General features: G+C 42.2%; 93 protein-coding genes, 1 rRNA gene and 1 CRISPR repeat array. Of the genes, 39 read left to right on the top strand and 55 right to left on the bottom strand.

All coding sequences use genetic code 11. The features are described 5' to 3' along the window. Positions 1-99 precede the first annotated feature (99 nt). Positions 100-429, top strand: coding sequence for a thioredoxin family protein (locus tag AB6811_RS12545; protein ID WP_369490840.1), 330 nt, complete (start codon positions 100-102; stop codon positions 427-429). Here the strand turns inward: AB6811_RS12545 and AB6811_RS12540 are convergent. After that, positions 426-830 carry a hypothetical protein gene (locus tag AB6811_RS12540; protein WP_369490839.1) on the bottom strand — a complete coding sequence of 135 codons (405 nt, stop codon included), beginning with the start codon at positions 828-830 and terminating at the stop codon, positions 426-428. The genes AB6811_RS12545 and AB6811_RS12540 overlap by 4 nt on opposite strands. A 28-nt stretch (positions 831-858) precedes the next feature. Beyond that, complete coding sequence (gene hutU / locus AB6811_RS12535) at positions 859-2,874, bottom strand: urocanate hydratase (protein WP_369490838.1); 2,016 nt, start codon at positions 2,872-2,874, stop codon at positions 859-861. 393 nt (positions 2,875-3,267) lie between these two features. On the opposite strand from hutU, the gene AB6811_RS12530 reads away from it, so the two are divergent. Beyond that, positions 3,268-4,170, top strand: a complete 903-nt coding sequence (locus AB6811_RS12530; protein WP_369490837.1) for a pentapeptide repeat-containing protein — start codon at positions 3,268-3,270, stop codon at positions 4,168-4,170. Positions 4,171-4,258: 88 nt separating this feature from the next. Here the strand turns inward: AB6811_RS12530 and AB6811_RS12525 are convergent, their stop codons facing one another. Both AB6811_RS12525 and AB6811_RS12520 read right to left on the bottom strand, forming a co-directional pair. Then, complete coding sequence (locus tag AB6811_RS12525; RefSeq protein WP_369490836.1) at positions 4,259-5,395, bottom strand: AAA family ATPase; 1,137 nt, start codon at positions 5,393-5,395, stop codon at positions 4,259-4,261. A gap of 211 nt (positions 5,396-5,606) precedes the next feature. Beyond that, complete coding sequence (locus tag AB6811_RS12520) at positions 5,607-5,834, bottom strand: hypothetical protein (RefSeq protein WP_369490835.1); 228 nt, start codon at positions 5,832-5,834, stop codon at positions 5,607-5,609. An 860-nt stretch (positions 5,835-6,694) separates the two neighbouring features. On the opposite strand from AB6811_RS12520, the gene AB6811_RS12515 reads away from it, so the two are divergent. After that, positions 6,695-7,192: a hypothetical protein gene (locus AB6811_RS12515; protein ID WP_369490834.1), complete on the top strand. Its 498-nt coding sequence runs from the start codon at positions 6,695-6,697 to the stop codon at positions 7,190-7,192. A 59-nt stretch (positions 7,193-7,251) separates the two neighbouring features. Here the strand turns inward: AB6811_RS12515 and AB6811_RS12510 are convergent, their stop codons facing one another. The 5 genes from AB6811_RS12510 to cas9 form a co-directional block, all read right to left on the bottom strand. Next, positions 7,252-8,298: a hypothetical protein gene (locus tag AB6811_RS12510; RefSeq protein ID WP_369490833.1), complete on the bottom strand. Its 1,047-nt coding sequence runs from the start codon at positions 8,296-8,298 to the stop codon at positions 7,252-7,254. A 448-nt stretch (positions 8,299-8,746) separates the two neighbouring features. Further along, a CRISPR array of direct repeats spans positions 8,747-10,918; the repeat unit is 46 nt; unit sequence GTTGTGAATTGCTTTCAGATTGTATCTTTGACATATTGGTCACAAC. A gap of 145 nt (positions 10,919-11,063) precedes the next feature. After that, on the bottom strand, positions 11,064-11,405 hold the full coding sequence (gene cas2, locus AB6811_RS12505; protein ID WP_369490832.1) for a CRISPR-associated endonuclease Cas2: 342 nt from the start codon (positions 11,403-11,405) through the stop codon (positions 11,064-11,066). Positions 11,406-11,464: 59 nt separating this feature from the next. Beyond that, the gene (gene cas1 / locus AB6811_RS12500) at positions 11,465-12,370 is read right to left on the bottom strand and encodes a type II CRISPR-associated endonuclease Cas1 (RefSeq protein WP_369490831.1); all 906 of its coding nucleotides are present in this window, start codon (positions 12,368-12,370) and stop codon (positions 11,465-11,467) included. Positions 12,371-12,408: 38 nt separating this feature from the next. Next, entirely contained in the window at positions 12,409-13,086 is a 678-nt protein-coding gene (locus AB6811_RS12495) for a transposase (protein WP_369490830.1), read from the bottom strand. Between the two features lie 43 nt (positions 13,087-13,129). Next, the gene (gene cas9 / locus AB6811_RS12490) at positions 13,130-16,867 is read right to left on the bottom strand and encodes a type II CRISPR RNA-guided endonuclease Cas9 (protein WP_369490829.1); all 3,738 of its coding nucleotides are present in this window, start codon (positions 16,865-16,867) and stop codon (positions 13,130-13,132) included. 387 nt (positions 16,868-17,254) lie between these two features. Here cas9 and AB6811_RS12485 point away from each other — a divergent pair, with 387 nt between their 5' ends. The 4 genes from AB6811_RS12485 to AB6811_RS12470 all read left to right on the top strand — a co-directional run bounded on the left by AB6811_RS12485 (position 17,255) and on the right by AB6811_RS12470 (position 19,355). Beyond that, positions 17,255-17,857 carry a LemA family protein gene (locus AB6811_RS12485; protein ID WP_369490828.1) on the top strand — a complete coding sequence of 201 codons (603 nt, stop codon included), beginning with the start codon at positions 17,255-17,257 and terminating at the stop codon, positions 17,855-17,857. Between the two features lie 15 nt (positions 17,858-17,872). Continuing rightward, positions 17,873-18,310: a TPM domain-containing protein gene (locus AB6811_RS12480; protein WP_369490827.1), complete on the top strand. Its 438-nt coding sequence runs from the start codon at positions 17,873-17,875 to the stop codon at positions 18,308-18,310. 15 nt (positions 18,311-18,325) lie between these two features. Continuing rightward, positions 18,326-19,099 (top strand): TPM domain-containing protein, encoded by a 774-nt coding sequence (locus AB6811_RS12475; protein WP_369490826.1) that lies wholly within the window; start codon positions 18,326-18,328, stop codon positions 19,097-19,099. Between the two features lie 70 nt (positions 19,100-19,169). Then, on the top strand, positions 19,170-19,355 hold the full coding sequence (locus AB6811_RS12470) for a hypothetical protein (RefSeq protein ID WP_369490825.1): 186 nt from the start codon (positions 19,170-19,172) through the stop codon (positions 19,353-19,355). Between the two features lie 439 nt (positions 19,356-19,794). On the opposite strand, the gene AB6811_RS12465 is transcribed toward AB6811_RS12470, so the two are convergent. The 6 genes from AB6811_RS12465 to AB6811_RS12440 all read right to left on the bottom strand — a co-directional run bounded on the left by AB6811_RS12465 (position 19,795) and on the right by AB6811_RS12440 (position 24,603). Continuing rightward, positions 19,795-20,295, bottom strand: coding sequence for a hypothetical protein (locus AB6811_RS12465; RefSeq protein ID WP_369490824.1), 501 nt, complete (start codon positions 20,293-20,295; stop codon positions 19,795-19,797). A gap of 144 nt (positions 20,296-20,439) precedes the next feature. Beyond that, positions 20,440-21,204: a zinc ribbon domain-containing protein gene (locus AB6811_RS12460; protein WP_369490823.1), complete on the bottom strand. Its 765-nt coding sequence runs from the start codon at positions 21,202-21,204 to the stop codon at positions 20,440-20,442. A gap of 3 nt (positions 21,205-21,207) precedes the next feature. Next, positions 21,208-22,302, bottom strand: a complete 1,095-nt coding sequence (locus tag AB6811_RS12455; protein ID WP_369490822.1) for a Nif3-like dinuclear metal center hexameric protein — start codon at positions 22,300-22,302, stop codon at positions 21,208-21,210. Between the two features lie 6 nt (positions 22,303-22,308). Further along, positions 22,309-22,647, bottom strand: coding sequence for a MerR family transcriptional regulator (locus AB6811_RS12450; protein WP_369490821.1), 339 nt, complete (start codon positions 22,645-22,647; stop codon positions 22,309-22,311). 15 nt (positions 22,648-22,662) lie between these two features. Then, on the bottom strand, positions 22,663-23,634 hold the full coding sequence (locus AB6811_RS12445) for a M23 family metallopeptidase (RefSeq protein WP_369490820.1): 972 nt from the start codon (positions 23,632-23,634) through the stop codon (positions 22,663-22,665). Between the two features lie 6 nt (positions 23,635-23,640). Beyond that, positions 23,641-24,603 (bottom strand): peptidoglycan DD-metalloendopeptidase family protein, encoded by a 963-nt coding sequence (locus AB6811_RS12440; protein ID WP_369490819.1) that lies wholly within the window; start codon positions 24,601-24,603, stop codon positions 23,641-23,643. 151 nt (positions 24,604-24,754) lie between these two features. Between AB6811_RS12440 and alaS the strand changes: the two genes are divergently transcribed. Then, positions 24,755-27,373 (top strand): alanine--tRNA ligase, encoded by a 2,619-nt coding sequence (gene alaS / locus AB6811_RS12435; RefSeq protein ID WP_369490818.1) that lies wholly within the window; start codon positions 24,755-24,757, stop codon positions 27,371-27,373. 62 nt (positions 27,374-27,435) lie between these two features. Here the strand turns inward: alaS and AB6811_RS12430 are convergent, their stop codons facing one another. From AB6811_RS12430 to AB6811_RS12400, 7 genes are read right to left on the bottom strand one after another with little or no spacing between them, the layout of a single operon-like run. After that, a complete protein-coding gene (locus AB6811_RS12430) occupies positions 27,436-28,011 on the bottom strand; it encodes an electron transport complex protein RnfA (protein WP_369490817.1) in 576 nt (191 codons plus the stop codon). Between the two features lie 11 nt (positions 28,012-28,022). Next, positions 28,023-28,634, bottom strand: coding sequence for an electron transport complex subunit RsxE (gene rsxE / locus AB6811_RS12425; RefSeq protein ID WP_369490816.1), 612 nt, complete (start codon positions 28,632-28,634; stop codon positions 28,023-28,025). Next, entirely contained in the window at positions 28,631-29,209 is a 579-nt protein-coding gene (locus tag AB6811_RS12420) for an RnfABCDGE type electron transport complex subunit G (RefSeq protein WP_369490815.1), read from the bottom strand. The genes rsxE and AB6811_RS12420 overlap by 4 nt, the downstream gene beginning before the upstream one ends. Then, positions 29,202-30,206 carry an RnfABCDGE type electron transport complex subunit D gene (locus AB6811_RS12415; protein WP_369490814.1) on the bottom strand — a complete coding sequence of 335 codons (1,005 nt, stop codon included), beginning with the start codon at positions 30,204-30,206 and terminating at the stop codon, positions 29,202-29,204. The genes AB6811_RS12420 and AB6811_RS12415 overlap by 8 nt, the downstream gene beginning before the upstream one ends. Before the next feature lie 31 nt (positions 30,207-30,237). Then, a complete protein-coding gene (gene rsxC, locus AB6811_RS12410) occupies positions 30,238-31,569 on the bottom strand; it encodes an electron transport complex subunit RsxC (RefSeq protein WP_369490813.1) in 1,332 nt (443 codons plus the stop codon). 28 nt (positions 31,570-31,597) lie between these two features. Next, positions 31,598-32,464, bottom strand: a complete 867-nt coding sequence (locus AB6811_RS12405; protein WP_369490812.1) for a Fe-S cluster domain-containing protein — start codon at positions 32,462-32,464, stop codon at positions 31,598-31,600. 18 nt (positions 32,465-32,482) lie between these two features. After that, positions 32,483-32,905, bottom strand: coding sequence for a SoxR reducing system RseC family protein (locus tag AB6811_RS12400; protein ID WP_369490811.1), 423 nt, complete (start codon positions 32,903-32,905; stop codon positions 32,483-32,485). Positions 32,906-33,871: 966 nt separating this feature from the next. Between AB6811_RS12400 and AB6811_RS12395 the strand changes: the two genes are divergently transcribed. Genes AB6811_RS12395 through rlmB form a run of 4 tightly spaced genes read left to right on the top strand, consistent with a single transcriptional unit; the run spans position 33,872 to position 39,656 of the window. Beyond that, positions 33,872-36,184: a CotH kinase family protein gene (locus AB6811_RS12395; protein WP_369490810.1), complete on the top strand. Its 2,313-nt coding sequence runs from the start codon at positions 33,872-33,874 to the stop codon at positions 36,182-36,184. 4 nt (positions 36,185-36,188) lie between these two features. Next, positions 36,189-36,893, top strand: coding sequence for a DUF2490 domain-containing protein (locus AB6811_RS12390; RefSeq protein WP_369490809.1), 705 nt, complete (start codon positions 36,189-36,191; stop codon positions 36,891-36,893). Positions 36,894-36,951: 58 nt separating this feature from the next. Next, positions 36,952-38,913 carry an ABC-F family ATP-binding cassette domain-containing protein gene (locus AB6811_RS12385; protein ID WP_369490808.1) on the top strand — a complete coding sequence of 654 codons (1,962 nt, stop codon included), beginning with the start codon at positions 36,952-36,954 and terminating at the stop codon, positions 38,911-38,913. Between the two features lie 2 nt (positions 38,914-38,915). After that, entirely contained in the window at positions 38,916-39,656 is a 741-nt protein-coding gene (rlmB, locus tag AB6811_RS12380; RefSeq protein ID WP_369490807.1) for a 23S rRNA (guanosine(2251)-2'-O)-methyltransferase RlmB, read from the top strand. On the opposite strand, the gene AB6811_RS12375 is transcribed toward rlmB, so the two are convergent. From AB6811_RS12375 to AB6811_RS12340, 8 genes are all read right to left on the bottom strand, one after another. Beyond that, entirely contained in the window at positions 39,651-40,574 is a 924-nt protein-coding gene (locus AB6811_RS12375; protein WP_369490805.1) for a patatin-like phospholipase family protein, read from the bottom strand. The two genes, rlmB and AB6811_RS12375, sit on opposite strands and share 6 nt — an antisense overlap. A gap of 79 nt (positions 40,575-40,653) precedes the next feature. Then, positions 40,654-41,127, bottom strand: a complete 474-nt coding sequence (locus AB6811_RS12370; RefSeq protein WP_369490804.1) for a nucleoside deaminase — start codon at positions 41,125-41,127, stop codon at positions 40,654-40,656. A 112-nt stretch (positions 41,128-41,239) separates the two neighbouring features. Continuing rightward, complete coding sequence (locus AB6811_RS12365; RefSeq protein WP_369490803.1) at positions 41,240-42,508, bottom strand: mechanosensitive ion channel family protein; 1,269 nt, start codon at positions 42,506-42,508, stop codon at positions 41,240-41,242. A gap of 53 nt (positions 42,509-42,561) precedes the next feature. Then, positions 42,562-42,927, bottom strand: a complete 366-nt coding sequence (locus AB6811_RS12360; protein WP_369490802.1) for a DUF3127 domain-containing protein — start codon at positions 42,925-42,927, stop codon at positions 42,562-42,564. A gap of 66 nt (positions 42,928-42,993) precedes the next feature. Continuing rightward, positions 42,994-43,713, bottom strand: coding sequence for a BamJ family beta-barrel-assembly machinery protein (gene bamJ / locus AB6811_RS12355; RefSeq protein ID WP_369490800.1), 720 nt, complete (start codon positions 43,711-43,713; stop codon positions 42,994-42,996). A gap of 100 nt (positions 43,714-43,813) precedes the next feature. Further along, a complete protein-coding gene (gene mnmC2 / locus AB6811_RS12350; protein ID WP_369490798.1) occupies positions 43,814-44,491 on the bottom strand; it encodes a tRNA (5-methylaminomethyl-2-thiouridine)(34)-methyltransferase MnmC2 in 678 nt (225 codons plus the stop codon). Between the two features lie 75 nt (positions 44,492-44,566). Then, the gene (locus tag AB6811_RS12345; RefSeq protein WP_369490796.1) at positions 44,567-45,166 is read right to left on the bottom strand and encodes a thioredoxin family protein; all 600 of its coding nucleotides are present in this window, start codon (positions 45,164-45,166) and stop codon (positions 44,567-44,569) included. Positions 45,167-45,179: 13 nt separating this feature from the next. Then, entirely contained in the window at positions 45,180-45,683 is a 504-nt protein-coding gene (locus tag AB6811_RS12340) for a TlpA disulfide reductase family protein (RefSeq protein ID WP_369490794.1), read from the bottom strand. A gap of 146 nt (positions 45,684-45,829) precedes the next feature. Here AB6811_RS12340 and AB6811_RS12335 point away from each other — a divergent pair, with 146 nt between their 5' ends. Next, positions 45,830-47,935 carry a S9 family peptidase gene (locus AB6811_RS12335; protein ID WP_369490792.1) on the top strand — a complete coding sequence of 702 codons (2,106 nt, stop codon included), beginning with the start codon at positions 45,830-45,832 and terminating at the stop codon, positions 47,933-47,935. Between the two features lie 259 nt (positions 47,936-48,194). Here the strand turns inward: AB6811_RS12335 and AB6811_RS12330 are convergent, their stop codons facing one another. Further along, a complete protein-coding gene (locus AB6811_RS12330; protein WP_369490790.1) occupies positions 48,195-50,243 on the bottom strand; it encodes a PAS domain-containing sensor histidine kinase in 2,049 nt (682 codons plus the stop codon). A gap of 480 nt (positions 50,244-50,723) precedes the next feature. Here AB6811_RS12330 and guaB point away from each other — a divergent pair, with 480 nt between their 5' ends. The 5 genes from guaB to AB6811_RS12305 are packed head-to-tail and all read left to right on the top strand — an operon-like array spanning position 50,724 to position 58,020. After that, positions 50,724-52,205, top strand: a complete 1,482-nt coding sequence (gene guaB / locus AB6811_RS12325; protein WP_369490788.1) for an IMP dehydrogenase — start codon at positions 50,724-50,726, stop codon at positions 52,203-52,205. Positions 52,206-52,247: 42 nt separating this feature from the next. Further along, entirely contained in the window at positions 52,248-54,215 is a 1,968-nt protein-coding gene (locus AB6811_RS12320; RefSeq protein WP_369490786.1) for a peptidylprolyl isomerase, read from the top strand. Between the two features lie 4 nt (positions 54,216-54,219). Continuing rightward, positions 54,220-55,059 carry a peptidyl-prolyl cis-trans isomerase gene (locus AB6811_RS12315; RefSeq protein ID WP_369490784.1) on the top strand — a complete coding sequence of 280 codons (840 nt, stop codon included), beginning with the start codon at positions 54,220-54,222 and terminating at the stop codon, positions 55,057-55,059. Between the two features lie 7 nt (positions 55,060-55,066). Next, a complete protein-coding gene (locus AB6811_RS12310) occupies positions 55,067-56,416 on the top strand; it encodes a peptidylprolyl isomerase (RefSeq protein WP_369490782.1) in 1,350 nt (449 codons plus the stop codon). Positions 56,417-56,427: 11 nt separating this feature from the next. Continuing rightward, entirely contained in the window at positions 56,428-58,020 is a 1,593-nt protein-coding gene (locus tag AB6811_RS12305) for an OstA-like protein (protein ID WP_369490780.1), read from the top strand. Between the two features lie 34 nt (positions 58,021-58,054). Here the strand turns inward: AB6811_RS12305 and AB6811_RS12300 are convergent, their stop codons facing one another. The 6 genes from AB6811_RS12300 to AB6811_RS12275 all read right to left on the bottom strand — a co-directional run bounded on the left by AB6811_RS12300 (position 58,055) and on the right by AB6811_RS12275 (position 63,101). Continuing rightward, a complete protein-coding gene (locus tag AB6811_RS12300) occupies positions 58,055-58,276 on the bottom strand; it encodes a DUF2795 domain-containing protein (protein ID WP_369490778.1) in 222 nt (73 codons plus the stop codon). An 82-nt stretch (positions 58,277-58,358) separates the two neighbouring features. After that, entirely contained in the window at positions 58,359-58,907 is a 549-nt protein-coding gene (locus AB6811_RS12295) for a cob(I)yrinic acid a,c-diamide adenosyltransferase (RefSeq protein ID WP_369490776.1), read from the bottom strand. A 77-nt stretch (positions 58,908-58,984) separates the two neighbouring features. Next, positions 58,985-59,716, bottom strand: a complete 732-nt coding sequence (locus AB6811_RS12290) for an ABC transporter ATP-binding protein (RefSeq protein WP_369490774.1) — start codon at positions 59,714-59,716, stop codon at positions 58,985-58,987. A 25-nt stretch (positions 59,717-59,741) separates the two neighbouring features. After that, positions 59,742-60,551 carry an O-methyltransferase gene (locus AB6811_RS12285; protein WP_369490772.1) on the bottom strand — a complete coding sequence of 270 codons (810 nt, stop codon included), beginning with the start codon at positions 60,549-60,551 and terminating at the stop codon, positions 59,742-59,744. Between the two features lie 91 nt (positions 60,552-60,642). Beyond that, positions 60,643-61,110 carry a phosphate-starvation-inducible PsiE family protein gene (locus tag AB6811_RS12280; protein WP_369490770.1) on the bottom strand — a complete coding sequence of 156 codons (468 nt, stop codon included), beginning with the start codon at positions 61,108-61,110 and terminating at the stop codon, positions 60,643-60,645. 83 nt (positions 61,111-61,193) lie between these two features. After that, a complete protein-coding gene (locus AB6811_RS12275; protein WP_369490768.1) occupies positions 61,194-63,101 on the bottom strand; it encodes an AMP-dependent synthetase/ligase in 1,908 nt (635 codons plus the stop codon). A gap of 97 nt (positions 63,102-63,198) precedes the next feature. Here AB6811_RS12275 and AB6811_RS12270 point away from each other — a divergent pair, with 97 nt between their 5' ends. From AB6811_RS12270 to AB6811_RS12255, 4 genes are all read left to right on the top strand, one after another. Next, on the top strand, positions 63,199-64,122 hold the full coding sequence (locus AB6811_RS12270) for a radical SAM protein (RefSeq protein ID WP_369490766.1): 924 nt from the start codon (positions 63,199-63,201) through the stop codon (positions 64,120-64,122). A gap of 115 nt (positions 64,123-64,237) precedes the next feature. Further along, on the top strand, positions 64,238-64,690 hold the full coding sequence (locus tag AB6811_RS12265; protein WP_369490764.1) for an SPOR domain-containing protein: 453 nt from the start codon (positions 64,238-64,240) through the stop codon (positions 64,688-64,690). A 133-nt stretch (positions 64,691-64,823) separates the two neighbouring features. Then, entirely contained in the window at positions 64,824-66,221 is a 1,398-nt protein-coding gene (locus AB6811_RS12260; RefSeq protein WP_369490762.1) for an MFS transporter, read from the top strand. Between the two features lie 133 nt (positions 66,222-66,354). Further along, positions 66,355-66,909, top strand: coding sequence for a hypothetical protein (locus AB6811_RS12255; RefSeq protein ID WP_369490760.1), 555 nt, complete (start codon positions 66,355-66,357; stop codon positions 66,907-66,909). Positions 66,910-66,916: 7 nt separating this feature from the next. Here the strand turns inward: AB6811_RS12255 and AB6811_RS12250 are convergent, their stop codons facing one another. Next, positions 66,917-68,185: an adenylosuccinate synthase gene (locus AB6811_RS12250; protein WP_369490759.1), complete on the bottom strand. Its 1,269-nt coding sequence runs from the start codon at positions 68,183-68,185 to the stop codon at positions 66,917-66,919. A 133-nt stretch (positions 68,186-68,318) separates the two neighbouring features. Next, positions 68,319-68,792, bottom strand: a complete 474-nt coding sequence (locus AB6811_RS12245) for a Fur family transcriptional regulator (RefSeq protein ID WP_369490758.1) — start codon at positions 68,790-68,792, stop codon at positions 68,319-68,321. 926 nt (positions 68,793-69,718) lie between these two features. Between AB6811_RS12245 and AB6811_RS12240 the strand changes: the two genes are divergently transcribed. Together AB6811_RS12240 and AB6811_RS12235 are read left to right on the top strand one after the other, a co-directional pair. Continuing rightward, entirely contained in the window at positions 69,719-70,048 is a 330-nt protein-coding gene (locus AB6811_RS12240) for a DUF134 domain-containing protein (protein WP_369490757.1), read from the top strand. 39 nt (positions 70,049-70,087) lie between these two features. Continuing rightward, positions 70,088-70,477 (top strand): NifB/NifX family molybdenum-iron cluster-binding protein, encoded by a 390-nt coding sequence (locus AB6811_RS12235; RefSeq protein ID WP_369490756.1) that lies wholly within the window; start codon positions 70,088-70,090, stop codon positions 70,475-70,477. Positions 70,478-70,573: 96 nt separating this feature from the next. On the opposite strand, the gene AB6811_RS12230 is transcribed toward AB6811_RS12235, so the two are convergent. The 4 genes from AB6811_RS12230 to AB6811_RS12215 are packed head-to-tail and all read right to left on the bottom strand — an operon-like array spanning position 70,574 to position 77,013. Next, a complete protein-coding gene (locus AB6811_RS12230; RefSeq protein ID WP_369490755.1) occupies positions 70,574-72,811 on the bottom strand; it encodes a RelA/SpoT family protein in 2,238 nt (745 codons plus the stop codon). 15 nt (positions 72,812-72,826) lie between these two features. Further along, on the bottom strand, positions 72,827-74,440 hold the full coding sequence (locus AB6811_RS12225) for a T9SS type B sorting domain-containing protein (RefSeq protein WP_369490754.1): 1,614 nt from the start codon (positions 74,438-74,440) through the stop codon (positions 72,827-72,829). A 5-nt stretch (positions 74,441-74,445) separates the two neighbouring features. Then, the gene (locus AB6811_RS12220) at positions 74,446-75,759 is read right to left on the bottom strand and encodes a M16 family metallopeptidase (RefSeq protein WP_369490753.1); all 1,314 of its coding nucleotides are present in this window, start codon (positions 75,757-75,759) and stop codon (positions 74,446-74,448) included. A gap of 3 nt (positions 75,760-75,762) precedes the next feature. After that, on the bottom strand, positions 75,763-77,013 hold the full coding sequence (locus AB6811_RS12215) for a M16 family metallopeptidase (RefSeq protein ID WP_369490842.1): 1,251 nt from the start codon (positions 77,011-77,013) through the stop codon (positions 75,763-75,765). Between the two features lie 120 nt (positions 77,014-77,133). Here AB6811_RS12215 and AB6811_RS12210 point away from each other — a divergent pair, with 120 nt between their 5' ends. The 9 genes from AB6811_RS12210 to AB6811_RS12170 all read left to right on the top strand — a co-directional run bounded on the left by AB6811_RS12210 (position 77,134) and on the right by AB6811_RS12170 (position 84,661). Beyond that, positions 77,134-78,915, top strand: coding sequence for a chloride channel protein (locus tag AB6811_RS12210; RefSeq protein ID WP_369490752.1), 1,782 nt, complete (start codon positions 77,134-77,136; stop codon positions 78,913-78,915). A gap of 454 nt (positions 78,916-79,369) precedes the next feature. After that, positions 79,370-80,389, top strand: coding sequence for a M23 family metallopeptidase (locus tag AB6811_RS12205; RefSeq protein ID WP_369490751.1), 1,020 nt, complete (start codon positions 79,370-79,372; stop codon positions 80,387-80,389). An 18-nt stretch (positions 80,390-80,407) separates the two neighbouring features. Then, positions 80,408-80,683, top strand: a complete 276-nt coding sequence (locus AB6811_RS12200) for a M23 family metallopeptidase (protein WP_369490750.1) — start codon at positions 80,408-80,410, stop codon at positions 80,681-80,683. Between the two features lie 14 nt (positions 80,684-80,697). Beyond that, a complete protein-coding gene (locus AB6811_RS12195) occupies positions 80,698-81,300 on the top strand; it encodes a hypothetical protein (protein ID WP_369490749.1) in 603 nt (200 codons plus the stop codon). Between the two features lie 58 nt (positions 81,301-81,358). Next, positions 81,359-81,496, top strand: a complete 138-nt coding sequence (locus tag AB6811_RS12190; RefSeq protein ID WP_369490748.1) for a hypothetical protein — start codon at positions 81,359-81,361, stop codon at positions 81,494-81,496. 14 nt (positions 81,497-81,510) lie between these two features. After that, positions 81,511-82,113: a hypothetical protein gene (locus AB6811_RS12185; RefSeq protein WP_369490747.1), complete on the top strand. Its 603-nt coding sequence runs from the start codon at positions 81,511-81,513 to the stop codon at positions 82,111-82,113. Positions 82,114-82,260: 147 nt separating this feature from the next. After that, the gene (locus tag AB6811_RS12180; protein ID WP_369490746.1) at positions 82,261-82,884 is read left to right on the top strand and encodes a DUF5063 domain-containing protein; all 624 of its coding nucleotides are present in this window, start codon (positions 82,261-82,263) and stop codon (positions 82,882-82,884) included. Further along, positions 82,884-83,474 carry a 3'-5' exonuclease gene (locus AB6811_RS12175; protein ID WP_369490745.1) on the top strand — a complete coding sequence of 197 codons (591 nt, stop codon included), beginning with the start codon at positions 82,884-82,886 and terminating at the stop codon, positions 83,472-83,474. Before AB6811_RS12180 ends, AB6811_RS12175 begins: the two co-directional genes overlap by 1 nt. Beyond that, positions 83,474-84,661 (top strand): class I SAM-dependent rRNA methyltransferase, encoded by a 1,188-nt coding sequence (locus AB6811_RS12170; RefSeq protein WP_369490744.1) that lies wholly within the window; start codon positions 83,474-83,476, stop codon positions 84,659-84,661. The genes AB6811_RS12175 and AB6811_RS12170 overlap by 1 nt, the downstream gene beginning before the upstream one ends. Before the next feature lie 4 nt (positions 84,662-84,665). On the opposite strand, the gene yaaA is transcribed toward AB6811_RS12170, so the two are convergent. Further along, positions 84,666-85,439, bottom strand: coding sequence for a peroxide stress protein YaaA (yaaA, locus tag AB6811_RS12165; RefSeq protein WP_369490743.1), 774 nt, complete (start codon positions 85,437-85,439; stop codon positions 84,666-84,668). 89 nt (positions 85,440-85,528) lie between these two features. Between yaaA and AB6811_RS12160 the strand changes: the two genes are divergently transcribed. After that, the gene (locus AB6811_RS12160; protein WP_369490742.1) at positions 85,529-87,898 is read left to right on the top strand and encodes an ABC transporter substrate-binding protein; all 2,370 of its coding nucleotides are present in this window, start codon (positions 85,529-85,531) and stop codon (positions 87,896-87,898) included. Here AB6811_RS12160 and tsaD read toward each other — a convergent pair. Beyond that, on the bottom strand, positions 87,895-88,914 hold the full coding sequence (tsaD, locus tag AB6811_RS12155; RefSeq protein ID WP_369490741.1) for a tRNA (adenosine(37)-N6)-threonylcarbamoyltransferase complex transferase subunit TsaD: 1,020 nt from the start codon (positions 88,912-88,914) through the stop codon (positions 87,895-87,897). The two genes, AB6811_RS12160 and tsaD, sit on opposite strands and share 4 nt — an antisense overlap. A gap of 346 nt (positions 88,915-89,260) precedes the next feature. Between tsaD and AB6811_RS12150 the strand changes: the two genes are divergently transcribed. The 4 genes from AB6811_RS12150 (at position 89,261) to AB6811_RS12135 (ending at position 95,596) form a co-directional block, all read left to right on the top strand. Continuing rightward, entirely contained in the window at positions 89,261-93,577 is a 4,317-nt protein-coding gene (locus AB6811_RS12150; RefSeq protein ID WP_369490740.1) for a translocation/assembly module TamB domain-containing protein, read from the top strand. Between the two features lie 76 nt (positions 93,578-93,653). Continuing rightward, on the top strand, positions 93,654-94,349 hold the full coding sequence (locus AB6811_RS12145) for a MotA/TolQ/ExbB proton channel family protein (protein ID WP_439655722.1): 696 nt from the start codon (positions 93,654-93,656) through the stop codon (positions 94,347-94,349). Positions 94,350-94,361: 12 nt separating this feature from the next. Then, complete coding sequence (locus tag AB6811_RS12140; protein ID WP_369490739.1) at positions 94,362-94,763, top strand: ExbD/TolR family protein; 402 nt, start codon at positions 94,362-94,364, stop codon at positions 94,761-94,763. 11 nt (positions 94,764-94,774) lie between these two features. Next, the gene (locus AB6811_RS12135; protein WP_369490738.1) at positions 94,775-95,596 is read left to right on the top strand and encodes a TonB family protein; all 822 of its coding nucleotides are present in this window, start codon (positions 94,775-94,777) and stop codon (positions 95,594-95,596) included. 8 nt (positions 95,597-95,604) lie between these two features. Here the strand turns inward: AB6811_RS12135 and AB6811_RS12130 are convergent, their stop codons facing one another. From AB6811_RS12130 to AB6811_RS12115, 4 genes are all read right to left on the bottom strand, one after another. Further along, positions 95,605-96,354, bottom strand: a complete 750-nt coding sequence (locus tag AB6811_RS12130; protein ID WP_369490737.1) for a sulfite exporter TauE/SafE family protein — start codon at positions 96,352-96,354, stop codon at positions 95,605-95,607. Position 96,355: 1 nt separating this feature from the next. Continuing rightward, the gene (locus AB6811_RS12125; protein ID WP_369490736.1) at positions 96,356-96,853 is read right to left on the bottom strand and encodes a hypothetical protein; all 498 of its coding nucleotides are present in this window, start codon (positions 96,851-96,853) and stop codon (positions 96,356-96,358) included. A gap of 64 nt (positions 96,854-96,917) precedes the next feature. After that, entirely contained in the window at positions 96,918-98,198 is a 1,281-nt protein-coding gene (gene glyA / locus AB6811_RS12120; RefSeq protein ID WP_369490735.1) for a serine hydroxymethyltransferase, read from the bottom strand. Positions 98,199-98,267: 69 nt separating this feature from the next. Then, positions 98,268-98,663 (bottom strand): response regulator, encoded by a 396-nt coding sequence (locus AB6811_RS12115; protein WP_369490734.1) that lies wholly within the window; start codon positions 98,661-98,663, stop codon positions 98,268-98,270. 917 nt (positions 98,664-99,580) lie between these two features. Here AB6811_RS12115 and AB6811_RS12110 point away from each other — a divergent pair. After that, on the top strand, positions 99,581-99,895 hold the full coding sequence (locus tag AB6811_RS12110; RefSeq protein ID WP_369490733.1) for a hypothetical protein: 315 nt from the start codon (positions 99,581-99,583) through the stop codon (positions 99,893-99,895). Between the two features lie 570 nt (positions 99,896-100,465). Here the strand turns inward: AB6811_RS12110 and AB6811_RS12105 are convergent. The 6 genes from AB6811_RS12105 to rrf all read right to left on the bottom strand — a co-directional run. Further along, a complete protein-coding gene (locus AB6811_RS12105) occupies positions 100,466-101,377 on the bottom strand; it encodes a proline dehydrogenase family protein (RefSeq protein WP_369490732.1) in 912 nt (303 codons plus the stop codon). Positions 101,378-101,408: 31 nt separating this feature from the next. Then, the gene (locus tag AB6811_RS12100; protein WP_369490731.1) at positions 101,409-102,149 is read right to left on the bottom strand and encodes an SIMPL domain-containing protein; all 741 of its coding nucleotides are present in this window, start codon (positions 102,147-102,149) and stop codon (positions 101,409-101,411) included. 58 nt (positions 102,150-102,207) lie between these two features. Further along, the gene (locus tag AB6811_RS12095) at positions 102,208-103,311 is read right to left on the bottom strand and encodes a S1/P1 nuclease (RefSeq protein WP_369490730.1); all 1,104 of its coding nucleotides are present in this window, start codon (positions 103,309-103,311) and stop codon (positions 102,208-102,210) included. A gap of 122 nt (positions 103,312-103,433) precedes the next feature. Further along, positions 103,434-104,441, bottom strand: coding sequence for an IS110 family RNA-guided transposase (locus AB6811_RS12090; RefSeq protein WP_369490729.1), 1,008 nt, complete (start codon positions 104,439-104,441; stop codon positions 103,434-103,436). A 1,022-nt stretch (positions 104,442-105,463) separates the two neighbouring features. Beyond that, positions 105,464-106,021: a hypothetical protein gene (locus tag AB6811_RS12085; RefSeq protein ID WP_369490728.1), complete on the bottom strand. Its 558-nt coding sequence runs from the start codon at positions 106,019-106,021 to the stop codon at positions 105,464-105,466. A gap of 386 nt (positions 106,022-106,407) precedes the next feature. Next, positions 106,408-106,484 (bottom strand): 5S ribosomal RNA (gene rrf / locus AB6811_RS13800); the annotation flags it as partial.

Here is a 106,484-nt window from a genome sequence, read left to right as displayed (position 1 = left end):
TGCTATTTAAATGCAATTAAAATTATTTTTGCACAATTTGATTTATATTTTTTGCACAATTTGATTTGACGATTATATAAGTAACGGAACATACTACGAATGGTAAAAGTTATACAGAACGAGTCCGATTTAAGTAAGGCCCTGAGCGAGCCAGCCAGTGCTATATACTTTAACTCACAGGCATGCGGGGTTTGTCATGTTATGCTGCCCCAACTCGAGCAAATAGTTGGTAGTGAATTCCCCAAGATGCACATTTACGTGGTAAATGCCAACGAAACTCCTGAGATATGCGGGAAATTCTCAGTATTTACCTTTCCAACCGTGTTAATATTTTTTGAAGGGAAAGAATCGTTGCGTATGGCAAGGAATATCAACCTGGCCACTTTCAGGCAAGCCGTAGCTCGCCCCTACTCCATCCTCTTCGACTAGGGACGATCGAATGTTGCGCTAACAAATGGGTCGTTTACCTGCCCTGAAACACTATACTCCCAGTCAATTGTTTGGCTGTACCTGTGCCAAACACCCCTGCCAGTTATAAAGTATAGATCGCTATTGGTGCTTAGCACCGTAAAAACGGTATCCTTAAGCTGAACATAGGTTTCAACGTCAAGCCCAAGGTTGTAAAGGTTATAAATCACGTAGGTTGAGCTATCGAGTTGGGTGTAGCGGTCAACACTCACGTTATACGACCTGAATTTGGTTCCCTGGTAATTCTCCCGGCACCGCCAAACCCCGGTAATCCCCTCCTCTTTTTCGTATTTGTCGCATGATGAACCAGATAGCAATACAAAAGTTGCTATGAACAATAACAGTTGGGCAGTCCTTTTCATATCTCAAGTATTTAAGTGATGAAGGGCATTAGCCCTTCACCACCTTATCAATTAAACTATCGTCGGCAATATTAGGAAGCGTAACCTTGAGCAGAGGGGTGCGTTCCATCTCGCGCTTAATGGCAAACATTGCGCCGCTGTTACGCGCCCAACTCCTACGGGCAATGCCATTGTTCACATCCCAGTGGAGCATCATGTGGAGGCGTCTATCGGCAGCATCGGAGCCATCGAGAGTGAGGCCAAAGCCGCCGTTTATTACCTCGCCCCAGCCAACACCACCTCCGTTGTGAATTGATACCCAGGTGGCACCACGGAAAGCATCACCAATTACGTTGTGGATAGCCATATCGGCAGTGAAGCGTGAGCCATCGTAGATGTTTGATGTTTCGCGGTATGGCGAGTCAGTTCCCGATACATCGTGGTGGTCGCGACCCAGCACTACCGGGGCTGAAATGCGCCCGTCGCGGATTGCCTTGTTAAAGGCAGCAGCAATCTTAATACGGCCTTCGGCATCGGCGTAAAGGATTCGGGCCTGTGATCCAACCACCAGGTTGTTCTTACCAGCCTCGCGTATCCAGTGAATGTTATCCTGTAGCTGCCCCATGATTTCGGCAGGAGCATTCTTGGCTATCTCCTCAAGTACCTCAAGTGCTATAGCATCGGTGGTGGCCAAATCCTTAGGATCGGACGAGGTGCAAACCCAGCGGAATGGGCCAAAGCCGTAGTCAAAGAACATGGGCCCCATTATGTCCTGAACATAGGACGGGTACCTAAAATCGCCGTTAGGTTTAAGGATATCGGCACCGGCGCGGCTACTCTCCAGTAGGAATGCATTGCCATAGTCGAAAAAGTACATGCCACGCTCTGTCATCTTATTAATAGCATTTACATGCCTGCGAAGACTCTCGTAAACCTTTTCCTTGAAAAGTTCTGGCTGTTCAGCCATCATCCTGTTAGCCTCCTCAAAGCTAAGGCCTACAGGGTAGTACCCTCCAGAAAATGGGTTATGGAGTGAGGTTTGGTCGCTCCCCAAATCAACATGGATATTCTCCTCAACCAACCGTTCCCAAAGGTCAACAATATTCCCATGGTAGGCCAGCGATACCGCTTCCTTGTTGGCAGAGGCCTCACGAATTCTGGGAATTAGCTCGTCAAGGCTGGAGTAAACCTCATCCACCCACTTTTGTCCATGGCGAACCTCAACAGCCTTGGGGTTAATCTCGGCAATAACGCCAACCATTCCTGCAACCACGGTAGCCTTGGGCTGAGCACCCGACATTCCACCAAGACCTGATGATACAAATATTTTACCCCGCAAATCGGTTTCGCCCGGTTTCATCTGCTTACGACCAGCGTTCATCACGGTAATGGTTGTTCCATGCACAATCCCTTGAGGGCCAATGTACATGAATGAACCCGCTGTCATCTGCCCGTATTGGGTCACGCCAAGTGCGTTGTAACGCTCCCAGTCGTCCTTACTGGAGTAGTTGGGAATCATCATTCCATTGGTAACCACCACGCGGGGTGCATCCGGGTGCGATGGGAAAAGCCCCATGGGGTGGCCTGAGTAAAGAACAAGGGTTTGCTCATCGGTCATCTCGGCCAGGTACTTCATGGTTAAGCGGTACTGCGCCCAGTTCTGGAACACCGCCCCATTCCCGCCGTAGGTTATAAGCTCATGCGGATGCTGCGCCACAGCATAATCCAGGTTATTACTTAGCATTAGCATGATAGATGCAGCCTGAACCGATTTATGCGGGAAATCGTTAATGGATCGCGCATAAATCTTATAATCGGGCCGGAAACGGTACATGTAGATTCGACCGTACTCCTCCAGCTCACGGGCAAACTCCTCGGCCAGAACAGCATGATGCTTTGTCGGAAAATACCTAAGGGCATTCTTAACCGCTAGCTTCTTCTCCTCAAGGGTAAGAATCTTTTTGCGCTTAGGCGCATGGTTAACCGAGGGATCCCATGGCTTGGGTGCTGGAAGCTCATCGGGAATCCCCTGCAGTATATCCTTACGGAACTCTTCAAGTGTCATAGTTACATTTTTTTTACTCTTACCGCAAAGGTAGGAATTTTAAAACGATTTCAGGCGAGGGAGGTGGGAAAGATTATTAAGATGTAAAAGGAGTTAGAAGAAGTTAGAGGAAGTTAGAGGAAGTTAGAGGAAGTTAGAGGAATGGGGTGGAATGAACCGGAATTATTCGGAATTATTCGGAATGGGAGGGAACCAGTTGTAACAGGGCGGTATTGCTGTATTAAAAAAAACTAACGTTTAATCCATTGATGTAAACAAATGTTTTTTATAAATTGCATTACTTTAGTAATACTTTACCTATTGCAATAGCTTAAAGTTCCAAATGCAACGATATTAAATACAACCCAAAATTATCACTTTTCAAAATGGAATAGATAGAATAAAGATGAAGATATGAGCACAATTGCAATAACCGACTGCGAAGGCAACGTTTTGTATAGCCTTGAAGAATGTGAGATGTTCCCCAATTACACTGCAGTACTAAAAGATGCAATTGCACAGGGTAAAGACCTAACGGGATTGTGCATTAAAAACCAAAACATAAGTAATGTAGTATTCCAAGGAACCACGCTTTACAATGCGGTGTTCGAGAATTGTAACTTTCATAAGGTCGAGTTCATTGAATGCCAAGCCGATTCCGTTTGGTTCAATAGATGCAACCTTGATGGGCTTAAAGTCAAAAAGACAAACCTTTCCAAAGCCCAAATTCACAAATGTAGTATTAGCAAGGCACACTTTACCAGGTCAAATCTTAACGACTCTTTAATATTTGATAGTAATTTACACCTTGCCGTTTTCCTTAAGACACAACTCAATAATGTTGGGTTTGATAATTGCAACCTAGAAAAAGCAAAGTTTGAAGAGTGTTCACTGGCTGAAGCAGGATTTTACAATTTATCTCCAACCTACCAATGGATTAACGATGTCCTATTCTCAAGATGCATATTGAATAACTGTAACCTGAGTTCGCTGAACTCCCTCTCGATGCTTTTCATTCGGGAAAGCAATATTGAAGATGCAGAACTTCAGGATCAAAACTTTACCAGGGTAATCAATACTTACACTAAAGTGCTGTATGCCATTGAATCCGATACGGTTTGGTGGGAAGACTTTAGAGGAAACTTTGAGCAGTTTAAAGATATGGTTGAGAACGACACGATGGAAAACGGAACTAAATATTACCTTGATGACTTTTTGTATGACGAGTTAAGCAAGGTTGTGTATTACCTGGAGCAGTGGCATAATGAACAAACAATTATTGCTCAAAATACGCTAAGCATCAATAAATGCGAATAGCAATTGCACTAAACACGATTGGTTCAGATTGTATCGTTTGCATATTGGTCATACCCTTTGCTACACCGCATAAAGTGCTACAGACATGTTAATATGTTCTTTGCATCCAACGCATTAAAAATACATCATACACGCTATAGCTTGATCCCGTTGAGCTAACGCTTTCAAGTATCATTTCTTTCTCAAGGAGGGCATCGAGCATCCTATGAATGGACGAGGGTGTACCCAGCTGATGCTTGACAAGGAATTCCTTGCTATATATTTGTGATACTGATTCCTCCTTTGCCAGGGCAAGTAGAAACTCCCATTGCTTACTGGTGATTAAATTTCTAAACTGAAGGTATATGGGCTCATTCTCCCTAAGCAACGCTAAACACTCTGCCTTCACGGCATCCAAGTTAATTTTTCTCAACGAATATAGCCTATTGCAAAGACTCTGCGTGTAAAATGTATAGCCCTTTGTCCATTCCAGCACGTAATCGATGCTTTCATCATCTATAGCTCTTCCCCCTTGTTCAAATTTTTCACGAATGAAATTTCTGTACGTTACCCTTTCAATAGCATCAAGGTTGATGAAACGGGTACTGGAGTAGAAAGGTCTATTGGCATTGGCAAAAATATCCATAAGGGTATGCCTTCGACTACCACTAAAAATAAAACAAAGCCGGTTAAATTGTTGAATATACGTACGGAGTATAGCCTCCACATTTTTCTCGGGGTAATGAGCAATTTGCTGAAACTCGTCAATGGCAACCACAACAGGATGAGGTTGTTCATTTATAAAAGCAAGCAATTGCTGGAGCGTGTATTCCTTATCGCTCTCGGATTGGTAATTAAACTGCACTTGCGGTGCGCCAGTGATGGCATCGAACGAGAATACTGGTCGTAAGCCCTTAAGCAGTTTTAGGAAACGCTTTCCCACAGGGGTTCTCTCGGGAAACTTATTGATAATTGCAGTGGTAAGCAGTTTAATGAAATCAGAGAGATTGCGTGAGGAGTAAATATCCACGTAAACAGTTCCGTAATCACCCATTTCGCCAAGCATCTCAAAAAAGCGTAAAATTAGCCCTGTTTTCCCCAATCTGCGTGGCGATATCAAAGTTGTATTCACATTACCCCTTACATTCCTCAGCAGGACATTCAACTCATCCTCACGATTGCAAAAATACTCCTTTGAGATATAACTATTAACCAAGAAGGGATTTATATCCTTTACCCTAGCCATTTTACCATTTATTTTATGCTAATATATGTAGAAAAACACATTTCGCAAAATATATAACGCATTTTGTATAACGCATATTGCGAAATTGATGTATTTAATAATCAAAGTTTATGGGTTAACCAAACTTATTCAATCCACGCACCCGCGCGGGGTGCGACTAATAGTTTAGCGGCTCTGGCGCCGTAGTCCCCTAACTTGTCAAACCCTTTCATTACTCTAGTTTTCCAATGTATTTTTCCTTGTAAAATATGTTATCATAGTCGGGATTGTCCTTAGGGCTGTCATGCAACGGCTTTTCTCCAACCTTTTGCTTCCAATACTTTTCGGGTATGCGGTCAAGGTAAGCAACACAAGTTCGGTTTTTAATGTAATAGATGCACGTTTCGCAAAGCCTTTCGGGGCGTTCGATTTCGTCGTTAAATGTTCTAATTTTTTTCATGGCTCTATTTTTTTAGGTAAGGATTGTCTAATTTAAGTAACATTTCTACAATTTCAATCATTTCTATTGTTAATTGCATATGCTTAGCCGAACTTGCAAAAAACACTCGGTTAAGATTGTATCTTTGACATACTGGTCACAACATTTCAACCAATTTTTTGTAGGTTTGTGGTGATGTGAATTGCTTTGGCTTCGCCGAGCTCGCAAAAAAAGTTCGGTTCAGATTGTATCTTTGACATATTGGTCACAACATTAAGCTAATCGCTTTAACAGCATCTTTTGTTGTGAATTGCTTTCAGATTGTATCTTTGACATATTGGTCACAACAAAATTGTTTGATTTCTGAACTTAGGAATAGTTGTGAATTGCTTTCAGATTGTATCTTTGACATATTGGTCACGACTTGATACTGCGGAGGCTGCCATCGCAGCAGTTGTGAATTGCTTTCAGATTGTATCTTTGACATATTGGTCACAACGTTATCAGTGTAGGTCAAGTAACTGAATTAGTTGTGAATTGCTTTCAGATTGTATCTTTGACATATTGGTCACAACATCTGTATATTTTATATGATACATTTGTAAGTTGTGAATTGCTTTCAGATTGTATCTTTGACATATTGGTCACAACATTCACGTTACTATAAACATCATATTCGGTTAATTCAGACTCTCTATTAATTAGTTGAATCTTATCAACGTTATCAACATTAACCGATTTAACGTGTTTAAATTTTCCTAATAATATTTCAACTTCTTTTTCCATATACAATAAATACAATTAATATAAAAATTTTATATTTTTTTGTAACATTATTAAAATACCATCGTATTATACATCAAACTTAAATACTGAAAACTATGAAAAGACTGAACTTAATTATCATGATGTTCGCAATGGTATTGGTTAATACCGCTTGCGATGAAAAGGAAGAACCAACCCCAACGTTCAAGCACATCATTGAACTCAATGAACTTATGGGGTATTGGCAACACCAATCCACCGAATACATGGGTGATGAGATTACCAACTGCGATGAACTTAGCGCATCATCTAAAATTCCCGAAAATAAAAAGGGTTTGATTATTTTTGATTTGAATATTAAACCAACATTAGCACCACCTACCGATATTATATACTTTGATGCTTATTGTGATTGGTTTAAATGTAATGATAATAATAAATATGATTCGAGATTGAAATTACATGACACCGAAAATAAAATAACCATAGGATCTAATACAGTATTTGAAGTGCTGTCTTACGATAAAACAAGAAAAACATTGAAAATAAAAATGGTTGAACCTGATGAAAGTTATAATACTGTTGGTGCAATATATACACTAAAAAAGCAATAATAAACAATAAAATACGTGAAAAATAACCCTTTCGGTTTTTTGTGAAAGGGTTATTTTTTTTATTGTATATTAAGCACCCTTGAAACGAAGTCGATACAATCTGCAGTATCGAAGCCCTTGTAGAAGTAAACATACCCATTCTTTGTGGTATTAGTTGAATTCCCATTCAGTTTACCCCCGCCATACGGGCAGTCCTTCAATCCGTGCATGTAATTATCAATGTTAATAGTATTATTATTAAAATAATTATCATCATTATCACCCCCCTTTTTTGGGAATCCCCTAAAGATTTTGATTTCGTTTTCGGGTACAACGATGAAGTTAGTCCAGTTAAGGTCGGTACGTGGAAACCACTTGGTGTTGGTATCGTTGGCAGCAATGGGGTCGTTATTATCGGTTAGCCTATTTTTTGCTTTAGGGATGTGAAAGTAGGTATTAACCCGCATACCATCAAACTCATCGCTAACCACATACCCTAACTGTGGTAAATAGATTGAGAAGTTAAGCCAGTTACCACCGAATAGTTTTGTGCCTGACTTATCAGCACCATTTGAAGGAAATTCATAGGGTTCATTATCTTCACCATCGGTTTGAATGACACCCACCATAAAACGGGGGTCTTTATTATACAGGTTATTAACACTATCAATGTTAGTAAAACCATCGTTATCGTCATCCCTAACATAGATATGATTTATTTTATTATAAACAGTAGCATTGAAACGGGCAACGCTGTAAATGGTATTAGCCGAAAAGGTGTAGTGCTGGTTACGCCATTGGTGTGCGGTACTACTACTTTCCAACCCCTGTTTTGGGTTTGCGCTTTGCGGTATCTTAATGCGTGTTCGGAATTGGGTAACAGAACGGGTGTTATCGGCAATTTCATCGTTAATTTTTTTAAAGGGAACGGGTATGCTATCTTCAGTATATTCTAAAATAATAAAACCCTTGAATTCGGTGTAAATACCACCATTATATGATTCGGGTACTTCAACTCTTTCACCTAAATCATTAATAATTACTTTTTTTCTGTTACAGTTGATGATAAAAACAAAATCACCATCACGTTTATAAACACTGTATTCAGCAGGGTCTAATAATTTCATTTTTTGATATAAATCAACACCATTTTGTTCAATTTCTTCATCAGATACTGTATTTGGATAATAATATATTTTTTCAGAAATAATACCAATTCGTTTATTTTTTATTTTAATATCAGCATGACTATCATACGGATCGTTATTGTTTGTTTTATATAGTTGTGCGTATGAGAATTTATGAAAAGCATCACCATCATCATCATCACCTTCATAATTATCGCACCACCTACTATTCTCACCATCGGTAAATACACTACCAAAAATTGTAAACTGACTAGCAATATTAGCACGAATTCTAAAATCTTGTCTAGTGATACCAATTTCAAAATTATTTTTATCACCCCAAAATGGTCTAATATCAACACTAATTTCTTGTGTTTCGATATGTGGAAGGTCGTCAATATCATTACTTTCCTTAATACGTGTGTTATTATCGGTAAATAGGTTTGGTGTTGTGAATTGCTTTCAGATTGTATCTTTGACATATTGGTCACAACTTGTATATTATGATTTATGTGATATAAATGGTTGTGAATTGCTTTCAGATTGTATCTTTGACATATTGGTCACAACGATAATATTGAAGCAGATGATATAATTGCTGTTGTGAATTGCTTTCAGATTGTATCTTTGACATATTGGTCACAACAGAACTACAGAAGCAGCAAAGCGTACGCTGGTTGTGAATTGCTTTCAGATTGTATCTTTGACATATTGGTCACAACACATACTGCTCGATGTACACCCTGCTCGAGTTGTGAATTGCTTTCAGATTGTATCTTTGACATATTGGTCACAACTTCTGATTACGAAAGGGAAAACCTTTCTAAGTTGTGAATTGCTTTCAGATTGTATCTTTGACATATTGGTCACAACCGTTGTCATTGACAAAGCGACGTCGATGGAGTTGTGAATTGCTTTCAGATTGTATCTTTGACATATTGGTCACAACGTGGCCGCTGCTATACCGCATCGAACGTCTGTTGTGAATTGCTTTCAGATTGTATCTTTGACATATTGGTCACAACAGCAATGCCTGCGCAGGCGCGAGCGGCGCCGTTGTGAATTGCTTTCAGATTGTATCTTTGACATATTGGTCACAACCAATATCGACGACATGATTATTTGGTACTAGTTGTGAATTGCTTTCAGATTGTATCTTTGACATATTGGTCACAACGCACCCATTGTTAGTAAATACGCCGGGTCAGTTGTGAATTGCTTTCAGATTGTATCTTTGACATATTGGTCACAACTAGCGTTGATGGTGGTAGCTCTGGCAACAAGTTGTGAATTGCTTTCAGATTGTATCTTTGACATATTGGTCACAACGTGGGTAGATGTGATGGAATATTTGAATTGGTTGTGAATTGCTTTCAGATTGTATCTTTGACATATTGGTCACAACCCATTACCAATTGCACCTACAGTTACTGTAGTTGTGAATTGCTTTCAGATTGTATCTTTGACATATTGGTCACAACCTTAGAACAGAAGGAGATTATCCATTAACTGTTGTGAATTGCTTTCAGATTGTATCTTTGACATATTGGTCACAACAAGGCTGATAAGTTAACAGAGTTGCAGCGTGTTGTGAATTGCTTTCAGATTGTATCTTTGACATATTGGTCACAACCAACCCCATTGATGTTGCTGCAGTTCGAGCGTTGTGAATTGCTTTCAGATTGTATCTTTGACATATTGGTCACAACGTTATCCTTCTCTTCCTTACTCTTACCCTTGTTGTGAATTGCTTTCAGATTGTATCTTTGACATATTGGTCACAACACTTTCTTCCCATTTTCCACTATCCTTTGAGTTGTGAATTGCTTTCAGATTGTATCTTTGACATATTGGTCACAACTTGAAAAAGATTCTTTGGGTAGTTTCCTTAGTTGTGAATTGCTTTCAGATTGTATCTTTGACATATTGGTCACAACTTGCTTTTGAATCTTTGTTCCTTCTGGCAAGTTGTGAATTGCTTTCAGATTGTATCTTTGACATATTGGTCACAACTGACTAATACAAATACCCAATTCTAAACGTGTTGTGAATTGCTTTCAGATTGTATCTTTGACATATTGGTCACAACCAACCCCATTGATGTTGCTGCAGTTCGAGCGTTGTGAATTGCTTTCAGATTGTATCTTTGACATATTGGTCACAACTTTACGATAAAGTTCAGAACTAAAGTTAGGTTGTGAATTGCTTTCAGATTGTATCTTTGACATATTGGTCACAACAGTAGTTGGATTGGTTAGCGTGCGGTTACTGTTGTGAATTGCTTTCAGATTGTATCTTTGACATATTGGTCACAACACGGAGGAACAGATTAAAACGTTTATTAAGGTTGTGAATTGCTTTCAGATTGTATCTTTGACATATTGGTCACAACTACGGCCTCGGCAATTGTGGAGGCCCTTCCGTTGTGAATTGCTTTCAGATTGTATCTTTGACATATTGGTCACAACAACAGCGTTAATAACAACGCTAACCAACTGGTTGTGAATTGCTTTCAGATTGTATCTTTGACATATTGGTCACAACTCACGGCGTTCGGGCCGATCACGGCGCCTTGTTGTGAATTGCTTTCAGATTGTATCTTTGACATATTGGTCACAACATAGGAGAAATTATCGTTCTGACCTTTAATTAGTTAGGCCAATATTTCGGATAAAAAAAAGTGACCAATAAAGTATCCACAGAAAGCTTTTTCTGTGGATTTTTTATTTCTGCTATATGCCTTTAATGGTTTAAATGCTTCCGTTCTAAAACAGTTCCAGTTGCTGTGGTTCAGGGCTTGCCTTAATGGGTTTTGTGGCGAGGAATATTTCCATGGCCCCAAACTGCTTGTCGGTTATGCAAAGTATGCCCACGTAGCCGTTGGGGGGCAAAAAACTCTTCACGCGCTTAATATGAACATCGGCATTCTCACGACTTGGGCAGCACCGGGTATAGATTGAGAACTGGAACATGGAGAAACCATCCTTTATTAAGTTTTTCCGGAAAAGAGCATACTGCTTACGCTCCTTTTTGGTTTCGGTTGGTAAATCGAAAAAAACTAACACCCACATAACTCGGTACTGGTTTAGACGGTTAAGAGTGGTCATAGATGTTTAGGAGTTGAACCCCTACAGGGTTCAGAACCCTGTAGGGGTTTGTATTGAAATCACGAAAATGTTGGATACAATATTTTACGACTAGCACCCTCGAAGCAATCGTACAGCGATGATGTTGTTCGTTGAGTGGCAATCATCAGGGGGCTGCTTTTACTATCAATCACCACATCTATTGCCGGAATTACAAGGAGTTTTGCCTTTATCTCCCTGGTTAACTCGGTACAATCGATACCACTTTTTACAATTTCAAGCACAACCCTATCCACAAACGGCCGGTAGGGTTCCATTATGTCGTCGGCAAGGCAAAAGGCGTTGTAGCGGTTGTGATGGTGAATTCCCAGCGTTGGTAGCAAACCGCTTGCTACCAGGCTACGTGCTATTACAGCACGTAGGATGGCATAACCGTAGTTCAACAAATTATTGGGCTCGTCCTCATACCTGCCACGTGTAAAAATATCGTTGAAGTAGCCCGAAAAAAGGTTTTTCCAATAGTAAGCAGCAGCACGGCCCTCGTAGTTATCGGGGTCGCCACTCCTTACACTTCTAGCCCAGTATAGCATAGGCTCAACATCAATGCCAAGCGATTTTAAAAGCGCTGCCTGATTCTGTATTTTGGCTTGTACCGTTTGCTGCCAAAGCTGCTTTTTTAGCGGGACACTTGCCTCCAGCTGCGCAGTAAAACGTTCGCTTTGCAGTGTGTTCGATTCCAGAGGGTAAAGCAGCCCCGAGGGCATATGCCGCTCATTGGTTGTAATAACTGCAGCATTATTTGCCAGTAGTTTGTTGAGCAACACGTGGGTTATGGTGATTTGTGGGGAATCAAGAATAACCACTCCAATATCTTCAATGGGGATTGATTTGCTCTCAGTATCACCACTTGGGTATTCAACTACCATTTGCTCATCCTTTGCCTTTAGGTAGGCAGGGTTTCCGAAATAAAGGGTGCGTTTTATCATATTTGTTTCATTATACCTCTGACAGGGTTTAAAACCTGTCAGAGGTCAATAATTATGTCTAGGTCAACTATTTTACAATGACAATCAATAAAATTCTCCTTGCTGCCGAACCATTCAAGCACGGTTTCCCTATGAACCTTTGTTGACTTTGTGGAGATAATACTCCTATACGATGTCCATGGGTAATCCCTATAATCACTGGTAAAGCCGTGGTGAACGGGATTCTGATGTATATAAACTACAAGGTTTTGGAAGTATTTCTCGGAGGTTATTTTTAGACGATGGAAATTTTTCTCAAATAGACTTCCCGTGCGATTATTTTTTAGGTTGAAATACTTTGTATAAGAGTTGAACAGATGCGAGAACATTCTGTAAGGAACGGGTTTCTTTCCATTAACGCTTCCAGATCCTTCGGATTCTGGAAGGTTATGGGTGAATTGCCACTTTAACCTTCCAGAGTCGATAGACCTGGAAGGGTTAAAGTCCTGAAGGAATCCAATTTCGTTCTCCTCTTTTACCCGCACCAGCAAATGAAAATGGTTCCCCATCAAGCACCAGGCAAAGGTATCGGCAATTGGAGTGATATATTTATCGTAAAGCCTAAGAAAATGCAAGTAGTTATCAGGTACATAAAACAATGGCGTGCCGTTTATTCCACGGTTGTAAATGTGGTAGTAACCGCCGTGCTCCAATGGTATATCCCAAGAATTTGGCATGAGGTTTTTTAATTATTTCTTCATTGATAACACTGACAGGGTTTTAAACCCTGTCAGTGTTATTCCAAGAGGTAATATTTCCAATATAATCAATTTTAACTTTTACTGGATTCAAATTGAACAAAGCCCCTAAACTCTGAATTAAATAGTATCTTTTACTTCTTTTTGAGTTGTCGTCGTCTATTAGCTGTGTTTCTAAATGATGCCTAAACACGTAATTTTTCTCTGCAAGTTTCTGTACTCTATATAATTTATTGCTTATTGCTTTAAAATCATTTTTAACTATACAGTCAGAGAATTCCTCAGGAGTCATTCCAAGGACAAACATCTCATTCTGCTGCATGCTCAACTCCAGGGTCAGGTTAGGCGATGGTAGTTTTTCAAGGAACTCTTCGGGGTAAGTTCCATCAGGTTTTTCCTGGATTTTATCCCAAACCTCATTTGTATTTTTGATAATTACAGGCAACCCGAATTTCTTTCGCTCAACGGCATGCCAGAATGTGCATACGTGTTCATGCTTGTTACCATCGGAATCGGTATATATTGCAATGTGATGATTGTTTCCGGGCTTTACGTAACCAATGTTGTTGCCATTCTCATCCTTTTTTACAAGAACTACCGCCGAGAGACCCGTATAGCATCGAACTGTCTTGATTGGTATTGGTAGGCCTTCATCCTCATACCATTTAATCACCTTATCGCCACGCTGTATGTCCTTAAAAGCCTCTTTCGGTTTACCATTAAATTTGTTAAGCCTTGCTTGCAGTATCTGTTTAATCCTCCCATCAACAACTTTATCAACCTTATTGAAATTTATATCAACCGGATATTTTATCACATAGTCGCTGCTAAAGCATGAAGCGTATTCAAGCAAAACCTGTTTATTTTTATCAATATACAAAGGCTCTTTTTTCAACGAGGCAATGGCATCCTTTACGTTTTCATGTTTTGAAAGACGTTCCTCAACTAGTTTTTTTATTTTTGGAAGCACAATTAAATGGGGGTTTTCAAACGCGTACTTAATTGGCTTGCGTTCAACAGTCTTAACCTTCCCATACACACTCTCTTCGTGTAATGCTCCTCTTGGAATAATAATGCCTGTTTGAACAACCTTTTTATTACCCTTTTTCCCGACCTTCCTTTTACCAATAACCGCAACCTTTTTGCCTGCCTTAAACGATACCAAAATTTCTGCAACTTTTTCCTCAACCTCCTTAACTGTAAAGGGCTGTTCGCTAATTATATATTTTTCAAGGAGCGAGAGCTTTTCTTTAAATTCTAAAGATTTTTTCTCAACATCGGCTATCAGGTCTTGTTTTGTTTTGCTTGAGTTAAGGGTGTTAAATCGCTGAATATAACCCTGTTTTGTGCATGCAATAACAAGTGCATCTACTGCGTGATGCCGATGGTCGTCGCGTTTACTCCATCCTGTAATAACTTCCTTCCTGTGCTTATTCTTGCCATGCTCGCTTTCCCACTCCACAAACGATGTCAAGCCTAACTCCTTATATTTGTTAAATTGAAGATTCATAGTAACATCGTCCCAACCCCATAATCTCCTGAGTTCAGCAGTAACGCTACCTGAAGTAGTCCATACATTATGTGAAATTGATAGAAGTACTTCCCTTGCCTTTTTTGCAATATACTGGCTTTCCCTTAACTGTCGGTCAATAAAGTTTTCTGGTATTTTGCTTTCGGTCATAAGCAGTTTGTCGCGCTTAGCCTTGCTAATAACTTTATTTGCGTACAGCTTCGATACCCTCTCAATGTAGGCATTAAAAACCTCAGTGGGTTTTGATTTCATAAAATCGTAAGCAGTCATATCGCCTTTACCAGAATTGCAGTGGCGATGTGCAAGGGTTTTATTGCTTTGTGAATCGTCAAAGAGTTTGGATTTTGGAATTATATGTTCAATATCAACGTCAGTGCCCTTAATTGCCTCAACCAAAGAGATTGGTTGGCCACAGTAAATACAAATTGCGTTTAACTTCTTATCCTCATTGTCCATTTCCTCATAAAGACGCCATTTAAGAATATTGTTTCGGGTTGCTCTTAGCCCAAACTCTTGCAGTTTCTTAGCTATTTGTTCATTCTCCCTTTCCCGCTTTGTAATATTCAAATAAGTTTCGTTACGTTCATCCTTACTTTGCTTTAGCTCTCTGGCTAATTCAACCCTAATCTCATCGGGTTTCCCGTATTTATCAATAATTGCATTGACAACATTAACCATTTGGTTCAGTATTTTTTCCACAATGGGTTGCCTGAGCGAATTTTTTGGAATAGGCTTTAATTTATCCAGTAACTCTCTTTTTAAATTCTCATCTTTTGTAAGGGAATTTGAATGATTATAACCAGCATAGCACATGGCTTCGCTATACCCATCTCCCTCCATTAGGTATGGCAAAATTTTTCTTAATGTTTTTGCCGATTTATTGCCAAATCCTTGTTTTGTAAAATCGATACCTGAGAGCTTATCAGCTATTTCTTTTTCTATGTTAAACTTGGCCTGTAAAACCCTACTGCATTCATCTTGGTCAGATATTGAGTATATGGTATGCCATAGCACATACAGTGGCTCTTTCTCTATTTTTGGATGAATGTACTTTATAGTTTTCTCGTTTATTACCTCCCCGGTGGAATTATCATAAAGGTATGTTTGTTTACCAGTTTCAATAACCTCAACATCAAACTTTAAAAGATGAGCATACTTACTAACATCATCAAAACAATTTAATATAGCACACTTGGTTGTATTACCATTAATTCCCTTAGCCAATTGCTTATTGAAAAAACATTCGTTTTTCTTCAAGCCTAGAATCCTTATAATATCAGTAGGGGTAAGTTTTTCATTATTGTCTAAATGTTCAAAAAGCGCCTTTTTCTGTTCAAGGGTTATTTCAACGTTATTTCCCTGTTTATTTTCAATTCTAATGTTATTGATGTTCTCCCAAATCTTTGCAAGTTGAAAAAGAGGTGAACTTTTGGGAGCAACCTTTGGACCAACAAAGTATTCTTTGCCATCGTTCCCTTTACGCCAGAATCCCTCAAACTCACATACCGACACAAGACCTTTCTGGGATTTTAAGGGTCTTTGATAATATATTATTTCGTCCCGAATTTTTGAGATTAACTCATCGGTTAAAATATCGGGATAATGCTTTTTTTGTTCATTGCAAATACTATCAAACTCTTCAATATAGGCTTCTCGAGGGAATACATTCTCTTTAACTCTAAAAAACGGGTCATTCTTTAATTGCTGGTAAAAGTACTGGCCAATGGTAAGGTTTTGCTCTTTAATCAGCTGATGGCGACTTTTAACCTTTGCTACATACTCAGTATCCTTTTTATCCAAATTAGAGTCGCTTCTACTACTCTTGTACCCACGCTTTTGATTCAGCCACAATAGAATTCTGCCTAACTCAGGAAGCGATACCTTTTCGCTTACTGCTTTACTCCTTAGTTCCCAGAGCTGCATTTTGGGAAGCCCTTTCAGCTCATCCGTTGGATACATATTATGCTTTATCAACTCTTGGACAAGGTATTTTCTGCGGAGTTGATACCTGTCATAACCCTTGCGTACGGTTCGCATTTTTGTTCGGATAGAGTTTCTACTTTCACCCGTTCCCTTTTCAAAGTCTTTCCCTTCAGTTCCTTCGTAAGGAATAATGCGACAACCTAAACCCAAAATTTCACGATTTACATTACCATTATTTTCGCTTTCACTTATTAACGCCCAGCCAATTGAAGCGGAACCTAAATCAAGTCCTAAAATTCTTTTCATAACATTTGTATTTTTAACCTAATTAGCATATATTTGTATTACAATCTGAAGCAATTCACAATAAGGATTATTCCGTTGTGAAAACATTTAAGGCGGGGCAACTCGCCTTTCTTTTTTATACCCTTTTCTTTTTCCGTTTCCGCTCTAAATGCTTAACATAAAAATATTAAAAATCTTAATAAACAAAAAGACATAAAATCATATCATTCTAAATTTTTAAAATTGCACATTCTGCCAGTATGTCATTTTGTGCATTGGGTAGTTACATTCCCAATATATGTTAAATTGTACTCGTCTTTGTGACCAGTTTTAAATCTTTACCTTAACTTGTGCATGATTTTTGATACCAATGACATCGGAATTATTAACCTTAAAAACCATACAGCAATGAACATCAGCAAGAAATGGATTGTGGCAGGTATTGTTATCCTGCTGGTTGTCTTTATTTACAGCTCCATTAAGGGCACATACAACAACATGGTAAAAAAGGATGAGGGTGTAAAAGCGCAGTGGGGCAATGTGGAAACAGCCTACCAGCGCAGGCTCGATCTTATCCCCAACCTGGTAAATACGGTTAAGGGCTATGCCAACTTTGAGCAGCAAACCCTTACCCAGGTAATTGAGGCCAGAGCAAAAGCCACAAGCGTAAACATCAAGCCCGATAACCTGAACGAGCAAAGCTTAAAGCAGTTCCAGGCAGCTCAGGGTGAGTTAAGCAGTGCCTTGGCTCGCTTAATGGTTGTGGTTGAGCAGTACCCTAACCTAAAAGCCAATGAGCAGTTCGTTAACCTGCAAGCTCAGCTTGAAGGCACGGAGAACCGTATTGCCGTTGAGCGTCGTAAGTTTAATGAGTTGGTTCAGGATTACAACTCGTACATCCGCCAGTTCCCCAAAAATATATGGGCTAGCCTGTTTGGCTTTGAGAAGAAGGGTTACTTTGAGGCTGAAGCTGGTGCCGAAAAGGCTCCAAAGGTTGATTTCACCAACTAGCATCAATTTTGAACCATGAAACCCAAGGATTACTTCACCCCTGCCCAGCAAGGTCAAATTGTTGAAGCCATTGAGCAAGCCGAAAGGCAAACCTCAGGCGAAATCAGGGTGCACGTGGAGTGGGAATGCAAGGGTAGCCCACTGGATAGGGCTGCCCGTATTTTTTCCATGCTCAAAATGCACAAGACAAAGCTACGCAATGGGGTTCTATTTTACCTATCGCTCAAGGACCACAAGTTTGCCATACTGGGCGATGTGGGCATAAACGTAAAAGTGCCCGAAAACTTTTGGGACACTATAAAGGAAGCCATGCTGGCCGAGTTTAAGGAGGGTCGCCTTACCGAGGGTTTGGTTAAGGGAATTGGAATGGCTGGCGAGCAGCTATCGGCTCACTTCCCGTATGACCCCAACACCGATACCAACGAGCTGAGCGATGAAATATCGTTTGGTTAAAAAAATGATTTTAATATGAAGCGAATACTTTATACCATACTCTCGTTGTTGGCTCTTACAGTGCCTGTAAAGGCACAGGATATCCCCGACCCCATGTCGCCACCCCGGCTGGTAAACGATTTTGCCGGTATCCTTTCGGCTGATGAGCAGAACGCCCTTGAGCAGAAGCTGCGGGCCTATAACGACACTACATCAACCCAAATCTATGTGGTAACCGTTAAGGACCTCAACGGTTACGAACCTTCGGATTTTGCTTTTAGACTTGGCGAAAAGTGGGGTGTTGGCCAAAAGGGAAAGAACAACGGAATAGTTATTCTGATTAAACCTAAGATTGGTAACGACAAAGGCCATGCATTCATAGCCACAGGCTATGGCATGGAGGAGGTAATACCCGATGCAACAGCCCGACAGATTGTAGATAAGGAGATGATTCCTTACTTTAAGGAGAACCGTTACTACAAAGGGATTGATGCTGCCATTAACGTGATTATTGATTTGGCAGCGGGGCTTTACACCGCCGATGAGTACTACAGCGGCGAATCGCCTTGGCCTGGCATCATATTCATCATAATCTTTTTTGCTACTATCTTCCTATCGGCACGTAGGGGTAATAGGCTACAGGGTGGCAGTATAGGAAGAAATCTGCCATTTTGGCTGTTGATGAGTAGCATGGGTAGTGGCAGAGGTAGTAGCTTTGGTCACTTCTCGTCGGGGTCAGGTAGTTTTGGCGGATTTAGCGGTGGTGGTGGCGGCAGCTTTGGCGGCGGCGGCGCAGGTGGTAGCTGGTAACAAAAGAAAAAGGTTGATGGCTAACAAACAAGTAGCTCGATTAACATTGTTAAATTAAAAGAAAATCATCATGGCAAAGAATGAAATCCACTGCAACGGCGCTGCCGGAACCCTTTACGGGCTAGGATTTATTGGTGCGGCAATTTACTACATCTCCGCAGCAACATCGTTCTGGGTTGGTGTACTGGGGTTCCTAAAGGCGTTGGTTTGGCCTGCATTGCTGGTATACGGATTACTCAAGCATTTCGGGCTTTAGACTATAAAAGTTATTTAGACGATATTATCCCCGCACGCCTAAAGGCGTGCAGGGTTTTTCGATATTTTGTATTAGCTATTAGAATTCTGGAGTCTACGTCGTTTAGTTAAGGTTGTTTGTAATATTGGGTCCCGATATAAATAGGGATAAACTCCGCCGAAACATAACAACGAGGGATGAATAGAGATCCTTCGCTCCCCGCTAGGGCGGGACAGGCCGCTCAGGATGACAAGCGGAGTTGACAGTTGATGGTTGATAGTGAAAAAAACATTTCACTAAACACTAAAAACCAAACACTGCTCTCCCTCTTCCCTGTAAACTGCACACTGTACACTGCACACTATTCAAAAGATCCTTCGCTGCGCTCAGGATGACAAAAACAATGTCAGTTCTTCTATCTATACAACATTGAATCTAGAATTAGTCCAGTAGTTGGCTGTTATTCTTCAATTCCAGCCATATCGGACCATCCGCTAACGGTAATGGTTTGGCTGTAGTTGTCGTATGTGATGGTAACAGTAACCGTTCTATTATCGGTTGCCCAGTGGGTAATGGGCAAATTGGTAAAGCCATCGTAATTGGGTTGATCGTAAAGCATAACCTCTACACCACTACCATTGTCAACCCCTAAACGATATTCAGCCCAGTGGCCGCTTGGTAGGTCAAGGGTAAAATAGATATGCTGGCCAGGAGCAATCCGTTGTCCATTCTTAAGAATGTTTTCACTCCAGGGTTCGGTTGGCTGAAGCTGTGAATCAACTGGTCCACGGTTTCGGATTTGCAGGGTTGTAATGGTGTACTGTGATTCCGGATCGTTGATGAACTTTACATACAGGGTATCCTTTTTGATTTCGTTTTCATCATTTTTATCGCACGAGAATGAGCCGAGAACCATTACCGCTGCTAACAGCGCAAACGCAAAATACTTTAGATAGTTCATATTTTAAAGGATTTGAAATTTTTGCAATGTAATCAAAAATCAATACTATATGTTGAAATGCCGCATTAATCGATAAGGTAAGCTTAATGAATAAATATAACGCCCATTGCAGGGCGTTAATGGTATTGATGATAATTAATAAGCTTATTCGAGCAGTGAATCGTCAACCAGAATGCGGCCGCAGTACTCGCAAACAATTACCTTCTTATGCATCTTGATGTCGAGCTGGCGCTGGGGTGGAATTTTATTGAAGCAACCACCACAGGCATCGCGCTGAACAGTAACCACAGCAAGACCATTACGGGCATTGCCCCTGATGCGCTTGTAGGCAGTTAGCAATCGGGGTTCAATGTTCAGGGCATACTCTTCGCTGAGGCGGTAAAGTTCATCCTCCTCTTTCTGGGTTTCCTGGGTGATATTCTCGAGTTCCTGTTTCTTAACGTTCAAATCGTGTGTACGCTCCTCAACGGTTTTCTCAGTTTGCTCAACCTGTTGTTTTTTATCCTTTATCTGCTGGGTGTACTCCTTAATGCGCTTGTTGCAAAGCTCAATCTCAAGGGTTTGGTATTCAATCTCCTTGGTTAGTGAGTCGTACTCCCTATTGTTGCGAACGTTTTTCTGCTGCTCCTGATACTTCTTGATAAGAGCCTCGGCATCCTTGATTTCAATTTTTTTCTGGTTGATTTGGGTTTCCAAATCGTGTATCTCTTTCTTGTAGTTTTCGATACGGGTAGTAAGACCTTCAATTTCATCTTCCAGATCCTGAACCTCAAGGGGAAGCTCCCCGCGTAGCAATTTAATCTTATCAATTTTGGAATCTACCTGCTGGAGCTTATAAAGGAAACGGAGTTTCTCCTCAATGGACAGTTCAGTGCTCTGCTCAGCCGGTTTGATCTTCTCTTTAGCCATAATCTATATGTAGTTAATAGGATTAGTTCGTACTTTGGATTTTAAGACTGCAAAATTAGATATTTTTTTTGAGAGTAAATCATAAAAAATATCAATGGTAAATTGTTCGCTTTCAAAATGTCCGATATCAAGGATTACAATTCGATTTTCAGCATCGAAAAACTGGTGGTATTTCACATCGGCGGTAATAAAAACATCGGCATTGGCAGCAATAGCATCATTCAAAAGCGAAATGGCGCTACCCCCGCATATGGCAACCCTGGAAATAAACTCCTTAACAGGATTTGTGTACCTAACACTAGGGGCCCTGAATTGTTGCTTAACATGCTTAACGAAATCGATAGTATTCATTGGCTCAGGTAAGTTGCCTACCACTCCCAACCCAGCCTTTTTATAGGGTAAATCGAGGGGGTAAACATCGTAGGCAACCTCTTCGTAGGGATGAGCCTCAACCATAGCTTTAACCACAGCGTTGAGTATGTGACGGGGCACAATGGTCTCAACCCTAACCTCGGGCTCAAAGTGGATTTTGCCCTTTTCGCCAACGAACGGATTTGTGCCATCGCCAGCCCTGAAGGTTCCTTGACCCTGAATGTTGAAGGAGCAAGAATCGTAGTTTCCAATAACCCCTGCGCCAGCATTGAACATAGCCTGCCGAACAGCCTCAGCGTACTCAGTAGGAACAAAGGTAACCAGCTTTACGAGTTGACCGGTAAGCGGGCTTAACACCTGAGTGCTGGTTAAGCCTAAAACCTCAGCCATTTTAAAGCTAACACCACCCTGCACGCTGTCGATATTTGTATGGGCGGCGTAAATGGCAATATTGTTTTTTATGGCATTAACCACAACCTGTTCAACGTAACTTTTGCCAGTTATGCGCTTAAGCCCCTTAAAAATTACAGGGTGATGGGCCACTATCAGGTTTGCCCCTCCTTCAACAGCCTCAGCAACTACTTGTGGTGTAACATCAATTGTAAGCAAAACACCAGTCACCTCCATGTTAGCATCGCCAACAATAAGGCCGGAGTTATCGTAAACTTCCTGAAAAGCAAGCGGGGCAAACGATTCCAGGATTGAGGTTACTTCTCTAACAGTCATAAACGCTTAATCGAGCAAATCGCGAATTTCAATGAGCATGCCCTTAATCTCGGTAAGGCACTCCACAATCTTGTAATTATCGGTAAGTTCCTCCTTTTGAGCCGAAAGCTTTTTACGGGCACCTTCAAGGGTCATTCCCTGTTCTTTAACCAGATGGTAAATCAGTTTGAGGTTTTCGATATCGTTCTTGGTAAAGTAGCGATTGCCTTTTTTGTTCTTATGGGGCTTTATTATATCAAAATTTTTTTCCCAAAAGCGGATTAACGAGGTGTTTACGCCCAACATCTCGGCCACTTCGCCAATGGAGTAGTAGTACTTTTCAATTTTTTTCTCTTTGTATGGCATTTTAGTAAGGATTGGCTAATCGAAACTTTGCGTGGGTTGCGAGGCAATATCAACCAGTTTCTCGTATTGTTCGGGTGTTAAGTCGTTAAAGTAGTAGTGAATGGGGTTAACGGGCTGGCCATTCCGGTGCACCTCGTAATGTAAATGGGGAGCCACCGATGTTCCAGTGTTGCCAACATATCCAATAACCATACCGCGCCTAACACGCTGCCCCTTTCGTACGGCAATCTTGCTCATGTGAGCGTAAAGGGTTGAATAACCAAAGCCATGGTCAATAATAACATGATTGCCATAGCCACGCTGAGCATAAACAACATTAACCACTACCCCATCGCCAGTAGCAAATATTTCGGTTCCTGTAGGTGCGGTAAAGTCCATACCGTTATGCATTTTAAGCACCTTATAGAAAGGGTGAATGCGCATGCCAAACGATGAGGCCACACGGGTTAGCTCCTTATCGCGAATAGGCATAATGGCAGGGATGCTGCGCAGCATCTTGTCCTTGCGTTTAGCCAAATCGGTTATCTCATCGAATGAGCGGCTTTGGATGTATGCTTTTTTGGTTAGGGCATCAACCTTCTTGGTGGTTTCAATAATCAGCTTGCTATTGGATAGCTTCTCCAGTTCAGCATAACGGTTTACACCACCTATACCGGCCTCGCGAATTGTGGCAGGAATGGGTTCAGCCTCAAAAATGATACGGTAAATACCCTCATCGCGACGCTGTAAATTGTTGATTACGGAGTTTAGCTGTTCAATGCGACGGGTTATAAGCTCGTAGTTAGTAAGCAGTTCCTGGTTTTCACGTTTCAACTTTCTAACCTCAAGGGTATCAATAAAAATTGGGAAGACCAGATACGAGATAAAGCCAATTACAAATACTGCAATGATGTATTTAGCCACAAGCAAAATTTTTTCCCTTAAGGTTCTTTTTTCCTTAACGAAAACAAGCTGTTCGGGATGAAATTTATACTTATGCTTTACCATATAGCCTTAATCCAAAAATTGACTTGAATACTTCTTGAGCATGTTTTGGTAGTCGTCCTCGGTCATGTCGTTAAAGTAGTTGATTGGATTCACGGGTTTACCACGGAGTATAACCTCATAATGGAGGTGTGGGCCAGTACTTTTACCTGAATTACCGAGCAACCCTATTTCCTCGGCCCGTTTAACCCGTTGTCCAACCTTTACCAGCACTTTACTTAGGTGGGCATAACGCGTCTTATATCCAAAGCCATGATCAACTACAACATGGTTGCCATAGCCGTGGAAGGAGTAACCGGCTTCAACCACAATTCCATCGCCAGTGGAATAGATAGGGGTACCAACTGAGCCCACAAAATCAATTCCGGCATGCATGGTAATGGCCCCGTTTATGGGATCGCGACGGAAACCGTACAAACTTGAAACTCTAATCAAATCCTTTGTGTTGATAGGCTGAATGGCTGGAACGCATAAAATCATCTTTTCCTTATTCTTAGCCATTTCAGCAACATCATCAAAAGAGCGCGATTGAACGTAGGCTCGCCAGGTAAGCTCATCGAGCGCCCTTAGGGTCTTTATAAGGGTTAATGAGTTGGTAGCTGAACGTAGGTTAGCATACTTATCCACACCACCATAACCACCCCTGCGAATGGTGTTAGGAATGGTATCGGCCTCAAAAATAGCCCGGTAAATATTATTGTCCTTGGCTTCAAGTACCGCCAAAGCATTGCTCAGCTCAAATATTTGCTTTTGAGCCAACTCATATTTAAGTACGTACTCAGCATTAGCCCTTTTAAGCGACTGCTCAACTGGAGTATCGTATATAACAGAAAACGTATAGCCTAACCCCAAAAAAACACCTGCATAAAATCCCAAATGAATTAGTATCTTTGCAAACTGTTTGTAAAGAGGTATTCGAATAACATCGAATTTGAGTGTATGGGGGTTAAATTGGTATTTAAATCTTGCCATGTCCTTTAACACAAATTGTTACAATGTAACACACTTTTGACAAACTGCAACAAAACTATGGTAAAAATATTTTTTACACAAGTAAAAAGAACATTTTTTTTACTTTAAATAGTTAAATAGAGAATATTAACATTTTCAATACTAACTTTTTATGACTTCAAAGGAATTGCGTCAGAAATTTTTAGACTTTTTTGCTGGCAGGTCGCACCAAATTGTGCCTTCGGCACCAATGGTAATTAAGGATGACCCAACGCTGATGTTCACCAATGCAGGCATGAACCAGTTTAAGGATATTTTCCTTGGCAACGCACCGGTTAAGTATCCCCGAGTAGCCAACTCGCAGAAATGCCTAAGGGTATCGGGCAAGCATAACGATTTGGAGGAGGTTGGTCATGATACCTACCACCACACTATGTTTGAGATGCTTGGGAACTGGTCGTTTGGCGATTACTTTAAACGCGAAGCCATTGATTGGGCCTGGGAGTTTCTGGTTGAAGTACTTAAAATAGATAAGAACAGGCTTTACGCAACAATATTTGAGGGTAGCCCTGACGAAGGAATTGAGCGCGACCTTGAGGCTTTTGAGTGCTGGAAGAAACACCTGCCCGAAGGCAGAATCCTTCTTGGAAATAAAAAGGATAATTTCTGGGAAATGGGCGATACAGGACCTTGCGGACCCTGTACCGAGATTCATATTGATTTACGCGATGATGATGAGCGTAAGGCTATACCCGGTGAGCAAATGGTTAATAAGGGGCATCCCCAGGTAATTGAAATCTGGAACCTTGTATTCATCCAATTCAACCGTAAAGCCAATGGTTCATTAGAGCCACTTCCGGCCAAGCATGTTGATACGGGTATGGGCTTTGAACGTTTGGCCATGGTGGTTCAGGGCAAAAAGAGCAACTACGATACCGATGTTTTCACGCCAATTATTGACCGTATATCGCAAATGTGCGGAATACCCTATGGGACTGATCCTAAGGCAGATGTGGCCATGCGCGTTATTGCTGACCACCTCAGGGCAATCAGTTTTTCTATTGCCGATGGGCAACTACCATCCAACGTCAAGGCTGGGTATGTAATACGCCGCATTCTCCGTAGGGCGGTTCGATACGGTTACACATTCCTGAACTTCCGCGAACCGTTTATCGATAGCCTTGTGGCCGTTCTGGTTGAACAAATGGGCGACCACTACCCTGAACTTAAGGCACAGCAAACCCTCATCACCAATGTAATTAACAAGGAGGAGGCAACATTCCTGCGCACTCTTGAAACGGGTATCAAGCTGCTTGAGCAGCTTATTGAAAAGGCTGCAAAGGAAAACAGAACCGAGATTTCGGGTAAGGATGCCTTTGTGCTCTACGATACCTATGGTTTCCCGCTCGACCTTACTGAACTCATTTTGCGTGAGCATAACCTGAGCGTTAACCGCTCAGAGTTCGATGCCGAGATGGCTACCCAAAAGGAACGCTCCAGAGCTGACGCTGCAGTTGAAGCTGACGATTGGATTAACGTGACCAATGCGGAAAAGGTTGAGTTTGTTGGGTATGACACTCTTAAAACCGACGCCCGCATTATCCGTATGCGAACGGTTAAAACCAAGGGGAAAGAGCAGTACCACGTTGTGCTCGACCGCACTCCTTTTTACGCTGAATCGGGCGGTCAAGTGGGCGATTCGGGATTACTTGAGAGCGACTCGGAATCCATTAAGGTGATTAACACCTTTAAGGAGAACAACCTTATTATACATCTTGTAGATAGATTGCCTCAAAACCCCAACTCGTCGTTCTTTGCCACAGTTGATTACGAAAAACGAATTCGAACTGCTAATAACCACTCAGCTACACACCTGCTTCACAATGCGCTCCGCGCAATTCTGGGCACCCATGTGGAGCAAAAAGGTTCATTGGTTCACCCCGATTACTTGCGTTTCGACTTCTCACACTTCCAAAAAATGACCGATGAGGAGATACGTAAGGTGGAACAACGGGTTAACAAGCTTATCCGACAGAACATACAGCTCGATGAACACCGAAGTGTTCCCATGGAACAGGCTCAAAAAATGGGAGCCATTGCCCTATTTGGCGAAAAGTATGGCGAAAATGTAAGGGTTATTAAGTTTGGCGAGTCGGTTGAGCTTTGCGGTGGAACCCACACCAAGGCTACCGGTAACATTGGTTACTTCAAGATTGTTTCGGAGGGAGCAATTGCAGCAGGGGTACGCCGTATTGAAGCAATTACCGGCGAAAAAGCCGAAGAGTTTGTTTACTCACAGATTGATACAATCAACCAGGTAAAGTCAACTCTTGGCAATCCACCAAACGTTATTCAGGCTGTATCCAAGCTGGTTGATGAAAACAACCTGCTAAAAGATCAGCTAAATACCCTACAAGCCGAAAAACTAAAAGCGGTTAAAGCTGAGCTTAAAGCAAAGGCTACCGAGCGTAATGGTATCAACCTGATTTGCGAGCGCATAAGCATTGGTAATGCCGATGCCATAAAAGATTTAGCATTCCAGCTGAAAAATGAGGTGCCAAACCTTTTCCTGGTATTGGGTTCTGAAGCCGATGGCAAAGCGCTTCTTACCATTATGATAAACGAAACGCTTGTTGAGAAGCATGGCCTAAATGCAGCTGCTATTGTTAAGGAAGCCGCAAAGGAAATCCAAGGTGGCGGTGGCGGACAACCATTCTTTGCCACAGCTGGAGGTAAAAACCCCGATGGATTGGACAAAGCGTTAGCCAAAGCCAAGGAAGCAATAAAGTAGAAATCATAAAGGCTGCCCCAAATAAGGCAGCCTTTAATTTATTGTCAAAAAAATAAACGATTCTACTTAACAATGCCTGCAAAGCCCATAAAGGCCAGAGCAAGAATACCTGCGGTGAGTAGAGCAATGGGAACACCCTTCATCCCTTTAGGAACGTTTGCTAAATCAAGATGTTCCCTTATCCCAGCTAAAACTACAAGAGCTAAACCAAAACCTATTGCGCTGGCGCCAGCAAAAACCACTCCTTCCATTAAGTTAAAATTCTTCTTTATTACTAGAATGGCTACACCAAGCACAGCACAGTTTGTAGTGATAAGGGGAAGAAATATACCTAGGGCCTGGTATAATGCAGGGCTCAGCTTTTTCAGCATAATCTCCACCATTTGCACCAGCGATGCAATGACCAAAATAAAAACAATGGTTTGCATAAAGCCAATCCCTAAGGGATTTAGCACATAATGTTGCAATAAAAATGTAACAATGGTTGCTAGCACCATTACAAAAGTTACAGCTCCAGCCATTCCTGCTGAGGTACTTATCTTTGAGGATACCCCAAGAAAAGGACAAATGCCAAGGAATTGCGACAGAACAACGTTGTTTACAAATATGGCGGCAATTATAATTATTAAATATTCCATAGTTTTTCCTCCTATTTCTTGAGTCGATTAAAAATAGCAATCAAATATGCAAGAGCAATAAATGCCCCAGGAGCTAAGACAAATACTAATATAGGGTCGTGAAAGAAAACTTCTTTAGGCCAAATCGGTTCTTTTGGAATGATTGGTAATCCAAAAATTGAAAAGTTCCCCAGAATTTCTCTAACGCCACCAAGCAAAGTTAGAGCAAAAGTAAAGCCAACCCCCATACCTAACCCATCCAAAAATGAATCAAAAATTGTATTCTTATTGGCAAATGCTTCAGCTCTTCCCAGCACTATGCAGTTCACTACTATTAGTGGGATAAATATTCCCAAGTTCTCATAAAGTTTGGTTGCATAAGCCTGCATAACTAAATCGACAATGGTAACAAATGTTGCAATAACAACTATGTAGGAAGGGATACGTACCTTATCAGGGATAAATCGGGCAATGGCAGAAATCACAACATTTGAGCTTAACAAAACAAAAGTAGTAGCAAGGCCCATCCCCATACCATTGAAGGCCGATGAAGTAGTAGCCAAGGTGGGACACATTCCAAGAACCAAAACAAATATTGGGTTCTCTCTGAGTATTCCTTTTGTGAATTGGGCAACTTTACTCATTGTACACCTCCTTTCTTAAGTTCATTATAGGCACGAGTAAGGGCATCGCAATATGCTCTCGAAGTGATTGTTGAAGCTGTTATTGCATCTACATCTCCCCCATCTTTTTTTACCATTAGCTTAAAATCCTCGGGACTTTTACCCTCGAACTGAAGGCTAAATTCCGATTTTTGGGGTTCAATTTTGTCGCCCAAACCGGGTGTTTCCTTGTGTGAGATAACAGCAATCTTATTAATGGTTCCATCGGGAAGGAAACCAACCATGAGCTCAATTAAACCAGCAAAACCATTGTTGCTAAAGGTTTTTACTGCTGTTCCTACAGGTTGCCCTTCCTTTGTAGCCGGATAAAAGGTAAGTTCGCCACCATCAACAGCAACACTGTAAGCCTCGTTTCCGGGTTGATTATCAAACTCGGGGAGTACAGCCTTAATGGCATTATTTATTTTTGCCTGCTGTGCAAGGGCAATTGGCTCCTTGGTTGATTGGTAAACCAGGCCAAGCGCCGCAGAAGCTACCAGGGTAATAACCAGCAGGGTAGCCGCCATATTCTTGAAATTCGATTCCACCTTAGCCATTGCGCTTTACCTCCTCTCCAAAACGTTTAGGTTTAACATATCGGTTGATTAATGGCACAAAGGCGTTCATGATTAGAATGGCAAACGAAACGCCCTCAGGGTATGCTCCCCATACCCTTATAATCACTGTTAACAACCCTATACCAATACCAAAAATCAGCATTCCTTTTGGGTGCATGGGCGAGGTAACATAATCGGTTGCCATGTATATGGCACCAATCATTACACCTCCGGTAACCAAGTGAAAAATTGGGTCGGCATTCAGTTCAGGGTTTATTAGCCATAGGATACCCGTGAAAACAAAAATGGTTGTGAAAATAGATATTGGAATATGCCAGGTTATCACCTTTTTATAGAGTAACCACGCAAAACCTATGAGTAGAGCCAAGGCTGATATTTCGCCAAGCGAACCACCCATAACCCCCATGAAAAGCTGAAGGTGCGAGGGAATTTGGTCAGCAATTTGCGAAATGGTATCACCCTTTTTTAACCCTTCCTTCAGTATAGCCAGGGGTGTTGGGCCTGTAATAGCATCGATATACTTTAAACGCGATTCAATTGGCAGTGGCCAACTGGTCATCTGAACCGGGAAGGATATCAGCATGAAAACGCGAGCCGCTAAAGCGGGGTTGAACGGATTGCTTCCCAACCCACCAAAGCTCATTTTGGCAACTCCAATGGCAAATAAGCTACCAATTACAACAATGTACCAGGGCAAGTTGCTTGGAACGTTAAAGGCAAGCAGCAAACCTGTAACAATGGCTGAACCATCGGTAATGGTAGGCTGAACCTTAAGGATGAACTTTTGAATAAGATATTCAAACAGAACACATGAGAGTACCGAGAGTAATGTAACTATTAGGGCACCTACGCCAAAGTAGTAAAGTGAAACCGCAAATGCGGGCATAAGCGCCAATACCACGTTGAACATAAGTCGGCTGGTCGATTCGCCGCTATGCACATGGGGTGATGGTGAAACTACAAGTTTACTATCCATTATCTTTTTAAGTTTGGCTGGTTATGTCAAATTAGTTCTTTCGAGCCCTGATGATTTTATTCACTTCGCTCTTACCTAACCTGATGTAATCGAGCAAAGGAAGGTTTGCCGGGCACTCAAAGCTGCACGATCCGCACTCCATACAATCGAGTACACGCTCATGCTCCATTTTGTCGAACATCATACGCTGGCTCATACGAATGAGTAAGTATGGTTCAAGCCCCATGGGACAGGCTGTAACACACTTGGCGCAGCGTATACATACGCTATCAGCCTTACGTCTCGATTCGTTTGCAGGGAAAACGATTATACCCGATGTACCCTTGGTAACCGGAACAGAAATATCGGTTACCGCTTTACCCATCATGGGGCCGCCGTTAACCACCTTAGCAGTATCGTCGGGTAAACCACCGGCAGCAGCTATCAGGTCAGTAACCGGTGTACCAATTCGAACTAAAAAGTTTGATGGTTTGGCTAAGTTTTTCCCGGTTACGGTAACCACGCGCTCAAAAAGGGGCTTATTCTTTTGAACTGCCTCGTAAACCGCAAAAGCTGTACCCACATTGTGTACAACTGCACCTATATCTATAGGTAAGCCACCCGATGGAACCTCGCGGTTGATGAGCGCTTTAATAAGCTGCTTTTCACCCCCTTGAGGGTATTTTACCTTTAGCGCATGAACGCTAATGCCTTGGTAATCCTTTGAAATATCGGAAAGATATTTAATGGCATCGGGCTTGTTATTCTCAATGCCAATCATTGCCTTGTCGACACCTAAGGCTCTCATGAGCAACTGAATACCCACCATCAGCTCATGCCCCTTTTCGAGCATCAAGCGGTGATCCGATGTGAGGTATGGTTCACACTCAACACCATTAATTATGAGCACATCCGCTTTTTTGCCGGTTGGAACCGAAAGCTTAACATGCGAAGGGAATGTTGCTCCGCCAAGACCAACAATACCAGCCTCGGATATTTTCTTGATGATGGTTTGAGCATCGGCAATGATTGTGCGGTTTAGCTCAGGCGATCTATCAATTGTGGGTTCCCACTCATCGCCCTCAACTACAATTGTTACAGCTTGACGCTTGTAGCCGGAACTGTCGAGAACTGGATCAACCGATTCAACTGTACCCGACACCGATGAATGAATATTGGCCGAGACAAATCCTGCGCTTTGAGCAATAAGCTGGCCAACCTTAACTTTATCGCCCTTAGCAACCACTATGGTTGCAGGTGCTCCAATGTGCTGCGATACAGGAATGCTTACCTTTGCAGGTAGCGGCAACACCTCAATGGGCCTATCGGCCGAAAATTTATTCTCAGGCGGATGAACGCCTCCTTTAGCAAATGTCTTCAACATTACTATATGGTTATGTTAGGTGTTACAATTAATTATTTTCTACATTCTCAGCTTGCCCTTCGACCTTTTGCTTACGTGGTGGGAAGTTTATTTCAAGGATTGCCCCAGTAGGACACTCCTCCACGCACTTACGGCAAAGCTTACACTTGTTGTAATCGATATAGGCAAGGTTATTTTCAAGGGTGATGGCATCGTGGGGGCAAACCTTAACACACTTTCCACAGCCAATGCATGCCACCTGGCAAGCCTTACGGGCTGGGCCACCCTTATCCTTGTTAATACACGATACAAAGATGCGCTTACCCTTAGGTCCCTTTTTGCGAAGCTCAATGATGAACTTTGGACATGCCTTAACGCAAGCACCGCAAGCGGTACACTTCTCCTCATCTATCACGGGTAAAAGGGTTACCGGATCGATATAAATGGCATCGAACTTACAAACGGCTACGCAATCGCCTAAGCCAAGGCAACCATACTGGCAACCTGTATCGCCACTATATAGGGCCGTGGCCAGCTTACACGATGATGCGCCATCGTACTCCACAAGGCGCTTCCGGTGCTCTGGGCTACCAGAGCAGCGTACAACGGCAATCATAGGATCCTTTGCCTCGGCGGTCTGTCCAAGAACCTCGGCAGCTTTAGCCATAGTATCGTTACCACCCACAGGGCAAAACAACGACCCAATATCGTCAGTTTTAACGAATGCCTCGGCAAAGCCCCGGCAACCGGGATATCCACACCCGCCACAGTTAGCCCCGGGCAGTACGGCCTCAACCAAATCGATACGCGGATCCTCAATTACCTTAAATTTCTGAGCCACAAGGTATAACACTATGGCAAGCGCCACACCTAAAAGGCTAAGAACTAAAACTGCTGTAATAATGATAGAATTCATAGATTAGGTTGGTTTTACTTATAATTTCTCAATATCAAAATGAAACTGTTTCTCAATACTTTTCCTAAATAAGTAAAGCATAAGGTAGTAGGGTACAAGAACAGCCAACGAGAGCAAACCCGATACTGACTCGCTAAACCCCAAGGCGTTGAACACAAAAAGGGAAACAACAAGAACGATTAACGGAAGGATGTATCCCAAAAATAAAGCCTTGAAACCAAGCGATTGCTGCATGGTAACCTTAACGGTTTCGCCTACAGTGTAATTGTGGTATGGCTTTGATACTACTACCTGTTTCTCGGCAACATCGGCTGCAGAACAGGCCCCTTTAGCATGACAGCTGGCGCAAGCGGACTGGCTGATTATTGTTACCCGAATATCGGTTGCAGTTATTGCCTCAACACGTCCTAAATGCTCAATAACATTGGGTTTTGAAGACATCTACGGAAAACGTTTGAAATCAACCACAAAAATAATTTTCTTTAGTATACAATTCAGCCGTAAATGCAATTTGGAATCATTCTAAACATTTGCAAATTAATAACCAATGTCGATTAGATAACCAACTGACCCTCCTTTTGTCATCCTGAGCGTAACGAAGGATCTTTTGAATAGTGTGCAGTGTACAGTGTGCAGTTTACAGGGAAGATGAAGAATAGTGTTTGGTTATTAGTGTTTAGTGAAATGCTTTTTTTCACTATCAACTATCAACTGTCAACTCATTGTCATCCTAAGCGGCCTGTCCCGCCCTAGCGGGGAGCGAAGGAGCTCTAATCGGCCCTAAAGAGATGTTTCGCTAACGCTAAACATGACAATAGTCTTGGGAACTTATCAAAAACAAGTAACACAGAGTTAAACAATGTAATACAGTGTTTCACAGAGTAAATGACATGACATTCACGGACAACGAACAACGATTCACGAACAACGAACAACATATCTAGCCCCGTAGGGGCGGAACATTTGTAACTAAATGAAACTTCCGTATGTACAGCGATGCACGCAATTCATTTTCCAAAGAGCAAGGAGAAAGCGTTGCATCGCAATAGAAATAGCAGGGCAAAGAGCGATTGTCTGAAAAACAATAAAAAGGAATAAAGGATTATAGGCACAAAGAGATGCTTCGACAAGCTCAGCATGACAAAGAAGCAGAAGGGAAGATAGGGTTTTGTCATCCCGAGCGAAGTCGAGGGATCTCATAAAAGGTTGAAAAGAGATGCTTCGACTAGCTCAGCATGACAATATATTCACGAACATCGAGCAACGAGCAACAAACAACGAACAACGTCTCCAGCCCCGTAGGGGCGTATTACCAATGTAAAGTTCAGCAATCGATTGCATGGCTTTTACCTTAAATCTGTTTGAAATTCTTCATAAATCTGCCGTTAATAATACCTTTGCTATCTTATGAAATTGATAATTGCAGTGTTTAAAAGATTTTTTTTCCTATTAGGGTTACCGCTTTTAGTACTGACTGGGTACACACAAGGAGTAGTTGAGAACAATCCGCTGTTCGATGATAGTGAGGTTGCACGTATCGATATCACAATTAATCCTACATACTTACAAAGTATACTGCAAGCTGGAAATGAAGAGAGTAACACTGAATACCCTGCCACTTTCAGCTTCACTTCATCGAAATTTACGGCCGTAGTGGAGAATGCTGGTTTCAGGTTAAGGGGTAATACCTCGCGCTACGCCCAAAAGAAATCGTTTAAGGTATCGTTTAATACCTTTGAACCCGGAAAGAAGTTGAAGGGTATTGAAAAATTGAACCTAAACGGTGAACATAACGACCCATCGATTGTTCGCTCCAAGCTAGTTTGGGATTTAATGGGTGAAATTGGTTTACCCGCTCCACGTGCAAACCATGTTAGGCTTTATATTAACAATCAGTATTACGGGCTATACATCAACGTTGAACATATAGATGAGAATTTTGTGAAAGCACGGTTTGGCAACAACGATGGAAATCTTTATAAATGTCTATATCCGGCCGATTTAACATACCGGAGCAGTGACCCTAATGCCTATAAATTTGTTCAAAACGGATACCGTGTATATGATCTAAAAACCAATACCGAACAGGACAACTATTCCGACCTTGCACAACTTATTGATATTATTAACCGCACATCCATATCGGATTTGCCAGCTAAACTTGAGCCAATATTTGATGTTAATAACTTCTTGAAATACCTAGCAGTTGAGGCGTTAACAGGAAACTGGGATGGATACTCATACAACAAGAACAACTTTTACCTTTACAGAAATACAGCCACCGGACGCTTTGAGTTCATACCCTACGATACCGATAACACATTTGGAATTGACTGGTTCAATATTGACTGGGCAACACGCAACGTAACCACATGGGTAAGCAGCCAGGCGCGACCTTTAACAAAAAACATACTTGCAGTTGATGTTTACCGCAAGCGCTACTACTTTTACCTAAAGCAGCTAATAAACGGAGCCTTTTCAACTAATTCCATTCAGTCCAAGGCTATTGCTCTACGATCAAAAATTGAAGCCTACGCCACTATCGATCCTTTCCGACCGCTCGATTACGGATGGAGTAGTTCCGATTTCTATAGTTCCTACTTCAATGCACTTGGCGGGCACGTTAAGTACGGTTTAATCCCTTACGTAACCAAGCGCATACAATACGCAAACTCTCAGTTTAGTATCGGTGATATTCCGCCAATTGTTTCCAATGTTAGCTGGTTAGCTTACGGTTACAAAGCTCCAGTTACAGTTTTTGCCGATGTTGACGATGAAGAGAAGGCTAACCTAAAACTATACTTCAAAGCTGATGATAGCAATTGGCAAAGCATTGAAATGCAAAACACCAACCGCAACCACTACATTTCCACTTTGGGGCCATGGAGCAAACCTGTTAAAGCTATCAGCTTCTATTTTGAATGCACCGATAAGGGCGGTAAAACAACCCGCGAGCCACTCAACGGTGAGTATTCAATAAAATTCAATCAAATTGCAATACCCATTTGCATTAACGAGGTGATGACATCCAACCAATCCACCTATCCGGATGAGTATGGCAACTACTCCGACTGGATTGAGCTATACAACTACGGCAAAAATCCCATATCGCTACAGGGCATGAGCATAAGCGATAGCTTGGGTAAACCCGGGAAATGGGCTCTGCCCAGCATCACTATTTACCCAGGTGAGTTTCTGCTTCTTTGGGCCGATGGTGAACCCGAAAAAGGCAATAACCACTTACCTTTCCGACTCAGTAGCCAAGGCGAAGAAATTGGGCTTTTTACATCTAAAACCGATGGGTACAAGCTAATTGATGGTTACCAGTTTGGCAAAATAGCCAAAAATGAGAGTTTTGGCTACTACCCCAATGCTGTCGGCTTGCCTCAAGCACTGCTTAGCCCAACACCCGGAAAAAGTAATGTGTACACATCCAAACGGATTGATATGGTGTTACCTGAAATTATTGCCTACCCCAACCCATTTACTGAATCTGTTACAATTACCCTATCGTACCAACCTGCCTACGACTACACTATTTCAATAGTTAACCCTCAAGGAATTACCGTGCTGGAGCATTTCATGAAAAAAGACGATAACCCAAAGCTAACCTGGCACCCACAAAACCTTTCAAAGGGTACATACTTAATAGTTTTTACAATTCACGGCAAGCAAAATCAACTTATTAAACCGCAAAAAGTTATTTTTGAAAAATTTTGAATTGATGATACGGAATAAACTGTCATTGATTTTTGCATCTACTTTACTAATAGTCACAAATGCTAGCTCGCAGGTTGCTCGCACATTATGGAGCGGTGCTGAACTCCAGCTTCCCTTTTCAAAAGCATTTCGTGTTACGTTCTCCCCTGAGCTAAGGCTAACCGACGAAAAGAGAATTGATGATTTTATTCTTGAAGCCGAGGCTCAACTTCGTATCCATAAACTCCTGCAGCCTACTTTTTCATACAGATATTACAGGTTTTACGATGACCCGGGTGAATACTTTAATGGTCAACGGTTAGGAGCAGGTATAAACTCATCGGTTGAGTTGGGTCGATTTAAACTGACCAATCGCATTTACTACTTTCATAGGCTAATAAACCGTTACGGTTATGGCTACTCCATTGAAACAAGGCGCGAACTCCGCGAAGGTATCAAAATAACATACAACATAAGGCGAACAAAGCTTGAACCCTTTGTGCAGGCCGAAATTTACTACGATATTTCACCCGACCGTAACCATGAATTTTCAAGAGTCAGAATCAGAACCGGTTTGGAATACCCTTTCTCAAAGCGGTCGAGTATAGACCTGTTTTTCCAAATACAGGATAAGCTGAATACAAGCAACCCACTCCGAACCTACACTTTTGGTATTTTTTACAACTATAAGCTACCTACATCAAAACCCAAATCGGTTGATATAGAGTAAATGTATTATTAACCATTTTAATGTATTACCTTTGCAGCAATTTTATTGCTGTTTTACAATGATTTCGGTTAATAATCTTACGCTTAGCTTTGGTGGGTTCGACCTATTTAAGGGGATAAGCTTTCAGCTAAACGATAATGAGCATGTTGGGCTTGTTGGAAAGAATGGAGCAGGTAAAACCACATTGCTAAGGCTAATTGCTGGCGAACTACAACCCACAAAGGGAAATATCTCATTACCCAGTGATATTAGGTTAGGGTATTTGCCCCAACAAATGAAGCTGGCCTCGGGAAAAACCGTAATAGAGGAAACCCGCAAGGCTTTCGCCGAAACAATTCAAATAAAAAATTACATTAACCACATCTCGGAGCAAATTTCACACCGCACCGATTACGAAAGCAAGGAGTACCTTGAGCTTATCAATAAGCTCACCGAATTAAACGACCGCTATGCCATACTTGAAGGCGATAGCGCCGATGCACGGGCAGAGCAAACCCTTTTGGGCTTAGGTTTTAAGCGAGCCGATTTTAGCCGTCAAACCACTGAGTTTAGCGGGGGATGGCGCATGCGTATTGAACTGGCCAAGATATTACTCCAGAACCCACAGGTTTTGCTGCTCGACGAGCCAACCAATCATTTGGATATTGAATCGATACAGTGGTTGGAGGATTACCTTAAAGACTTTCAGGGTGCCCTACTGCTTATTTCGCACGACCGTGCATTTCTGGATAATGTTACCCAGCGAACCATTGAAATCTCGCTTGGTAATGTTTACGATTACCGTGTACCCTACTCGCAATACGTGGAGTTGCGCCGTGAACGGCGTGAACAGCAATTGGCCGCCTACCGTAACCAACAAAAGCTCATTGAGGATACCCAGGAGTTTATCGACAGGTTCCGCTACAAGGCCACCAAGGCTGTTCAGGTGCAATCGCGTATTAAGATGCTTGAACGGATGGATATTATTGAGGTTGATGAGGAAGACAGTGCTACCCTGAATATTCGTTTCCCCGAAGCACCCCGCTCAGGCGATGTGGTTATTGAGGCCAAGGAGGTTTCGAAAAGCTTTGGAAACAAGCATGTTTTTTCCGATGTCCATTTTACCATTGAACGCGGCCAAAAGGTGGCCTTTGTTGGCCGTAATGGCGAAGGGAAAACTACCATGAGCCGCATAATTGTTGGTGAACTCCCTTACGATGGACACCTCAAAATTGGTCATAATGTTACCATAGGTTACTTTGCCCAAAATCAGGATGAACTGCTCGATGGGAGCCTAACCGTACTTGAAACCATTGACCACGTGGCTGTAGGAGATATTCGCACCCGTATGCGCGATATACTTGGTGCATTCCTCTTCCGTGGCGAGGATGTTGATAAACGGGTTAGCGTACTATCCGGAGGTGAACGGAACCGGCTCGCCATGGCGAAGCTAATGCTTCAACCCTACAACCTGCTTGTACTCGACGAGCCCACTAATCACCTTGATATGCGCTCTAAAGATGTTCTGAAAAATGCCCTTCAGGCATTTAATGGAACCCTAATCCTTGTTTCGCATGACCGCGATTTCCTAAACGGGCTGGTAGATAAAATCTATGAGTTTACCGATGGTAAGGTAAAAGAACACCTTGGCGGTATATACGATTTTTTGCAGCGCAAAAAGTTGCAAAACTTAAAGGAATTGGAACGTAAACAGGTTGAGCAAAAAGCAAAAAACTCAACCAGCACAAACTCCGAACAAAAAATACAGTGGGAGGAACGTAAAGAACTCGACCGGCAAATCCGCAAGCTGGAGTCGCAAGTTGAGAAGCTGGAAAAGGAAATCGCAATGCTGGAAAGCACTATTGCCGAAACCGATACTAAGCTATCGAACCCTACAACCCATGGCATTGACCTATCCGATAAGGATTTTTTCAAAAAATACGAAAGCCATAAGACTGAACTTATGGAAAAAATGGAGCAGTGGGAAAATCTACTTGCTCAAGTTGAAGAACTAAAAACAAAACGAAACAAAACAAACTAACAATGAAAAACTCGGAGAACCTAATATTTGGCATAAGAGCCGTTTTGGAAGCACTTAATGCTGGAGCAAAAATTAGCAAAGTGATAGTACGCCAAGGGCTCACCGGCAACCTAGCATCAGAGCTTATGGGGTTGCTAAAGCATAATAACATTCCCTTTCAGTATCTACCCAACGAGGCTTTTACTAAGTATAAGGATAAAAATCATCAGGGGGTTATTGCGTTTACCTCACCAATTGAGGTTTATAGGGTTGAAGATATTTTACCTCAACTACAGGAAAAAACCAACTCGCCATTCCTACTTATACTCGACAGCATTACCGATGTACGTAACTTTGGTGCAATTGTTCGAACTGCCGAATGCGCAGGCGTTGATGCCATTATTGTTCCAGCCAAAGGGGCAGCCAATATTGGCGGCGATGCCATAAAAACCTCGGCTGGCGCACTTTATAACATTCCCATTTGTAGGGTAGGTAGCCTAAAAATGCTAAGCTATCAGCTACGCGATTATGGGTATAGGATTGTTTCGGCAAGCGAAAGGGGCGAAAAGTTGCTCTATGAAGCTAACCTTACCGGACCAATAGCTATTGTTATGGGCGCTGAGGATACGGGTATACACCCCGAGGTGCTAAGGCAATCGCATGAAATTGTTCGTATACCATTAAAAGGAAAAATTGAGTCGCTAAATGTCTCGGTGGCTACTGGCATTGTTCTGTTTGAAGCCGTTAGGCAGCGAACCCTATAACCCCTTTTCGTCCAGCACCTTTGCGCATTGTAAGCGTCCGTACTCAATCAGCTCTGCAGCCTTGTAAAATTCAAAAACGGTAGCCGAATTTTTTGATATGGGAACAAGCACATCGGGCGGGGTTACCTTTATTGCATACTGGGTTAACTGCGACTGCATGAGCTGTACCGAACGCATGGCTAAATCGAAGTAGCTAATACTTTTTGGCGATTGCTTAGCTTTTACCTCACTTTCCTTAGCTGCCGCATTGTGCCCAAAGAATTTATCCCACTTGGCAACAAGTTGCTCAATTTTAGGGTTATCCTTAACCCAGCTGTTTTTGGATTGCTTATTGGTTGGCACAGCCAAATCGTAAGGGATAATGGCATTCAAATCAACAGCCACCAGTAAATCGTTTTTAGTTCGCCTAACATACTCCAGGGGCAATGGCGAAAGCACTCCACCATCAACAAGTAATGTACCATTGTATGGCAATGGTGTGAAAACGCTTGGGATTGAAATGGATGCGCGAATGGCGGTTTGGAGCTTGCCGGAATTAAAAACAATAAGCTGATTACTTAAAATGTCGACTGCAACAGCAGTGTATGGTAGGGGTAAATCCTCTATGTTTATATCAGGAACCATATTGAGCTCCTGCATCTTTTCAAAAACCTTTTGCCCTTTAACAATACCTTTTGATGAGAATGTAAAATCGATCAGCGTTAGGATATCAATTTTATCGAGTTTGAGTATCCAGTTTTTGTAATCATCAAGCCTGTTGGCAGCCAGCAAGCCTCCCACAAGTGCCCCCATTGATGAGCCTGAGATAGATGTAATACTGTAACCCCTTCGGGTTAACTCCTCAATCACCCCAATATGGGCTAAACCCCGAGCACCACCACTCCCAAGAACCAGTGCAACATTCTTTGATTTAACCATAGCTAATTGCAACAATTATTTGAATTCCAATGTTTTTACTCAAAGAATGCTAATAAAGGCAAAATTGAGGAACAACCGATTAATACTTTACCTTGTTCTCCTTATTATCCCACTCCCTAAAGGGTACAACACCCTTTTCGGGACTAACATGAATGAATGGGATACGCCTGCGGTCGAACGATAGGTTTACCTCATCGTAAATAAAGCTATCGTCGAAACCGTGGTACGATGCCATATGGCGGTTAGCTGAATAGTAAACCTTATCGAGACGAGCCCAGTAAATGGCCCCAAAGCACATGGGGCAAGGCTCACATGAGGTATAGAGAACACAACCGTTTAGCTGAAAGGTATTCAGGTTCTTACATGCATCGCGTATAGCCATTACCTCAGCGTGAGCGGTTGGGTCGTTTGTTGATGTAACATGGTTATTGCCACGTCCTACAATTTTTCCATCCTTAACCACAATAGCGCCAAAAGGGCCTCCATCGCCAGCCATTACGCCATCAACGGCTAACCTTATGGCCTCGTCCATAAATTTTTCGTGTTCGCTCATAGCTTTCTTTTAAATCTCTAATTTACTAAGAAAATATTCAAAGGCAATTATACCAAATAATTATTGGAGCAGAAGCGAAACCCAATGGTTGGATTCCGCTTCTGGAAGCTAATTAGTTACCTTTAGCAATTGCTCTAATATCATCGCTCGACATTCGCTGAAAAACCTTTAAATCAAAAACAGGAAGCGCAGCCATGATATGGTCAATAATTTCCGATTGTATAATTTCAAACTGAACAAATCGTTTTTCCTTGAGGAAGCAGTATATCTCCAGGGGGATACCATACTCAATAGGTTGTTTCAGCCTAACAACAAGGGTAAGGTTTTTATTAACCTCAGGGTGATGGTTTAGGTATTCCTGAACATATTGCCTGAAAAGGTTCAGGTTGGTTTGCGCTCCGACATTCATCAGCTGAATGGGGTCGGTTTCATGCAGCTTGTCAACATCAATGTCCTTAACTTTGCTGGCTATCAGGTTTATATTCGACAGTTTCTGTATAAGTTGCTTATCGCAGAACTTAACGGTTTTGGAGTCAATAATAATCGATTTCATTACCCTACGGCCAGCCGACTCCTCCATACCACGCCAGTTCTTGAAGCTCTCGTTGATTAGCGCAAAGGGCGGAACTGTGGTAATGGTATTGTCAAAGTTTTGAACCTTTACCGTGGTAAGGCTAATATCAACTACAGTTCCATCGAGGTTTCTTCCGGGCATCTCAATCCAATCGCCAAGCCTTAGCATCTCATTTGCCGATAGCTGGATTGATGCAACCAAACCGGTTATTACATCCTTGAATACCAACATCAAAACGGCGGTTGAGGCTCCTAAACCTACCAGAATCGATGCCGGATTTTTATTGATTATTATTCCAATAACCAAAATGCCGGCAAAAACATAAATAATAATTTTTAGAACTTGCAGGTATCCTTTAATTGGTCTATTCTTGGCGTATGGTAATTCCTGGTATATTTCGTTAACTGTGTCGATAAAAGCGTTAAATACATTAATGGCAATAAAAATCATGTAGATTTTTGTAAGTGCCTGTAAAAACAGTGTAACCTTGGGTGAATAGTCGTACAGGGCTATACCAAGGGTCAAGTATACCACAATGGCAGGAGCAAAGTGAGCTAAACGGTGAAAGAATCGCTTTTCGACCAAGACATCGTCCCAATCGGTTTTGGTTCGCCTGGCTACACGGGCCATGGTGGTTAAAAAAATCCGCTTTGCAATAAAATCGGCAATCAATGCAAGTATAAAAATGGCTGCAAGCGATATTGCCACCTTGAAAAACTGGGCAAAAGTTTCATTTATACCTTGGCTTAGGAGCCACGACTCAAGGTCCTCGAGAAAAAGATACTTGCGAATTACTTGTTCCTCCATACCATCCATTTTTAAGTATTCTTTGTTAAAAGTTTACCAAGGCAAAGTTACAACTAAAAAGGTAAACCATCGTCAGTTCCCCCCTCCATGGGTGGATAAAGATTATCGTTGAACGGAGGGAGTTCCGGAGCCTGTTCGGGTGTAATACCCTTGCTCATTGGCTCAATTCGCCAAGCCCGAACATCGGTGTACCAACGCCCATTAAATTCACGCGACTCAATGTTAACTAAAACCTTTACTGAGTCGCCTAACTGAATTGTCTCAAGGTCTTTAACCTTATCGCCCCATAGCGATATGCAAACCTTTCGGGGGTATTGCTCTTGCGTTTCAATAATGAATTCCTGCTTAACCCAAGCCCCATTTTTCCCCTGTCCGGTTTGTTGGTCGAGTTTCTTAATTAGTTTTCCCTGAATTTCCATTTGCAATCCGATTAAAAAACCGGGTGAAAGTTCAACCCGGTTTTATTTATTTGATATTTGGTTAAACTATTTCTTCTTTTGGGCGTTTTCCTTTACAATGTCGAGCAGTTCAACCTCAAAAATCAGGGCTTGGTTAGGTCCAATTGGGCTGCCCGGGCGAACTCTCTCACCATAAGCTAAATTGCTAGGGATGTAAAGAATAAACTTAGAACCAACCTTCATCTTTTGCAAACCAATAGTCCAGCCAGGAATAACCTGATTGAGCTTAAACTGAGCGGGTTCTCCCTTATCATACGACGAATCGAACTGGGTGCCATCAATAAGGGTGCCCTTGTAATGAACCTTTACAATATCCTCAGCAGTAGGCATAGGTCCGGTACCTTCCTGAATAATTTTGTACTGTAAACCTGATGAGTCAACAACTACGCCCTCCTTGGTCTTATTCTCATCAAGGAACTTGTTGCTTGCCTCAAGGTTCTCCTGAGCAATGCGCATTTCGCGACGGTTAAAGAAATCCTGAATGTATTTAAGAGCTTCCTCATCGTCCATCTTTATCTTTGAGGAATCTTTGCTGTAAACATCCTGGATTGCTCTGGCCATTGCCTTATAGTTAATTTCATCAAGCTTAGCGTTCTTAAAGCTTGAGGCAATATTTACACCTAATGCATAGCTCAAACTATCGGTTTCTGATTTTAGAATAACCTTGCCAATTTTGCTACTTGAATTTTGGCATGAGATTACTACAGGTATTGCTAAAGCAGCTACAAGTAAACCTTTTAACTTCATAATATGATTGATTTAAGTTAGTTATACGAAAGTAATTTTCTTTGCGAAGATACTATACTTTTCCATTATCAAAAAAAACGTTAGCTTTTTTTTGGGGAAATTACTTTGGCTCATTTTTCCATGCCCTAATCATGTGGCGTTTACCGGGAGGCCCAGCCAACCTTTCAACGTAAAAGCCTGCCTGCCGTAAATTTTGCTTTACCAGTCCTTTAGCTGAGTAGGTAACCAATGCACCGTTAGGTTTTAAAGCATTGAATAACTTATTGAAATTTTCAATACTCCACATCTCGGGCTGGTCGTCAGGAGCAAAAGCATCAAAGTAAACTAAATCGTACATATTGTTAGGATTCCAACCTATGAAATCAACATACAACTTTGAAACTGTAACCCAGGTAGATACTGGAACAGGCTCACTGGCTGATGCAGCAACAATCTTTTCCCAAAGCTCTGCGCATTCTGGCTCTAAAACAGCATGGTAACCCGTGGAGTTTAGCACTTCAACCGTAGGAGGGAAAAGCTCTATACCGGTGTAATGTACCCTTGCTCCATACATCTGTGCTACCCATCCTGTAAGAGCTGCATTTAAGCAGGTACCCATTCCAATCTCAAGCACATCAACGTTTTTTTTATTTTGTAAAATGGCCTCAAACCCCGATTTTATGAATACATGCATCGACTCCGTTAGCGCACCGTTTACGGAATGGTAGGTTGCCTTAAACCTTTCGCTGTAAAGCGTGGAACTACCATCAGCAGTTGGAACTACCCTTAATCCATCCATAGCAGATCATTTAGGCAAAGCTAACAAAAAAAGCCGCTAGCTCAGTAGCGGCTTAATCAATTATATAGCTATAAACTACTTTTTCACTTTTATTGAGCAACCCACCGCTTTAGTTTCAGTAACGGCAGGTTTCTTACCAGAAAGTAGAGCATCAACAGCATTCTCAACGTACTTTTCCTTTACGGCCGAGGCATCCTTATAGTTATCGTCAATTGTACCAATGTACTCAACAACCAAATCGTTTGCTTTTTTACTTAAAATGTAAACATGTGGTGTACGAGCTGCTCCGTAAAGCGGGTAAACCTTTTGCCCCTCATCGAAGAGGTACACAAATGGGAATTTCTTTTGCTGGGCTCGCTCAACCATTTTATCGAACGAGTCTTCAGGTACAACTTCAGGATCGTTAGAGTTGATGGCAATTACAGGAAACCCTTTAGGGGCATACTTTTCGTGTAGGGCTATCATCCTATCCTCATAGGCTTTCACAAAAGGACAATGATTACACGAAAAGATTACAATAAAACCTTTGGCCTGAGTGTAATCGGCCAGTGAAACCATTTTGCCATCAACATTCTTCAGGCGAAAGTCAGGGGCCTTATCGCCAATTTTTAAACCCTGAGCGTATAGCCCGGCCACCATAAAAGTAGCCATTAGCATCAAAAACAATCGTTTCATAGATTCATTAGTTTTAAGGTTTGACAAGTAAACTATCAATATTTGAAGTTATATCGGCTAATTCAATAGGCCCTTCAATAAAAACTTTATAGCTGCCTTTATATATTAGGGTTGCAGGAAGCGCACCGCTCCAGTCGGGGCTCACCTTATTGATCCATTCATTCTGATTAGGATCATCGAGCAAAACCACAGGTAAACGATTAGTTCTGGATTTTACAAATGGTTTTAAGCTCTTGTCAAGCTGATTAGGGAAATCGAGGCTAACCATTAAGAATCTTACCTTGCTATCGGAGTATTTTTCCGCAGCTTCATCAAAGTATGGAAATTCCTTAACGCATGGCGCACACCAAGTAGCCCAAAAGTTAACTACGTAAACCGTATCGGTCGATTTTGAGAGCTGTGGCTCAAGCATCTTAAAGTCAACAACATCAATGGTGTCGTAACTATAAGTATGCCTGTTTGTCTTACAACCAAACAGACCTACCACAATAAGAACTGAAAAAAACGATCGCAACATTGCCCGAATATTTTCTATTTAACAAACAAATCGGTTCTTTGTTCACATGCCGTTTATTATGCTCGCTATTCAATTTATAGTAACATCAATTTGGTAAAAACCAACGGAAGTAATAAATTTGATGTTTAAAACACATTTTGATGTAGATGATAAGAGCCTTAAAAAATACTTTTCTTTTTTTTGCTACACTCATTATTTCGGGCTGTTCCTTAGTACCCACTGCGCCTTTAGCTGAACAACACGATACGCTTTTGGTTATGTTTGGCGATACACGCATCGATCCTTACTTCTGGTTACGGAATCGTGAATCGCAAAAGGTAATTGACCATTTGCTGGCTGAGAATGCCTACACATACGCAGTATTGGAACCTACCCTGAACCTGCAGGATAGGTTGGTTGCTGAAATGCGCTCACGCAAACGAGGCGACGATATTACTGTTCCTGTTTTCATGAATGGCTACTACTACTATATTCGATACGAGGAAGGCAAAGAGTATCCCATTAACTGTAGGCGAAAGGGATCCATGAATGCGCCTGAAGAAATAATACTTGATGAGAACGAGGTTGCTGCAGGCCATCGCTACTGCCAGATTGCAAGCATTGATATCTCGCCCGATAACCATTTCATGGCATTTGGGGTTGATACCCTGGGGAAACGGCTTTTTACCATTTACTTCAAGGACTTGGCATCGGGTCGGATTTTGGAGCATAAAATTGAAAACACAACCGGTGAGGTTGCCTGGACTAAGGATTGCCGATTTGTTTTCTATGCCTTCAAGGATAGCACCCTGCGCCCATCAGCCATTTTCCGCCACGACATACTCCAACCATACGATGATGTCCCGGTTTTTAAGGAAACCGACAAAACTTTCAGGGCACATGTGTTTACCACAAAATCGCACAGCTTCGTAATAATATCAACATCCAATGGAATTGCAAGTGAGTGCTGGTACCTGGACGCCGAAAAGCCCTTAGATAAATTTAGATTGATAGTGGGGCGAGAACAGAACCTTGAGTATAGCGTTGACCACTCAGGCAGTCATTTTTACTTTTTAACCAACCTAAACGCTCCCAATTTTAAGGTGCTTAGGGCTCCAGTTACCAACCCAACACTTAAGAACTGGAAAGAGGTAATCCCTGCCGACTCCTCGGTACTAATTCTTACCATGGAAGCCTTTAAAAACCACATAGTAACAACCGAACGCCGCGATGCGCTATTGAAGGTTAGGGTAGTAAACCTACTGAATATGGAGCAGCACTATATCGATTTTGGCGAGGAGGTTTACACTGCTCTTCCCTCAGTAAACCCTGAGTTTAACACTAATCTTTTTTATTACTACTACACCTCGTTTACCACTCCCGGTTCCACATGCGAATACAACATGACTACCCGCAAAAAAAGGCTGCTCAAGCAGAATGAAGTTCTGGGTGGTTTTGATCCAACTAAATATGAGTCAAAGCGGATTTGGGCAACTGCACCGGACAGTACAACGATTCCAATATCACTGGTATATAGGAAAGGTACCAGGTTTAGCCCAAACACGCCCTTGCTCCTTTACGGCTATGGTGCTTACGGTTACTCCATCAACACCACCTTCGATCCAAATCTCATTAGCTTACTTGACAGAGGTGTAGTATATGCAGTTGCCCATGTGCGAGGCGGACAGGAAATGGGACGGAACTGGTATAACCAAGGCAAACTCCTGAACAAGAAAAACTCTTTTACCGATTTTGTTGCTTGCGCCGAGAAACTTATTGCCGATGGCTATACTTCAGCTTCAAAACTTATAGCTCATGGTAGCAGCGCTGGCGGATTACTTGTGGGAGCAGCATTAAACATGCGCCCCGATCTATTCAAAGCTGTGGTTGCAGAGGTGCCTTTTGTAGATGTGCTTACATCGATGCTCGATTCAACACAAGCATTAACTACTGTTGAATACAACGAGTGGGGAAATCCTCACGATTCTACCTTCTACTACTACATAAAATCGTACTCGCCCTACGACCAAATTAAAAAGATGCCCTACCCTAACATGCTTGTTACATCGGGCTACAACGACAATCAAGTGCAATACTTTGAGCCCGTAAAGTGGGTGGCTAAGCTACGGGCTAATAATACCGGTAACAGCCAAATTTTGCTTTGGGTTGATATGTCGCTTGGCCATAGCCAATCATCGGGTAGGTACCTTCAGCTCAAGGAACAGGCCTTTATATATGCTTACATGTTAAACCAGTGGGGTATAACCGAATAAGTGTTTCTGGCAAAGGGAGACGGCTATTTAACCCAAGTACCATGAATTTAAAAATTCAAGCGGGCTTGTTTCTAGAGGAATGAATCGGAATGTGACGGAATATGAGGAAGTTAGAGGAATAGCAAAAAGTGAACAGTTAATCCGAAATGCTATGGATTAACAAATTCAGCGGAGATAATCAAAATGGAAGGCGGAAACATTTATAGAGGGGAACTGTTTATCGAAAAAAACAGTTGACGAATTTTAGTCAGTTGATGAATTAGAAGTTAACATTTGGACTTAAGGGAATAGTGAAGTAGAAGGTTGAGCCCTTACCGGGTTCGCTTTCCAACCAAATTTTACCACCAAGTCTTTCAACGTAAGCCTTTGCTATTGATAATCCCAAACCAGCACCATCAACCGGATTAGTCAAATCATTATTGGCTCGCACAAAGCGTTCAAAAATCACTTTTTGCTTATCCCGTGGTACTCCAATACCTGTATCGCTTACCTTAAATAGTAGTGAACTATCAAAATACTCACAACCAATGGTTATGTTTCCCTTATTTGTATATTTTATGGCATTTTTAATCAGGTTAAAAAAGATATCCTGTAACAGGTAGCCATCGGTTTCAATCTCAACTAACTGCTCAGGAATATTGATTTTATGAGTTATTCCTAAACCTTTTACCCTTGCATCGGGGGTAAAAAATTCGGTTACGTACTTTACCAGGCTTGCAATATTGGTCCTTTTGTAAATTACTTTGACTTGGCCTGCCTCAATTCTAGCCATATCGAGAAGGCCGGTTAACAGTTCATTAAGCCTCTCACCACTTCTTTCAATTACATTTAGGTATTTTTCAAAATCTTCCTTGGACAAATTTGGGTTACGCATAAGCTGCACAAACCCCATTATGCCGTTCAATGGAGTTCTAATTTCATGGCTCATATTGGCCAGAAAGGCCGATTTTAGCTTATCATTTTCCTCGGCTTTACTCTTTGCCTCGAGTATCTCTTTTTCCCAGTTCTTTTGTTCAGTAATATCGCGTGCCACCGCAATTACACAATTTTTACCAAAATATACTCCTGGCGTAAGGCTTACAATCTTGGGGAAGTAGGCTCCATCGTGCCGTATCCCCCAGAATTCAAATACCTGAGGTTCGCCATGGAAAGCCTTTTTCACGCACTGCGCAACCTGCTCTAGGTTATTATACCCTGGCGCCGACAGGAATTCAGGAGTTCTGCCTATAAAGTAGTCACGAGGGTAACCGTAAATTCGGGTGGCAGTATCGTTTACATCTATAAAAACTCCATTTTCATCCTGAATGTAAACTGCCTCCGAAATACTATTTAGGATTCCTTTGTATGTTTGTTCTGATAGTTTTAGCTTTTCCTCCATCTCCTTCTTTTCAGTAATGTTACGGGCCGTACCAACAACTCCCATTAACTTTCCATCGTTACTGAAAATGGGGGCCTTATGAACATCAAGGAACATGAATTTGCCCTTAACATTACCATACTCATCAAACTGCATGGGGCGCAGCTCCCGCATTGTAATTTCATCGGAATCCATACATAGCTCTCCAAAAGTATGCCAGTTGGGATCCTCTGGATGTTTCTCCCTTTCGCGAAGAGCAAAAAATAAATCGGTTTTACCTATTGGTTCATTGGTGTCAGACGCATTGAGCAACTCTTGACACATTGCCCTATTGGCAAAAATATATCGCTTTTGAGCATCCTTGGCCCAAATCATATCGGGAGCCGTATCGGCAAGTAATCGTAAAAGGTTATACAGTTCCTGGTATCGCAGTTCACTTTCCTTTAGGGTAATTTCATAGTTCTTCCTTTGGGTAATATTTCTTACTACGGCTAATGCTTTATCAGTTCCATACTTAACAAGGCGACTTTCAAAAAACATTGTTTTACCCTGAATAACAAGGTCGTAGTCGTAAACCTGCATTTTACCGGTTTCAAAAAGCTGCTTTATCTTTTCGTGGGTTAATTTTGCAACCTGTTCAGGCAAGACTTCATCAACTCTTTTACCCACAAAGAATTCCGGAGGTGCATACATCTCATTAAGCCCTCCATTGTAGTCAATAAAATAACCTTGCTTATCGAAAACAAACATCATATCAGGGTTGGCCGATAACAGTGCAGCATTACGGGCTTCGCTATCAAGCAATCTGCTTTCTATATCGCTTTGAATCTTATTTTGGGCATCATGAAGAGCCTTTAGCTCTTCGTACTTCTTCCTTAAATCATCAAGCTCTGCAAGTATTGCATTGATCTCAACCTCATCCATAATTATTCTTTCAATTTTATACTTCAAGATATTGTAAATTTACATAACAATAAAAAAATCAGCTACTTTTTTTTTTGGGGATTTGAATCAACGTTTTTTGTTAAGTGTTTAAAGGTGTTTAGTTTTTTATGGTTGGCGTTTGGTGCTTATTGAAAATCTGCGTAAATCTATTTAATCAGTGTAACCTGCGTTCTATTTTTTGTTAGGTTAAATTTGATTATCAAAATTCTTAGATTTATCTGTTCTATTTTCCTCTAACTTCATCTAACTTCCTCTAACTTCCTCATATTCTGACTTATTTCGATTCATTCCGACCCATTCCTCTAGAAACAAGCCCATTTATAATTTTTTAATTCATTGCACCTGGGTTAACACAAAATGTCAACAACTACCTTTTAGGGTTTTGCAAAAAATAACATAGCCAGAGCTGCATATTGGGCTGAGCCAATTGCAGGTATGCTATTTTTTTGTAACTTGCCGCATTTTTAAACAGTAAACCAGTTAGCCATGTCGTTCTTAGATGATAAAGTAGTAGCCGAAGGTTTAACCTTCGACGATGTGCTGTTAGTTCCGGCATACTCAGAAGTATTACCCCGCAATGTTGATTTGACATCGCGATTTACGCGAAACATTACAATTAAAGCGCCAATTGTTTCGGCCGCCATGGATACGGTAACCGAATCGGCACTGGCCATTGCCATTGCCCGCGAAGGAGGCATAGGGGTTATCCATAAAAATATGTCGGTTGAGGCGCAGGCTCGCCAGGTACGCGAGGTAAAACGTGCCGAGAATGGAATGATCTATGAACCCGTTACCATTCATCCCGACGCTACTGTTGGTGATGCCCTTGCCATGATGAAGGAGTACCGTATTGGGGGCATTCCCGTAGTTAACAACGAGAACATCCTTATAGGCATCGTTACCAACAGGGATCTACGCTTTCAGGAGAATTTGCGTACCCCCATCAGGGATGTAATGACATCGAAAGGAATTATTACAACCAGCCAGTCGATTGACCTTGAAAAGGCAACCGAAATACTAAAACAGCATAAGATTGAAAAACTTCCGGTGGTTGACGAGAATAATAAGCTAATTGGTTTGCTCACCTACAAGGATATCACCAAGGTAAAAGATAATCCCAATGCCAGTAAGGATGCCAAGGGGCGTTTAAGGGTTGCAGCAGGTGTTGGAGTTACAGCCGATACACTTATTCGCGTAAGGGCACTATACGAGGCTGATGTTGATGCCATTGTTATTGATACAGCACACGGCCACAGCAAGGGTGTGATTGAGATGCTAAAAATGGTGAAAAAGGAATTCCCCAAGCTTGAAGTGATTGTTGGGAACATTGCCACAGCCGATGCCGCTAAAATGCTTGTTGATGCTGGAGCCGATGCGATTAAAGTAGGCATTGGCCCGGGTTCAATATGTACAACCCGTGTTGTTGCAGGCGTTGGTGTTCCTCAGCTAAACGCTATTTGGGACGTTGCAAGTGCCATTCAAGGCTCAGGCGTTCCTGTAATTGCCGATGGTGGAATTCGTTACTCAGGCGATATTGTGAAAGCCCTAGCGGCAGGCGCCGATACCATTATGGCCGGATCGCTATTTGCAGGTGTGGAAGAATCGCCAGGAGAAACAATCATTTACAATGGCCGTAAGTTCAAGTCGTACAGAGGAATGGGCTCACTCGACGCCATGCAGCAGGGCTCCAAGGACCGTTACTTCCAGGATGTTGAGGACGACATTAAAAAACTTGTACCCGAAGGCATTGTAGCTCGCGTTCCCTACAAGGGAACCCTCTCCGAGGTTTTCTACCAGCTTATTGGCGGCCTACGTGCCGGTATGGGCTACTGTGGCGCACCAAACCTCGATGCGCTCAAAAAAGCCAAGTTCGTTCGGATTACTCATGCAGGTATTATTGAAAGCCACCCCCACGACGTGGCAATCACCCGCGAGGCTCCAAACTATAGTCGCGATACCAGCTATTAGTGCAAACTAATGTTTTGTAAGGTAACCTTAAACCCAAAACCGATGAGAAAGGTATTTCGAGTAGCAATCATTACAGCCGGAGTGTTAGCAGGACAAATTGCTTATGCCCAGAAACAGGGCTCTGAAACGCTTTTAACTATCAACAATACTCCTATTTCAGCTGATGAGTTTATATCGCTTTACATTAAAAACACCAAGGCTACTGGTACTAAAATTGATAAATCGACCCTTGATGACTACCTAAACCTTTTCATCAACTTTAAGCTAAAGGTTCAAGCAGCCCGCGATGCAGGAATCGACACCCTATCTTCGTTCAGGAATGAGTATAATGGTTATGTAGATCAGCTTGCGCAAGCGTACCTCATTGATCAGGAAACGCTCGATGGGTTAACCCGTGAGGCATATCAGCGTATGCTGGAAGAGGTAAGTGCCAGCCACATCCTTATTAGCATTCCTGAAACAGTAACGGGTTCCGATACTCTTAAGTACTACCAAAAAGCCCTTGAGGCTCGCTCCAAAGTTCTTAGCGGCGAACCCTTTGGCAAAGTTGCATTAACCACTAGCAACGATCCTTCGGTTAGCCGAAACAATGGTTACCTTGGTTGGTTCTCAGCCTTTCAAATGGTTTACCCCTTTGAAAGTGCAGCTTACAATACTCCAGTCGATTCGGTTTCGATGCCGGTTCGCACCCGCTTTGGTTACCATATCATTAAGGTTCACGGTCGTCGCCCTGCCAAGGGGCAAATTAAGGTTGCCCACATCATGGTGAGGGTTAACCCCAATGCTTCGCCTCAGGAAATGGAAAACGCCCGCCAAAAAATAGTTGACATTCATAACCGCCTCCTTAACGGTGAAAACTTTTCCGAACTAGCCAAAAAGGAATCGCAGGACAACAGTACAGCCCCGAACGGTGGCGAACTACCCTGGATTCGTTCCGGCCAAATAATACCTGAGTTCGAGGAGGTTGCTTTTTCCCTAAAAGATATTGGCGATATCTCCAAGCCCTTTCAAATCTCATTTGGGTGGCATGTGGTTAAACTTCTTGATAGAAAGCTCCCGGGTGAGTTCGAGGAGATGCAGGCAGAGATTAAAAACCTACTGGCTCGCGACAGCAGAACCATGCTCATACGTACCTCATTCATTAACAAACTCAAAAAGGAGTACGGGGTTAAGGAGTTCCCCGCCGAATCAGCTAAACTTCTCTCATCGCTTATCGATTCCACAATTTTTAAAGGCGATTGGAAAGTTCCAGGCATCAAAACAAACCCAACCTTACTGGTTGTAAAAGGATTGAATTATACACTATCCGACTTGCTCCAGTTTATTGGGCAGAACCAGCAAAAAAGCAGGAGCCATTCCATCCAATCGTTCATCAGCTCTATTTATACCGATTGGGTAAACCAAACCATAATTAACCTAGAAAAATCGCTTTTACCCCAAAAATATCCAGAATTTAAACAGCTTGCCAACGAATACCTCGAAGGTATGCTGCTTTTTGAGATATCGAATCGCGAGGTATGGACAAAAGCATCTGATAGCACGGCACTCAACACATTTTTCGAGAACCACCGCGATAAGTATCTGTGGGGCGAAAAAATTTACTTTACCGTTTACCAAACCTCTGATAGTAAGATTGCCCAGGCGCTAGTAAAGAGCCTAAAAAAGAACCCGGCAATAAATCCTGATGAACTCGTTAAGAAATGGAATAAGAAGGCACAAAATGTTACCTACAACCAACAGGTAGGCTTCCCCGATAATCCATTGCTTTCAGGTTATACCCAATGGAACTCAGGTATTAACAGTAGTGTTCAGAACGACAAACACCTTGTAGTACATATCAGTAAAACAACTACAGGTGAGCCTAAGGAGCTAAACGACTGCAGGGCAGAAGTTATAGCTGATTATCAGAATTATCTGGAGGAATCATGGGTTCAAACGCTTAAGGAAAAATACAAGGTGGATATTAACACTGACACTTACAGTAGGCTACTTGAAAATCTCAATAAATAAAAAAATGAATAGACTACTTTTTTCGCTGATTGTAGTAACTGGCTTACTTACTGCTTGCCAAAACGCCGATAATAGCCGGCCTGTAGCAAGGGTATACGATAAGTACCTCTACGAAAGCGACCTTCAAAATATTTTCCTCACAAATGTAAGTAAGGAGGACAGTATACTAATTGCTAAGGCTTACATTGAAAAGTGGATTCAAACTCAACTCCTGCTAAAACAGGCCGAGAACAACCTTACCGATAAGGAGAAAAATGTGGCACGTCAGCTGGAAGATTATAGGGCCTCGCTACTAATCCACAAGTACGAGCAGGCTTACGTAAACCAAAAACTCGATACACTGGTTAAGGAAACAGAGGTAGAGCAGTACTACTACTCCAACAAGGATAACTTTGTTCTATCAGAGCCAATAGTTAAAGCACTATTCATAAAGCTCCGCAAGGAAGCCCCACAAACCCCAAAGATCAAGGAAATATACCGTTCTAAGAAACAGGAGGACATACAACTCCTGGATAATTTGGCCTATCAGGCGGCCATTTTCTACGATTTTTTCAGTGACCAATGGATACCATTCTCGGTAATTACCCGTCAGCTTCCTTACACAATCGATAATGTAAAGGAGACCTTTTCAAAACAATACATTGAAATGGAAGACGGCAGTTTCATCTACCTGGTTTCGCTGCGTGAGGTTAAAGAGCAAGGCGAAACTGCACCTCTCGCCTACATAACAAACGAGATAAAACAGCTAATTATTAACGCGCGAAAGCAAAACCTGATTGACCAGCTGGAACGCAATTTGTTTATTAAAGCAAAAGACGATCGTAATTTTGAAATCTACAAATAGTACAACCATGAAAGCATTTAGTTTACCTACACTTTTTTTATTGATTTTTTCGTTTAGTTTTAGTTCGCACGCGCAGGAAAATATCTCTATCGACAAGGTAATTGCAGTTGTTGGAAATGAGCGCATACTTCTATCCGATGTTGAGCAGGAACTCCTGCGCATTAAAATGCAAGGCAGTACAAATGCTAATATCGACCGTTGCCAGTTATTGGAGCAACTCCTTATTCAGAAACTTCTAATAACCCAGGCCAAAATTGATAGTATTGAGGTAAACGAAGGTTCAGTTGAAAGCGAAGTTGACCGTCGTTTAAAGTACTTTATCAATCAAATTGGATCGGAAAAGGCACTGGAGAATTACTTTAACAAACCGATATTTGAAATTAAAGATGATTTAAGAGAAATCATACGCGAGCAACAGCTAACCCAGCAGATGCAGCGTAAGATTGTAGATAAGGTTAAAATAACCCCATCGGACGTAAAAGCTTTTTACAAGAAAATTCCCTCCGATAGCCTACCCGACATACCCATGCAGTACGAACTTCAACAGATTGCAATTTATCCCCCCGATGCCGAAAAGGCTAAGCTTGAGGCTAAAGAAAAGCTGCTTGAGATTCGTAATCGAATACTTAATGGTGAACGATTTTCAACCCTTGCCGCCCTCTACTCTGAGGATAGAGCATCGGCCATAAAGGGCGGAGAGTTGGGTTTCCGTTCACGCGAAGAGCTTGTTAAGGCATTTGCCGATGCCGCATTTAACCTTAAGGAAGGTCAAATTAGCCAGGTGGTGGAAACCGAGTACGGATTGCACATCATCCAGATGATTGAACGACGAAACGACCAGGTAAACGTTAGGCATATCCTTCTCAAACCTCAGTTCACAACCGATTTGCTTTCAAAAGCAGTTCAAAAGCTCGACAGCATTGCCACGCTTATCCGCAACGATAGTATTACCTTTGAGAACGCTGCGCTCCGTTTCTCCGAGGATAAAAAATCAAACCTAAACAAGGGCTTGATGATCAACCCCTTTACCAATACCTCGCTGTTTGAGAAAGAGCACTTGCAGCCATCGGACTTTTATGCAATAAAAGACCTAAAAGAGGGCGAGTATAGCGCACCCTTTGAGTCGCGCGATGAGCTTGCAAATATCGTTTTTAAAATCATCAAGGTTAAACGAATTGTGCCTGCCCATAAGGCTAACCTGAAAGACGATTACGATAAAATTCAGGAAATGGCCAAGTCGAGTAAGGAAAACGAGATACTCAGGGACTGGGTTTCAAAAAAAATAAAATCGTTCTACATCAGGATTGATAATGATTTTCATAGTTGCGATTTCCAAAGTAAGGGTTGGATAAAGTAGGCATAATTGAGATGAAATCCATACTTCGTATTCTTATTATTATACCTATTCTGCTGGGATTGCTCACAGGCGCTCAAGCTCAACAAAAAACCCGAATTAGGTTTGAAGGGGCAAAGAGCATGAAAAACCTCAATATTGATGGCCAGAAAATTATCAGGTATATTGGGAATGTACGCTTTCAGCACGAAAACACCCGTATAGTCTGCGACAGCGCTTACCATAATCCCGATGATAACTGGTTTGATGCCTTTGGTAATGTTAGCATTCAACAGGGTTCAACCCGAATAACCGGTCAAACCCTTCACTTTGATGGCAAAACCTCAGTAGGTAAGATAACCGGAAAAGAGGTTAAACTAATTGACGACGAAACCACGCTTACTACCCAAACCCTATACTTTAACTCAAAAACGAATGTTGCCTACTATACAACTCCGGGTGTAATTACCTCAAAGGAGTCGAAGCTAACCAGCCAGCGGGGCTACTTTAACCGCTCTTCCAACCTCCTATCGTTTGCTGGAAACGTAGTGATGGTTGACCCCGATGGAACAATATACACCGACTCCCTTAGCTACAGCACCAAGAATGAACTTGCTTACTTCTTTGGACCAACCCACATCTTTAATAAGGATAATTTTGCTTACTGCGAAAAGGGTTGGTACAATAAAAAAAATGAGCAAACCAACCTACAACAAAATGCTTACATACTTAGCAAGGAGAATAAAATATTTGGCGACAACATTTTCTACGACAAATCCAGTAAGTTTGCCCGGGCAATTGGAAATGTAGTGCTAATTGACACTGTTAACAGGGCTTACATCTATGGGCAAAAAGCTAATTTTTGGCAGGAAACCGAGCAAGCCGAGGTAACGGACAACCCCTACCTGATGCTAATTGATGATTCCGATAGTTTATTCCTTAAGGCAAACTACTTTAAAGTAGTTAGCAAAAAACATGAAAAATCAACGGACTCCACCTATAGAATTCTTAAAGCGCTAGGCAATGTTACTTTTTACAGGCGCGATGTTCAGGGGCTATGCGACTCAATGTTATACAACACCCGCGACTCGGCAATTGATATGTATGTTGATCCTATCCTCTGGAACGATGTAAACCAAATGACTGCCGAACACATAACCATTCACTCAAAAAATAACAAAATAAACCGAATGGATTTTAACGGCAATGCCTTCATTACCTCATTTGAGCAAGACAAATTTTACAACCAGATTAAAGGTAAAACCATAACCGCATTTTTTAATAACGGTAAGGCGGAAAAGATTGATGTAAATGGAAATGGGCAAGCGGTTTACTTTATACGCGATGGCAACACTCTTACATTAGCCAACCGTTCCGAGAGTGCAAAAATTTCAATCCTGGTAAAGGATAATAAAGTAAGCCGGGTTACCTTCCGCGAGAAACCATCATCAAACCTTTACCCCATTGAGAAAGTTGAACAGGAAGATGTTATGCTTAAGGGTTTCAAATGGCATGAGGCTAAACGTCCGGCTAATAGGAACAGCATAATACCAAGGGACTTTAAGGTGCAACCGGTGGAACTTGGTAATAAAAAGCGACTCGAAATACTAGGCAGCAAAAGCAAATAAGGAAAAAGGAGAGGTTAACCTCTCCTTAATTTTTTTAGTACTCATCCTCGTTAAAAAGAAAGTCTTCTTTTGTAGGATAGTCGGGCCAGATATCTTCAATGCTCTCGTAAATTTCATTATCGTCCTCCAGCTCCTGAAGATTTTCAATTACCTCAAGAGGTGCGCCAGAACGAATGGCGTAATCAATTAACTCTTCCTTTGTTGCTGGCCATGGTGCATCTTCTAACTTGGATGCTAATTCTAATGTCCAATACATAGTGCTTTTAAGTTTATTAAAAAACTGATTGTCAGTAAAATATCTTTATTGACAACCACACAAATATATAAATTTTTTGGAATTACAAATTAGGCTGCCATTTTATTTGCTCAACTCCAAAATCCTTGCCAAGTTTCCGTGAAAGGGTAAAAAAGTAATCGCTAAGCCGGTTAAGGAAAACTACAAGATTTTCAGGGAGTGGTGTTTCTTCAGCTAGGTGAGTAACCAAACGTTCGGCTCTGCGGCAAACGGTTCGGCAAACATGGCAAAACGAAACAACCGGATGACCTCCGGGTAGCACAAACGATGTTAAAGGCTCAAGCTGAGCATCCATGGCATCAATCTCATTCTCCAGACGTTGTATATCGGCGCTTTCAATCTTAGGTATCCTTACCTTGCAATCGGTGCAGTCCGCAGCAAGTATCGATGCACAGTTCATTAACCTATCCTGAATAAATATGAGGGTTTCAACAGTGTGTCTATCGATATCCTGGTCGCGGAGCAAACCGGTGAATGCAATCAGCTCATCTACTGTGCCATAGGTTTCAATCCGTGGATGGTACTTGGGAACGCGAGTTCCGCCTATCAGCGATGTTGAGCCCTTATCGCCTGTTTTTGTGTAAATTTTCATACAATAATTGTTGCGTTGCAATATAGTTTATCTACCTTGTTTAAACAAGAAATATTTAAATCAACGCAAACCAATATTTATTGTTCAGTAATTACAACTTTTTGCCTTAGAATAGGGTTTGGATTTGGTTCATCCGACTCAATATGACCATCACGGAGCCTAACAATTCTCCGGGCATGGCGGGCAATATCCTCCTCGTGGGTAACAACAATTATGGTATTGCCTTGCTCATAGATATCCTCGAAAAGGTTCATAATATCGATAGATGTTTTTGAGTCGAGGTTACCAGTAGGCTCATCGGCGAGAATGATAGAAGGGCTATTTACTAGGGCTCGTGCCACGGCAACGCGCTGACGCTGACCGCCAGAGAGCTCGTTTGGTTTATGTTCCATTCGGTCGTCAAGCCCAACATTCTTAAGGGCTAACTTTGCCATTTCAATACGCTCATGTTTTGGTATTCCGGCATAAATTAGCGGTAGCATTACATTATCGAGTGCAGTGTAACGGGGTAAGAGGTTGAAGGTTTGGAAAACAAACCCAATTTCCTTATTACGGATTTCGGCTAACCGGTCGTCGGACAACTTGCTTACATCTGTTCCATTGAGTATATAGGTACCATCGGTTGGCGTATCCAAACAACCCAGAATGTTCATCAGGGTTGATTTTCCAGAACCCGAAGGCCCCATAATTGCTACATACTCATTACGTTTTATGGTTAGGTCGACCCCTTTTAAGGCTTTCACAACAACGCTTCCTACCTGGTAGTACTTTTTAATGTTTGTAATGTTGATTAAGTAATGCTCGCTCATATACTAGGTTATTATATTTTACTTGTTAGAATGGTCCGTATCGAAGCATAAAATTTTGTTTGGCTATGCCTTTCCTGAAGAAAAGCACTCCACACCTAAACAGGTCAATGGAAACTGACACTTGCCTGTTGGCCTTGAGTTCCCTCCAGGCATCTTCCATATCGTTACTCCAGCGAATATCGTCAACCACAACCACTGAATTTTCATTTAACTTTGGAAGTATGACGTTGAAATACTGCAAAAGTTTAGTCCCGTTATGGTCACCGTCAATAAAAACAAAATCGAAACCGGGTACTTCCCTTGCAATACTTGGCAATTCTGTTTCAAATATACCACAAATGGGTTTAATATTTGTAATATTCATGGTATCGAAACGTTTTTGGGCAATTCCAAAAACTGCTTCATCGCCTTCAATGGTATAAAGAACTCCTTGTGGGTTTGCCTTGGCAATGTACATTGAGCTAATACCAACCGATGTTCCAAGTTCGAGCATTACATTGGGTTTAAAGCGATTTACAATCCTGTATAGCAACCTCCCCAGGTGTGGTGGTACAGAAGCAGTTCGGGCAATTCTACTTAGCTTAACCAGTTCTCCTCTAAATCCCCCATTCAGGCTTTCGGCAATCGATTTACGAATAATTCCAATATCGCAGCCTAACAGCTCCTTGCGGTACACTTCAATACTCTCAAAGACCGATTCCCTGCTATCGTTTTCAATTGTAGTGGTATACAGATCAAAAACAAAAGGTGAATGTATGCCATATCCCCCTTTCGGTAAGCATTTCTTCCTGAAATGAAGATAACTCATCAAAATCCCCAAGGCTCCCTTTCTCATTTTCGCTATTCTATGAAATGCTAAGGTAAGCCCCAGGGTAGTTTAAACCTCCGCTGGATGTGTTAAAAAAAGTTTATTACACCTAATATTATCAAACATTAACATCGCCACAACTAGAATTTGCCTTTGGAAGGTTTGACCCTAACTTGTTATACTTCTTTTTATAGCAAGTTTTAATAACCCAATAGGTTAATGCCAGGGCAGCCAGCATGGCAGCCAGGGAAAACATCTCCTGCGATGTGGTTTTTGAAATTCCCCATACTATAACCTTGCGTGAGATAGCAATTATGGCAACCAAAACCACAAGCTCCACATGGAGTATCTCGTCCCTGAGGAAACCTTTTATGGTTTCCAGTAGCTCAACCCCAATAATAATTACTAAAAATAAATCGATAAGCTGAGGATATTGCAATTCAATAAAAGCTCGAAGTGGATTATTTATCAACCCATCGTATAGCTTAATAAAAACGTCAATTAACGCTATAATTAATAGTAGCGAGATAATAAAAAGGGTTAAGTAAATTATTCCCCTTTGTAGTGCTTTAAGGTATCGTTCCATGCGTTAAAGTCTTTTTAGTAAAGTTAAAAAAAAGGAGGACATTTAAGTGCCCTCCTTACAACAAATTTGTGATGATATAGTTCTTAATTTTTAAGTAAGCTTTGAACCGACTGGATATTTGCATCGTTAACAATATTTTTGCCACTTGGGGTGTACATGAATTCCAGGCGATTCTCATAGAGTTTTTCAACTTTTCCTCTAACTACCTTCAGTGTACTATTAACTAAACCGTTCTGCTCAGTAAAGGGTTCATCAAGAATGGCAAAGGTTGTAGGTAGCCATCGTTCAGGGAACATATCGCCAAACTCGCCACCGGGTTTAAAGCGGGCTATCTCATTGTTTATTATGGCAATGGCCTCCTTGGCGGCTTCGTGCGATTCAGGGTCGATACCCTTAGCCGCAATGGCTTTTTTCAGTGCCTCCTTTGAGGGAACAATTAGGGCTGTGGTGTAAGGCTTTTGGTTGTTGTGAAGCACAACACTATCAATAAACTTGGAGTGCTGAACCAACGACTCTTCAATTCCTTCGGGGCTATACTTTTCGCCATCGCTGGCAATAAGCAAGCTTTTGAACCTTCCTAAAACGTAAAGGAAGCCATCCTTGTCCATGTATCCCATATCGCCAGTGTAAAGCCATCCATCGCGCACCGTTTCGGCGGTTGCCTTCTCGTTCTTCCAGTAACCCACCATTACGTTCTCGCCCTTGACAACAATTTCGCCTTTTTCCCCTACAGGTAGTTCATTGCCATTCTCATCGCAAATTTTAAGTTCAAGGTATTTTACCAGGTGACCCGATGAACCCAGTTTATGGCGTTTTAACGAGTTTGAACTGATAATGGGAGTTGCTTCCGACAATCCGTAGCCTTGTAGCATTGGAATTCCAATGGCATAGTAAAAGCGTTGTAGCTCAATATCAAGTAATGCCCCGCCACCAATGAAGAAATCGAGCTCACCACCAAATACCTCGCGTATTTTGCTGAATAAAATTTTATCGTAAAGCCATATAAGGGGCTTGTAAATGAAAGTAAAGCCGGTTCCCTTATTCCAACCCTCCTTATTGTACTTGTAGGAGATTTTCAGGGCGTGGTTAAAAAGCGCCTCAGTAAATTTTCCCTTTGCCCTTATGCCGTTTTCAATATTTTTTTTGAAGTTCTTGGCTAAAGCGGGCACGCTGAGTAAAAGGTTTGGTTTAAGCTCCTTGATGTTTATGGGGATATTTTTCAAAGTATCCATGGGGGTCTTGCCAACCTGAACGGTAGCTATACTTGCTCCCTTAGCCATAAATGAGTATAAACCGGCTACATGCGCAAAGCAGTGGTCGAGCGGGAGAATTAGCAGCGTTTTATAATGAACAGGTATCTCCATAAGGGTTAAGGCCTGCTCAACATTAGCAGTGTAGTTTCTATGCGAAAGAATTATACCCTTAGGATCGGCTGTGGTGCCTGAAGTATAGCTGATATTGGCATAATCGGCAGGTTTAATGCTTTTTGAAACCTCCTCAACTTTTCCGGGGTTATTCTTAAGAAATTCTTCGCCTAGCTTTAAAACATCACCAACGAACAGATCGTCGCCCTCTAACCTTTCCGGCTGATCGAGGTATATTACCCTTTTGACGTTAGGTAACTGTGAGCGTAACTTTTCAACCTTTGATGCTTGCTGTCCCGATACAAAAATCATAGATGTTTCGGAATGAACCAATCGGAATAGTAAGTCATTACCATCTAGCTTTACCGAAAGAGGAACATTTACAGCACCAGTATAGAGTATCCCCAATTCACTTATTACCCAAAGCTTGCGTCCTTCGCTCAGTAACGCAATCTTGTCATCTTTCTTTACTCCAAGGCTTAATAGCCCTGCAGCTAAACGGTAAACCTCAGTTCGTGTTTGGGTGTAAGATGTTGGTTCGTACCTATCGGTTACTTTCTCCCAAATGTAAGGATTATCGGAAAACTTACTTACGCTCTCCTCAAAAAGATCGATTATTGTTTTCATCGTTTCAAAATTTTCACCATTAGCATAGACAAAACTATAAAATTTTGTTTTGCAACTCACCTAATCATACCTAAAATAGGTTTAGTATTTTTGTGGCATGGATGAAAATAAAATCTTTGATTTAAGCTACTGCACCCTATGCCCCCATGAATGCGGCATTGATAGGTATGCCCAGACTGGTTTCTGTAATGTTGGGGTAAATCCAGTTGTATCATCAATTTTTCCTCACAAAGGTGAGGAGCCAATTATATCAGGTGAAAAAGGAATTTGTAACGTTTTTTTTGCGCATTGTAACCTGCAATGCATTTTCTGCCAAAACCACCAAATTAGTAGAAATACAAAGCAAAGTAGAAACTGGTTAACCGATACTAAAGTAATTGTTGATGAGATAAAAAGCATACTCAACACTGGTATTGGAATGGTTGGCTTTGTTTCACCGTCGCACCAAGTGGCCCAGATGGTTGATATTGTAAATTCATTGAATAAATCGGGCTATAAGCCTATTATTGTATACAACTCCAATGGATACGATAAGGTTGAAACCCTAAAAATGCTTGAGGGTATAGTTGACGTTTACTTACCCGATTTAAAATATTACGACAGCACATTAGCGCTAAGGTTTTCAGGGGTATCGGATTATTTTCAGGTAGCATCAAAAGCCATTAAAGAAATGTATAGGCAAAAGGGTTCAACCCTAATCCTAAACAACGAGGGTTTAGCAGAGTTTGGAATGATTATCAGGCATTTAGTTCTGCCAGGTCATGCCAACGACAGCATTAAACTTCTCAACTTCCTTGCCGAGGAGATTTCCCCAAGACTTTACATCTCACTTATGTCACAGTACTACCCTCCTTCAGGACTTAAACTTCCTAAAGAGTTAAACCAACACGTGGGTAAAGATGAGTACCAAAAAGTTATTGAAGTATTGGAAAATCATGGCTTCAGGGGCTGGGTTCAAGACTTGATTAGCAACCAATTTTACCGTCCCGATTTTGAAAGTAACACTCCCTTTGCCGAATAAATAACCTAAAAGGATTAAAATCAGCACGGTTGCTTGAACTTTTAGCGCTAAATTTTGATTTATTGAAAATTTGTATATATATTGCACTGAAATTAAACCTTAACCGAGAAACCCTATGAAAAGAATTATACTGTTTATAGTACTGGCAGCATTTGTTGGCACTGGTTGCAAGTACTTTAAAAAAGACAAAAAGGTTGACCCCATTGCCCTGCAAAAAGCCAAAGAGGACAGCATAGCAAAAGCAAAAGCTTTTGAGGAAGAACAAAAAAGAATAGCCGAAGAGCAAGCCCGCCAGGAGGAGTTGCGCAAACAGCAAGAGTATGAAGCCACTTACCGTTTTCATGTGATTATTGGTAGTTTTAAAGTGCCTTCAAATGCAACAGCATGGGAGGAAGAAGTTCATAAATTGGGTTTTAACAAAACAAAAATACTTGACTCACCCAATGGTTTTAAGTTGGTTTCAATTGGTCAGTACGACACCTATAGCAAAGCTTTTAACGAAATTGAGCGCATTAATTCTGAACGCCCCGACGAACCCATGGAGATGTGGGTATACGAAAATAAGTAAATGTTGAATATACAATTATAAAACCGCCAATTTTTAGGCGGTTTTTTATTTTATTGACAAAAAATGTATTTGGTTTGAGCTATTTTGATTTTATTTGCTGCACAAAACAAACTAAACCTAATTTTTAAACTAAATGGAAAAGATTCGACAAACACTGCGCGATCATGCCTGGGCGCGTTGGACAGCCCTGGCAGTTGTAGCTTTTACCATGTTAACCGGTTACTACTTAACCGATGTGATGGCCCCGCTGAAAGGGCTTTTAGAGCAACAACTCTCATGGGATAGTTCAGAATACGGACTTTTTACAAGCGCCTACGGGTGGTTTAATGTATTTCTTTTCATGCTAATCATTGGCGGTATTATCCTCGACAAAATGGGTGTTCGGTTTACCGGTCTAATGGCTGCCACCATAATGGTTATTGGTACATCCATTAAGTTCTGGGCTGTTTCCACCCATATGCTCGATGGGCAGGTATGGAATATTCTATGGATTTTCCCCATTAAAGCACAAGTGTTTATGGCTGCATTGGGGTATGCTATTTTTGGTGTAGGTGTTGAAGTGGCCGGTATTACCGTTTCAAAAATCATTGTAAAATGGTTCAAGGGCAAGGAGCTAGCGCTTGCTATGGGTTTGGAAATGGCTACTGCCCGTTTGGGTACTGCGCTTGCTTTGGCTACATCGGTACCCATTGCTAAGGCTTTTGGCCATGTTTCAAAGCCCATCCTTTTCTGCTTGATTCTTCTCGTAATTGGCTTAATTTCATTTATCATTTACACTTTTATGGATAAGAAGCTCGATGCTTCCCAAGCCGAATACGACAAGAGTAACAATGTAACCAACGAGGAGGAAGCATTTAAGATATCGGATATTTTCAATATCATTACCAACAAGGGTTGGTGGTACATTGCCATACTTTGTGTACTATTCTATTCAGCCGTATTCCCATTCCTTAAGTATGCCGCCGATTTAATGGTAAACAAGTTTGGTGTTGATGAATCGCTTGCCGGCACAATACCTGCCATGTTACCCTTTGGTACCATACTGCTTACTCCCTTTTTCGGGAATATTTACGACAGGAAAGGCAAAGGGGCAACTATCATGCTGATTGGCTCACTTCTGCTTATCTTTGTGCACACCATGTTCTCAATCCCATTCCTCAACCATTGGATTATTGCAATTGTACTTATTATTATTCTGGGTATTGGATTCTCATTGGTTCCCTCGGCAATGTGGCCTTCAGTTCCTAAAATTATCCCGGAGAATCAGCTTGGAACTGCCTACTCATTAATTTTCTGGGTACAAAACTGGGGCTTAATGGGTGTTCCTGCCCTTATTGGTTGGGTGCTCGATAAGTACTGTGTAACCGGTCAAAAAGTGGTTGAAGGCGTAACAGTTAATACCTACAACTACACTATACCAATGATAATTTTCACTTCGCTTGGAATACTTGCCCTAGTTTTTGCATTACTGCTTAAGGCTGAAGATAAGAAAAAGGGTTATGGACTTGAACTGCCAAATATTCAAAAGTAATTTTTCATTTTTAAAGAGGATGTCCGCATTGCGGATGTCCTCTTTCTTTGCATTTTTCTGTTTATTAACTTTTTCACAACAAAGTTTCTCTCAAGAAATTTCTGGTACACAAATAGAGATTGATAGGTTTGCAATGGAGATGCAAACCGTAGATGAGAGCACAACACTTATTTCAACAATAGTTTCGTTTACAGCTATTCAAGATCAGATATCCAATACACTATCCATTAACTTCCCAAAAGCGCAGGAAGTTATAGTTAATAGAAGTAAAGCAAGAATTACCGACTCAAAGGGTAATGTTATTTGGAAAGGTAGCCTTGAGAAAAAAGTTACATCGGAAAACACGCTTAGCTTTAAGTTTGGTAAAGACTGGCTGAATAAAAAAGGAACTCAACCATACACCATTGAGTGGGAAACGAATGTTTTGGTATGTTCGCCTACCGGAAACTATGTTTGGCCTACCTGCCTTTCAGGAAACATTAACTCAGTAAAGTACCTCGGGTTACGAGTTTTTGCCGACAACGAGTTTAGAGAAAAAATTGAAACCAACCTTGAGGTAAGTTCAAGGTTAATGGATCAATCCTCAGGTCTTAGCGGGGTAGTTTGGGAGTTGAGCAACTATCGTACAAAAAAGGCCTGGCAATATACCAAGCCTATTGAAAATCCCTTTGTAAAAATATCTTTCTAACTGTTTTTCATTCCCTTACAATTGTTTCGTCCCTGTTTGGTCCAACTGAAATAATCCTAACCGGAACGCCTGTTTCCTGCTCAATAAACTGGATGTAAGCCATTAGCTCGTCAGGCAAATCACTATCGGATTTGAAGCCTGAAATATCGGTCATCCAACCCTTAAACTCCTTGTAAACCGGCTCAATGGGCGTATTAATATCGTAGGGCAACCTGTCGGTTTCAATACCGTTTACCCTGTATGCTACTGCAACCTTGATGGTTTCAAAGGAATCAAGCACATCGGGTTTAGTCATTATTAGCTGGGTTACACCATTGAGCATAATAGCATACTTCAATGCAACTAGGTCGAGCCAACCACAACGACGCGGCCGTCCAGTGGTGGCACCAAACTCAACGCCTATCTTTCGCATCTTTTCGCCAATCTCGTTATCAAGCTCGGTGGGGAATGGTCCAGAGCCTACTCGGGTACAGTATGCCTTGAATATGCCGTAAACCTCACCCACCGCATGGGGAGCAATACCCAACCCCGTGCAAGCGCCGGCACAAATAGTGTTCGATGAGGTTACGAACGGGTAAGAACCAAAATCGATATCGAGCAATGATCCCTGAGCACCTTCCGCAAGCACCCTTTTTCCCTGTTTGATGTAGCTATTTATTTCGTACTCAGAGTCGATAAGGTCGTACTGACGTAGAAGCTCTATGCCCTTAAACCACTCCTCCTCATGCTGCTCAATGTTGCTTGAATAGTTATATTGCCTTAATATTTCCTTGTGTTTGTTCTTTAGGAAATTGTATCTATCCTTAAAATCGGGTAAAAGGATATCGCCCACACGTAGCCCATTGCGTCCGGTTTTATCCATGTAAGTAGGGCCAATTCCCTTCAGGGTTGAGCCTATCTTTCCTTTTCCCTTTGCTGCCTCCGATGCCGCATCGAGCTCACGGTGCGAGGGTAAAATAAGGTGAGCCTTTTTTGAAATTTTGAGCGATTTTTTCAGGTTTACCCCAAGCTTCTCAAGCGAGTGTATTTCCTCAGCCAGGATAATTGGGTCAATTACTACACCATTGCCAATTAAGTTTAAGCAGCCAGGATGGAATACCCCTGAAGGAATGGTATGCAGCACATGTTTAATGTTATTAAACTCCAAGGAATGACCTGCGTTTGGACCACCTTGGAATCGTGCAATTACACTGTAATTGGGAGTTAGAACATCAACAACTTTCCCTTTCCCTTCGTCGCCCCACTGGAGGCCTAATAGAATATCAACTTTACTCATCTCCTTTAATAATTATGCTACTTTTGGCAAATAAAAACCTTAGCGAAACCAATTGTTCACACAAATTTTCAAGCCAAAAAGCATATAAAGGTAATGCTTTTAGCACAATTTTGAAAAGGAAGATATTAACAATCTAAAGGGAAAGATCAACCTTATCTATTTCGGTTTGACAATCTTTACAAAGGCCATAAAGGTAAAGCGAGTGATGCGAAATAGTGAATCCGCTATTCTTTTGGGCGGAGTTAATTATTTCCTGTATTCGGGGGTCGCAAAACTCAATTACTTTACCACAGCGACTACAAATAAGGTGATCGTGTTGCTTACATTCATAAGCTTTCTCGTATAGCGATGAATTTTTACCAAACTGGTGTTTTATTACTAGCCCACACTCCAGTAACAAGTCGATAGTGTTGTAGAGCGTCGCCCTACTTACCTGGTAGTTTTTATTTTTCATTTTGATATAGAGCGTTTCTATATCAAAGTGCGATTCCTGGGAGTAAATCTCGTCAAGTATGGCAAAACGTTCGGGAGTTTTCCTGTGCCCTTTACGCTCCAGGTAATCGGTGAGTATGCGTTTTACAACAAGTTTAGTATCGCTGCAGGTCATAGCTTAAATTTAGACTTACTTTAAATAGCAAAAATAGGATAAAATTTTTGTTATACAACATCAAACAGTAAAACATAGAAAAAGTTTATCCGAAGCGCCATGAATTAACCGGGCTAATTTCTTGAGGAATGAATCGGAATGAATCGGAATGAATCGGAATGAGTCGGAATGAGTCGGAATGAGTCGGAATAGATGGAATATGATGGAGTTAGAGGAAGTTAGAACTAGTTAAAAGTTAAAAGTTAAAAGTTAAAAAATAGTTTCACGAACAACGAGCAACGAACAACGTCTTAAGCCCCGCAGGGGCGTAATATTTGTAACACCATGATTATTAACACATGTATAGCGATGCACGCAATACATTTTCCAAAGAGTAACACTGAAACGTTGCATCGCAAAAGAAAAGTATGGCAAATAGCGATTTCCAAAAAAAACAACAAGAATAAAAGGGTTTTAGGTAAAGCGATGCTTCGGCGAGCTCAGCATGACAATAGTTTTACGAATAACGAACAACGAACAACGTATTAAGCCCCGTAGGGGCGTAATATTTGTAACACCATGATTATTGCCATATGTATAGCGATGCACGCAATACATTTTCCAAAGAGTAACACTGAAACGTTGCATCGCAAAAGAAAAGTATGGCAAATAGCGATTTCCAAAAAAACAAGGATTAAAGGTAAAGAGATGCTTGGGCTAGCTCAGCATGACAAGGATGGTTATTCGTTGAAAATTACTTGTAATAATGTTGTCATGTTGAGCGCTAGCGAAACATCTCATTGAGGTCTATTAGAGATCCTTCACTCCGCTCGGGATGACAATGGTAGTAGTTGTTTGTTAATTATAGGCCTTGCCTAAAATTTTAACATTAATTATAGCTATCATTTTGGGCATATGCTTACATTTGTGAAAAATATTTTGAGCATATGCCAAGAAGCAAGTGTCCACGAAGAATCTGCCATTCCCCCGATATTCATTTATTCAAGCCTGCCGGTAAACCCTTACACTTGATGGAAATCGTAGTTTTAGAAGCTGACGAGCTTGAGGCAATAAGGCTTGCCGACGGTATAGGTTTATATCACGAAGAAGCAGCAAAACAAATGGGGGTTTCAAGGCAAACCTTTGGGCGGATACTTGAGCAGGCAAGGAGCAAGGTGGCGAAAGCGCTTACAAACGGTATGGCTCTTAGAATCAACAAAAGCCAAACTGAAATATTCTGCGATCAGCTAAATAATCAGAATTCAGAACACATTTGATATAGAGAATAAGTGGTTTACTAACAAAAAAAAATGATTATGAAAATTGCAGTACCAACCAGACATGGCCATGTTGATGAACATTTTGGTCATTGTGAGTTCTACACGGTTTACACCATTGAGAACGGCAAAGTAACAGCAAAGGAAACGCTTGGATCGCCCCAGGGCTGTGGCTGTAAATCGAACATTGCACTTGATTTACAACAAATGGGTGTTGAAATAATGCTTGCCGGAGGAATAGGTTCAGGAGCTATTAATGTGCTTGCAGCCCATGGCATTCAGGTAGTTAGGGGTTGCTCTGGAAATACCGATGAGGTTGTTGATCTCTACATCAACGGCGAGTTAGCGGACTCAGGAGAAAGCTGTAGCCATCATGAACATCATCATGGCTCACACCATGGCGAACATGGTCACTCGTGTAACCATTAACACGTTTTGAATAAACTCATTGCGGTTGATAAATAGAAATACCTGAGGAATAAACATTAACCCGGGTTGCACATTGCAATGGTGTGTAATCCGGGTTTAATCATCAAACTTATCCATTCGCCGAACGTTCTCCATTCCCTTAACCTTCATAATATTTAGTATCAGGTTGTTAAGGTGAGTAACATCATGCACGTATAGGTCAATAAAGCCCTCAAAAATGCCATCGTGGCTTTCGATATGGAATTTGCGAATGTTCACCATAAGCTCATCGGAAATCACTTTGGTAAGCTCACTGATAATCCCGATTCGGTCCATTCCGTTAACCTCAACACGGGCGAGGAACGATAGGGCTTTCTGAGTGGTCCACTTTGCAGCAACAATCTTATCGCCATGTTGAGCCATGAGCCTAACAGCCTCGGCACAGGTTGCCTTGTGAACAATTACAATATCATCGGGCGAGAGGTACCCAATAACCTCGTCGCCTGGAATTGGGTTGCAGCAATTTGCTACAAGATATGACGGGTTATCGGAGTCAGTGTCGGCGCCAAGCACTATGGGCTTTTTTAAGTCGTACTTTGTTTGGATTTCGCTTTCAGGCTCTACCTTTTTAGCGCCAAAGCCTAGCTGCAACTTCCAGTACTTAATCCACTTGCTTTGGGTATTCTTTTTCAGAATCTTTTTCAGGTTATCGAGGTTGATAAGCCCTGAACCAATTTTGGCATAAAGCTCATCCTTTGATGAAACCTCATAAGCTGGTAGAATTTTCTTGAATACACGCGATGAGGGTTGAATACCCATCTCTAAAAGCTTTTCCTCAAGCAATTGCTGCCCCTTCTCTATCCTATTCTTTACTTCTCCTTTAAGGGCGTTTTTAATGGCTGCTTTAGCTTTGGCCGTAGTAGCAAAATTGAGCAATTCCCATGTTGGTTTTTGTGAGGCTGCAGTGATTATTTCTACCTGGTCGCCCGTGTTGAGCTGATAGCTTAATGGAACCAGCTTATGGTTAACCTTGGCACCTATAGCTCTATTCCCAACCTCAGTATGAATTTCATAGGCAAAATCGAGGGCGGTTGCTCCCTTAGGCAAACTACGGGTTTCGCCTTTTGGAGTAAATACAATAATCTCGGAGGTAAACAGGTTTAGCTTAAACTCGTCGAGGAACTCAAGTGCATTTTCTTGTGGATTTTCCAGCATCTCCCTAACGCGTCGAATCCACTTATCGAGTTCATTTTCCTGGCTGGTAGCATCCATTTCCTTGTACCGCCAGTGCGCAGCAAAACCTCGTTCTGCAATTTCGTCCATTCGGCGCGAGCGAATTTGGACCTCAACCCACTTCCCGTCAGGGCCCATCACGGTACAGTGCAGAGCTTCGTATCCGTTAGCCTTTGGGGTGCTAACCCAATCGCGCAACCTGTCGGGCTTTGGCTTGTAAATATCAGTAATCAGCGAGTAAATGTGCCAGCACTGGGTTTTTTCTGGTATGTGTGGATAGGGATTAAAAACTATGCGGACTGCAAGTAAATCGTATATCTCCTCGAACGAAACGTTTTTGGTTTGCATTTTTTTCCAAACGGAGTAAACTGATTTTGGTCTTCCACTGATCTCAAAATCGATGTTATTCTCTTCAAGTTTCTGAATAATTGGTAACGAGAAGTGATTGATAAGTTGCACCCTTCGCTTCTCGTTGTCGGCAATTTTACTCCTTATCTCTTCGTATACTTGAGGGTAGCGGTACTTTAAGCTTAGGTCCTCAAGCTCTGTTTTAATGGCGTAGAGTCCTAAACGGTGAGCCAGTGGTGCATAAAGGTAGATGGTCTCGCTGGCAATTTTCATTTGCTTGGTAGCCGGCAGCGACTCTAGGGTTCGCATGTTATGTAACCTATCGGCCAGTTTAATAAGTATTACCCGAATATCGTCGGCAAGGGTTAAGAGAATTTTCCTAAAATTTTCGGCCTGAATGGTTGAGTTTGCATCAAAAACATCAGTAATCTTGGTTAATCCATCGATGATGGAGGCAATCTTCTTTCCAAAAATCCTTTCGATATCCTCAATGGTATAGTCTGTATCCTCTACCACATCGTGCATAAGGGCACAGGCAACAGCTTTTGCGCCCAGTCCAATCTCGCTGGTCACAATTTTTGCTACTGCAATGGGATGAAGTATATAGGGTTCGCCCGATTTTCTGCGAACGCCTTTATGTGCCTCGTTGGCAAGGTTAAAGGCTTTTACCACCAGTTCTTTGTCCTCAGGCGAGGTACAACGGGTGCAGCTATTAAGCAAATCCTCAAAATGCGATTGTATAAGAAGTTTTTCCTCGTCGGTTTGCAAACTCATACTTTTTCCAATTAGCTATTTTTTGGGGTAAACCACCGAGATGCTTCCGGTTTTAATAATATCACCAGCATCGGTTGTGCTAACTACTAAACGGTAAACATAGGTTCCCTCTTTAACGTACTCACCACGGCTATTGCGTCCGTCCCAACCCTGGTTACCATGGTAAACTACACCACCCCAGCGATCGTATATGGTTAAGGTGAAGTTGGCTTCAAAATCGATAACCGGTTTGAAAAGGTTACGCTCATGGCCATTTTCGCTTCTGGGATCATTTGGGGCAATGGCTGTAGGCATTGTTACACCGGGCAGAATTTCGGTTGATATTTCACGGGACCGGCTTAATGTAACGGTATCGTTAGTGGGGGATAGCTCTAATGCCTCAATGTAGTAGTTGAACCTTATCCGGTAAAGTGGGCTTTGGCCCTTAAACCCGGATAAGTCATCGGAATATTCAGTAACCGAAAGCCCGTTGGCAATTCGTTCCAGATTACCCGGACCGGAAATATCATCGTTAATGGTAAAGGAACGCCTATATATTGTGTACTCAATCCTATTACCAACCCTATCGGGTTTACGCTGGGTATCGAGGATTAAGGGATTCCACTGAATACTTACCACATTGCCCTTGGGGGTTAAGCGAGGTATGATGGTGTTGCAGAGATTTGAAACCAAAACGGCGTCGTTGCAGCCGTTATAGGCATCAACTTTATAGTAAAACGTTCGGGTGCGGGCAGTCCAGGTATCGTTGGTATCGATACTCATACTTTTAGTGGGCACATCGAACCCTTCAATGATTTTTGCACTGAAAATGCTTTGAGCGGTATCGGGTTGTTCCCAGCGCCAAAGCTTGTAATCGCTAACGCGGCTATTGGGATCGATGGTGTAGTAAATTCTATTACCATTGTTGGTTGCTATAACGCTATCGACACTGACATAGGTTGGCCTGCGGGCCATTTTGGTATGGATCAGGTATAGGTTGGAGTAACTCTCATATCCTGTATCCATTCGGGTTGCTTTGATGTAAAAGAAATAATCCTGGTTTTCCTGAACATCCCTAACACTATGCCTATTGCTATATCCCTCGTAATCGCCAATTTGAGTATAGGCACTCCAGTTGAGGTCGTTCCCCATGTAGAGCTGGTAACGGATATTGCGGTAAGGCGAGGAGGCATTCAAGGGCCAAGCTTCATAACCAACCCAAGAAATATCGATTTTAGCATTGCAGCTATCGTAGCTTGCAGTTATCCATACCTGGGAATGCTTTACTGTCATTTGGCTGGGTTCAAATGCACCCAGTGAAGCAACGCGGTAGTAAACCCTTTGTCCATTTCCGTTGGCGCCAACATGTGTATACTGGAAAGTATTTTGGTCAACAGTATCAATGGGATCCCACCCATCAGCATCGGGGTCAATGGGGTTGCGGGGGACGTAAATAATATAGCCCGATGGATCGGCTATTTGGGGTTCATGGGGTGGTTGGGTCCAGAATATTGTTACATCCCCATTATCTAGGTTATTGGTGATATAATCGAGCGTTGGAGGATTTGGCTTATCGCTAAACTGCGCCCAAAGTGTTGGCATATAAAAGGTTAAGCCAATCATCAACATTACATGTCGTAACTTTTTCATACGCTTTACTCTTTATACCCTTTAATTTTTTGGCTTCCGGCAATGCTAACTACCATGCTTTCAACATCCAAGTATTTTTTTGCCAGCTCCAAAAGCTGTGAGGGGGTAATTTCATTGATTGTTCTAATCAGATTATCGATATACCCAAAATCAAGGTTATTGAACTGGAAAAGACTTGCAAGGCTGTCGGCAATGGCAAAAGGGCCATCGAAGGTTCTAAGTATTTGACCCGTCATGTAGCCTCTAACAAGCTCCAGCTCATCGTTACTTACTGGTTCTGACTGCAATTTAAGCATTTCTTTGAATACCTCATCTACCGTATTTTCGGCAAAGGCTGAACCAACCTCAGTTGACACAACCAGCACCGACAGTTCAGCCATTGGGATTATAAATGAGGATATGCCATAGGTATACCCCTTTTCCTCCCTGATATTGCGCATAAGGCGAGAGCCAAAGTAACCACCCAGTATGGTATTAAGAACAACCAAACCGGGCATATCGGGGTGGTTGCGCTTGGGTAAAACCCTGCCAATTCGCAAAGCTGCCTGAACTGCATCTTTTTTATACGAAAATACTCTGTAATCGGTTGTATTAAATGAGGGTAACCCTAACTCAATTTCACCGCATTGTTCAAAAATGGGGTTGGTAAAACCTTTTAGTATAAAATCGACCTGTTTAGCATCTACCTTGCCAGCAATAACAATCAAACCATTTGAGGCTTTATGGTAACGATTACGGAACTGTGATATATCGGTTTTTGTAAGCCCATCGTAATCATTGGGGATGGCAAAAGAACCATAGGGATGGTTGCTACCGAAAAGAGCAGTGAAAAACCGCTGGCGTGAGAGGGTGGAAACTTTTTCCAGATCGACCAATAACGATTGTTTCCCCTTTTTGCAAAAAAGTTCCAGCTCGTGCTGCGGGTAAGTAGGATTTGTTATGATATCAGCAAAAACATCCAATGAGCGGTAAAAGTGTTTACCTATAGTGTAAAAGGTAACCGATGCAAAATCGCGTGAGAATGAGGGTTCAAGAAAACTACCATAAAAATCTAATTCCTCGGCAATTTGTTGCGATGTTCTACTAGTTGTTCCCTCGCTTAGCAGCGAGATGGCTGCATTTGCCACTAACGATTTAGGCTGATAGCGCGTTCCAGCCCTAAAAATTACCTCAACCCTTGCTAAATCCTGGCTCCCAGCATTAATTACCAAAACCTTAAAGCCATTATCAAGATCAATAATATCAGGCGTAGGTATCTTAATGCTTGAAACAGCTACCCTTTGAGGCTGAACAGTCCTATCAATATTGTGCGAAGTCATATTTTATCCCTTACCATTTATTTTTGATTTGTAGTAGAGCGTGGAGCTGTTTTTTACATCAAGGGTGCTGGCTGCAACTCTTCTAATATCTTCATTGGTTACTGAGCTATACCTTTGCAGCTCATTGTTTAAAAGATTTGCATCGCCCAACATCTCGTAGTATGCCAAATTCATGGCGTTATTTAGCACGTTTTCCTGCTCAAACAGGAAGTTAGCCTCAAACTTATTCTTAACCTTTTCAAGCTCATTAGCATCAACTAAAGTGTTTTTAAGCTCTTCAACCTCACGGCTTAATGCCTCCTCTGCCTCCTCAAAGGTTGTAGAGTTGTAAAGTTGTCCGGTTAGAATGAATAATCCCTCATCTACGTCGCCTGTAATGTAAGCATTTACTGAGCTGAAAAGCTGTTTTTCCTTCACCAGTCGCTGGTATAAACGCGATGATCGGCCGTTTGATAGCAAATCGGAGAGTAAGTCCACTGCAGGGTAATCGGGGTGCATACGGTTACACATGTGGTAGGCCTTATAAATGGCGTTGAAAGGGACTTCGCGCTCCAGGGTATGGAAACGGGGTTCGGTTTGCTCAGGTTCCCTTGGAATGCTTTTATTTGCAAGTTTACGTGGTTCAATGGAACCAAACCATTTATGGGTAAGCTCCAGAATTTCGTTGGGGTCAACAGGGCCTGCCACACAAAGTATTGCGTTGTTTGGGGCATAATGGCTAAAGAAGAAATTTTTTACATCGGCTAATGTGGCACGGCTTATATGCTCGGGCGACTGTCCGATGGTTGGCCAACGGTATGGGTGAACCTTGTAGGCCAAAGGCCGAAGATACAACCAAATATCACCGTAAGGTTGGTTTAGGTATCGTTGGTTGAACTCTTCCAGCACCACACTTTTTTGTATATCGAGGCTCTTCTGCGAAAAGGCAAGGCTAAGCATTCTGTCGCTTTCAAGCCAAAACGCTGTTTCGATATTTTCGGCAGGAACGGTAATATAGTAGTTTGTTAAATCGTTGGATGTAAATGCATTATTCTCGCCCCCTACCCTCTCAAGCGGTTCATCGAATACAGGTATGTTGGCCGAACCACCAAACATTAAATGCTCAAACAGGTGGGCAAAGCCTGTTCGTTCCGGGTCTTCGTTTTTTGAACCCACAATGTAAAGCAGGTTAAAGGCTGCAATGGGAGTGCTAAAGTCAGTGTGAACTATTAGCACTAAACCATTATCAAGCTTATATTTCACAAAATCGATCATACTAAAAAAAATATCTTCAATATTAGCTATTTTTGTTGATGTTTTAGGCATACTGAATAGAGATTTAAAAGCAATGTCGATATTTTGAGGCATTGCTAAACTTTTTTTTAAATTAGCAACATGCTTAGAGATGGTTTTAAAATATCGTTATTAAGGTTCTGGGCAATATTTCGCAGCTTAGGCGAACGAAGAATCTCACTGATTTTAAGTTTTGTCATTGGACTTTTAAGCGGTGTTGCGGGTGTTGCACTAAAAAATACGCTTCACTGGGTTAGGGATTTTGTTAGCGGATTAGTGCCTATGAATACCGCTAGCTTGCTTTACTTTGGTTTACCTACAATAGGGATTTTACTAACCCTACTATTTGTTCGATACCTCATTAAAGACGATTTAAGCCACGGAGTAACCAAGGTTTTGTATTCCATTTCCCGACAGGGTAGCAAGCTAAAGTCCCACCATATGTTCAGTTCCATATTTGGCAGCGCCCTTACCATTGGATTTGGTGGCTCAGTGGGAGCAGAGGCTCCAATTGTGCTTACAGGGTCGGCAATAGGTTCAAACGTTGGGAACTTTTTCAGGATGAACTACAAAACCCGAACACTGCTAATTGGATGTGGTGCAGCAGGTGCTATAGCATCAATTTTTAAGGCACCCATAGCCGGCATTGTGTTCACTCTTGAAGTGCTAATGCTCGACCTAACCACTGCATCCATTGTGCCGCTGCTAATTTCGGCCGTTACGGCATCGTCGGTTAGCTATTTCCTGATGGGGCGGAATGTGGTATTTGCCTATGATGTTATTCGGCCATTTGCACTCCACAATATTCCCTGGTTTGTGCTGCTTGGTATATTTTGCGGGTTGGTATCACTTTACTTTATCAGAACAATTTGGCGGATAGAGAAACGCTTTAAGCAAACCCGGAGCCCATACAAGAAATGGATAGCAGGGACTTTAATTCTTGGCGCGTTAATCTTTGTTTTCCCTCCCCTTTTTGGTGAAGGGTATGATGTTCTACAGGCTCTTCTCGATGGCCGGTCGGAGTATATCTTTTACAACAGCCCCCTATATGAATTTCAAAATAACTACTGGCTGCTAATAGGCTCACTCTTTCTGATCATTGCCCTAAAAGCCGTTGCAACTGCCGTAACCAATGGTGCCGGAGGGGTTGGGGGAATTTTTGCACCATCACTTTTTATTGGTGGTATTTCAGGTTTTTTAGTAGCAAAGCTTATTAACCAGTTCAACTTTATTGATGTATCGGAAAGCAACTTTGCCTTAGTAGGAATGGCAGGAACCATGGCCGGTGTAATGCATGCCCCCTTCATGGCTATCTTTCTAATCGCAGAGATTACTGGGGGCTACGCTCTATTTGTACCCCTAATGATAACCTCAACCATTGCATACCTCACCATTATGTACTTTGAACCTCACTCCATTTACACTAAGCGTTTAGCCATGCGTGGCGAGCTTATAACCCACCACAAGGATAAAGCAGTGCTCACCCTGCTTAACGTTACTAAGGTTATTGAAACCGATTTTTTACCCATTGAACCCACTGAGACACTTGGTTCGCTTGTTAAAAAGGTAAGCCAGTCGCGCCGGAACGTTTTTCCTGTGGTTACTACCGATGGTAAGTTTGTAGGCATAGTAATGCTCGACGACATAAGGCCAATCATGTTCGATGCCTCACGCTACGATACCACAACCGTTCAGGAAATTATGAACCTGCCACCCGAGATTATCACAATTAACGAGTCCATGGAATCTGTTATGAACAAGTTTGAGTACTCCAAGGCGTGGAACTTACCTGTGGTTGATGGCGATAAGTATGTGGGGTTTGTATCGAAATCAAAAATATTCTCGGTTTACCGCAACCTGCTCATTGAGTTTTCGGAGGAGTAATCTAATCTTAATAACTTTTCTATGTTTTTTTCAGCAATTAAATTAAATCTAAGAAATATCAAAAAACAGATATTTAATTTTTTTATAAATTAGCAAAACAAAAATATAGCTGGTTAACATTTTCTGCATAGGTTGGGTTAACCGCCCAAATCTGGTGTCGGGGATGTGGAACCGAAAACCGACATCCTGCAGGCCTTTAAAAATAATAGAGTAGGCGAGTCAACTGCCAAAAATAGAAAGAGTAGGCAGAAAACAGTAATGTTAAAATAAAAAAATGAGAATTCATAGAATATTTATCCCCCCCCCGAAAAGAATAAAGAAAATTTTTCTTTTTATTGCAGTACTTGGCATCATATCATTTGCCATAAACTCTTGTCAACAAGACGAAGTGATAATTGAAAAACAATTTGATCCCAATCAATTTGTTCAGGAATGTGTTGAAGAGATTAATAATATGCAATATGAACTTGATGTGGAACTTGCTTCTGGAAGAGTGAAGGGCTCTCATCCATTATTCGGATTAACAAAGCTTCCTGATTGGTCAAAAGCCTATGTACATCAAATATCATTAGGACATGCAGCAATTATCCCTTTGAGTTACTCCGAGCTACTTTTTACCAAGTTAGGATTAAAGGAGTATCCTGTAACACTTGAACAGCTCTCGTACCTGATGATGTATCGCGACAATAATGGTAAGATGAGGATAGAAGTAGTTTTTGTTAGACCCTCCGATGAGTACATAAATAGAACCGATAATGCTCAAAGACAATTTACGGGATCTATAGTAGTGTACGATTGGCAATTCAACTTCGTTAAGGGTTATTTTTTTAGTGATGATGGAAATATTTACAACCTTGCATGTCCCCAAATTGCATACCAACCTGAAAAGAAAATAGATTATAGCGGTACTAGTAAGTACGAACAGGAAGATTGTGTTATAACCGACTGGTTCTCATGTCCGGGATACACAACCACAATTAACTCAAGTTGCACATATATGTTTACTGAGGTGGATTGTTCTTCAACCGGAACAGGCAGCGGCAGTGGAGAAGGAGGAAACCCAGGTAGTGGTGATGGTGAACCTGGAGGAAATACTAGTGGTACAAACCCTGGTGATTACACTCCAGGCGGAAATAATGAAGATCCTCCTGTAAATCCTAATACAACAACCGATGCCAAAACACCTTGCAAAGGCGACCCAATGGTTATAATGAAGATTTGTCCATCACAAACCAGTGGTATTGTAGGCGGAACCTATGGATGGACAAGAAAAAAGAATGCTACTACCCCAAAGTTTCACGATGGCTTTGACCTTTTCGCTGAGCCCAACACCCCTGTATACTCTCCATGGGATAATGGTATTGTTGTTGGACCGTTAGTGAATAACCTACCCACCAATTACTACGATGAAACAAGTTATGGTAATTATGTTTGGGTTGAATACAACGTAAACGGGCAAAAGATCCGTATGTGATTTGCACACCTAAACACAGTGAATGTTAGCGTGGGCGACAGGGTTTCGCACTCCACCATGCTTAGCCTCAGTGGAAAAACCGGGAATGCCAATAGTAAATATGTTGAGCCACACGTTCACGTTCAGGTAAAGTACTTTGACAGCGCCCTGGGCAAGTGGGTTGAGAGTAAACAGAACGGCTCCTACACCCTGTACCCCAAGCGCAACCCCGATCTTTACCTACCGTCAAACTTTGATTATAAAACCGGCGTACAAACCAAGTCGCCATGCGATGGCGCTAAACCAGAACCCTAAAAACTTATAAAGCCATGAAAAGATTAAAATCAATTTCGACTATTTTTACAGCTATAACTTGCCTTCTCCTGGTGCTCTATATCTCAAGTCAGGCACAAAAAGGTAACAGCTGCTCAAATCCAATGAATAACTCCCTACCGAGTTCTGGCCTCGGACAGATAAAAAAGATCGTGATACAAGACACCGATGTGCTTATTATTGGGTCTAATGGCGGGAATCTCAATTTTAGAACTCAATTTCGCACAACCGATTTAACACCCATTTTTGGAAAACCAACACGCATTACCGATTTTTACGCGGAAATGGAAGATAGCTGGTGGAAAAAATGGGAGTACCCCGGGGCTTACTTCCTGATTGATCCGGGGAAAACGCTTGAGTTTTTCCATATAAGTGGTCCTGGCTTTAAGCTAAACGTCAAGGGAGCAATACTCGAGGTGGGCAAGCCCATCGATGAACTCGCTAAGGCGTTTCCTGATTTTAAGAATTACATTATTGATAACTGTGCTATTGGCTTTGCTTTCCAGATGACAAACGGTGAACTCTCAGACGAATTCATGGAGATACAGTTTGACCCCATCACCCGGAACATAACTTCCATGTTCAACGGTATGCCATAGTACCTTTTATACAGCACCCCCTTATACTGATAAAGGGGGTGCTATAAATATTTTAAATTTGCATTGGGTTATTGAATCAACTAACCTATTCATTAAACATAAGTACAACCCTGATCTTTACCTACCGTCAAACTTCGACTACAAAACCGGCGTACAAACCAAGTCGCCATGCGATAGCGCTAAACCAGAACCCTAAAAACTTATATAGCCATGAAAAGATTAAAATCAATATCGATAGCTATTATAGGAGTAACTTGCCTTCTCCTTTTAGTTCTCATAGCTAGTCGGGCACAAAACGCCAACAGTTGCTCAAAGCCAATGAACACCCAACTCCCAAGTTCAGATCTGGGACAAATTAAACATATTGCAATCCAGGGATCCGATGTGACCATTATTGGCCCCAACGGGGGTCAGCTCAATTTCAGAAAACAACGAAATACAACCGATTTGACCCCCATTTTTGGAAAACCAGACCGTATTACCGATTTCTACGCCGAAATGGAGTCGGAATGGTGGAAGAAATGGGAGTACCCTGGGGCTAAATTTTACATAATTCCTAACAAAATGTTTGATTCTTTTGAAATTGGAGGTCCTGGCTTTAAGCTAAACGTCAAGGGAACTATACTGGAGGTCGGCAAGCCCATCGATGAACTAGCCAAGGCGTTTCCTGATTTTAAGAATTACATTATTAAAAATCGAACTGTTAGTTTTGCATTCCAAATGGCAGACGGTAAACTTTCAGATGAGTTTATGGGAATAACATTTGACCCTGTCACCCGGAACATAACTTCCATGTACAACGGTATGCCATAGTACCTTTTATACAGCACCCCCTTAAAATGATAAAGGGGGTGCCTTAAACTTAATCATGCTTAATAAATTTGTAAACGGCAACATCACCCTTACCAACTATCAACTTCAAACTATTTCCATTAACTTTGCAACATCAATTTTTATGGCATGGAAATTAAGGATGTGGTGTATAGCCGCAATGTGGTTGAGTTTGTAACGGTGGCAAAGGAGTTCTGCGCTTTTCTTGAGGGTTGCGAAAAGCACACCGCAAAATCGTTTGTTGGGGCTTGCAACAAGGTGCTTCCCCTACTCTACTACAAGGCAACCCTTTTGCCCGAAACCGAACCGGTTTACGACGAAAACAACGAACAATTTGTTACCGAGAGCGATTACTCCTCGGTAGAGAACAAGGTGGAGTATTTGCTCGGGCAACATAACCAGTATGTAGAGGTAAACGACCCCCGAGTGGACGAACTAACCGGCCTATATACCGCAAGTATAGCCGAGTACATGGCCGATATCTACCAGGATTTAAAAAACTTTGTTTTGCGGTACCAGGTAGGGAATACCTATGTGATGAACGATGCCCTTTGGGAGTGTACCAATAACTTTAAGGACTTCTGGGGTATCAGGTTGGCTAATCTTATAAGAGCCTTCCATATACTGGCGCATCAAAATATCGACCTTGATAATATAAAGCATCCCGATGAAAGCGAGGGTTCCGAACGCGATACCTCTGATTGGTTTGTTACCCGCCGCCAGCAGGATATGGATCATAATGAGCTAATGTAATGTTTGCATCCAGTATCGATAAGGAAACCCTAAATTCTTTACCTCGAATCCATTTTACGGGGCAAATTGTTGTTGCCGAAAAGGAGAGCGATTTGTTACAATGGTTACCCATGTTATGCCAGGAGAAAATAATTGGCTTCGATACTGAGTCGAAACCATCGTTTAAGAAGGGTAAGATAAATGGAATCTCATTGCTGCAGCTGGCAAACAGCAAGTTGGCTATTCTTGTAAGGCTAAAGAAAACAGGCATCCCTGATACCCTTAAAGAATTTTTGGAGAACCCCGAAATAGTTAAGGTTGGCGCAGCCACACACGACGATCTGAAGGGACTGCAAAAACTAAATCGCTTTACTCCGAACGGATTTATTGACCTTCAACGTATAGCGCCAACCTATGGTATTGAAGAACTGAGTGTAAAAAAACTCTCGGCGGTGGTTCTGGGAGCTACTGTTTCCAAGGGGCAACAGCTCAGCAACTGGGAAGCCGATGTGCTTACCGAAGCACAAAAAATATATGCATCGACCGATGCTTGGGTATGCAGGGAAATCTATCTTAAACTCATATCACACACCCCGAAACAAGAGCATTAATGGAACGACCCAGAATAACTCTCAAACCCGGTAAAGAGCAATCGCTTCAGAGGTTTCACCCATGGATATTTTCAGGCGCAATTAAATCGGTAACCGAGATGCCCGATGAGGGGCAGGTGGTTGATGTATTAGGCTCCGACGGTAAGTTTTTGGCTACAGGGCACTTTGCCTCAGGATCAATTGCTGTCAGGGTTTTATCGTTTCAACCAGCTGAAATTGATAAAACATTTTGGTTAAGCCGAATTAGCAATGCCCTTAATCTTCGCAGGTCCATAGGCCTATATCCAAACACCGATACAAACATTTTTCGCTTGGTTCATGGTGAGGGCGACCTTTTACCTGGGCTAATAGTTGACATTTATGGCGATACTGCCGTAATGCAGTGCCATTCGGTTGGAATGTACATGGCGCGCACCGAAATTGCCAACGCAATAATGCAAGTCCTCTCCAATACCGTAATCGCCGTTTACGATAAAAGTTCAGGAACATTACCATACCGTGAAAAATATAACCCATCCGATGGGTACATCGTCGGATCAGAAAATGTCAAGGTGCCATATTTGGAGTATGGAAATAAATATCACATATCGTGGACTGATGGCCAAAAAACAGGTTTTTTCATCGACCAGCGCGAGAATAGGCTACTGCTGCAATCGTACGCCAGAGGTAAATCGGTACTTAACACATTTGGATACACCGGAGGTTTTTCTGTATCGGCTCTAAAGGGTGGAGCCACTGAGGTTATTACTGTTGATAGCTCGGCGCAAGCTATTACTCTGGCCAACCAGAATATTGAGCTAAACTTTGGCGCTAATGCTCCACATACCGGCGTAGCCATGGATACCTTTGAGTACCTAAGAACCTGTAACCAAAACTTTGATATTATTGTGCTCGACCCACCTGCCTTTGCCAAACATAACGATGCCCTACGAAATGCCTTACAAGCCTACAAAAGGCTTAACCTTGCTGCTATCCGTAGGTTGAACCCTGGCGGATTACTTTTCACATTCTCCTGCTCGCAGGTGGTTAGTAAAACCGATTTCCGGAATGCGGTTTTTTCGGCAGCAGCCATTTCAGGTCGTCAGGTAAGCATTATTCATCAGCTTACTCAACCTGCCGATCATCCAATAAACATTTACCATCCGGAGGGTGAGTACCTGAAAGGACTCGTGTTAAGTGTGATGTAAATTATCACCTTACAAACACCCACTTAGTAGCAGTAGAAAGGGGATCGCTAAAGCTATACCCCTCGTAATCGAAGAGTTTTAATTCTTCTGCATTCACTATTTTGTTCTTTACCGCAAAGCGTGCCATAAGGCCGCGAGCCCTCTTGGAAAGTATTGGAATTACCTTTAGCCCCTCAGGGCGATTCTCCTTGAATTCAATGTTAATAAACCTATCACCAAAATGCTTATCGTTAATAGCCCTAGAATACTCCCTTGAAGCAAGGTTAACCAAATACCCATCACTTACATTCTGGTCAAGTACCCCTGTAATGCTATCACCCCAAAAATCGTAAAGCGATTTATGTTGCCCAACCTTAATTTTGCACCCCATTTCTAAACGATAAGGTTGCATGAGGTCAAGCGCCCTCAATACACCGTATAATCCTGAGAGCATAAAAACGATTTGATTGGAAAATGCAAGTTCATCGTCAGTAAAATCGGTAGCCTGTAATCCTTCATAAACATCGCCGGCAAAGGTAAGGATTGCAGGTGTGCTATTTTCAGGAGTAAAAGGCAAATGCCAATTAGCATACCTTGTGAAATTGAGGTCAGCAATATCTTGACTAACACCTAAAATCTCTTTTAGCTCAACCGGGCTATAAGTCTTTAGCTGTTTCACAAGTTCCTGAGCCCTATCAAGAAAAACAGGCTCAGAGTAATTTTTACCTACCACTTTTAAATTGCTTCTCAACGTTTTTGCAGGCGAAAGCACTATGCAGTAGTTCGTGTAATTTCCCATATCTCATAATTTTTTGTTTTCTGTTTCAATTTCAGAAATTTGTTGTATCTTTAAATTAGAAACAAAGTAGAGCATACTGGGTTCAAAGGATGAGTAATAAAAGCTTACCAGTTTTTAAAAGTAGTAAAAATGTTTGCCACAAGTGGTGGACTGCCATATTTATTGTCATTTCCTTTATAGCGCTTGCTTTACCTTTACAAAGTTTTTCCAGACCCGGTACAAAGGTTATACTCCAGCTCAAGTGGAAGCATCAGTTCCAGTTTGCTGGGTACTACGCTGCCATTGAAAAAGGGTTTTACGCTCAGGAAGACCTTGATGTTGAGCTCAAGGAGTTACCCCAAAACACAAATGTGATTACCGAGGTTCTTGAAGGTAGAGCCCAGTTTGGGATAGCCAATGCCGACATTATTATACATTACGTTAATGGAGCCCCCGCTGTTGTGCTTGCGCCCATATTCCAGTCAAGCCCAGCTGCACTTGTGTCACGAGCCGAGCGTAATATTACCAGACCACAGGATATTGCCGGCAAAACCATTGAAATAAATGCAAAAAAATCGGGTTCGGTTGAAGTGCTTACCATGCTTAGCCTTGAGGGTGTTAAACCCTCGCAGTACCAAGTAACGGAATCGTCGCTTTCACTTAACAAGCTGTTGAATAACCAAACCGATGCCAGTGAGGTTTACCTGACAAATGAACCCTATTTCCTCGAAAAATTTGGGATACCCTATAACCTGATTCTGCCCCATAAGTATGGCGTTGACTTTTACGCCGAATGCTTATTTACCACCAAGGAGATGATTAGTAAAAATCCTGAACTGGTTGATGCTTTCCTTAGAGCATCCATTAAAGGATGGGAGTACGCCCTTGAAAATTCGGAGGAAATAGCACAGGTAATTCAATCAAAGTATAAAACCACAAAAACTCTTGATCACCTCATATTTGAATCGCAAAAGGTGAAGGAGTTTATTCAACCTAACTTTATAAATGTTGGGCATTCAAACAAAGGCCGATGGCTACAAATGATGGAAACCCTTTTACAGGCCGGATTAATTAACAAAACAAAACCTATTGACGATTTACTTTACAACCCAAAGCAAAAAAAACATTCACCTTTTACCGATAAATGGTTTATTTTGGTTATTGGCACATTGTTGCTGCTAACTTTCATATTACATTTTTGGTATATTAATAGGGTCAATAAGCGCAAGCAACAATTAGTAAACACCCACAAGCAACAGGTTGAGAACTTAAAGCAAGAGTTACAGATGTTAAACACCCATCTGGAAGAGACTGTTCAACGAAACAAAGACCTTGAATCGTTCAAGGAATCGCTACTCTCCAACCTCTCGTTTGAGATTCGAACCCCACTCAATAACATAATTGGTTACAGTGAACTTTTAAACGACCCAAAAATTAAACCCACGCAAGCGCTTCAATTTTCCAAGGAGATAAATAAAAGCTGCCGTCTACTCCAGAATCAAATTGATAATCTTATTGACCTCTCAAAACTGGAATCGAACCAGTTCCGATTGGTTTACCAACGCATTAACCTGATGGAACTTATGAACACACTACAGGTTATGCTGCTGAATGAGCTTAAGCTCTTTGATAAAGAGCATATCGCCATAAAGGCATTCCTTGACCCCAATGAGATTGACTTTGATATCCTATCGGACCGAAACCTTTACAAGAGTATATTCCAAAGGCTAATTAACAATGCGGTAAAGTTTACGTCGAAAGGTTACATTGAGATTGGCGTAAGAAAGTCGGAAAGGAATGGTCACCTCCTTTTCTGGATACAGGATAGCGGAACAGGAATAGAGATTGAAAAATCAAAAACATTATTTAACCGCTTAAATATTGAAGAGTCGCGCGATGGGTTTGGTGTACTACAAATGGGACTCCCTGTTGTTAAGGGTATTGTGGATCTGCTGAACGGGAAAATTTGGGTAGAAACAGCTGAGGGTACCGGAACTACTGTGAATATTGAAGTTCCCTACACGCCAATTGGCAGCCACAAAGCAAAAACATCTCATAAAAAATCACCATTCTACATACATCAAGACCCGCCAAAGCTGAAAAATAAAAAGATTCTGATTGTTGAAGATATTCAATCGAACTTCATTCTGCTAAGCAGACTCCTGGAAGAAACTGGTTGTAAGCTAGAGCACGCCAAAACCGGAGACGAGGCGCTCAAAAAGGTTGAAAACACCCCCGACTTTGACCTAATTTTCATGGATTTAAGGCTAGCTGACATGGATGGTATTGAAATCACGCGCCAAATCCGAAAGAAGAACACCAGGGTGGTTATAGTGGCACAAACCGCCTACAGTTCAGGAGTAAAAGTAAACATGAGCATTGAGGCAGGCTGTAACGATTTTATTACCAAACCAATAAGTCGCATCGACCTTTACAATGTTCTTCGTAAGTACCTTGTAACCGACGATCACACAGCCTAACCCAGGGGTAACCGAGCTAAAGGGGGCTCATCGAGCGGCGATGTCTTTCCTTCAAGGTAGCTGTAGTAACCCACAATGGCAATCATTGCAGCATTATCGGTAGTAAACTGCTTCTTAGGTAGGTAAACCTTCCATCCCCTCTTTTGGCCAAGTAGCTGTAAAGCATTTCGTAATCCTGAATTTGCTGCCACGCCTCCAGCAATGGCAATCTCCTTTATCCTGTACTTACGTACAGCTTGCTCAACCTTACTTAGCAGTATCTCAATAATAGTTTGCTGAAGCGAGGCGCAAATGTCGGGTAGGTGTTCGTTAACAAAGTTTGGTTCAGTGTATAGTTTATCGCGCAGGGTATAAAGGAATGATGTTTTTAATCCGCTAAAGCTAAAATCGAGGTCGGGTATATTCGGCTTGGCAAACTTAATGAATCCAGGGTTACCCTCGGCAGCAAGCTTATCAATTACAGGCCCACCAGGGTAAGGCAGCCCAAGCACCTTGGCACACTTGTCGAATGCCTCGCCCGCTGCATCATCAATTGTTTGGCCAACTATTTCCATATCCATTGGACCCCGAACCAACATGATTTGGGTGTGACCCCCTGAGACCAAAAGGCATAAAAAGGGGAACGATGGGTGAATAGCATTGGGCTCATCCTTAATGAAGTGCGAAAGCACATGACCCTGTAAGTGATTAACCGATATTATTGGAACTCCCAGCGTGAGCGCCGCTCCCTTTGCAAACGATGCCCCTACAAGCAACGAGCCCAGCAACCCCGGACCTCGCGTGTAGGCTATTGCATCTATTTCCGCAATGGTAACCCCAGCGTTACGCAGGGCAGTATCTACAACAGGAATGATGTTAGCCTGATGAGCACGCGAGGCTAACTCAGGCACAACTCCACCATACTGTTTATGTACATCCTGGCTGCTAATTACATTCGATAAAAGTAGCTGATCGCGGATAACTGCTGCTGAGGTATCGTCGCACGATGATTCTATCCCAAGTATTGTTACGCTCATCAATAAAAATTGAAATAATACAAAAAAAGTTTAAAAACCTATCCTCACCTATTTCAAAAGCCCAAGCATTTGTATATTTTAGGAACAAATTTTGATGCTCACATACCAGAAATAACTTAGCAAAGGTATTAAAAAACTACTTAAAATACTGATTTGGGGGTTTGTTACACTACTCGCAATCCCTACACTTGCTTGGCTGCTTCTGCAAAGCAGCCAGGTACAAACCTATATTATTAATAAAACCACCCATTATTTACACCAAAAAACAGGAATTACAGTAAACATTAGAAAAGTTGATGTTAGGCCATTTACAGGCATTTTACTAAAAGATGTTTTCGTTGCCGATTTGAACAACGACACCCTAATCTACGCCAAAAGAGTAATAGCGTCCATTTCACAGATTGATACCGACGCCGGGCTTTTCCGGTTTGGTAAAGCAAGGGTTGACAATGCTAAGTTCTACCTTATTACTGATAGTTCAGGGGTAACAAGCCTAAATGCTCTCCTGCTTAAAATTAATTCCGACACCACTCAATCGCCCGATTCGGGCAGGTTTAACCTGCAAATAGGAAATATTGTTCTTAAGAACTCCAGTTTTAAGCTTGTTCAGCAAGGGGCCGACAGCCTTACTCCGGGAACAATAAACTTTCAGAATCTTGTTCTTTCAGGAATCAATTTGGAAGCAAGCGAGTTTAACCTGGACGGCGATACCATTGGAATACTAATTAATGGTTTAACGGCTCAGGACCATTCCGGATTTAAAATAGATAACCTGCGAAGTAAGATTACCATTTGCAGTAAGTTTATGCATTTCAATAACCTGCGCCTGCGGGCAAATGGCTCGAGCCTATCCATGAACCATCTTTTATTCGACTTCGACGGGTGGGATAGCTTCAGCAATTTTACTTCACGGGTTAGAATAAATGCCAACTTTGAAGGCACCTACCTGCATACCAGTACCTTGGCCTACATTGTTACCGAACTTAAAAATTATAGCGTTGGGTTAAGGGTAACCGGGCAAGTTAAAGGCTATGTGGACGATTTAAGGGCACGGAACCTTGAGCTGGGCTTTGGCAATATTTCGGAGATAGCCCTTAACGCCAACCTGACCGGCTTACCCAAAATCGATAATACCCTTTTCTCAGTGGACCTGAAAAAACTTCAGACTTCTAGAAAAGATCTGATGCAATTCAAGGTAAATGGTAGCGGAAAACCTCTAATCGATTTGCCCGAAGAGCTTGATCGTCTTGGGCTAATAAACTACGTTGGAAGATTCTCCGGCTACCTCAGCGACTTTGTTACCTACGGTACCCTAACATCGGCTCTAGGAGCAATTGATTTTGATGTTTGGATGAAACCCGGCAAAACCATTAAAAGCGAATTTAAGGGCAAAGCATCGGCTAACAATTTCAAGCTTGGCCAGCTCTTAAACGAAAATTTAATCGGAAGCCTGTCGTTCCTATCCAGCATATCCGGTACAGTCAATAAACAAGGAGAACTTAGAGCTTTTACCGATGCCCATATACGGAAACTCGAGGCTAATGGTTATGATTATAAGGATATCGATATCTCCGGTAATCTAGGGAACAACTCATATACCGGAACCATCAACCTTAACGACCCCAACTGTAAGCTTAACTTTTTGGGTAGGGTTGACTTTTCCGACACCATTCCCGTGTTCGATTTCTCACTCTTTGCCCCTCGCATCGATTTGGTTAAGCTCAACCTTAACAGGGTTGACTCCGTTTCAGTGGCATCGTTCCTTTTAACCGCAAAGTTTTCCGGCAATACCCTCGACAATAGTAAGGGCGAAATAAAACTGGTTAACTCTACCTACCGTAACCAACGCGGCGAGTTTAAGATTGCCGACCTTACAATTACTGCCGATAACACCAATGAAAGTAAGGTTATTACGCTTAAATCCGATATTGCTGAGGGTGAAATACGCAGTAGGCAAAGCTTTTCTAGGTTCCCCTACTACATGAACAAGGTTCTGTCGCGTCATTTACCTGCCCTTAGGCAGGATGAATCCAATGAGAAATCCAAAGCTCCACAACATAACGCTGAGGAGTATAACGATTACCTCATCAAGTTTAGGTTAAAAAAGACACAAAAGGTTACCAGCATTTTGGTGCCAGACCTAAGCATTGCCGAAAACTCATCGCTTTTTGGCATATTAGATCCCAACAAGGAAACCCTAACCTTTAAGCTAAAGGTGCTTGAATTAGTAACAGGCAGCACCGTTTTTAAAAATCTAAGTGTTGATGGCGAAACCCGCGATAGCATTCTGGAAGCCAATGTGCTAATGCCCGAAATAAAGGTTGGCAACAGCTACATCCGAAACCTTAAAGTAAACGCTACCACCCAAAACAATATCGTAAGGTGTAATATTAACTGGAACAACTACTCAACACCTTCTACCCTGGGCGATATTAACCTGATTGCCGACTTTAAAGCGTTCTCGCAACCTAACAGCACAATAGATATTAATTTTCTACCCTCATCGCTTATTATAAACGACTCCACATGGAACTTGTCTCCATCGCTGGTTCGTATCGATTCATCTACCGTACAGTTTTCAAATATTGCCCTTTCCAATAAGCACCAACTAATTAGCATAACCGGTAAAGCGTCGCAGCTTAATTCGGACACTATAGCAGTAACGCTCAAGAACATCGACCTATCATACCTGAACTTTTACCTGCACGATTCCGGTTATAAGCTGAGCGGTTGGATAAATGGCGATGCCTTGGCAACTGGCATCCTGCTAAACCCTATACTTCAAGCCAAGATTGGGATTGATAAGTTTGTGGTAAATAATCAAAATATTGGAGATGTTAAATTCCAGAGCACCTGGCACGGTAGCGAGAATAGAATTAACCTTTTACTAAGCAACCAAAGGGCCGATACCCTAACACTCCTTGCCAAAGGCGATTACTTTACTGATAAAGGCAACTTCAACTTTGATGTAAACATTAACCAGGCAAAGCTAGCCCTTATTGCTCCCTTACTGGAAGGGAATGTTTCCAACCTACATGGCCGTATGAATGGCTCACTTAAAATCAAAGGCGATGCCAATAAACCCATAGTGGATGGTAGTATTGGCTTTGACAATGCCGGACTAACCATTGATTTTCTGCAAACCCACTATACCCTTTCCGACAGGGTAACCATTAACAACAGCAATATTGTATTAAACAATTTCAGGTTGACCGATAGGTTTAATCGAACATCGGCTATAAACGGAACCATTCAAACCAACTACTTTAAGAATTTCAACCTTGGACTTAGGTTGAACATGCAAAATTTCCTTTGCATGAACACCCGTGAAACCGATAACGAAACGTTTTATGGAACTGTTTTTGCCTCCGGGTTTGTGGATTTATTGGGTTCGCCCGACAACCTAAACCTCAACATAAACCTTAAAACCGAGAACAGAACAGCAATTTATTTACCCCTTTCCTCCACAAGCACTGTGGAAGAATCAAACTTTATCAGCTTTGTAAACAACAACCCCGATTTGATTGAGATTGAAGAGGCAGTGCAGAATGTTCAAACCTCATCATCCAACATCAACATTACCATGGATTTACAGGTAACCCCCGAAGCCGAGGCGCAAATTATTATTGACAAGAAGCTAGGCGATATTATTAAAGCAAATGGCAGCGGTAGCCTGCGAATGGAAATTAACCCGTCAAAAGACGTTTTCCGTATGTTTGGCCGCTACACCATTGAGCAGGGTGATTACCTTTTCACCCTCTCTGGGGTTATCAATAAGCGTTTTCGCATTGAGCAGGGCAGCTACATCGATTGGAATGGCGACCCGCTAGATGCTAACATGGATATCAAGGCCGTGTACCGGGTAAAAACCTCACTTAAGCAGCTCTTGCTCGACGATAGTTACACAGCCCGTGTTCCGGTTGATTGTAAAATCATGCTATCGCAAAAGCTCCTTACACCATCAATCAAGTTTGGTATCGACTTCCCTAACCTCGACCAGCAAACCAAGGCTTTGGTCGACGGAATGCTCAATACCGAAGAAAAAATAAATACCCAGTTCCTAGGGCTGCTGGTAATAAACAGCTTCATTTCCGACCCCGGAATGACCTCGGCTGGCACCCAAACCTCCAATGCCAGCCTTGGTACTACCGGCTTATACAATACTGCCAGTGAGCTACTTTCCAATCAGCTAAGCAATTGGCTCTCCCAATGGAGCAAAAACTTTGATATAGGTATAAACTACCGCCCGGGTCTGGAGAACGAGCTCAGCTCTGACCAGGTTGAAATGGCGCTATCAACCCAAATACTGGACGATAGGGTTTCCATTAGTAGTAACGTGGGTGTGGGTGGCAATAAGAACTCTAGCAATGCACTTGTTGGCGACTTTACCGTTGATATTAAGCTCAACAAAAGTGGAAAACTCCGTGGTAAGGCCTTTGCACGTAACAATAATGATGTTTTGCTAACAAGTCAGCAGAACAACTACACCACTGGTGCTGGTATTGTTTACCGTGAGGATTTTAACACCATCAGGGAGCTTTTCAACTCAATCTTCAGCAAGGATAAACAGTATCCAAACGATACTTTACAAAACGATAGCAGCACCAACCAAAATTCTACCAATACAAACTTGCCCGATACTAGCTTTGTTAAGATAAATTAGCACTGTGCTCACCTATTTGAACAATGAAAAGTGGAATAATACGTTTTTTTACTAATTTTCGGAAAATTTAAAAATAATGAATACGATGCTATCCATGTTTGTTCTTCTTCAAACTCCGGCCGGTGTTAATCCCGGAACGCAAGGTGAAATATCTTTAAGTTTTCTAGAACTTGCCCTTAAAGGCGGATGGATAATGATTCCGATATTTTTACTATCGGTAGCAGCCGTTTACATCTTTTTTGAGCGCTATTTTGCCATTCGAAAAGCCTCAGTTACCGATGTCAATTTCATGAACCGTATCAGGGAGTATATACATGAGGATAAAATAGATGCTGCTATTGCCCTTTGCCGGTCGCAAAACACACCGGTAGCCCGCATGATTGAGAAGGGAATACAGCGCATTGGTCGCCCGCTGCCCGATGTAAATGCAGCCATAGAAAATGTTGGGAACCTGGAAATTTCAAAGCTCGAGGAGAGTTTGCCATTCCTGGCAACCATTGCTGGTGGCGCCCCCATGTTAGGATTCCTAGGAACTGTTCTAGGTATGATCCGTGCCTTTTACGATATGTCCATGGCTGGAAATAACATCGATGTGGGCTTGCTCTCAAACGGTATCTACACCGCCATGGTGACAACCGTAGCCGGTTTAATTGTTGGTATTTTTGCATACTTTGGATACAACTACCTGGTAGCCCGTATCGAAAAGGTTGTTTTCAACCTTGAGGCCAACACCAACGAGTTTATGGATTTACTCTACGAACCTGTTTCGTAAAAATTTACCCCTATGGCACTCAAACGAAGAGTAAAGGTTGAACCGAGCTTTAGCATGTCGTCCATGACCGATATAGTATTCCTTTTACTTATCTTTTTCATGGTATCGTCAACCCTTATTCACCCCAATGCGCTAAAGCTTTTGCTACCCCAAAGTAATAGCCAGGTATCGGCAAAGCCCATAACCTCGGTTTCCATTACTGCCGATAGAAATTTTTACCTGGAAACGGTTCCCGTTACCCTCGGGCAACTGGAATACCTTTTGCAGCAAAAGATGAAAGGACAGGACGATCCTACCATTGCACTACACGTTGATAGAAGCGTACCCATGGAGGAGGTGGTTAAGGTTATGAATATTGCCAAGGATAACAAGTACAAGCTTATTCTGGCAACCCAACCATTACAGAAAAGGTAGTAAGAATAGAAATGACAAAAACCGAATATAGAGTAAGAGGAATAGTGGGAACAATCCTGTTCCATTCACTTCTTGTATTCCTATTGATAGTATTCGGTTTTAGTACCCCGTTGCCATTGCCGGCCGAGAGGGGCATCCTAATAAACTTTGGTAATTCCGACGATGGTAGTGGAATTGAAGAACCTCGTGTTCAGGAAGCATCGTCAATGCCCCAACAGGCACAGGCAAGCAAACCCGCTGAGGAATCGCCATTAACCCAAACCCACGAGGAGGCGCCATCGCTTCCTACCCCAAAGAAGGAATCGACCAAAAAGGAGCAAACTAAAAGTAAAACCGAAACCACTACTCCCCAACCCACCCAGAACACCCAAACCACCCAAACAAATACTGAAGAAATCCCAAAGGTAAATCAAAAGGCTCTTTTCCCTGGTCATAAAACCTCCGGTAGCACTACCGGTGAGGGTGAAACCGGTAAGCCCGGCAACCAGGGTGGACTTGAAGGATCACCTGAATCTGCCAACCGTACCGGAACTACAGGCGGAGGTGGCGATGCTGAAAGGGGCATTATTGCAAACCTTCAGGGCAGAACCGCCCAAAGCCTTCCAAAACCGGAGTACCCATCGCAAAAGGAAGGACGTGTTGTGGTTGAGGTTACTGTTGATAACCGAGGAAACGTAACAAAGGCTGTTGCAGGGGTTAGGGGTTCAACTACGCTCGACAATCAGCTACTGCGTGCCGCTGAAAAGGCAGCCCTTAATGCCAAGTTCAATGTTGATCCCAATGCTCCTGCTTCGCAAATTGGGACAATAACTTACATTTTTAAACTTCAGTAATTCAAGGGCTAGAATAGAAGCAATTTTAAGGCAAAAGCGAACACGCACACCAGCAAAAACCAACGAATAAACACGGAGCCCTTCTTAACAGCCACATGGGTTGCAACCCAAGCCCCTAACATATTTCCTACCCCCATGGTAATGCCAATCAGGTAATCTACCTGATTATTGTATATAAACACTCCTAAAGCCAACACGGTAAATACGAAAGTAATCAACACCTTTATGGCGTTAGCCTTAACCAAATCCACGCCTGCTCCAAGAACTAACCCGGCCAGTAAAAAGTAACCTACACCGGCCTGAATAAAACCTCCATAGAAGCCAATAGCCATGAATACTACAAACCGTAAGGGAGTTAAACGGATGTTAGAATTGGGGCTTGATGGGTTGAGCCATCGCTCTGGTTTAACGAGTAATAAAACAAACATAAACACCAAAAGTACACCAATTATACGGTTCATTAGGAGTTCATCGATATCAACCGCCACCATTGAACCAATCAAAGCACCAATAGCTGCAGGTAAGGTAAGCCAAATACCCTCGCTCCATTCAAAAACCTTCTTTTTCTTAAACCCGCCAACAGCAGCAATGCTCTGCATAAAAATCCCAATTCGGTTAGTGCCATTGGCTACATTGGCTGGCAAGCCAAGAAAAATGAGTACGGGTAGAGTAAGCAACGACCCACTTCCTGCCAAGGTATTGATAAATCCTGCTGCTGCCCCAACAAAAATCACAAGGACATAAAGCCAAAAATCCATCTTAGCTATACTTTTTGTATTCAGCCCACTCACAGGCTATGCCCTTTGCCTGGGCAACCTCGCAAATCTTCTCTTTAATCTCCTTTAGCTTAACGTATGGGAGCCAGCCCAAGCTAATGGTTGTGCGCTTGCCCGAACGCTTGTAAAAAGCTAGGTAGGTAGGGCCTATCTTAACTTTAGTAATGGTTTCCCAGATTATCGTTTTTGGAGTTTTGCTTAGCATGCCAAACTTGTACTCAAGAGCATAGGCATCGGATTGGATATACACACGTGCATTGTAGGTAGAGTAGGCAAAGTAGATGTAAATGGCAACCTGTAATATAACCGGAATAAGAACAGCCAAACGGGTAATATCGCTTCCTATTAGGTAGAACGAAAGCGCAACTGTAACTACCAGGATTAAAGCACCACCAATCCAAAGCCTAATCAGCTTTGATTTTTTATGGCTAATTTCGTTAAGTTCAATGGTAAAGGTATCCATAGCCAGCAAATTTTTCATGCAATTTACTAAAAAACCCCAATAGCCTATGCCATTGGGGTCAAATAATTTAGGTTGATACCGATTACCAGGCAAAGAGTGGGAAATCCTTCATTAGCTTGTTTACCTCAGCCCTTACCTCGGCAATAACTTTCTCGTTATCAATATTGGATATTACCCTGTCAATCAGATCCACAATAACTGGCATGTGGTTTTCCTTTAAACCACGGGTGGTAATGGCAGGAGTACCAACACGGATACCCGAGGTTTGGAATGGGGAACGGCTATCGAAAGGAACCATATTTTTATTTATGGTGATATCGGCTAGCACCAGCGTGTTTTCCACCTTTTTACCGGTAATATCGGGGAATTTTGTACGCAGATCGATAAGCATAGAGTGGTTATCGGTTCCACCCGAAACCACCTTGTAGCCTTTATCAATAAAGGCTTGCGCCATAGCGGCAGCATTCTTTTTCACCTGGGTTTGATACTCCTTGAACTCAGGTAGAAGGGCTTCGCCAAAAGCTACTGCTTTTGCTGCAATAACATGCTCAAGAGGGCCACCCTGAACACCGGGGAAAACACTGGAGTTTAGTATCTGCGACATCATTTTCACCTCACCCTTAGGAGTGGTTAACCCCCATGGATTGGGGAAATCCTTACCCATCAGTATGATACCACCGCGGGGGCCGCGGAGAGTTTTGTGAGTGGTAGATGTAACAAAGTGAGCGTATTTCACAGGATTATCGAGCAAACCGGCAGCAATTAGACCTGCTGGGTGGGCCATGTCAATCATTAGCAATGCGCCAACCTTATCTGCAATCTCGCGCATACGCTTGTAGTCCCACTCACGGGAGTAAGCCGAGGCTCCACCAACTATAAGCTTTGGCTTATGCTCCATGGCCATGCGTTCCATCATGTCGTAGTCAACCCTACCGGTATCTTCCTTTACACCGTACGATACCGCCTTGTACCACATCCCTGAAAAGTTAACGTGCGAACCGTGGGAGAGGTGACCGCCATGCGAAAGGTCGAGTCCCAGGAAGGTGTCGCCAGGTTTCATCACGGCCATGAAAACGGCCATGTTTGCCTGCGCCCCCGAGTGAGGCTGAACGTTGGCATACTCGGCATCAAATAGCTGTTTTAGCCTGTCAATGGCTAGCTGTTCCGACTGGTCAACCACCTCGCAACCACCGTAGTAGCGTGCACCGGGATAACCCTCGGCATACTTATTGGTTAACACCGACCCCATAGCCTCAAGAACCTGAGGGCTAACAAAGTTTTCCGATGCAATAAGCTCAATGCCATGCATCTGGCGCTGGCGCTCCTTTTCAATCAGTTCAAAAATCTGAGTATCGCGTTTCATTCTATTAGTATTTAAAATTATGCCGTAAAATTAACCTTTTAAAAATAATTCAAATACGAGCGCCATGTGTTACTCAACAACTTTTAGTAAAAGTTTTAGAAGCTCATCCTTGTTGATTGGCTTGTACACACACCCCTTTAAACCGTAATCACGACACTTTTCATCGAGCCCTTCAATTGCATAGGCGGTTTCGGCAACAACCCTTAAGCCTGGCTTTTTAGCCAATAGCTGAGCTGCAAGCTCAACTCCATCGGCATCGGGTAGCTTAACATCAATAAGTATAACATCGGGCTCCGGGTTTGAGCCAATATACTTTTGCAACTCATAACCATTCCGGACAAAATCCAACACTGCTCCCGACTGCACTAGCAATTCCCTGAGGAATATCCGGCTAACCGTATCGTCATCAACGATCAAAATCCTCTTTCCGGCTAGGCCCATGGCATTATTTACTGGATCGGACATGGCTTTTGGTTTTTAGTCAACTTATTTTACCAAATATAATGTTAATTTACTGAATTTCAAAATAGTGACAATTTGTTACTCAAAGTTGATTAATACATATCCCTGTCGTTTAGTTCGGGATTTTATCATGCTGTATCAATGTCGTTTAGTTAACAAAAATATACATGCCTGTCATCCTAAGCGGCCTGTCCCGCCCTAGCGGGGAGCGAATGATCTCTAATCGACCCTATCGACGTTTCGCTTAGCTCAACATGACAATAGCTTCACCAACAACGATTCACGAACAACGAACAACGCATCTAGCCCCGTAGGGGCTAAACATTTACAACTCCATTGTCATCCCGAGCGTAGTCGAGGGATCTCATAAAAGGGGAAAGAGATGATTCGACTTAGCTCAGCATGACAATCGTCTAATGAATCGAGCATCAGCAAGTATCACAGAGTTACACTGCGTAACACGGAGTTTCATAGAGCGTGTGACGTGATATTCACCAACAACGATTCACGAACAACGAACAACGTCTCCAGCCCCGTAGGGGCGTAATATTTGTAACCCCACCTGTTAGCACGCGTCTCCAGACGCGTGCATTATTCGCCCTGAAAGAGCATATCACATTAGCCCAGGGTCAAAACCCTGGGTATTGTGGTATTCAAAATTTTTGGCGATGCACACAATGGCATTCCAAAGAGCAACACTGAAACGTTGCATCGCAACAGAATAGCATTGCTAAGAGCAGTTTCCAAAAAAACAACAAGAATTAAAGGTAAAGAGATGCTTCGGCGAGCTCAGCATGACAAGGGAACAGAAAGGAAGATAGGGTTTTTGCCATCTTATTCGCCCTGAAGGGGCAAATAGAATTAGCCCAGGGTCAAAACCCTGGGTATTGTGGTATTCAAAATTTATAGCGATGCACGCAATGCATATACCAAAGAGCAAGGGTGAAGCGTTGCATCGCAAAGGAAAAACATTGCAAAGAGTGATTTTCACGTTCTTTCTTGTCTTGATACAAGAAAGAACCAAAGAAAATCAAGGCTTAAAAGCCCGACCCGAAGGGTACCCCGTGGGTGGAACTGCCACGCGATACTATTCGCACGCCTGTGGCGTGACTCATGTGGTATCGCTTACTAAGCCCACCGCCACGTTCCACCCCCGACCCATTGCCGGGTCAGGCTTTTATGACTCAGCTTGCTTCTTCCGTTCCATTCCCTCTCAGGAAAAGGGGCTGGGGTGAGGTCGTATCCCATGAACAACCTAGATGACCCCTCTAAATCTCCCCTGAAAGGGGAGACTTTAACAGCGCTCCCCTCTCCTGTCAGGAGAGGGGAAGGGGTGAGGTCAATTAGACGAACAACGAACAACGCATCTAGCCCCGTAGGGGCGTAATATTTGTAACACCATGATTATTCTTAAATGTATAGCGATGCACGCATTTACATTCCAAAGAGCATTACTGAAACGTTGCATCGCAACAGAATAGCATGGCTAAGAGCGGTTTCCAAAAAAACAACAAGGATTAATGGTAAAGAGATGCTTCGGCTAGCTCAACATGACAAGTGAGCAGAAAGGAAGATAGGGTTTTTGCCATCCCGAGCAAAGTCTAGGGATCTCTTCAAAGGGTTAATGAGAAAAGAACAATGAAATACTTCAGCGAAGTCTATCCCGATATATCGGGGCTCAGGATGGCAATTGGTATTGCACTACTGGTAACTAAGAAACATCCTACACTCAATACGCAGTTTATACGATAAGGAAAAATAAAAGCTCCGGAATACACCGGAGCTATGAAAAACAATATGCGTTATTATCCCCTGAAAAAGAGTGCCTTGATGATATGGCTAGCCATTTTGGGATTTTCCTTGAGTCGACGGGTTGAGTAACCGAACCACTCCTTGCCAAATGGCACGTAAACCCTCATGGTGTGCCCCCTATCAACTATCGATTTCCGGAGTTCAGGGGTAACACCGTAAAGCATCTGAAACTCATACTTATTCTTGGGTACATTATACTTCTCAATCAGTTTATACGCTCCCTCAATAATTGGTTTATCGTGAGTAGCAATACCTACATAGTTGCCGTTTTTCAGTAGGAATTCAAGATCCTCGAGGAAATGCTGGTTAATCTCTTCGTATTTCTTGTAGGCAATTTCAGCCGGCTCAACATAAATCCCCTTGCAAAGCCTATAGTTGTTAGGATGCTCATCGGTATGGATATCCATTAAATCCTGCAAATCCTTAAGCGTACGCTTTAGGTATGCCTGGAATACCAAACCAACATTTTTGGGGAACTCGGCTTTTAACCTACGGTAGAGTTCAATCTCCATGCTGGTGCAGGGCGAGTCCTCCATATCGATACGGATGAAATTACCGTACGACGCAGCCTTAGCAACAATTTCACGGATATGGTTGTAGCAAATCTCCTTATCAATTAACAGCCCAAACGAGGTGGGTTTCAATGAGTAGTTACCATCTATGTTTTCCTTCTGAATGGTATCAATAAGCTCCAGATACTCCATTTTGTTACGTTCGGCCTCACCTAAATCCTTTATGAATTCACCCAGAATATCAATGGTTACCTTTATCCCTTGAGCATTCAGTTCCTTGGAAACCCTAATGGCATCGGCAATGGTTTCGCCGGCAATGTAACGTTTTGAAAAAATCCACACCAGCTTCTTGGGAAAGTACGGAAGCATTGATGCAATCATCTTATTGAACATAACAATTCAAAATTAATGGTTAAACTTATGGTTACTTTATTGAGTATTCAACGCTAATTACTACCCTAACCCTTTTTACAATATCGCTGTTACCTGAGGCAAAGCTATCGCCACCCGAGAGCGACTGATCCCTGTCGACAATGGTAAACAGCCCCTGGCTTGCCCTTTTAAGTTTGCCAAGCTTAACTCCACTCTCACTGGCAAAGGAGATTGCTGCCTCCCTGGCATTCTGGGTAGCCTCAGTAAGCATTTTGGGCTTAATATCGTTTAGCTTGGTAAAGTAGTACTGGAGGTTATTGGAGTAATCGTTCTGGCTTATAACCACACCGGCACGGACAAGCTCATCGGTTAGGCGGCTTACCTCCTGTACCCTGTCCACATTCGTGCTTCGAACCTGGAGCACCTTAACAATCACATACCTAAAGTTTACATTGTCGTAGCCGCCATACTCATTGGCTAACCTATCGTTAACTCGAATTTCGCGGCTGATAATCTCTTCCTTGCCAATTCCCTTAGCCACAAGGAAATCGATGATCTTCTTCTGATCCTGCTCAATACGTTTAGCCCCTTCAACCAAATCGTTGCTGGCCGCACGGCAGCTTATGCTCCAAACTGCCAAATCGGCTTTTACCTCACGCTCGGCAAAACCTTTTACCAGAATGGTACGGTCGCCATTCCTAAAGTTTTCAATCGACTGGCCTATTAAATAACCGCATAGCCCAAACGCTACAACTATTCCGATCGATATTATCGCTAAATCCGATTTTTTCATGGTCAATGCGTTTGCTTAATGCAAAGTTAGTTTAATAACCAATGATTAAACCATGATTTCAATCATTTTTTTGGACTATAACTCTCTGAGTAATGCTAATGTTATTGTTGCTCAACCTAAAGAGGTAAGCCCCTGAGGGAAAATTCAGGTTTTCGGTTAGGTGACCCGATGAGCTCGATATTGAATTCAGACTGTATCGTTTTAAAGTATTGCCAAGCATATCGAAAATCTCCAGGTAATAATTTTCACCGCCCGAATTGCTATAGGTGACATTTACTTGTCCATTGGTGGGATTCGGATAAACATACATTGTAGCCCTATCAAGGTTAACCTCGGCAGTGCTTGTTACCGATGGCCTTCCGGCCTCAACCCATGCGCTGTAAATCAGCTCAGCCAATCGTTGCGATGCAGCCGCAAATAACCTTTTTGTAAAACCTTTTGTCTTTACCCAAAGAGTATCCCTGTATGCCGATGAGCTGTAATCGGGATTGATGCTCCTGGCATAGTTGTCGGCCTCCAGTATTGAATCTACGTACTGATAGTTGAAGTAGATGTAATCAAATATGTATTGCTGAACATTCTGAACTAAGACTATCTCACGGGGCTGACTATTATAGAACTCATCGGCATGGGCGTTAATCATTGTTGACTCATACCTGGAGTGTATTCCGGTGTTGCCGGTAAGCTGACCATTGTAGTTTTTGGTCAGATGCAGCGGCATATGCCCATCGGCTACATAGTGACCAAGATCAGCGGCCAGCAGCTTAGCCCTATCAATCCTGCCGTTCCGTAAAGCAATAACCAATGAATCGTAGGTTACTTTGGTTGCCCAGGGCAATATACCATTGTCAACCACAAAGCTATTACCATACTTGCTAACAGCTTCGGACAAACTCAGGGGCATCGGCTGGTTGGTAAGAAATTCCGTATAGTTATCAATATCGATGTAATGCTTTGGAGCCTCAGTAGGATCGGAACTTTTACGGTTATCGGCATCCGATGCATGGCCGGCCAGGTAGTTTGCCCAATCGGCAAACTGTTGCATTTCCGTGTTGAACGATCGGCTTGCCTCAAGGCTAATGATGTAATGCCCGGTTCCACCCCACGACGACAATAAAACCAAAACCAAAACTGCTAGTAATAAATGTGCTAACCTTTGCATAATGCTATTTTAAGGTTTTGATTGAATACGGACAATATGGTTTAACTTGGTGAATACTCTGGCTTGCGCGAGTCTGTATACTCTCGTTCGCGCATTCTATGATAAAAAGCAAGGAAAAAATACTAGGCCGCAAATTTTTTTAAATTGACATACGGCGAAGCTCTGTCTATAACAGCAAAGGCTCTGCTCACTATTTTGCAGCGGATGTTGTTGAGCACCAGCATGGGGTTCTTGCCCTCGTGCTTTTTTCGTTCGTAGTACTCCTTCAGCTCTGGGTCGTGCTTGACGGCCGACAGCACGGCCATGTTCAACAGCGATTTCATCTTTTTATCCGCGAGATGGTTAACCCGCGTTTTGCCCCTTATGCTTGAGCCCGATGCGTACTGGAAGGGGGCTATTCCGGAGTAGCAGGCAAATTTCCTCCAGCTTCCGAACCGCTTAAAGCCACCGGTAGCGATAATCATGTACGTTGCGGTCACATCCCCGATACCCGGAACGCTTCTTAGCAGGTTGTACTGTGCGTTCAACGGCTCGTTCCGCTCCCGAACGCCCCGGATTTTAGCATCGATTGCCCTCAGGGCCTTCCGGAGGTACGCAATGGTCTTTCGGTTCTGGGATTCAACGGATTTGTAGATTGATGGGGGAAGGAACGCCGCGCCCTCCGTGGTGCTCTCGAAAAGTTTCAGCGCACGTACCGTCTTATCCCGCTCCGCGAATAGCACCTTCATCCGCTGGATCTCTACCTCGGGCATGGAGGAGGCCTTAAACTTATCGAGACTTCTAACGCTGTACCGTGCAATATCCTGCGCGTCAGTCCTGTCCGTTTTGCCCCGGGTAATGCCCTTGGACTTCTTGATCTCCAGGGCGGGAACCTCCCAGTAGGGGAGCCCCGCCTCGGACAGGCATAGGCAAAGCGGCACGGAGTAGACCCCCGTGTTCTCAAAGCAGAACAGGGTGTCGTCGCCATAAGCGTTGAGGTGCCTTAGCTCGCGGAAAACCCTCCGTATGCCCTGCTGGGTATTTGGAACAACCGACATGCCGACAACGCTCATTCCCTCAGCCTTTAGGATGCAAACATCCAGAGTCGACTTTGATACATCAATCCCGACGTGTGTGGAAAATTTTTTCATACCTTTGTTTTTAGGGGTAAAACAAATGTTGAATTTCCTTAAAGCCTTTACTAGACCTGCAAGTCTATCATTCTATCTAAGGCCATTCAACGGTTGCAGAGGGAGGCGGAGGACTGTTGCGCGAAATAAACCATGAACTTAGCGCGTCTCATAGTTCACCTCCGCTTTCCTCTCAATAAATTTAGTGAAATATTATTTTACAAAGTAAAGGCACGTCTTTTGACGCGTGCGGCATACGCCACTCATTGCTGGCGCGGACTTGTAGTCCGTGACAAATACTTCTTACTCTTTATTGTTTATTTCAACTATGCTTTATTGAAATAACCGCACGGATTGGCTTTGCCGAACAGCAACCGCACGGATTGCAAATCCGCGCGAGCGGGGAGGAAATTATAAAAAACTCAGGCGCAGCCTGTTGCTGATAGCGCGACGGCGGTGCAACCGCCGCCGAACGCGGTTCGTTTATTACTTTTAACAGCCTCGGCCGAACAGGGAAACTCTCGTACGCGTGCGTCTATGGACGCGTGCGGCATACGCCACTCATTGCCGGCTCATTGCTGGCGCGGGCTTGTAGCCCGTGACAAATACTTCTTATTACTTTTTATTGTTTATTTCAACTATGCTTTATTGAAATAACCGCACGGATTGGCTTTGCCGAACAATAACCGCACGGATTACAACCGACCGAAGGGAGCTCACCGAAGGTAAATCCGCGCGAGCGGGGAGGAAATTATAAAAAACTCAGGCGCAGCCTGTTGCTGATAGCGCGACGGCGGTGCAACCGCCACCGAACGCGGTTCGTTTATTGCTTTTTACAACCTCGGCCGAACAGGGTCGGTGTTGTCGAATACTCCATTGCCGTTTACGTCCCAATCGGTGGTGGTAAAGGCAGGTAGCCTACTGGTGACCTTAATGTAGTTTTTGCAGCTCGGCGTAATCGAAGAAATGCGCTAATCTGCAATGATTTAGACTTTGGATAGGTGGGTGTGTTTACAAAAAATTTATAAGCTCTAATATTACTATCACCTTATTAATCTGTTAAAATTATATTCATCTGCTAATATATTAATATTTTGGTTACTAATTGTATCAATTTTAACACTTGTTGTTATAACCTCTCCTGTATTTTCATCGATTATTCCTTTTTCAATTTTTTGAATTATTATTTCTTTATAAGCTACAATAAATCCATTTTCATATTTAAAAAAAGTTTGGGATATTTTATAATCATCCATGCTTTCTTGTTGAATATAAAACCCATTATTTTTTTTAATAATTTTATAATACGGGGAATAAATAATTTTTTCTGCTTTACTTATAAAAGAATACTTAAAATCTTTCTTACCTAAATAAAAAAGAATAAGCGTTTGGATATCATCTGGCCTTACCATTCCTCTATATTTATCAAATACCAAAATCACATCTTTAATTTTATCCTGATTTAAATCAATTAAAATAGTATCTGTTGCACACCACTTTGTAGTATCTAATGGCATTTTATCAAAAGTAAATTTATTTTGACTTTTATTACTGCAACTTATTTGCAATAATATTAATAAAAAATAAATCTTGTTTTTCATAGTCATTCGCATTTTATTATTTGTTTATATTTTTCAAAAATAATTTTTGGCTTAATGGACATATTTCAGGCTGACATGGTGTTTAACCCCCCGCTCGCGCGGATTTGCAACCGACCGAAGGGAGTTCGGCAAAGCCAATCCGTGCGGTAACATTAACATTTCACCCGCCATTGCTTGCGCGGACTTGTAGTCCGTGACAATTACTTCTTACGCTTTACTACCCTCACTCCCGCTCGTTTTTAAACGCGTGCGGCATACGCCGCTCCGCCCGGTAGCCTTCAGTAAATGTAGTAAAAATTCCTTTTTTTATGGCCTAGGCGCAGCGTTAGGCTTGGACGGGTACCAAAATAAAAAAGCCCCGCGGGGTAATCCCGCGGGGCGTAAGGGGGGGGCGGCGACCTACTCTCCCGCTGTGACGCAGTACCATCGGCGCTGGCGGGCTTAACTGCCCTGTTCGGAATGG

Source organism: Tenuifilum sp. 4138str (assembly GCF_041102575.1).
Lineage (GTDB): Bacteria > Bacteroidota > Bacteroidia > Bacteroidales > Tenuifilaceae > Tenuifilum > Tenuifilum osseticum.
This window is presented reverse-complemented; position numbering and strand designations above follow the sequence as displayed.

Excerpts from the sequence above, each read along its gene's own strand:
- AB6811_RS12545 (WP_369490840.1), top strand. The coding sequence starts at position 100 with ATGGTAAAAGTTATACAGAACGAGTCCGATTTAAGTAAGGCCCTGAGC.
- AB6811_RS12540 (WP_369490839.1), bottom strand. The coding sequence starts at position 830 with ATGAAAAGGACTGCCCAACTGTTATTGTTCATAGCAACTTTTGTATTG.
- hutU (WP_369490838.1), bottom strand. The coding sequence starts at position 2,874 with ATGACACTTGAAGAGTTCCGTAAGGATATACTGCAGGGGATTCCCGAT.
- AB6811_RS12530 (WP_369490837.1), top strand. The coding sequence starts at position 3,268 with ATGAGCACAATTGCAATAACCGACTGCGAAGGCAACGTTTTGTATAGC.
- AB6811_RS12525 (WP_369490836.1), bottom strand. The coding sequence starts at position 5,395 with ATGGCTAGGGTAAAGGATATAAATCCCTTCTTGGTTAATAGTTATATC.
- AB6811_RS12520 (WP_369490835.1), bottom strand. The coding sequence starts at position 5,834 with ATGAAAAAAATTAGAACATTTAACGACGAAATCGAACGCCCCGAAAGG.
- AB6811_RS12515 (WP_369490834.1), top strand. The coding sequence starts at position 6,695 with ATGAAAAGACTGAACTTAATTATCATGATGTTCGCAATGGTATTGGTT.
- AB6811_RS12510 (WP_369490833.1), bottom strand. The coding sequence starts at position 8,298 with ATGAAATTATTAGACCCTGCTGAATACAGTGTTTATAAACGTGATGGT.
- cas2 (WP_369490832.1), bottom strand. The coding sequence starts at position 11,405 with ATGACCACTCTTAACCGTCTAAACCAGTACCGAGTTATGTGGGTGTTA.
- cas1 (WP_369490831.1), bottom strand. The coding sequence starts at position 12,370 with ATGATAAAACGCACCCTTTATTTCGGAAACCCTGCCTACCTAAAGGCA.
- AB6811_RS12495 (WP_369490830.1), bottom strand. The coding sequence starts at position 13,086 with ATGCCAAATTCTTGGGATATACCATTGGAGCACGGCGGTTACTACCAC.
- cas9 (WP_369490829.1), bottom strand. The coding sequence starts at position 16,867 with ATGAAAAGAATTTTAGGACTTGATTTAGGTTCCGCTTCAATTGGCTGG.
- AB6811_RS12485 (WP_369490828.1), top strand. The coding sequence starts at position 17,255 with ATGAACATCAGCAAGAAATGGATTGTGGCAGGTATTGTTATCCTGCTG.
- AB6811_RS12480 (WP_369490827.1), top strand. The coding sequence starts at position 17,873 with ATGAAACCCAAGGATTACTTCACCCCTGCCCAGCAAGGTCAAATTGTT.
- AB6811_RS12475 (WP_369490826.1), top strand. The coding sequence starts at position 18,326 with ATGAAGCGAATACTTTATACCATACTCTCGTTGTTGGCTCTTACAGTG.
- AB6811_RS12470 (WP_369490825.1), top strand. The coding sequence starts at position 19,170 with ATGGCAAAGAATGAAATCCACTGCAACGGCGCTGCCGGAACCCTTTAC.
- AB6811_RS12465 (WP_369490824.1), bottom strand. The coding sequence starts at position 20,295 with ATGAACTATCTAAAGTATTTTGCGTTTGCGCTGTTAGCAGCGGTAATG.
- AB6811_RS12460 (WP_369490823.1), bottom strand. The coding sequence starts at position 21,204 with ATGGCTAAAGAGAAGATCAAACCGGCTGAGCAGAGCACTGAACTGTCC.
- AB6811_RS12455 (WP_369490822.1), bottom strand. The coding sequence starts at position 22,302 with ATGACTGTTAGAGAAGTAACCTCAATCCTGGAATCGTTTGCCCCGCTT.
- AB6811_RS12450 (WP_369490821.1), bottom strand. The coding sequence starts at position 22,647 with ATGCCATACAAAGAGAAAAAAATTGAAAAGTACTACTACTCCATTGGC.
- AB6811_RS12445 (WP_369490820.1), bottom strand. The coding sequence starts at position 23,634 with ATGGTAAAGCATAAGTATAAATTTCATCCCGAACAGCTTGTTTTCGTT.
- AB6811_RS12440 (WP_369490819.1), bottom strand. The coding sequence starts at position 24,603 with ATGGCAAGATTTAAATACCAATTTAACCCCCATACACTCAAATTCGAT.
- alaS (WP_369490818.1), top strand. The coding sequence starts at position 24,755 with ATGACTTCAAAGGAATTGCGTCAGAAATTTTTAGACTTTTTTGCTGGC.
- AB6811_RS12430 (WP_369490817.1), bottom strand. The coding sequence starts at position 28,011 with ATGGAATATTTAATAATTATAATTGCCGCCATATTTGTAAACAACGTT.
- rsxE (WP_369490816.1), bottom strand. The coding sequence starts at position 28,634 with ATGAGTAAAGTTGCCCAATTCACAAAAGGAATACTCAGAGAGAACCCA.
- AB6811_RS12420 (WP_369490815.1), bottom strand. The coding sequence starts at position 29,209 with ATGGCTAAGGTGGAATCGAATTTCAAGAATATGGCGGCTACCCTGCTG.
- AB6811_RS12415 (WP_369490814.1), bottom strand. The coding sequence starts at position 30,206 with ATGGATAGTAAACTTGTAGTTTCACCATCACCCCATGTGCATAGCGGC.
- rsxC (WP_369490813.1), bottom strand. The coding sequence starts at position 31,569 with ATGTTGAAGACATTTGCTAAAGGAGGCGTTCATCCGCCTGAGAATAAA.
- AB6811_RS12405 (WP_369490812.1), bottom strand. The coding sequence starts at position 32,464 with ATGAATTCTATCATTATTACAGCAGTTTTAGTTCTTAGCCTTTTAGGT.
- AB6811_RS12400 (WP_369490811.1), bottom strand. The coding sequence starts at position 32,905 with ATGTCTTCAAAACCCAATGTTATTGAGCATTTAGGACGTGTTGAGGCA.
- AB6811_RS12395 (WP_369490810.1), top strand. The coding sequence starts at position 33,872 with ATGAAATTGATAATTGCAGTGTTTAAAAGATTTTTTTTCCTATTAGGG.
- AB6811_RS12390 (WP_369490809.1), top strand. The coding sequence starts at position 36,189 with ATGATACGGAATAAACTGTCATTGATTTTTGCATCTACTTTACTAATA.
- AB6811_RS12385 (WP_369490808.1), top strand. The coding sequence starts at position 36,952 with ATGATTTCGGTTAATAATCTTACGCTTAGCTTTGGTGGGTTCGACCTA.
- rlmB (WP_369490807.1), top strand. The coding sequence starts at position 38,916 with ATGAAAAACTCGGAGAACCTAATATTTGGCATAAGAGCCGTTTTGGAA.
- AB6811_RS12375 (WP_369490805.1), bottom strand. The coding sequence starts at position 40,574 with ATGGTTAAATCAAAGAATGTTGCACTGGTTCTTGGGAGTGGTGGTGCT.
- AB6811_RS12370 (WP_369490804.1), bottom strand. The coding sequence starts at position 41,127 with ATGAGCGAACACGAAAAATTTATGGACGAGGCCATAAGGTTAGCCGTT.
- AB6811_RS12365 (WP_369490803.1), bottom strand. The coding sequence starts at position 42,508 with ATGGAGGAACAAGTAATTCGCAAGTATCTTTTTCTCGAGGACCTTGAG.
- AB6811_RS12360 (WP_369490802.1), bottom strand. The coding sequence starts at position 42,927 with ATGGAAATTCAGGGAAAACTAATTAAGAAACTCGACCAACAAACCGGA.
- bamJ (WP_369490800.1), bottom strand. The coding sequence starts at position 43,713 with ATGAAGTTAAAAGGTTTACTTGTAGCTGCTTTAGCAATACCTGTAGTA.
- mnmC2 (WP_369490798.1), bottom strand. The coding sequence starts at position 44,491 with ATGGATGGATTAAGGGTAGTTCCAACTGCTGATGGTAGTTCCACGCTT.
- AB6811_RS12345 (WP_369490796.1), bottom strand. The coding sequence starts at position 45,166 with ATGAAACGATTGTTTTTGATGCTAATGGCTACTTTTATGGTGGCCGGG.
- AB6811_RS12340 (WP_369490794.1), bottom strand. The coding sequence starts at position 45,683 with ATGTTGCGATCGTTTTTTTCAGTTCTTATTGTGGTAGGTCTGTTTGGT.
- AB6811_RS12335 (WP_369490792.1), top strand. The coding sequence starts at position 45,830 with ATGATAAGAGCCTTAAAAAATACTTTTCTTTTTTTTGCTACACTCATT.
- guaB (WP_369490788.1), top strand. The coding sequence starts at position 50,724 with ATGTCGTTCTTAGATGATAAAGTAGTAGCCGAAGGTTTAACCTTCGAC.
- AB6811_RS12320 (WP_369490786.1), top strand. The coding sequence starts at position 52,248 with ATGAGAAAGGTATTTCGAGTAGCAATCATTACAGCCGGAGTGTTAGCA.
- AB6811_RS12315 (WP_369490784.1), top strand. The coding sequence starts at position 54,220 with ATGAATAGACTACTTTTTTCGCTGATTGTAGTAACTGGCTTACTTACT.
- AB6811_RS12310 (WP_369490782.1), top strand. The coding sequence starts at position 55,067 with ATGAAAGCATTTAGTTTACCTACACTTTTTTTATTGATTTTTTCGTTT.
- AB6811_RS12305 (WP_369490780.1), top strand. The coding sequence starts at position 56,428 with ATGAAATCCATACTTCGTATTCTTATTATTATACCTATTCTGCTGGGA.
- AB6811_RS12300 (WP_369490778.1), bottom strand. The coding sequence starts at position 58,276 with ATGTATTGGACATTAGAATTAGCATCCAAGTTAGAAGATGCACCATGG.
- AB6811_RS12295 (WP_369490776.1), bottom strand. The coding sequence starts at position 58,907 with ATGAAAATTTACACAAAAACAGGCGATAAGGGCTCAACATCGCTGATA.
- AB6811_RS12290 (WP_369490774.1), bottom strand. The coding sequence starts at position 59,716 with ATGAGCGAGCATTACTTAATCAACATTACAAACATTAAAAAGTACTAC.
- AB6811_RS12285 (WP_369490772.1), bottom strand. The coding sequence starts at position 60,551 with ATGAGAAAGGGAGCCTTGGGGATTTTGATGAGTTATCTTCATTTCAGG.
- AB6811_RS12280 (WP_369490770.1), bottom strand. The coding sequence starts at position 61,110 with ATGGAACGATACCTTAAAGCACTACAAAGGGGAATAATTTACTTAACC.
- AB6811_RS12275 (WP_369490768.1), bottom strand. The coding sequence starts at position 63,101 with ATGAAAACAATAATCGATCTTTTTGAGGAGAGCGTAAGTAAGTTTTCC.
- AB6811_RS12270 (WP_369490766.1), top strand. The coding sequence starts at position 63,199 with ATGGATGAAAATAAAATCTTTGATTTAAGCTACTGCACCCTATGCCCC.
- AB6811_RS12265 (WP_369490764.1), top strand. The coding sequence starts at position 64,238 with ATGAAAAGAATTATACTGTTTATAGTACTGGCAGCATTTGTTGGCACT.
- AB6811_RS12260 (WP_369490762.1), top strand. The coding sequence starts at position 64,824 with ATGGAAAAGATTCGACAAACACTGCGCGATCATGCCTGGGCGCGTTGG.
- AB6811_RS12255 (WP_369490760.1), top strand. The coding sequence starts at position 66,355 with ATGGAGATGCAAACCGTAGATGAGAGCACAACACTTATTTCAACAATA.
- AB6811_RS12250 (WP_369490759.1), bottom strand. The coding sequence starts at position 68,185 with ATGAGTAAAGTTGATATTCTATTAGGCCTCCAGTGGGGCGACGAAGGG.
- AB6811_RS12245 (WP_369490758.1), bottom strand. The coding sequence starts at position 68,792 with ATGACCTGCAGCGATACTAAACTTGTTGTAAAACGCATACTCACCGAT.
- AB6811_RS12240 (WP_369490757.1), top strand. The coding sequence starts at position 69,719 with ATGCCAAGAAGCAAGTGTCCACGAAGAATCTGCCATTCCCCCGATATT.
- AB6811_RS12235 (WP_369490756.1), top strand. The coding sequence starts at position 70,088 with ATGAAAATTGCAGTACCAACCAGACATGGCCATGTTGATGAACATTTT.
- AB6811_RS12230 (WP_369490755.1), bottom strand. The coding sequence starts at position 72,811 with ATGAGTTTGCAAACCGACGAGGAAAAACTTCTTATACAATCGCATTTT.
- AB6811_RS12225 (WP_369490754.1), bottom strand. The coding sequence starts at position 74,440 with ATGAAAAAGTTACGACATGTAATGTTGATGATTGGCTTAACCTTTTAT.
- AB6811_RS12220 (WP_369490753.1), bottom strand. The coding sequence starts at position 75,759 with ATGACTTCGCACAATATTGATAGGACTGTTCAGCCTCAAAGGGTAGCT.
- AB6811_RS12215 (WP_369490842.1), bottom strand. The coding sequence starts at position 77,013 with ATGATCGATTTTGTGAAATATAAGCTTGATAATGGTTTAGTGCTAATA.
- AB6811_RS12210 (WP_369490752.1), top strand. The coding sequence starts at position 77,134 with ATGCTTAGAGATGGTTTTAAAATATCGTTATTAAGGTTCTGGGCAATA.
- AB6811_RS12205 (WP_369490751.1), top strand. The coding sequence starts at position 79,370 with ATGCAATATGAACTTGATGTGGAACTTGCTTCTGGAAGAGTGAAGGGC.
- AB6811_RS12195 (WP_369490749.1), top strand. The coding sequence starts at position 80,698 with ATGAAAAGATTAAAATCAATTTCGACTATTTTTACAGCTATAACTTGC.
- AB6811_RS12185 (WP_369490747.1), top strand. The coding sequence starts at position 81,511 with ATGAAAAGATTAAAATCAATATCGATAGCTATTATAGGAGTAACTTGC.
- AB6811_RS12180 (WP_369490746.1), top strand. The coding sequence starts at position 82,261 with ATGGAAATTAAGGATGTGGTGTATAGCCGCAATGTGGTTGAGTTTGTA.
- AB6811_RS12175 (WP_369490745.1), top strand. The coding sequence starts at position 82,884 with ATGTTTGCATCCAGTATCGATAAGGAAACCCTAAATTCTTTACCTCGA.
- AB6811_RS12170 (WP_369490744.1), top strand. The coding sequence starts at position 83,474 with ATGGAACGACCCAGAATAACTCTCAAACCCGGTAAAGAGCAATCGCTT.
- yaaA (WP_369490743.1), bottom strand. The coding sequence starts at position 85,439 with ATGGGAAATTACACGAACTACTGCATAGTGCTTTCGCCTGCAAAAACG.
- AB6811_RS12160 (WP_369490742.1), top strand. The coding sequence starts at position 85,529 with ATGAGTAATAAAAGCTTACCAGTTTTTAAAAGTAGTAAAAATGTTTGC.
- tsaD (WP_369490741.1), bottom strand. The coding sequence starts at position 88,914 with ATGAGCGTAACAATACTTGGGATAGAATCATCGTGCGACGATACCTCA.
- AB6811_RS12145 (WP_439655722.1), top strand. The coding sequence starts at position 93,654 with ATGAATACGATGCTATCCATGTTTGTTCTTCTTCAAACTCCGGCCGGT.
- AB6811_RS12140 (WP_369490739.1), top strand. The coding sequence starts at position 94,362 with ATGGCACTCAAACGAAGAGTAAAGGTTGAACCGAGCTTTAGCATGTCG.
- AB6811_RS12135 (WP_369490738.1), top strand. The coding sequence starts at position 94,775 with ATGACAAAAACCGAATATAGAGTAAGAGGAATAGTGGGAACAATCCTG.
- AB6811_RS12130 (WP_369490737.1), bottom strand. The coding sequence starts at position 96,354 with ATGGATTTTTGGCTTTATGTCCTTGTGATTTTTGTTGGGGCAGCAGCA.
- AB6811_RS12125 (WP_369490736.1), bottom strand. The coding sequence starts at position 96,853 with ATGAAAAATTTGCTGGCTATGGATACCTTTACCATTGAACTTAACGAA.
- glyA (WP_369490735.1), bottom strand. The coding sequence starts at position 98,198 with ATGAAACGCGATACTCAGATTTTTGAACTGATTGAAAAGGAGCGCCAG.
- AB6811_RS12115 (WP_369490734.1), bottom strand. The coding sequence starts at position 98,663 with ATGTCCGATCCAGTAAATAATGCCATGGGCCTAGCCGGAAAGAGGATT.
- AB6811_RS12110 (WP_369490733.1), top strand. The coding sequence starts at position 99,581 with ATGCATATACCAAAGAGCAAGGGTGAAGCGTTGCATCGCAAAGGAAAA.
- AB6811_RS12105 (WP_369490732.1), bottom strand. The coding sequence starts at position 101,377 with ATGTTCAATAAGATGATTGCATCAATGCTTCCGTACTTTCCCAAGAAG.
- AB6811_RS12100 (WP_369490731.1), bottom strand. The coding sequence starts at position 102,149 with ATGAAAAAATCGGATTTAGCGATAATATCGATCGGAATAGTTGTAGCG.
- AB6811_RS12095 (WP_369490730.1), bottom strand. The coding sequence starts at position 103,311 with ATGCAAAGGTTAGCACATTTATTACTAGCAGTTTTGGTTTTGGTTTTA.
- AB6811_RS12090 (WP_369490729.1), bottom strand. The coding sequence starts at position 104,441 with ATGAAAAAATTTTCCACACACGTCGGGATTGATGTATCAAAGTCGACT.
- AB6811_RS12085 (WP_369490728.1), bottom strand. The coding sequence starts at position 106,021 with ATGAAAAACAAGATTTATTTTTTATTAATATTATTGCAAATAAGTTGC.